Origin of the sequence: Bradyrhizobium sp. HKCCYLS3013, from assembly GCF_051167615.1 — a bacterium.
Lineage (GTDB): Bacteria > Pseudomonadota > Alphaproteobacteria > Rhizobiales > Xanthobacteraceae > Bradyrhizobium.
The window spans coordinates 225,243-337,403 of sequence record NZ_JBNPTK010000004.1; the positions used below are offsets into that span (position 1 = coordinate 225,243).

Below are 112,161 nucleotides of genomic sequence, written 5' to 3' on the forward strand. Positions count from 1 at the left end.
CGCCGGATTGATGTCGGTCTGGAACACGGCCGAGGAGCGGCTCTGCAGATAGAACGCGAAATCCTTGCGGCTGTTGCGAAACAGCCAATGCGCCAGCCGGTGCGTCTGCAGCGCGTGGAAGCCCTTGAAGTAGAGCAGCGGATCGATGAAGCGCGAGGTGGCGGGATCGCGATCGTAGACGGCGACGAGATCGGCGCGGAACGCATGGCCGAGGTCCGGCTCGGCGCGCAGCGCGTCGTTGAAGGTCTGGCGGATCAGGTCGCCCGACAGCGCGGAATGATCGAGACGGTCGGCGACGCGGTGCACGACCGAATCCTCGAGCCGGCCGTGGTGCAGGACGGTTGAATAGATGAAGGTCGCGAGCTCGGGCTCGCGGCGCACGATCTCTTCTGCCTCGTGGCGGATCCGATCCCAGATCGGATCAAGCGTCGCCAGCTTGCTGCCCTGCTGCGGATTGGTCTGATGCATAGCCATGGCTGCTTCTCGCAGTTTCAGTGGGCGGGGCTTATAGCACGGCGCATGGAACGATGTCCTCTGCAGGAGGCGCGAGGCCGGCGATCCATTCCAGCCAGCCTGCCTCCCAGAAAACACGGGATTGAGACATTTTACGTCCCGCCGATGACGTCCCGGTTGCGCCGCCATGCCATTCGGCACCGCGTCGGTTCAAAGTGGGCAGCAGGAACCCGAAATCAAGGTGGGCCTCGGGGGTAGCAATCGGTTCCGGCACCTGGGGTACTCTGCGGGAGGGCGGAAGGGACGGATACCGGCGGCTGCGGCAAAAAGGAACCACCCGGGGACAGAAGGCCGGCCATTCCCCCGTTCGATCACGGGAGCGGCTTTACCATCCATCGCTCTGCGTCTACTAGTGAATATCGCCCTGACCATATTTCGGCCACGGTGCTCCTGATCGGGGGACACGGGTATCAGTAACACTCAGATCCTGGACGAACGCGCAACCGAGGCCGGATTGGCCTGGCTCCCCGTCATCGTCATCCCGCTCTTCCTCGTCGCGCCGGCGCTGTGGAACGGCTACCCGCTGCTGCAGTGGGACACCGGCGGCTATCTCGCGCGCTGGTACGAAGGCTATCTGGTGCCGAGCCGCTCGACCGTGTTCGGGCTCTATCTGCATTTTGGCGAGGGCTCGAGCTTCTGGCTCAATCTCGGCCTGCAGGCGCTGGCGACGCTCTGGATCCTGCAGCTCACCTTGCGCGTGCTGGGGCTGGCCCAGCCGCTGCGCCTGCTCTGGATCGGCCTGCTGCTGATCCTGACCACCGCCCTGCCCTGGCTCGCCAGCATGCTGCTGACCGACATCTTCGCCGGCCTGTCGGTGCTGGCGCTCTACATCATGGTCGCGCACGCACGCCGGATCTCCATGCTGGAAAGATGCGCGCTGTTCGGCTTCGTGGCCTTCGCCTCCGCCACCCACAGCGCCACGCTCGGCGTGCTGTTCGGCCTGTGCTGCGCCGGCTGGATCGGCTATCCCTGGCTGCGCCGGCAGATCGCGCTCTCCGGCCTGGTCCAGGCCAGCATGACGATCGTCGCGGGTGCGGCGATGCTGCTCGCAGCCAACTTTGCCCTGTCCGGCCAGTTCGCGTGGACGCCGGGCGGCACCGGGGTCGCCTTCGGCCGCATGCTCCAGGACGGCATCGTGGCGCAATATCTGAAGGACCATTGCGCCCGCGAGAAGCTGAAGCTCTGCCCCTATCGCAACGAGCTGCCGCCCACCGCCGACGACTTCCTCTGGGGCAACAGCATGTTCAACAAGCTCGGCCGCTTCGAGGGCATGAACGACGAGATGGGCTTCATCGTGAAGCGGTCGCTCGCGGCCTACCCGCTGTGGCAGGCCAGGGCCGCCGCGGTCGCCACCGCCGAGCAGTTGATGCATGTGGCGACCGGCGAAGGCACCAATGGCTGGCTGCCGCATACCTATGGCATCATCGAGCGCTACGTCCCCTCGCAGCTCAAGAAGATGCGCGCCGCACACCAGCAGCATTGGGACATCAATTTCGCCGACGTCAACTGGCTGCACGTGCCGGTCGCGCTGGCCTCGATGCTGGCGGCGGCGGCGATCGCGGCGCACGCGATCTGGCGCCGGCGGCGCGACGATGTGGCTTTGCTCGCCAGCACCGTGACCCTGGCGCTGCTGGGCAATGCCCTGATCTGCGGTGTCATCTCCGGCCCGCACGACCGCTACGGCGCGCGGATGGTGTGGATCGCCACCTTCACCGCGCTGATCGCCGCGGCAAGGTGGTTCAGCGGCGAGCGCGTGGACGGCTCGGCGGAACGCCTCCCGTAGCCCGCTTGAGCGGCAGCCGAGCCCAGAGGGCGAAGGCGGGAGCGACATGCGGGTTCACACGCGCCGCTCGGAAAACCCGGGGTCGCTGCGCTCGCCCGGGCTACGGCTTCAGCGCCGTGACAGGAAGTCGACGACCCCGGCCTTGTAGACCTTGTCGCCGACAGCGCGCATGTGATCGCGACTGGGGATGTCGAGCACTTCGGCACCGGGGATGAGCGCGCCGAGCGCCGGACCCGAGCCCGACACCTCGTCGGTGGTGCCGACCGCCACCAGCACCGGCACCGCGATGCGGCCGGCGTCCTCGCGCGAGATCAGGCCGCGCGAGCCGCGCATGCAGGCGGCCAGCGCCAGGCGGTCGGAGCGGGTCTGGTCGGCGAAGGCGCGGAAGGTGCGGCCCACGGGATCGGTCACGTCGTCGATCGACGGCGCCTCGAGCGCGACGGCGACGTTCTCGCCGGGACCGCCGCCTTCGATCATCGCCATGCCGATGCCACCGAAGATCGCCGAACGCAGCCGCTCGGGCGCGGTCAGCGCGATATGTGCGGCGATGCGGCCGCCGAGCGAGTAGCCCATCACGTCGGCGCTGGCGAGGCCGAGATGATCCATCAGCGCCGTGACGTCGCTCGCCATCGCCGCGATCGAATACAGCGCGGGGTCGTACAGCTTGCCCGAATCGCCATGGCCGCGATTGTCGAGCGCGATCACTCGGCGGCCGTCCTTGCGCAGCTCGGAGGTCCAGGCCGGGTAGACCCAGTTGACGTTCTTGCTCGACGCAAAGCCATGGACGAGCACGATCGGATCGCCCTCCCCCTCATCGATGAAGGCAATTTCAACGGCGCCGTTGTGAAAGCTCGGCATCGGTCGCGAATCCCGGAACGCTGGAGTGAAGCTGGTCGGACGAAGTCTAGATCATGATGCGATTCCACGGAATCGCATCATGATCTTATCCCTTTGTTTGAGCATGATCTTTTCGGAAAACCGGCTTCCACTTTTCCGGATCATGCTCTAGCCGCAGGACGCGGTTGCGGCCAGTTCGGGAGCGGCGGACGCGGCCTGCATCCGGCGCAGGCGGCGCCGCCGGCTCCGGTCGAGCCAGGCCTGGGTGGCCCGCTCGGTCATCGCCTTCAGCGATGCGACGAAGCTGAGCAGCGTCATCAGCGCGCCGAACAGCCAGAGCGCGAGATTGAATGCCCCCGCGGTCAGCAGCAGCGCGCCGCGGCCGAGCAGCTTCAGGATCGCGCGCGTCTGGCCGCCCTTGGCCTCGGCGAGCCGCGCCGCGCGGGCGATGTCCTTCGGCCCTTCGGCGAGCTTGAGCGAATCCAGTGCGCCGCGCGTGCCGGCCTTCTCAGTGATGCGGCCGACATCCTTGGCGAGCCGCACCAGCGCGCCGGCCTTCTCGGCGCGGAACGCCGCGCGGATCGCGGTCGCGGTCTGGCCAGGACGAAGCACCGAGCCCGAGGCCACCGCCTGCTGCAACAGCGGCGCATCGACCACATCCCGCGCCGAGCGTCCGGCCCAGGCGGCGAGCCCCTCGCCGAGCCGGCCGACCTTTCGCGCATCCTTCACCAGCGTCAGCCCGGCCCGCACCGGCGCGGCAGTGCCTGCCGAGGCATAGGTCGCGGCAGTGACGGCAAGGCCGGCCGTGGCCAGGCCCAGCACCAGGCGGTCGGTCTCCTCGCCCATCACCAGATGCTTGCCTTCGCGCACCGCGTCGCGGATGTCGCCGAACACGAAGAGGTCGCCAGCCACGGTGCCGGACAAGCTCGCGACGTCGTCGGCCTGGCCGGTGACGAGCCCGGTCGCGAACCGCTTGGCGACGCTGGTCGGTGCCTTCTCGGCGGCCGCCGCATCGCTCACGCGCTGCACCAGCGCGTCATCGAGTGTCACCTGATGATCCCGCGCGAGCGCAACGAAGCTCTCGGCGAGATCGGGATCGCCGGCTTCGAGCGCATCCTTGATGCCGCTGGTGATGCGCGCCGGATCGGTCTGCAGTACGGAGGCGACCTGAAGCTCCGACAGCCTCGCCGGATCATCCTGCGCAGCGACGATGGCTCCGGCCCCATAGGCGTGCGGCCATATCGCAGCGCCGACCGCGGCGCTGACGGCAAGCCCGGCCAGCGCCAGACTGAGTCCCAGCTTGATTCGCTTCGAGATCACGCCGCCTTCACGTTTTCGCGGGGTCGATGCGAAGAGACATAGTAATTTCCATGCCTGACACAACGGCCTCGACGAAAGAAGGGCTTCTCGGCGGCCCTGAGTTTGTGTCGAATCCACAAGCCACAACATAACGGCGTGCGTTGCATCAAACGCGGGTTCCCAGCACTAGGAATTGGCATCAAGGCTCAGTATGGTCGCGCCGTTTTCGACGCGTGCGGCCGTGCGACCTCAGTCCCGTCCTGTTCCGTCGTGCTGACCGCATACGCTCCCGTTGCCACGCGAGGTAATACCGATGGCCGATAACATCGTCCCGCATTTCAACAACGATGCCGGTGTCCCCGTCATCGAGATCGGCTCGCATGAGTTCATGTGCGTGGGCGCCAATCCGCCGTTCGATCATCCGCACGTGTTCCTCGATCTCGGCAACGACAAGGAGATCATCTGCCCGTATTGCTCGACGCTGTACCGCTATGCGCCGGACCTCGCCGCCGGCGAGGCGCGGCCCCCGGAATGCGTGCTGAAGGACGTCGCCTGATCGGCGTGTCGTGGCATCGCGTACCGTCTATGTGGCGGGAGCCGGGATCGGCGGCCTGACGGCCGCGCTCGCGCTCGCCACCAAGGGCTTCCGCGTCGTCGTGCTGGAGAAGGCCGAACGGCTCGAGGAGGTCGGCGCCGGCCTGCAGCTGTCGCCCAATGCCAGCCGGATCCTGCTCGACCTCGGCCTCGGGCCGCGGCTGACCGCGCGCGCGGTGGTGCCGGACGCCGTCAGCATCATGAGCGCGCGGGCCGGCGGCGAGATCGCCCGCCTGCCGCTCGGCGAGGCCGCGAGCCAGGCAGCGGGCGCGCCCTATTGGGTGATCCACCGCGCCGACCTGCAGGCGGCGCTGGCCGCGGAGGTGATGGCGCATCCGGACGTCGAGCTGCGGCTCGGCTGCCAGTTCGAGGACGTCGTCGCCCACGCCAAGGGCCTCACCGTGGTGCATCGCCGCGGCAATGAGCGCCGCCAGGACGTGGCGCTGGCGCTGATCGGCGCCGACGGCGTGTGGTCGACGGTCCGGCACCATCTGTTTCCGCAGGTCCGCGCCGAGTTCTCCGGCCTGATCGCCTGGCGCGGCACGCTCGACGCCCGGCAATTGCCGCGCGAACTGACCGCCGCGCGGGTGCAGCTCTGGATGGGTCCCGCGGCCCATCTCGTCGCCTATCCGATCTCGGCTGGCCGGCAGGTCAATGTGGTTGCGGTGGTACCGGGCACCTGGAACCGGCCGGGCTGGAGCACGGAGGGCGATCCGGGCGAGCTGAAGGCGGCGTTCGCGCCGCCGCGCTGGCCGGCGACGTCGCGGCTGCTGCTCAATGCGGTCGACGGCTGGCGCAAATGGGCGCTGTTCGGCGTCCCCGAAGGCATCGAATGGACCGAGGGCAGCGTCGCGCTGCTCGGCGACGCCGCGCACGCCATGCTGCCGTTTGCGGCGCAAGGCGCGGGAATGGCGATCGAGGATGCGGTGGTGCTGGCCAAGAGCCTGAGCGAGGCGCGCCCGGACGGTCCCGGCGCGATCCCGGCTGCGCTGAAACGCTACGCCAAGCTGCGCCGCCCGCGCGTCGGCCAGGTGCAGCGCACCGCGCGCAACCAGGGCCGGCTCTATCACATGACCGGACCGCTGGCGCTGGCCCGCGATCTCAGCATCAAGGCGCTCGGCCCGCAGCGCCTGTCGGCGCGGCAGAGCTGGATCTACGACTGGCGGCCGTAGGCGGAGAGCGCCGTCTCAGTAGACCGAGCCATCCCGCGGCAGGGTCGACGGCGTGCCCGCACCGGAGGCCATCGGCCGCGCGGGGCGCGCCGCCGGCTTGACCGGCCTCCCAGGCTTGGCGGCCGCCGGCTGCGGCGCCGGAGTTTCCTGGCACTTGTTGCGGCGCCAGGCCTCTTCGGCGAACTGGGTCTGGCCTCGGATCGCGATATAGTCGTTGCGATAGGCGACCTCGGCCACCACCGCGCCGCCGGCTCCGGTCTCCGCCTTGGCCATCAGGCCCTGCAGCTCGGCCGCGCGCCCGGCGAGCGCCTTGCGCTCGGCCTCGAGCTGCTTGCAGTCATAGAGCTCGTACTTGGCCGGATCCGCGAAGGCGGTCGACACACTGTCGCTCATGCCGGCGCAGCCCGACAGCAGCGATCCCACCCCGAGCAGTCCCGCGGCCAGCGCGACGCGAAGCCGATCGCTGGTCATGCAGCCCCGATCGTGCAGCGGCCGCGAGCCATGGGGTCGATCTTGGGCTCGATCTTGGGCCGATCGGTCGCGGACATCGGCCCGAACGGCGGCAGCATTCGCCTCTGCGATGGTCTTCGGATTCGTCACGCTCACCTCGCTCAACGACTGGTCCGCAAGGCACGCGGATCCGAATCGTTTTCTCGTGATGGGTCCGTGCCTTACAACGGCCGCTTCGTCCATGTCTTGCACCAGATGATCCCAGACCTGACAAAGCGCTTCAGCGCGAAGGCAATCTCAAAGCAGCTGGTGACGGCCGGATTGAGGCTTTACCAAGGCGCTCGCGCTGGCTTAAGCAGAGGATGAGCTTTGGAGTCAAAGTGCAACTCGTCCGGCGTCGCCGGATGATGCGTCAGGTCTCCAAGATCAAAGCGCGGACGTGGCGGAATCGGTAGACGCAAGGGACTTAAAATCCCTCGATGGCAACGTCGTGTGGGTTCGAGTCCCACCGTCCGCACCAGCCCTGTGCACGCCTCGCTCGACTGCCCTGCCCGGCTCAGTTCAGCGCCGCCAGCCGCTCCAGCTCGGCGAGATCGGTGACCTCCAGCCTGCCCTCCGCGATCGTCAGGATCTTGCGATCGCGAAACAGCGCGAGCACGCGGCTGACATGGACCGAGGTCACGCCGACGGCGTCGGCGATGTGCTGCTGCTTCAAGGGAAACGGATAGCGGTGGTGCTGGACCACGCCGTCCACCGCGACCCGCCGCATCAGGCTGAGCAGCAGATGCGCGATCCGGCGCTCGGCCGGACGCTGGCCGAGCACGGTGATGAGCTCGTAGGAGGCTCGACCGTTGTCGCCGAGCGAGCGGAACACCTCCATCATGACCAGCTCGTCGGCACGGCACTGCTTGCGGACCTCCTCGCCATCGAGCCGGCTGACCTGGACCTGGGTCAAGGCCTTGGCCGAAAAGCTCATGCCTTTGGCGAAGATCGCCGCCGGCGAGAAGATGTCGCCCGGCAGCAGGAAGCGCAGGATCTGGCGGCCGCCATCCGACAACTGGATGTAACGGAATGCCCAGCCGCTGCAGAGCACGAGCACGTCGTCGCGCGCCTCGCTCTGGCATTTGATCTGCTGGCCGGCCCGGACGCTGAAGAACTGCTGATTGAGCCGCGGCAGCGCCGACTGCGCCCGGCAGGCCCTGAACAGCGCGGCACAGAATCCGGAATCGACGTGGGTGCAGGAGACGCAGCAGCCGGCGAGATCGGGTTCTGATCGCAGCATCAAGGGGTGCGCGCGCTTCCGTCCCGCCGACCCGGATTCGTCATCCGGTCATCGGGACGCTGTGGCGGTCGATCGGGGGCGGCGGATGCCGAAGCCTTCGACCTGCGTCGCAGCTAAAATGGAACCGGTCCGCAGCGATATAACCTGGATTAATCATGCGGCTGAAAGTCGCCCATCCGTCCCGACGGCCGTCGCAGCGCGACACCCGAAGCATGATCGACGCCGCTTGGCCTACGCCGCCTGCGCTCGCGCCGTCAGCTCCGCCATGGTGGTGGACTTGAAGCTCGGCCGCGCCTCCAGCCGCTCGATCCACGCGACGAGATTGGGATGGCCGGCGGTCAGCTCCGCCCATTCCGGCGTCAGCGACAGGAAGCTCGCCTGCGGCGCGGCCTGCAGATCGGCCAGCGACAGATGATCGCCGACCATGAATGGCTGCTCGCCGAGCAGCCGCGACAACTCCGCGATGACGGCTCTCGCCTGCGGCATCGCGCGCGCGATCGCAGCCTCGTCGGTGGTCGTGCCGAAGAATTGCGGGCCGATGATGCGCTGGAAGAGGATGACGTTGCACACGCCCTGGAACAGGTACCAGTCGCTGATGTTCATCACTTGGTCCATGCGCGCGGCCTGCCGGACATCCGCGGGCGTCAGGGCCGGCTCGGGCAGCACGCGGTCGAGATAGCGCAGGATCGCCTGGGTCTCGTACAACGCGAAGCCGTCATGCGCGAGCGCCGGCACGCGCCCGAAGGGATGACGCGCCAGATGCGCCGCCCCCTTGGAGTCACCCGGCGCCATCGCCGCGAGCCGATACGGAACGCCTTTCTCCTCCAGCGCAATCAACACGCTGCGCCCGAACGGGCTTCCCGGCACGGAATGGACGACGAACTCGGACATCACGATCTCCCCACGCTTATGATGAACTTCTCATGATGACGCCGGCGGCCGCTCGGCCTCGGCCAGGAAACGCTGCAGCAGCCCCGGCCAGCCGCCGTCGACATCCCGCCGCATCGACGCGCCGGCCTCGCTGCCCATGGTTTCGAACTTGTGGTGCAGCAGTTCGACCCGGGTCGCGTCCGGGCCCTCGGCCACGAACTGCACGTCGACCTCCGAGCGCATCGCGGCATCCGGCTTCCACTGCGCATCGACCTGCCACAGCATGATGAAGCGATGCGGCGGCTCCCACAGCGTGATCGTCGCGACCGTGGTCGCCGTGCCGTCCTCGGCGATCTCGAGCCAGTGGCCGCCGAGCTTCGGCTCCAGCAGCACCTTCTCGATCGGCTTGCGGCCGACCCCATGCGTATGCGGCCACCAGCGCGTCAGGCCGCGCGTGAACACGTCGAAGGCATGATCGATCGGCGCCCGGACATGGACAAGCTTCCGGACCGGCGCAATCACGGCACCCTCACTCATCGATCCTCCCTTTCGTCTGCCGATGCGTGCGCTCCGCCTCGATCTTGAAGGCGAGCAGCGCGTCGTCCCAGAAGCTGTCGAGCCAGTCGCGCAGCTCGGCCAACCCCTCACGGCGCAAAGCGTAGATGCGCCGCACCCCCTCGCTGCGTTCCTCGACCAGGCCGGCATCCTTCAGCACCTTCAGATGCTGCGAGACGGCCGGCCGCGACACCGGCATTCCCGCCGCAATCGCGTGGACCGGGCGCGGCCCGCCGCGCAGCCGCTCGAACACCTCCCGCCGCGTCGGGTCCGCCAAAACGTTCAGCGCCACTTCGTAAGTCATGACTTACTGTAAGCCAATACTTACCAAACTGTCAAGGATGCCGGCTCGACGCGGAACACGAGAGTCTGATCCAGCAGATCTCGCCACCGCCGGTTGCAGGGAGAAACCCGCCGTTAACCACAACCGAACCACGGTGGAACCAACGGCTGCCGGCGTTCCGAGTCGATCACCTGCGTGCGACGTTCCGAGGCCAGCCGGGGCTCGCCATCAATGAGAGGCACGATGCTGGGATTCCGCAGCCGAAAGAACGAACCGTCGGATGCCCCGCCCGCCCCCGACACGGACGCACACGACGCCTTCCAGAACACGCTGGCGCGGTGCCTGGGCGACTGGGCGGACGGCAGGCTCAACCGCGATGTCGCTGATGTCGACGCTGCCGCGCTACGTGCCAGGCTCAAGCCGCAACTGATCGAGGCCATCCATCGCCTGGGCATCGCGCTGGCCACCCGCGCCTCCCAGGACCTGGATTCCATCGTCGACCTCTGCATCAACAGCAACGAAGCCTCGATCAGCGCGGCGCGCCTGATCGGCGCCTCCAACAATCAATCCGAGCGCTGCCAGAGCCTCGCTTCGGCCTCGGTGGAGATGCAGGCCTCCGTGCACACCATCCGGGCGACGTCGACCCAGGCTGCAGCCGAGGCCGCCGCGACCCGCCAGGCCGTCGAGGACAGCGTGACCGCGGTGCGGCGGACGTTGCAGACGATGAACGGCATCGCCAGCTCCGTGCGCGACACCTCGGCAAAGATCGCCGATCTCAGCGCCGCCTCCGCCGAGATCGGATCCATCGTCGGCACCATCGACGCGATCGCCAACCAGACCAACCTGCTGGCGCTCAATGCCACCATCGAGGCGGCGCGCGCCGGCGAGTTCGGACGCGGCTTCGCCGTCGTTGCGGCCGAGGTCAAGAACCTGTCGCAGCAGACGACCAAGGCGACGGAGGACATCAAGGGCCGCATCGAGCGGCTGCAGGGCGAGATGAGCGGCATCGTCGAGGCCATGGCCGGCGGCGCCAAGGCGGTCGAGGTCGGCATGTCCGAGATGGACGATCTGGCGCAGGCGATCGATCAGGCCGGCACCCGGACCGCGGTGGTCAGCACCAAGATGGACGAAATCTCCGGCATTCTCGCCGAGCAGTCCGCCGCGACCGACGAGGTCGCACAGGGCATCACCGTCATCGCCGATCTCGCGACCGCCAATGCCAACGAGGTGATGTCGCTCGCGGACACCATGGGCAATACGGACGCGAAGGTCGGCAAGATGCTGGGCGAGATCGCCAAGCTTTCGCTGGACCACCAGGTGGTGAGACTGGCCAAGGCCGACCACGTGATCTGGAAAAAGCGGCTGGTCGACATGTCGGTCGGCCGGCTGCAACTGCGCGCCGACGAGCTCTCCGATCATCACACGTGCCGGCTCGGCAAATGGTACTATGGCGAAGGCGGTCGGCGTTTGGCCGGGGATCCGGCATTCCGCAACCTCGAGCGCCCGCACGAGGCGGTGCACCGCCACGGCAAGGAAGCGGCGCGGCTGTTCAGCTCAGGGCACATCGAGGAAGCGCTCAATGAGATCGGCCGGGTCGAGGTCGCATCCAGCGAGGTGCTGGCGGCGCTGGACCAGATCAAGGCGTGATTGAAGATCGTCGTTCCGCGTGAGATGCGTAGCCCGGATGAGCGCAGCGACATCCGGGCTACGCATCTCACGCACGGCGGTGGCGAACCCGCATGTCGCTGCGCTCATGCGGGCTACACGACCTCCGCTACTCGCTCTTCTCGACGTTCCAGAACACCGGCACGGCCTGCCCTTCCAGCACGCCGGTGATCGACTTGCGCCAGGCGCTCGGCATGAACCATTGGCCGAGCGGCACGTAGATCACCTGATCGTAGACCTCCTGCTGAATCTGGGCGGCGATCCGCTTCTGGTCCTCCGGCTTGGTGGCCTTGGCGAAGGCGTCGCGCAGCTCCTCCATCTTGGGATCGTCGGGCCAGCCGAACGGGCTCTTCTGGCCGCGCGCGCCGACGAAGGTGCTGCCGATCGGATTGCCGGAGTCGGCGATCACCGAGTTGGTGAAGAACATGTTCCAGCCGCCCTCCTTCGGCGACTTCTGGCTGGCACGCCGCGTCACCACGGTCTGCCAGTCCGTCGTCTGCAGATCGACCTTGAACCCGGCGGCGCGCAGGAGCTGCGCAGCGACCACCGGCTGCGCCTTCAGGGTGATCGCATCGCCCGGCGCGAGGATCACGATGGGCGTGCCGTCATAGCCGGCCTCGGCCAGCAGCTTCTTGGCCTGCTCCATGCCGTTGCCCTTCACCAGCGTCTCCGAGCCGACGTCGGATTCGAGCGGCGTGCCGCAGCCGAACACGGCGCCGCAGATCGTGTAGTACTTGGCGTTGCCGACCAGCGCGTCGAGCACGTCCTTCTGGTTCAGCGCCAGGAAGGCCGCACGGCGGATCTTCACGTTGTCGAACGGCGGAAACAGGAAGTTCATGCGTCCCAGGGTCTGGTAGCCGAACTTGTTCAGCACGTTCATCGACAGATCGGGATTGCCGGCGAGCACCGGCTCGAGGTCGAGCGGCGGGAATTCCATGAAGTCGATGTCACCGGCCTGCAGCGCGTTGACGGCCGTCTGCGCATCGGGCATCGAGACCCACTCGACGCGATCGACCTTCACCACCTTGCCGCCGGCCGTCCAGCTCGGCGGCTCCTTGCGCGGCACGTAGTCGGTGTTCTTCTCATAGACCGCCTTCACGCCCGGCTGGAATTCCGCCTTGACGAACTTGAACGGTCCGGAGCCGATCTGCTCCGAGATCTGCTGGTTCGCGGGCGTCTCGGCGAGACGCTTCGGCATCATGAACGGTACGTAGGACGACGGCTTGCCGATGGACTCCAGCACCAGGCCGTACGGCTGCTTCAGCTTCAAGGTGATGGTCTTGGCGTCGGTGGCCTCGAGCGAGGCGGTCGCCTCCATCAGCTTCTGGCCCATGCTGTCGTTGCGGCTCCAGCGCCTCAGCGAGGCGACGCAGTCCTCGGCGGTGACATCAGTGCCGTCGTGCCACTTCAGGCCGTCGCGCAGGGTGAAGGTGTAGGTCAGCTTGTCGTCGGAGACCTTCCAGTCCGCCATCTGCGGCTGGACCTGAAACTTGGCGTCCGTCCCGAGCAGGGTGTCGTACACCATGTAGCCGTGGTCGCGTGTGATGTAGGCCGGCGTGAACACGGGATCGATCACGCGCAGGTCCGAATGCATCACCGCCGTGATCGTCTTCTTGCCGGCGAAGGCCTCGGTCGTGACGCCCGCCATCGACACGGCCATGACCGAAGCGACGAACCATGAAACGAGCGCGGATGCGGTCCGGCGCGGAGTATGTGACATGCGATCTCTCTTGGCGTGAGCTTCCATCCGGGGGCCCTGACACCGATCAAGGCCTGACGAGGCGTCCTGCGTCGCGTCTGCAAACGCTTCAGCAAACAGTCTCGGCGAGGAGACTTGCAGCAGTTCCCTCGCAGGTCAATCGCCATGGGCGCATGGGTCGCCGCATCACGCGGATGCACATATCGCAATTGCGTCGATCACGTCCCGCCATCTGGAACTCGGCGGCTCCCGGTCTGTTATGCGCAGCAGCAAGGAGCCTGATGATGCCGAATGAAGTCACCAAACCGCGGGACAGCCGACGTCCGGCCATGCCGATCCGCACCGAGAAGAACCCGTCCCAGGATCAGATCAGCCCGCCCTTGATGGTCGAGGGTCTCGAAGCGGTGCGCGATCCGCACTGCTGAAGGGCGCTCACGCACAGGCGAATGCGGGAACAAAAAAGAGACGCGGCGAAGTTTCCACTTCGCCGCGTCTTTGTTTGCATCACGAGTGCGTTCGCCGCCTACTCGCTCTTGTCGACGTTCCAGAACAGCGGCGTCGCCGGGCCGTCGAGCACGCCGCTCAGCGACTTGCGCCAGCCGCTCGGTACCAGATACTGGCCGAGCGGGATGTAGATCACCTTCTCGTAGTTCAGCTTCTGGATCTCGGTGGCGATCTTCTTCTGCTCGTCGAGCGAGGACGATCGCGCATAGGCGTCGCGCAGCTTCTCGATCTCGGCATCCTCGGCCCAGCCGAACCAGCCGCCCTTTGTGCCACGGCCGCCGACCGAGACGTTCACCACGGGATTGGCGACGTCGGCGCCGACCCAGTTGGTGAAGAACATGTTCCAGCCGCCCTCCTTCACAGGTTTCTGGCTGGCGCGCCGCGTCACCACGGTCTGCCAGTCTGTGGCCTGCAGGTCGACCTTGAAACCGGCCTCGCGCAACAGTTGCGCCGCCACCACGGGCTGCGCCTTCAGGGTGGTGACGTCGCCCGGCGCCATGATCGCGATCGGCGTGCCGTCATAGCCGGACTCGGCAAGCGCCTTCTTGGCTTCCGCCATGCCGTTGCCCTTGATCAGCGTCTCGGCGCCGACGTCGGTCTCGAGCGGCGTGCCGCACACGAACACGGCGCCGCAGATCTTCTGATACTTCTCATTGCCGACCAGCGCGTCGAGCACGTCCTTCTGGTTCAGCGCGAGGAAGGCCGCGCGGCGCACCTTCACGTTGTCGAACGGCGGGTTGAGGAAGTTCATGCGGCCGAGCGTCTGGAAGCCGAACTTGTTCAGCACGTCGATCTTGAGCTCGGAGTTCGCCTCCAGCACCGGCAGCATGTCGTAGGGAAGGTTCTCCATGAAGTCGATGTCGCCTGACTGCAGCGCGTTCACCGCGGTCTGCGCATCGGGCATCGTGATCCACTCGACGCGGTCGACCTTCACCACCTTGCCGCCGGACGTCCAGCTCGCCGGCTCCTTGCGCGGCACGTAGTCGGTGTTCTTCTCGTACACCGCCTTCACGCCCGGCTGGAATTCCGCCTTGACGAATTTGAACGGGCCCGAGCCGATCTGCTCGGGAATCTGCTGGCCCGCCGGCGTCTCGGCGAGACGCTTCGGCATCATGAACGGCACCAGCGAGGACGGCTTGGCGATCGACTCCAGGACGAGTCCATAGGGCTCCTTCAACTTGAGCACGATGGTCTTGGCATCCGCAGCCTCAAGGCTCGCCGTGAAGTCCATCAGCTTCTGGCCCATGCCGTCGTTGCGGCCCCAGCGCTTCAGCGAGGCGACGCAGTCCTCGGCGGTCACCGGCGTGCCGTCATGCCATTTCAGGCCGTCGCGCAGGGTGAAGGTGTAGGTCAGCTTGTCGTCGGAGATCTTCCAATCCGCCATCTGCGGCTGGACCTTGAAATTCGAATCGGTCGCCAGCAGCGTGTCGTAGACCATGTAGCCATGGTCACGGGTGATGTAGGCCGTCGTGAATCCGGGATCGATGACGCGCAGATCCGAATGCATCACCGCCGTGATCGTCTTCTTGCCGGCTGCGATGGCCTGGGTGCTCAGCGCCGTCGAGAGCGAAAGCATGGAAACGGCGAGGCTCGTCGCGAGCGTCAGACGTTTCCAGCGCGGGCTGTGGAACATTACGAGGTCTCCTGAGTGGATGGTTTGACCTGAAACTGATCAGATCCAGACCATTCGTTGGGCGTGCAGATCAATCCTTGTGCGAACTAACATGCTGTAAGTCGCGAGCTTTCGACAGTTGCAGAGGTCGCCTTTCGCGTCAATCCGCATTCAGCGCATGCGGCCCTGGGCTGAGAATGCCGTTAACGTCTGCATAGCTTTCGCTTTACAAGGCGTGCGCAACTCCGTCTCGTGTCATGAGATCGCGACAAAGCCTTGAGAGAGCACAAATGAATCCAGCCCATCTTCCCTTCGATACCGACATCATGCTGCAGGGCTTGCGCGGCTGGGTCGAATGCGAAAGTCCGACCTGGGACGCCGCCGCGGTGGAGCGCATGCTGGATCTTGCCGCGCGCGACATGGCGATCATGGGTGCGACGATCGAGCGCATCGCCGGACGCCAGGGCTTCGCCGGCTGCGTGCGCGCCCGCTTCCCGCACCCGCGGCAGGGTGAGCCGGGCATCCTGATCGCCGGCCACATGGATACCGTTCACCCCGTCGGCACGCTGGCCAAGCTGCTGTGGCGCCGCGAGGGCAACAGATGCTACGGGCCCGGCATCTGCGACATGAAAGGCGGCAACTATCTCTCGCTGGAAGCGATCCGCCAGTTGAGCAAGGCGTCCATCGCGACGCCGCTGCCGATCACCGTCCTGTTCACGCCTGACGAGGAGGTCGGCACGCCCTCGACCCGCGACATCATCGAAGCCGAGGCGCAGCGCAACAAATACGTGCTGGTGCCCGAGCCGGGCCGTCAGGACAATGGCGTGGTGACCGGCCGCTATGCCATCGCCCGCTTCAATCTCGAGGCGATCGGACGTCCGAGCCATGCCGGCGCACGGCTCGGCGCGGGCCGTTCCGCGATCCGGGAAATGGCGCGACAGATCCTCGCCATCGACGGCATGACGACCGAGGACTGCACCTTCTCGGTGGGCATCGTGCATGGCGGCCAGTGGGTCAATTGCGTCGCCACCACCGCCACCGGCGAAGCGCTCAGCATGGCGAAACGGCAGGCCGATCTCGATCGCGGCGTGGAGCGCATGCTCGCCCTGTCCGGCACCACCGACGACGTGACCTTCAAGGTGACGCGCGGCGTGACGCGGCCGGTGTGGGAGCCGGATTCCGGAACCATGGCGCTGTACGACAAGGCGCGCGGAATCGCCGAGCAGCTCGGCCTGTCGCTGCCGCACGGCTCGGCAGGCGGCGGCTCGGATGGCAATTTCACCGGCGCGCTCGGCATTCCAACCCTCGACGGCCTAGGGGTGCGCGGCACCGACATGCACACTCTGAACGAGCACATCGAGATCGACAGCCTCGCCGAGCGCGGCCGCCTGATGGCGGGACTGCTCGCGACGCTCGACTAGATCGCGGCACGCGACGGCGCGCAGCCCGCATGAGCGTCAGCGACATGCGGGTCCCGCTCGTCGGCGCGGTCGCTGCGCTCGCCCGGGCTACGCTGCGCAGCAGCACGGTTTCATTTTCCGGGACCTGCACGGGGCGAGTGGACAATCACTCCGCAGCGCGCGCATGATGGCATGCGGCTTGCAAAGTTTCCGAGAAGGTTCGCCGCAAAAGTGCTGCGACATTGTTCGCAAATGCGATGGTTCGCGCGGATCACGAACACCGTGTCATCCTGCGCGCAGGAGCGGGCGAGCGCACATCGGAGACCTTGAAAGCGATGGATATCGGTGACATGCACACTCTCTCACGACGTTGCGCGCGTCGCCCCAGCACCATGAAGGCGGTTCTCTCAAGATGATCGGTTATCTGCTTCGCCGCATCCTCGCGTCCATCCCCGTGATGGGCGTGGTGGCGCTGTTCGTCTTTCTCCTGCTGCGGCTGACGCCGGGCGATCCCGCCGCGATTCTCGCCGGCGACAACGCGACTCCGGAGCAGCTCGAGCGCATCCGCATCACGCTCGGCTTGCACGAGCCGCTCTACATCCAGTTCTTCACCTGGATCAATCAGCTGCTGCATGGCGATCTCGGCGTGTCGCTGATCTCGAAGGTGCCGGTGCTGCAGATGATCGGACAGCGCATCGAGCCGTCGATCTCGGTCGCGATCTCGACCATCATCCTGTCGATCCTCGTCGCCGTCCCGCTCGGCGTCATCGCGGCCTGGAAGCACGGCACCTGGATCGATCGTTTCGTGATGGCGCTCTCGGTGATCGGCTTCTCGGTGCCGGTGTTCGTCATCGGCTACATCCTGATCCAGGTGTTCGCGATCAACCTGCGCTGGGTCCCCGTCCAGGGCTTCAAGAGTCTCAGCGCTGGCTTCGGCCCGTTCTTCGAGCGCATCATCCTGCCGACCTGCGCCTTGTCCTTCATCTACGTCGCACTGATCGCGCGCATGACGCGCGCCGCGATGCTCGATGTGCTCGGCGAGGACTTCGTGCGCACCGCCCGCGCCAAGGGCGTCAGCGAGATCGCGGTGCTGCTGCGGCACGCGCTGCGCAATGCGGCGGTGCCCGTCATCACCGTGATCGGCTCCGGCTTCGCGCTGCTGATCTCCGGCGTCGTGGTCACCGAGAGCGTGTTCAACCTGCCGGGCATCGGCCGCCTCACCGTCGACGCCGTGCTGGCGCGCGACTATCCGGTCATCCAGGGCATGATCCTTCTGACCTCCTTCATCTATCTCGCGGTCAATCTGCTGATCGACCTCGCCTACACCCTGCTCGATCCCCGCATCCGCTACTGAGGCCCTGTTCCGATGGCAATCGTCACCACTCCTGAGCCGTCGATCCCGGTCACCACGCGACTCGGGCCCCGGTTCGGCTTTCTGACCTCGACCCCGATCATCGCCGTGGCCACCGTGTGCCTGTCGCTGATCGTGATCATCTCGATCCTGGCGCCGCTGCTGGCGCCGCACGACCCGGTGCTGCTCGCGCCGGCGCAGCGGCTCAAGCCGTCGAGCGCGCAATATCTGCTCGGCACCGACGCCTACGGCCGCGACCTGTTGTCGCGCACGATCTATGGCGGCCGCATCTCGCTTCTGGTCGGCGTCGGCGCGGCGATCATCTCGATCGCGATCGGCCTGGTGATCGGCCTCGTCTCCGGCTTCTTCCGCTGGGTCGACGCCATCATGATGCGGGTGATGGACGGCCTGATGGCGATCCCGAGCATCCTGCTCGCCATCGCCGTGGTGTCGCTGTCCGGCGCCAGCGTCGGCACCGTGATGATCGCGATCACCATCGTCGAGATCCCGCGCGTCGCTCGCCTCGTCCGCTCCGTCGTGCTGACCGCGCGCGAGGAGCCCTATGTCGAGGCCGCGATTTCATTGGGCACGTCGATGCCCAAGATCATGTGGCGGCACCTGATGCCGAACACGATCGCGCCGCTGATCGTCCAGGGCACCTACATCTGCGCCGCCGCGATTCTCACCGAGGCGATCCTGTCGTTCCTCGGCGCCGGCATCAGCCCGGAGACGCCGACCTGGGGCAACATCATGGCCGAGGGCCGCTCCTACTTCCAGATCAAGCCGTCGCTGATCTTCTGGCCCGGCCTGCTGCTGTCGATCGCGATCCTGTCGATCAACCTGATCGGCGACGCCGCCCGCGACGCCCTCGACCCGCGCATGAAGCAGCGCGAGGCCGGCAAGTGACGGCACCGCTTAGCCCAGATGATCATCTCACTTTTCGTCATTGCGAGCGAAGCGAAGCAATCCAGGGCCACGCCCGCGACTCTGGATTGCTTCGTCGCTTCGCTCCTCGCAATGACGGCGGAGACCTGACCTAATGACCGACACCATCCTCGACATCGACAATCTCGTCGTCACCGTCGGCAAGACGAAGAACCCGAACGGCCCGCGTATCATCGACGGCGTCTCGATCAAGGTCGAGAAAGGCGAGACGCTCTGCGTCGTCGGCGAGAGCGGCTCCGGCAAATCGGTGACGTCGCTGACCACGATGGGCCTGCTGCCGAAGAACGCGCTGCATGCGGTGGGCGGCAGCGTCAAGCTGGTCGGCGAAGAGCTGCTCACCGCGACCGATCGCCGGCTGCGTGAGCTGCGTGCCACCCGGATGGCGATGATCTTCCAGGAGCCGATGACCGCGCTCAATCCGGTCGTGCCGGTCGGCCGCCAGATCGACGAGGTGCTGCGCGCGCATACGTCGCTCGATGCACGGGCGCGGCGCAAGCGCATCCTCGACATGATGGAGCAGGTCCACCTGCCCGACGTCGAGCGAATCTTCGGCTCCTATCCCCATCGCCTGTCCGGCGGCCAGCGCCAGCGCATCATGATCGCGATGGCGCTGGTGCTCGAGCCGAAGCTGCTGATCGCCGACGAGCCGACCACCGCGCTCGACGTCACCACGCAGAAGCAGATCCTGTCGCTGATCCGCGAGCTGCAGCGCGATCACGGCACGGCGGTGCTGTTCATCACCCACGACATGGGCGTGGTCGCCGAGATCGCCGACCGCGTCGCGGTGATGCGCCAGGGGCGCCTGGTCGAGACCGGCGCGCTCGACAAGATCCTGCGCGCGCCCGAGATGGACTACACGCGCAACCTGCTGGCCTCCGTGCCCAGCCTGATCCCGCGCCCGCCCCGCCCTGAGAGCACCGAGCCGGTGGTGCTGGAGACCAACGAGCTCGGCAAGGTCTATCGCGAGCGCTCGTTCCTCGGCAAAGCGCGCGAGGTCGTCGCCGCGCAGAACGTCACCCTCACCCTGCGCAAGGGCCGCACGCTCGGCATCGTCGGCGAAAGCGGCTCCGGCAAGTCGACGGTGGCCCGCTGCATCGTCCGGCTGATCGATCCGACCTCCGGCGGCGTCCGCCTTGCCGGCCACGAGATCTCGATCCTGACCCGGCGGCTGCTGCAGCCGCACCGCAAGCGCATCCAGATCGTGTTCCAGGATCCCTACCGCTCACTCAACCCGCGCCTCACCGTCGGCGAGAGCATCGCCGAGGGGCCCGTCAACTACGGCACGTCGCACGACAAGGCGATGGCGCGGGCGCGCGAGCTGCTCGAGCTGGTCGGCCTGCCCGCGGACGCGATCTCGCGCTATCCGCACCAGTTCTCCGGCGGCCAGCGCCAGCGCATCGCGATCGCCCGTGCGCTCGCGCTCGATCCGGACGTGCTGGTGGCCGACGAAGCGGTCTCTGCACTGGACGTCTCGGTGCAGGCGCAGGTGCTGGAGCTGCTCGACGAGATCCAGCGCCGCCTCGGCATCGCCATCCTGTTCATCACGCATGACCTGCGCGTTGCCGCGCAGATCTGCGACGACGTCGTCGTGATGCAGAAGGGCCGCATCGTCGAACAGGGCCCGGCCGGCGAGATCCTGACGCATCCGAAGGAGGCCTATACCAGGTCGCTGCTCGAAGCCGCGCCGGGTCGGAACTGGGACTTTGCGAATTTCCGACCCGTGTCTGAGGCGGTGGCGTAGCAGCGGCCGCTCCCGTAGCCCGTATGAGCGACAGCCGGCGCGCGGAACGCGCGGCGGCGACAGCGACATGCAGGGTCTCACGACCTGCGGCGATGAACCCGGATGTCGCTCCCGCCTTCGCCCTTCGGGCGCGGGCGCCCGCTCATCCGGGCTACGCGTTAGCGGCATGCAAAACGGCATCGCTCCATCGCTTGCGTGGGCCGCGAACCCGGGTCTAACGTCATCATACGTTCAACGGCCTGAGGCGAAGTAATGACGCGCGTCGCGATCGGCGGCTTCCTGCACGAGACCAATACATTCGCACCGACGAAAGCGGACTACGACGCGTTCATGCATGGCGGCGGCCGCGGCTCGATCGTTGATGCGACCTCCGTGCTCACGACGATGCGCGGCATCAATGCCGGCCAGGCCGGCTTCATCGCGGTCGCGGAAGCGAACGGCTGGGAGATCGTTCCAACCATCGCCTGTGCGGCGAGCCCCTCCGCGCATGTCACCCGGGATGCGTTCGAGCGCATCACGACAACGATGGTCGATCGCATCAGGGCTGCCGGACCGCTCGACGGCGTCTATCTCGACCTGCACGGCGCGATGGTGACCGAGCATTTCGACGACGGCGAAGGCGAGATCCTCGCCCGCGTCCGCAAGGTGATCGGCCCGCACGTGCCGCTGGTCGCGAGCCTCGACCTGCACGCCAACGTCACGCCCGAGATGATGGCGCATGCGGATGCGCTGATCGCCTATCGCAAATATCCGCACACCGACATGGCCGACACCGGACGCGCGTCGGCGGAGCATCTCGCGCTGCTGCTGCGGACGAAAGAGCCGCTTGCCAAGGCGTTCCGGCAGTTGCCGTTCCTGATCCCGATCAGCTGGCAGTGCACCAACGACCAGCCGACCAAGGGCATCTACGAGAAGCTCGCGGCGCTGCAGAGCGAGGCGGTGCCGACACTGTCGTTCGCGCCCGGCTTTCCCGCCGCCGATTTCGCCCATTGCGGCCCGAGCGTGTTCGCCTATGGCCGGACGCAGGCCGACGCGGACGCCGCGGCGGATGCGATCGCGGCGATCGTCACCGGCCACGAGGATGATTTCGACGGCCGCATCTACGCGCCCGATGACGGCGTACGCCATGCCATGACGCTGGCGAAGACGGCGACGCGCCCGATCGTGATCGCCGACACCCAGGACAATCCCGGCGCCGGCGGCGACTCCGACACCACCGGCATGCTGCGCGCGCTGGTGCGCAACCGCGCCAGCCGTGCCGCGATCGGCATGATCTACGATCCGCAGGCGGCGCTCGCCGCCCATGCAGCCGGCGAAGGGGCCACCGTGACGCTGTCGCTCGGCGGCAAGAGCGGCATTCCCGGCGATGCGCCGTTCGAGGAAAGCTTCATCGTCGAGAAGATTTCCGACGGCCGTTTCGTCGCGCCCGGCCCATTCTACGGCGGTCGCAAGATGGAGATGGGACCGTCCGCGGCACTGCGCATCGGCGACGTCAGGGTCGTGGTGGCCTCGCACAAGTCCCAGCTCGCCGACCAGGAAATGTATCGCTTCGTCGGCATCGAGCCGACCGAACAGGCCATTCTCGTCAACAAGAGCTCGGTGCATTTCCGCGCCGATTTCGAACCGATCGCCGAACATCTCCTGATCTGCGCCGCGCCCGGCGCGATGCCCGCCGATCCCTCCACCCTGCCCTGGACCAGCCTGCGTCCGGGCATCCGCCTCAAGCCGAACGGCCCGGCGTTCAAAGCATAAACCTCTCAACGGAAACGCACCCATGCCGACCATCGATCGCATCCAAGGTTACGCCGACGAGCTCACCGCCATCCGCCGCGACCTGCACGCGCATCCCGAGATCGGCTTCGAGGAGACGCGCACCTCCGGCATCGTCGCCGAGAAGCTCGCGCAATGGGGCATCGAGGTGCATCGCGGCCTCGGCGGCACCGGGGTGATCGGCGTGCTCAAGGGCAAGAACGACAGCGGAAGGAAGATCGGCCTGCGCGCCGACATGGATGCGCTGCCGATGGAGGAGAACACCAACCTGCCGTGGCGCTCGACCATCCCCGGCCGTTTCCACGGCTGCGGCCATGACGGCCACACCACGATGCTGCTCGGCACGGCGCGCTATCTCGCCGAGACCCGCAACTTCGACGGCACCGTGCACTTCATCTTCCAGCCGGCGGAGGAAGGACTCGGCGGCGCACGCGCGATGATCAAGGACGGCCTGTTCCAGAAGTTTCCCTGCGACGAACTCTACGGCCTGCACAACGCGCCGGACCTGGAGCACGGCGAGATCGCGATCCTGCCCGGTCCGGCCATGGCCGGCGCCGACTTCTTCGACATCCGCATTTCCGGCTACGGCGCTCATGGCGCCATGCCCGAGCGTTCCAAGGACGCTGTGGTGATCGCGACCAGCGTGGCCCAGGCGATCCAGACCATCGTCAGCCGCAATGTCGAGCCGCTGCAGGCGGCGGTGGTCTCGATCACCCAGATCCATGCCGGCTCGGCCTACAACGTCATTCCCGGCGATGCCTGGCTGTGCGGCACCGTGCGTGCGTTCTCCGACCCCGTGCGCGCGCTGGTGCGCGAGCGCATGCGCGCGATCTGCGCCGGCATGGCGGCGGCGTTCAATTGCGAGATCGATGTCGACATCCGTGACACGTTCAGCGTCCTGGTGAACCAGGAGGAGCAGTCCAAGGTGGTCGAGGAAGTCGCGCGCACCGTGGTCGAGCCGTCCAAGGTGCTGACCCGCTCGACGCCGAAGATGGGCAGCGAGGATTTCGCCGACATGCTGCAGACCATCCCGGGCGCCTATTTCTGGGTCGGCCATGACGGCTCGGTGCCGGTGCACAATCCCGGCTACGTGCTCGACGACAAGATCCTGCCGATCGGCGCCAGCATGTTCGCCCGCATCATCGAGACGCGCCTTAAGGCAGCCTAGCGCGACTGACATACGTCAATGAGCGGGCGGCAGATCGAGATGAACTTCGGCGTGGGAGCACCAGCATGCACAAGCCCGTCTCGGACGACATCACCTCGCTTCACGATCTCTCCGCCGTCGACCTGATCGCCGGCTACCGCGCGCGCCAGTTCTCGCCGTCCGAGGTGATGGACGAGGTGCTGGCGCACGTGGCGGCGTGGGAGCCTGATATCAAGGCGTTGTACCTGCTCGACACCGACGCCGCGCGAGCGGCGGCGAAAGCGTCGGCCGAGCGCTGGGCCAATGACGAGCCGGCCGGCGTGCTCGACGGCGTACCGGCGACGGTGAAGGACAATCTCGCCACCAAGGGCCAGCCGATGCCGCTCGGCGCAGCCAGCGTCACGCGCACGCCGCTCGCCGCCGACGCGCCGCCGGTGGCGCGGCTGCGCGAGGCTGGCGCGATCATCTTCGCCAAGACCACGATGCCCGACTACGGCATGCTGTCGTCGGGCCTGTCGAGCTTCCATCCGCTGACGCGCAATCCATGGGATCTCCGCATGAACCCCGGCGGTTCGAGCGCCGGTGCGGGTGCCGCAGCCGCCGCGGGCTACGGTCCGCTGCATGTCGGCACCGACATCGGCGGTTCGATCCGGCTGCCCGCGTCGTGGTGCGGCCTCGTCGGCCTCAAGCCGAGCTTCGGCCGCGTGCCGATCGATCCGCCCTATGTCGGCCGCGTTGCCGGCCCGATGACACGCATCGTCGACGATGCCGCGCTGATGATGAGCGTGCTGTCCAAGCCGGACAGGCGCGACGGCACCAGCCTGCCGCCCTCGGACCTGCACTGGAAGGTCGCGGAGAAGCCGGTGCGCAAGCTGCGCATCGGCCTGATGCTCGATCTCGGCGGCGTCGGCCAGCCGCTCGAGGAGCCGGTGCGCGCGACGACGCTGGCGGCCGCCAGAGCGTTCGAGGACGCCGGCGCCGTAATCAGCGAGGTCAAGGGCTTCCTGACGCGCGAGATGCTCGACGGTCTCGACAATTTCTGGCGTGCGCGGCTGTGGGACGATCTGGCGCGGCTGGCGCCCGAGGCGCGCGCCAAGACCCTGCCCTACATCCTGCAATGGGCCGAGCGCGGCGCCGCGCTCTCCGGCGTCGAAGTCGTCAGAGGCTTCAACGTCACGATGGCGCTACGCGCCGCCGCAGCAAGACTGTTCTGCGACTACGACTACATCATCTCGCCGGTCTCGCCCGGCGTGAAATTCCCCGCCGAGTTCGCCTCGCCGGTCAACGACCCGCAGGCGCCGTTCGAGCACATCACCTACACCGTACCGTGGAACATGTCGGAGAACCCGGCGATCTCCGTCAATGCCGGCTACGACTCCGACGGCTTCCCGATCGGCCTGCAGATCGTCGGCCGCCGCTTCGACGATGTCGGCGTGCTCGGGATGGCCAAGACGTTCGAGGGATTACGCGGCGAGCAGCGGCCATGGCCAAAGGCTCCGGCTTCACAACCATCCGCCCATTAGACGACGAGCTATCCCCACGCGTGAGCGCGGATTATCACTGCGACGTCGCCCATTGAAACAAGATGACGCTGCGTTATCAGCGAGTCTTGGGTGCAGGAATGGGCGAGTTGCCTTACGCCTTTCCATGCTGCGGAATGATTTATCGGGTCTTTGCCGCCACGCAACGCTGAACTATTGTGGTCACGTCGCGGGTCTTAGTTTGTGTCGTCATTCCGGGGCGTGCGAAGCACGAACTCGGAATCCATACTCACGATCGTGGTTATGGATTCCGGGCTCACGCCCTTCGGGCGTGCCCCGGAATGACGGCGGGATTTTTGGCTCGCCTAACTAATAACAACAGCGGACCAGGAAACCCCATGGCCTACCAGACCATTCTCTATGACGTCGTCGACAAGATCCTCACCATCACGCTCAACCGCCCGGAGAAGCTCAACGCCTTCACCGGCACCATGATGGAGGAACTGATCGACGCCTTCGACCGCGCCGACAAGGACGACGGCGTCAGGGCGATCATCGTCACCGGGTCGGGCCGCGCGTTCTGCGCCGGTGCAGACCTTTCGTCTGGTGCCGACACCTTCGACCGCGATGCCAAGCGCGGTCCGGTGAAGCGCCATGCCGACGGTCGCGTCGACTATTCCGATCCGCAGGTGCGCGACGGCGGCGGCCAGGTGACGTTGCGGATCTTCAAGTCGCTGAAGCCGGTGATTGCCGCGGTGAACGGTCCCGCCGTCGGCATCGGCGTCACCATGCAGCTTGCGATGGACATCCGCATTGCCTCGGACGCTGCACGGTTCGGCTTCGTGTTCTCCCAGCGCGGCATCGTGCCGGAGGCGGCGTCGAGCTGGTTCCTGCCGCGCATCGTCGGCATCTCGCAGGCGCTGGAATGGTGCTACACCGGCCGCGTGTTTCCGGCGCAGGAGGCGCTCGCCGGCCGCCTCGTCAGCAAGGTCGTGCCGCCGGATGATCTGCTGCCGACCGCCCGAGCGCTTGCGCGCGAGATCGCGGAGAAGACCGCGCCGGTGTCGATCGCGCTGATCCGCCAGATGATGTGGCGCATGATGGGCGCCGACGATCCGATGGAGGCGCACAAGGTCGACAGCCGCGGCATCTACGCGCGCGGCCGCTCCGACGACGTCAAGGAAGGCGTGGTGTCCTTCCTGGAGAAGCGCCCGGCGCAGTTCAAGAACACGGTGACGGCTGATATGCCGGATTATTTTCCGTGGTGGGACGAGCGGGAGTACAAGTAGTCGTCCGTCATTGCGAGGAGCAAACGGGTCCGCGCAAAGCGCGGCCCGATGACAGGCTCCACGACGAAACAATCCAGAGTCCCGTCTTAGCCCTGGATTGCTTCGCTTCGCTCGCAATGACGGCGAGCGGTGCCAAACCCCACCCTCGGTGTCGTCCCGGACAAGCGCGCGGCACGCGCGCGCCGATCCGGGACCCATAACCACAGGGCGCTGTTTGGCGAAGAACGACGTTCAGGGTGCCACAAGAGAGATCACGCGGTATGGGTCCCGGCTCAAGGCCGGGACGACACCGGTGGTTTGGCGCCGCTGTGTGCCTCAGTCCATCACCAGCGCGACCCGACCGATCGCCTTGCGATCGATCAACAGCCGCATCGCCGCGGCGTAGTCCGCGAACGGCACGCGATGGGAGACGTTCGGCCGCAGCTTGCCCTGCTCAGCGAACTCCAGCAGCGCCGCCATGCGGCGCTGGCCCAGCTCGGGATCCTTCCGCACCGCCTCGCCGGCACGGACGCCGAGCACGCTGGCGCCCTTCATCAGGATCAGATTGGTGCGTGCGAGCCCGATGCCGCCGGTGAAGCCGATCACCAGCAGCCGCGCGCCCCAGGCGATGCAGCGCACGCTGTTCTCGAACACCTCGCCGCCGACGGGATCGAACACGACGTCGACGCCGCGGCCATCGGTGATGCGCTTGACGGCATCACGGAACGGCTCGCGCGCATAGAGCACCAGATGATCGGCGCCACGCGCGCGTGCCACCGCGAGTTTCTCCTCCGACGACGCCGCCGCGATCACGGTCGCGCCCAGGAGCTTGCCGATCTCGACGGCGGCAAGGCCGACGCCACCGCCGGCGCCATGCACCAGCAGCGTCTCGCCGGGCCTGAGCTGGCCGCGATCGACCAGCGCGTGATGAGCGGTGCCGTGGCCGGCCAGATAGGTCGCGCCTTCAGCATAGTCGAAGGTCGACGGCAGCGGCGTGAGCTGGCTCCCGGCCACCACCGCCTCCTCGGCGTAAGCGCCGAAGCGCATCCGGACGATGACCTTGTCGCCGACGGCATGGCCGGTCGCGGCCGCGCCGACCGCGATGACGTCGCCGGCCGCCTCCACGCCGGGCGTGAACGGCAGCTCCGGCTTGAGCTGATACTCGCCCGCCGCCATCAGGATGTCCGGGAAATTGATGCCGGCCGCGCGGATCTTAACCCGCACCTCGCCCTCGGCCAGCGGGCGTGGCGGAAGGTCTTCGAGCTTCAGCTTCTCCGGCGGCCCGAGTTCGCGACAGACGATCGCACGCGGCATCAGGCGGTGCGTCCCTTCGCCCTCGCCAGCGCCTCGCGGATCAGCGGCATCCGGTCGTTGCCGAAATACATGTCGGTGGCATTGACGAAGATGGTCGGCGAGCCGAAGCCGCCGCGCTTGACGACCTCCTCGGTGTTGATGCGCAGCTGGTCCTTGATGCCCTGCTGCGCGATCCCATCGAAGAACGCCTTCGGATCGATGCCGACGCGCCGGCACACTTCGGTCAGCACCGCATCCCGCGAAATGTCCTGGTCCTCGCCCCAATAGATCTCGAACACGGCGCGCGCGAACGGCACCATGTCCTGGCCGAGCCAGATGCAGCCGCGCATCGCCTTGACGCTGTTCACAGGGAACACCGATGGCGGCATCTTGATCTTGAGCCCGGCCGAGCGGGACCAATCGCCGAGGTCCTTCAGCATGTAGGCCGCCTTGGCCGGCACCGGCTTCTCGCGCTGCGCATAGACGCTGGGATTGACGGTGTTGAAGATGCCGCCGACCAGGATCGGCCGCCAGACGATGTCGACGCCGAATTCCTGCGCGAGCGGCTGGATGTTGTGGAAGGCGAGATAGGTCCAGGGACTGGAGCAGTCGAAGAAGAATTCGATCATCGTATTTCCTCACGGTCTCGATAAGTTCGCCATTGCGCGCGCAAAAATCCGGAGTGTGGTCGTGGCCCCTGGATTGGTTCGCTTCGCTCGCAATGACGGAGAGAGTTGGCGCAAACCTCTCTCTCCGTCATTGCGAGGAGCGAAGCGACGAAGCAATCGAGGGGCTGCACACCCGGTCTTGCTGGTCTGACGTCATGCTCCTTGCGCTGTCGTGAATCCGCTCACGACCGCCCCGTCATCTCTTTCGCCCGCGCGCCGAACATCACATGGCGTGTCTGGTCGTTGAACGGCTCCTTGACGAACTTGCCGATCGCCAGCCCCGCCTGCAGCTTCGGCCGCGCGCGCAAGTCCGCGTACCAGCGCTTGATGTTTGGATAGTCGTCGAGGGTAAGGCCTTGCGCCTTGTGCGTCATCATCCAGGGAAAGCAGGCGATGTCGGCGATCGAGTAGTCGTCGCCGGCGACATAGGCGCCGGTCTTGCCGAGCTGCACGTCGAGCACATGGAACAGCCTGATGACCTCGTCGCGGTAGCGCTGGATCGCATAAGGGATCTTCTCGGCCGCATAGAGCGCGAAATGGCCGTGCTGCCCCATCATCGGCCCCAGTCCGGCCATCTGCCACATCACCCATTGGATGACACGCGAGCGCGCCCGCATCTCCTGCGGCAGGAAACGGCCGGTCTTGTCGGCGAGGTAGATCAGGATCGCGCCGGTCTCGAACACCGGGAACGGCGCGCCGCCATCGGCCGGCGCGTGATCGACGATCGCGGGAATCCGGTTGTTCGGGCTGATCGCCAGGAACTCCGGCTTGAACTGCTCGCCGGCGCGGATGTCGACGGGAATGACGGTATAAGGCAGCCCGAGTTCCTCGAGCATGATCGAGATCTTCCAGCCGTTCGGCGTCGGCGCGTAATGGAGATCGATCATCCTTCCCCGATTCCTTCCCCGGACCATTATGCCGCGCTGCGGAACACGCGAGGCGGCTTCGTTCTTCTGTACCTGAAGGGTAAGCCATGGCAGACAGGCGCTCAAGCCTGACCGCCCATATGCCGGAGAGTCCGACCATGCTGTTTCCATCGACCATCGCAGGATCGCTGCCCAAGCCGGAATGGCTGGCCGAGCCGAACGTGCTGTGGGCGCCGTGGAAGTCCAAGGGCGACGAGCTGGCGCGCGCCAAGCGCGACGCGACCATCCTAGCGCTGAAGCTGCAGGAGGATTCCGGCATCGACATCCTCACCGAGGGTGAACAGTCGCGGCAGCATTTCGTGCACGGCTTCCTGGAGCGTGTCGAAGGCATCGACTTCGCGCACAAGGTCGAGATGGGCATCCGCAAGGACCGCTACAAGGCGATGGTGCCGCAGGTGGTGGCGCCGCTCTCGCTGAAGGGCCGCGTCCATGGCGACGAGGCGCGGATCGCGCGCACCCACACGACGCACGCCGTGAAGTTCACTTTGCCCGGGCCGATGACCATCATCGACACCATCGCCGACAACTACTATGGCGATCGCGTCAAGATGGCGTTCGCCTTCGCCGAGCTGTTGAACCAGGAGGCCAAGGCGCTGCACGTCGACGGCATCGACATGATCCAGTTCGACGAGCCCGCCTTCAACGTCTACATGGACGAGGTACGCGACTGGGGCATCAAGGCGCTGGAGCGCGCCGCCGAGGGACTGACCTGCCCGACCGCGGTGCATATCTGCTACGGCTACGGCATCAAGGCCAACACCGACTGGAAGGAGACGCTGGGCGGCGAGTGGCGGCAATACGAGGAGACCTTCCCCGTGATCGACGCCAGCACGATCCAGCAGGTCGCGGTCGAATGCCGCAATTCGAAGGTGCCGATCGAGCTGCTCGGCCTGCTCAAGAACAAGATCGTGCAGGCCGGCGTCATCGATGTCGCCAGCGACGCGATCGAGACCGCCGAGGACGTCTGCAAGACGATCGAGGACGTCATGAAGGTGGTGCCGAAGGAGAACATCATCGCCACCACCAATTGCGGCATGGCCCCGATGCGGCGCGAGGTCGCCGAGGCCAAGCTGATGGCGCTCGGCACCGGCGCCAAGCTGGCGCGGCAGCGGTTCGCTTGAGCGGCCACGATTGACGGCGTACGCCGACCGATGCTGGCGCCCATCGCGACTCACGCGGTGCCCGCGGAGCATCACAGGTCACCACCTGTCTCCCGGTCGGCTCCTCTCGCACGCTGACGAGCGCTCGCGCGAGCACACCGGCCGGTAAGACTCCGGATGAATCAGCAGCAGCGTTGGGCCCGCTGCGCGCAGCGCTCATGTGCATCTTACTGTTAGTTTGGAGCTGCTCACTGCCGACGGGACGACATCTCGTCGTGATCAACTTCGGCAACCGTGGTAGCGAAATACCCAGCAACATCGTTGGCAGAGCAGTGTGTCTTTCGCGTTCTTGACAATGTGTGTACGAGCATTTCATTTCGTTACTACCTATTAACGCGGTGAGATTCCGCCGCCTGCATCAGTTTCAAATCTGACGTTTGCCTTCATTGCTGGGGATGGGGATGACTTGCATTGCGAGAACGATTACTGCTGCTCCGAAATCAAAGTCTCGGCGATGGCTGGCCCTATCGATCCTGTGCGCAAGCACCTTCCTGAGCACCCAGGCCCTGGCGATCGACGTCGCCAACCAGACCGACTGGAATACGGCGGTGGCAGCGGTCGCGGCCGCCGGCGCCAACTCGACCGTCACCATCAACATCACTAGCGGCTTCACGCTGTCGAGCTCGCTTGCGCAACTGCAGGCCGCCAACAGCAACGTCACGGTGAACATCACCGGCAATGGCCAGACGATCAACGGCGCCTCCTCGTTTCAGGGCATCGTCGTCAACGGTGCCAACGCGCCGACCGTGAACATCTCCAGCCTGGCGATCACCAACACGGCCGCGATCGGCGGCAACGGCCAGAACGGCCAGAACGGCTATTATAGCGGCGGCCTGGCCTATGGCTCCGGCGGCGGCGGCGGCGGCGGTCTCGGTGCCGGCGGCGGCCTGCTGGTCGGCAGCGGCGCTAACGTCACGATCGCCGCGGTAACCTTCACCAGCAACAGCGCCACCGGCGGCAGTGGCGGCAACGGCGGCAGCGCACAGAACGCGGCAGCCGACCCGGTGAACGGCGGCAATGGCGGCGCGGGCGGCGCCGCGAACAACGGCGGCGCCAGCGGCGGCGGCGGTGCGGGCGGCACCGGCGGACATACCGGCACGCAAGGCACGGCCGGCACCGCGGGCGCCGCGCTCGGCGACGGCGGCGGTGGCGGCGGCGGCTCAGGCACCACCAACAGCAACACCTACACCAACAACAATCCGGGCGGCACCGGCAACGCCAATGGCGGCAACGGCGGCACCGGCGGCGACGGCGCGACGAATGCCAGCGGCTCGGGCGGGCCCGGGCCCGGCTCCGACGGCGGCGCCGGCGGCAATGGCGGCGCAGCCAATGGCGGCGCCATCTACGTCGCCACCGGCGGCACGCTGACGATTCTCGACTCGCCGATTTCGGGCAACACCGTCACCGGTGGCGCCGCCGGCACCCCCGGCATCGGCATCGGGCCAAGCGCCATCAACGGGTTTTCGGCGGCGGCCGGCGCAGCGCAGGGCGCCGGCATCTTCCTGAGCGGCGTGACGGCCAATATCAGCGTGTCCGGTGGCGCCGTGACCTACGGCGACTCCATCGGCGGCACCGGACTGACGACCGGCGGCGTCAACACGGCGATCAACAAGACCGGCATCGGCACGTTGGTGCTGTCGGCGACCAATACGTTCACCGGCAGCGTCAACATCAACGCCGGCACGCTCTCGGTCGGCGCCACCGCCAATCTCGGCAACGTCGCCAACGACGTGATCATTTCCAACGGCGGCACATTGGCGGTCACCGGCACGACGACGTTCGCCAACGGCCGCGACTTCAAGATTGCCGGGCTGTCGACGATCGACATAGCCAGCGCGACCACGACCACGTTGCAAGGCATCGTCGGCGACGGCGCCTCCGCCGGCACCCTGGTGAAGGCGGGCGGCGGCATCCTGCTGCTCTCGGGCACCAACACCTACACCGGCGCGACCAATGTCGACGCCGGTACGCTGCGCGCGGGTTCGGCCGGCGCGTTCGGTGCCAGCACGGTCTTCAGCGTGCTGTCCGGCGCCACGCTGGATCTCAACGGCTTCAACAAGACGTTCGGCACGCTGAGCGGAGATGGCACCGTCACCGGCGCCAACGCGACGATCTCAGGTTCGTTCGCGCCAGGCAACGGCGCGCCGGCGTCCTCCATGGCTGTCGTCGGCAACCTCGCCTTCCAGTCGGGCGCGCAATACCTGGTGCAGGTGAATCCGACCACGGCGTCGTTCGCCACCGTCACCGGCACTGCGACGCTCGGGGGCGCCGCCGTCACCGCAACCTTCGCAAACGGCAGCTACATCTCCAAGCAATACACCATTCTCACCGCCACCGGCGGCGTCAGCGGCACGTTCAGCGGCATCACCAACACCAACCTCCCAGCCGGGTTCACCTCGACGTTGAGCTATGACAGCAACGATGTCTTCCTCAACCTCTCGATGGGCACGTCGTCGGCGAGCGTCAACCAGCAGAACGTCAGCAACGCGCTCAGCAACTACTTCAACACGAACGGCAGCATTCCCGTCGTCTTCACCGGCTTGACGCCAGCGGGGCTGACGCAGATCTCGGGCGAGACCGCGACCGGCTCGCAGCAGACGACGTTCAATGCGATGACGCAGTTCATGGGCGTCATGACCGATCCGTTCGTCGGCGGCCGCGGCGACCAGGGCTCTGCGCCCAGCGGCGCGATCGGCTACGCGGAAGAGACGCTCGCTTTTGCGTCCAAGCGCAATCCGAACGACGCGTTGGCCGCGATCTACACCAAGGCGCCGGCCGCGCCCGTGGCCAGGCCGGGCTGGAGCGTGTGGGCAGCCGGGTTCGGCGGCTCGCAGACCACCGACGGCAACACCGCGCTCGGCTCGAACAACACGACCAGCAACCTCTACGGCACGGCCGTCGGCGCCGACTATCGCTTCTCGCCGTTCACCATCGCCGGGTTCTCGATGGCCGGCGGCGGCACCACGTTCAGCGTCGCCAATGGCGGCAGCGGCCGGTCCGACCTGTTCCAGGCCGGCGCCTTCGTCAGGCACAATATCGGCGCAGGCTATATCTCGGGAGCACTGGCTTATGGCTGGCAGAACATCACCACCAACCGCACCGTGACCGTGGCCGGCGTCGACCAGCTGCGCGCCAATTTCGACGCCAACACCTTTGCCGGCCGGGTCGAGGGCGGCTATCGCTTCGTGGCGCCCTGGATGGGGTTCGGGATCACGCCTTACGCCGCGGCGCAATTCACGACGTTCAGCCTGCCGGGCTATGCGGAGAATGCTGTCTCCGGCGCCAACACGTTCGCGCTGCGCTTTGGATCGCAGAACGTCACCGATACGCGGTCGGAGCTGGGCCTGCGCACCGACAAGGCCTATGCGTTGGCCGATGGCGTGTTCACGCTGCGAAGCCGCTTCGCCTGGGCCTATGACTTCAACCCCAGCCGGTCGGCCGGGGCCACGTTCCAGACCCTTCCGGGCGCATCCTTCGTCGTCAACGGCGCGCGGCAGGCGCAGAATTCAGCGCTGACCACGGTCTCCGCTGAAATGAAGTGGCGGAATGGCTGGTCGGCCGCCGCGAGCTTCGAGGGCGAGTTCTCGGATGTGACCCGCAGCTACGGCGGCAAGGGCATCGTGCGCTACACGTGGTGACGCGCGGAGCTGCGCGCGGCGCATCCGTACGGCGCTCCGATCACCCGACGGTCAGGTCATCGCGCTCGGATGCAGCACCGGCGCGTAGCCCGCCTTGATCGCGCGCAGCGTCGAGGGCGGGGTCAGCAGCAACGCATCGGTGATCCCTGCGCGTGGCGCGTCATAGCCCGCCGCCGACCAGGGCAGCGCCCTGCCTTTTCGGATCAGAAAGCTCTCCTCGCCTGCCTGCACCATGGCCCCGTCAGGCAAGGCGGCGAGCGGCGTCGGCAGCGGATGCAAGTGCTTGCGACCGCGATCGAGGCGCTCGCGATGGAGCACGCGATCAATCTCGGAGATGCGCAGAGCCCCGACGCCGTTGCCCTCCTCCCACGCCGCACGAAACCTCTTGGCGTCGTCGCGGCGGCAGTAGAAGCAGGGGCGATGGCCGGCGGCGAAGGCGGTCGCCTCGTCGAGAAAGAACAGCTCAGTCCAGCTCCGCGTCGCCATCACCTCGCGGCGCTTGCCGCGGAAGTCGCACAGGCAGACCAGCCAGGCAGGACTCGACCAGCGCTTGTTCAGCAGCGTCTTCGTCGCGGGATCATGGATGATGCCGCGATTGCCGGTGAACAGGCCGCGATGCGGCGTGGCGACGATGTCGCCGGTCGGGGTGACACGGTTCTGCAGCGGCATGGCGGCGCTCCCCACCAGCCGTCATTGCGAGGAGCGAAGCGACGAGGCAATCCAGAGTCCCGTCCACAGCTCTGGATTGCTTCGCGTCGCTCGCAATGACGACGTTGAGCTCACGCCGCCCCGTCACGCAGCGGCGGTGCGAACGACAGCGCGGTGTCCCAGGGGAAGAATATCCAGGTGTCCTGCGACACCTCGGTGATAAAGGTGTCGACCAGCGGTCGGCCCTTCGGCTTGGCATAGACGGTGGCGAAATGGGCGTCGGGGAGGATCTCGCGGACCATGCGCCCGGTCTTGCCGGTGTCGACGAGATCGTCGACGATCAGGAGCCCCTTGCCGGTGCCGCCGCCGAGTTGCGCCGTGTCAGCCGAGATGCCCTTCAGGACCTGAAGCTCGCCCTGCTTGGTGTGGTCATAGCTCGCGATGCAGATCGTATCGATGACGCGCACGCCAAGCTCGCGGGCCACGATCGCTGCCGGCACCAGTCCGCCGCGGGTGATGGCCACCACGGCGTGAAACGGCCCGATCTCGTTCAGCCGCCAGGTCAGCGCCCGGCAATCGCGATGAAACTGGTCCCAGGACACCGGGAAGGCCCGGCCCGCGCGCTCCTCTGCACTCAAAGTCTTGTCTGGCATCTCGTCTCGTCCGTGAGTTCTCGAAAGCTGCACCTGCTTTAGCGCGTCACGTTGAGCCCGGCGAGCATCTCCTTCACCGCCGCCATCGCCGCCGACAGCTTGTCCTGGTCGCGCGAGCGCACCACGAGATGCGTGTTCGGCTTCTGGTCCTCGTCGATGAAGGGATAGCTGCCGATGATGGTGTCCGGGTGCGCCTTGGCGATCTCGCGCAGGGGACCGCCGATGTCGCCCTCGCGGGCATTGGCGCGGACGGTCTCCGACAGCATGCGCACGCCGGACTTCAGCTTCGGCGCGACGATGTCCATCATCGCCTGCATGATCGACGGCACGCCGGCCATGACGATGACGTTGCCGAGCTTGAAGCCGGGCGCCAGGATGGTGGCGCTCTGGATCAGCTCGGCGCCGTCGGGGATGCGCGCCATGCGCAGCCGGGCCTCGTTGAGCTCCTGCTCGCTCCAGCGCTCGCGGAAGCGCGCCACGACCTCGGGATGATGGTCGATGCCGACGCCGAACGCCTTCGCGATCGCATCCGCGGTGATGTCGTCATGGGTCGGTCCGATGCCCCCGGTGGTGAACACATAGGTGTAGCGATGCCGCAGCGCATCGAGCGCGGCGATGATGTCGGGCTCGTCGTCGGAGACCACCCGAACCTCCTTGAGGTCGATGCCCAGATTGGTGAGGTATTCGGCGATGAAGCCGATGTTCTTGTCCTTGGTCCGGCCGGACAGGATCTCGTCGCCGATGACCAGCAACCCCGCGGTGACGATCTCGCTCATGGTTTCTCCTCGCATCTGCCGTCTCTTTTGGCCCGCCACGGCGCCAATGTCATCCGGAACGTCGCAGTCTATGCCGCGGATTTGAGCACCACGCAGCCGGTTTTTCGGGCACAGCTTTCGCAACCCCCACGAAATGCCGCAGGAGAATGCATATCGCGCTGGCCCGCCCCTTGCTACCATCCCAAGGAGTCATGCAGTGTATGGCGAGGCTGGGACACACGGGCATCTATGGCAGTTGCGTTCGACGAAATGAACGAGCCGGGCGGCGACGTCCGTCAGGCTTATCAGGAGCTGTCGCGGTGGCTGAAGGAAACGCCGCCGGAGGCGCTGGAGTATCGCCGCCACGAGGCGGAGCTGCTGTTCCGGCGAATCGGCATCACCTTCGCGGTCTATGGCGAGGCGGAGGCGCAGGAGCGGCTGATCCCGTTCGACGTGATCCCGCGCATCCTCTCCGGCAAGGAATGGATCCTGCTGGAGAAGGGGCTGAAGCAGCGCGTCAAGGCGCTGAACATGTTCCTGCGCGACATCTATCACGGCCGCGACATTCTCCGCGCCAACGTGGTGCCGGATGACCTGATCTTCCAGAACCCGGTCTTCCGCCCGGAGATGAACGGCCAGGACGTGCCGCACGACGTCTACGTCCACATCGCCGGCATCGACATCGTCCGCGTCGACGCCAACGACTTCATCGTGCTCGAGGACAATGCGCGCACGCCGTCGGGCGTGTCCTACATGCTGGAAAACCGCGAGATCATGATGCGGCTGTTTCCGGACCTGTTCGCGCGCCACCGCGTCGCGCCGGTCGAGCGCTACCCGGACGAATTGCTGTCGTGCTTGCGCTCGGTGGCGCCGCTCAGCGCCTCGGCCGAGCCGACCGTCGCACTGATGACGCCCGGCATCTACAACTCCGCCTATTACGAGCACTCGTTCCTGGCCGACAAGCTCGGGATCGAGCTGGTCGAGGGCCGCGACCTCATCGTCAAGAACGACGAGGTGTTCATGCGCACCACCGAGGGGCTGAAGCGGGTCGATGTGATCTACCGCCGCGTCGACGACGACTTCCTCGATCCCCTCACCTTCCGACCGGATTCGGCGCTCGGCGTGCCCGGGCTGATGTCGGCCTATGTTGCCGGCAATGTCACGCTCGCCAACGCGGTCGGCACCGGCATCGCCGACGACAAGGCGATCTACTCCTACATGCCCGACGTCGTGAAGTTCTATCTCGGCGAGGAGCCGATCCTGAAGAACGTGCAGACCTGGCGCTGCCGCGAGCCAGCCGATCTGTCCTACGTGCTCGACCATCTCGGCGAGCTCGTCGTCAAGGAGGTGCACGGCTCCGGCGGCTACGGCATGCTGATCGGCCCGGCCGCCACCAAGGCGACCATCGAGGCGTTCCGCGACAAGCTGAAGCGCGAGCCGGAGGGTTTTATCGCCCAGCCGACACTCGCGCTGTCGACCTGCCCGACCTGCGTCGCGTCCGGCCTGGCGCCACGCCATGTCGATCTCAGGCCGTTCGTGCTGACGGGACGCGACCGCACCACCATCGTGCCCGGCGGCCTCACCCGCGTGGCGCTGAAGGAGGGATCGCTGGTGGTGAATTCCAGCCAGGGCGGCGGCACCAAGGACACATGGGTGCTGGATGAGTAAGAGTTGGTTTGCACAGGGTTCTGAGCTTGCTCGCTGCAACCTCTCCCCGCCTGCGGGGGCGCGACGAACTTCGCTCGCGCTGAGAGGTCGGATTGCATCGAAAGATGCAATCCGGGTGAGGGGGTACAGGTCCATCAACTCGCACCACCCGTGCGGCTGCCCCTCACCCCAGCCCTCTCCCCGTGAAGAACGGGGAGAGGGAGCGCACCGTCTCCTCCGCACCTCATAGATTGCCCATGCTGTCGCGCACCGCCGAAAACCTGTACTGGCTGGCCCGCTACGTCGAGCGCGCCGAGTACCTTGCCCGCACCATCGACGCCACCCTGCGCGTCACGGCGCTTCCCGCGGCCTATATCGGCAAGACCAATGAATGGGAATCGGCGCTGATGACCGCCGGCGTCAATGTCAGCTTCTACGAGCACTACTCCGAGGCCAACGAGCAGAACGTCGTCGAATATCTCTCGTTCAACCAGTCGAACCCGTCCTCGATCAAGAACTGCATCGAGGCCGCCCGTCTCAACGCCCGCTCGGTGCGAACCGCGTTGACGTCGGAGATGTGGGACACCCTCAACGGATCCTGGATCGAGCTGCAGGAAGTCTGGAGCAAGGGCGCCAAGACGCGCGAGGAGCTGGCGCGCTTCCTGCGCTTCGTGCAGGAGACCTCGCTGCGCTTCGACGGCTCGGCCTACCGGACCATGCTGCGCAACGACGCCTACTGGTTCTCGCGGCTCGGCCTGCATCTCGAGCGCGCCGACAACACCGCCCGCATCCTCGACGTCAAATATCACGTGCTGCTGCCCGAGGAGGAGCATGTCGGCGGCCCGCTGGACTACTATCAGTGGACCTCGATCCTGCGCTCGGTGTCGGCGCTCACGGCCTATCACTGGGTCTATCGCGAGACGCTGAAGCCCTGGCTGATCGCGGACCTCCTGATCCTCAACGACACGCTGCCGCGCTCGCTGGCGAGCTGCTACGGCAACCTCGTCCGCAATCTCGACCAGATCGGCGTCGCCTATGGCCGCCAGGGGGCGGCGCAGCGCCATGCCCGCGGCGTCCGCAACCGGCTCGACCACTCCAACATGGACGACATCTTCCAGCATGGCGTGCACGAGTTCATCCAGGAGTTCATCGCCGACAATTCGCGGCTCGGAGAGATCATCACCAAGCAGTACCTGATCTGAGCGCAGTGGAGACAGCGATCGCGGCCCGCTGGACTGTGTCTGCGAGACCACGTCCGGCACCCGGCGCCCTGCCCTCCGCCCGAGGGATCCTCCTCCCCCCTTTCAGGGAGAGGTGAAACGAGCTACCGCGGACAGCACATCTGACGAAGACTGGTCGACCGCCATGCGCCTGCGTATCTCCCATTCCACCACCTACCGCTACGAGCCGGCGGCGACCGGCGTCATCCAGATCATCCGCATGACGCCCGGCAGCAATGACGGCCAATATGTGGCGGAGTGGCAGATCGACGTGTCGACCGATTCCCGCCTCGACATGCATGAGGACGCATTCGGCAACGTCACCCATGTGATCACGCACGGCGCGCTCGAGGATCTCACGATCACGGCCGAGGGTCTGGTCGAGACCCACGACACCGGCGGCGTGCTGAAGGGCGCGGACGAGCGCTTCCCGCCCAGCTTCTTCCTCCGGCAGACGCCGCTTACGGCCGCCAATGCCGCCATGGCCGCAGTCGTGCGCGATCTGCGCGCGGAGTCCGAGAGCGACGTGCTCGGTCTTCTGCACACGCTGATGACGCTGGTCTACGAGCACATGACCTTCGACGAGGATCCGACCCACAGCGGCACCTCGGCGGCGGAAGCCTTCGGACTGAAGCGCGGTGTCTGCCAGGACTATGCGCACATCTTCATTGCCTGCGCGCGCGCCGCCGGCATCCCCGCGCGTTTCGTGTCCGGCCACTTCCTGCGCTCCGATGGTGCGGTGCACCAGGAGGCCGGCCATGCCTGGGCGGAAGCCTATGTGCCGGATCTGGGCTGGGTCGGCTTCGACGCCGCCAACTGCATCTGCACCACCGACGCCCATGTCCGGGTCGCGATCGGGCTCGATTATCTCGGCGCGGCGCCAGTGCGCGGCACCCGCTATGGCGGCGGCACCGAGACGCTCACCGTCAAGGTGAAGGTCGAGCAGGTCGGCCGCGGCGGCCAGTCCCAATCACAGTCGCAGCGCCAGTCCTGAATTCCGGAACGCGCGCCCGTAGCCCCGTAGCCCGCATGAGCGAAGCGACATGCGGGTTCTCCGAGAAAGCGCGTGAGATCCCGGATATCGCTCCCACCAGCGCCCTACGGGCGCCGGCTGCCGCTCATCCGGGCTACAGCACTGCGGGGTTGGAGGGACCGTCGATTTTCGCTAGTAATTCGCGCAATGGCTCGAGGGGACTGAGATGACCTATTGCTGCGGAATTCTGGTGCGTGACGGCCTCGTCATGATCGCGGACACCCGAACCAATGCCGGTCTCGACAACGTCTCGACCTTCCGCAAGCTGCACATCTTCTCCAATCCGGGCGAGCGCATCGTGGCGGTCGCCAGCGCCGGCAATCTCGCCATCAGCCAGTCCGTGCTGTCGACCTTGACCGAAGGAATGGAAGACCCCGACACCGGCGAGGTGGAGACGCTGATGAACGCGCCGACCATGTTCCAGGCGGCGCAGCGGATCGGCAAGGCGATCCGCATGGTGCACGCCACCGAAGGGCCGGCGCTGAAGGCTGAGGACATCTCGTTCGACGTCTCGTTCCTGTTCGGCGGCCAGATCAAGGGCTCGCGGATGCGGCTGTTCATGGTCTACACCGCCGGCAACTTCATCGAATGCACCACCGACACGCCCTATCTGCAGATCGGCGAGCACAAATACGGCAAGCCGGTGCTCGACCGCGCCATGCACTACGACGTCGAGCTCTACGAGGCGCTGAAGACGGGCCTGATCTCGATGGACTCGACGATGCGCTCGAATCTCGGCGTCGGCCTGCCGATCGACGTCCTGGTGGTGCGCGCGGAGGCCTGCGAGGCCGACCTCAATCATCGCATCGAGGCCGGCGAGCCCTATTTCCACGATCTCCGCTCGCGCTGGTCGGCGGCCCTGCGCGCGGCGCATAACAACATCCCGCGGCCGCCCTATAAGACTCAGAGCGAGTCAAAACACTGAAACTGCAAAACGCTTGAATTGAAGGTGAGGAAACATGGCTGAAGCGGCAAAGAAGATCGCGCTGGTGACGGGTGCAGGCACAGGGGTCGGCCGCGCCGCATCGCTGGCGTTGATGAACTCCGGCTTCACCGTGGTGCTGGCAGGGCGCCGCAAGGAGATGCTGGAGGAAACCGCCAAGCTCGGTCCGTCCGGCATGAGCCTCCCCGTACCGGCTGACATGACGGACCCCGCCTCGATCGCGGCGCTGTTCGACACCGTGAAGTCGACCTACGGCCGGCTCGACGTGCTGTTCAACAATGCCGGCATGGGCGCGCCGCCGGTGCCGCTCGAAGACCTGACGCTGCAGCAATGGCAGCAGGTGGTGGCCACCAATCTCACCGCGCCGTTCCTGTGCACGCAGCACGCGTTCCGCATCATGAAGGACCAGTCGCCGCGCGGCGGCCGCATCATCAACAACGGCTCGATCTCGGCGCATGCGCCACGTCCGTTCTCGTCGCCCTACACCTCGACCAAGCACGCGATCACGGGCCTGACCAAGGCCTCGAATCTCGACGGCCGCGCCTATGACATCGCGGTCGGCCAGGTCGACATCGGCAATGCCGAGACGCCGATGACCGAGCGCATGGTCGGCGGCGTGCTGCAGCCCGACGGCCGCATGATGCCGGAGCCGCGGATGGACGTGAAGGCCGTCGGCGACGCCGTCGCCTACATGGCCGGCCTGCCGCTCGACGCCAACGTCCTGTTCATCACGGTGATGGCGACGAAGATGCCGTTCGTCGGACGCGGCTGATCGCCGTTTCCGATCACGGCCCCCGCTCTCTCCTCACGTCATTCCGGGGCGCGCGAAGCGCGAGCCCGGAATCCATGGCCACGAGCGGTTATTTGGTACGAGATGGATGTGGCGCTCTTCTCCGCCACACGACGTGTCGCGATTATGGATTCCGGGCTCATCGCTGCGCGATGCCCCGGAATGACGGAGAAACCGTCGTCACAACCCGTTCTCTCCTCCGACGCGAGCCGATGCTGGCCCGCTACTCCAACCGCTCGACCTTCCTCAGCTCGGGAAACAGCTTCATCCACGCCAGCGCGATCGCGATCGTGCCGAGGCCGCCGAGGATGGCGGCCGGCATGGCGCCGAACAGCGCGGCGGTGACGCCGCTCTCGAACTGGCCGAGCTGGTTGGAGGCGTTGATGAACAGGAAGTTCACCGCGCCGACGCGGCCGCGCATCTCGTTGGGCGTGGCGAGCTGGACGAGGGAGAAACGGATCACGACGCTGATCGTATCGGCGGCGCCGAGAATGGCGAGCGCTGCGACCGAAATCCACATCACCTGCGAGACGGCGAACACGACCGTCGCCGCACCGAACACGATGACCGCCTGGAACATGCGCAGGCCAACGCGCCGCCGAATGGTGTAGCGCGCCAGCACCGCCGTCATCGCCAGCGCGCCGACCGCGGGCGCGGCGCGCAGCACGCCGAGCCCGAACGGCCCGGTGTCGAGGATATCGCGCGCATAGATCGGCAGCAGCGCAGTGACGCCGCCGAGCAGCACGGCGAACAGATCGAGCGAGATGGTGCCGAGGATCGCCGGATTGGCGCGGATGAAGCGGACGCCGGCGAACAGATCGTCCTTGCTGCCCTCGAGCCGCTCGGCCGGCACGTCATCAGGCACCTGCATCAGGCCGGTCAGGGCCATGCCTCCGATCCAGAACAGCATCATGATGCCGTAGGGCACACCGGGCGCGACGGCATAGGCGAAGCCGCCGATCGCAGGCCCCGCGATGGTCGCGAGCTGCGCGGCGCCGCTCGACAGCGCGCTCGCACGCTGTAACGTGCCGGCCGGCGCGATCAGCGGCAGCAGCGCCGCGGTCGCGGGGCTCTCGAACGCGCCGGCAATGCCGAGCACGAAGACCGCCGCGAACAGCTGGAATTCGCCGAGCTGGCCGGTAGTGGCGCCCCAGCACAGATAGAGCGCGGTCAGCGCCTCGACGAGCTGACAGAGCTGCACGACGCGCTTGCGCTGGAATCGGTCGGCGGCGCTGCCGGCGACGAACACCAGCAGGGCCGTTGGCAGGAACTGGATCAGCCCGACCATGCCGAGATCGAAGGCGCGCCCGGTCAGATCGTAGATCTGCCAGCCGATCGCCACCGCCGCGATCTGGCTCGCAAAGCGCGACAGGCTGCGGGACGACAGGAAGAACAGGAACGCGCTCTGCTTCAGGAGATCGCGCGCGCCGATCGGGACGGTGGACGACATAATGCGCCTGCGTGACGCAGCCCTCATGGCTTGTCAATCGCGGGCCCCGCATGGCCGCGCGGCATTGCACGCGGCAGTTCCCTGCGCTCATAATGAAACGGGGTTCGGGGGATCTGATGCTTCAGCTGCAATCGGGGTTCGGGATCGTCGCGCTGCTGGCGATCGCATGGGCGCTCGGCGAAAACCGGCGCGCGGTGTCGTTGAAACAGGCCGGGCTCGGGCTGGTGGTGACGCTCGTGACGGCTATCGTCCTGCTCAAGGTCCCCGCCGTCGCCCGCGCGTTCGGCGCCATCAACGATGTCGTGGGCGCCATCTCGTCGGCCTCCCGGGCCGGCACCTCGTTCGTCTTCGGCTATGTCGGCGGCGGCGCCCTGCCCTTCGAGCTGAAGGCGCCCGGTGCCGATTTCGTGCTCGCCTTCCAGGCGCTGCCGATCGTGCTGGTGATGAGCGTGCTCACGACGCTCTTGTTCTACTGGCGAGTTCTGCCGCCCTTGGTGCGCGGCATGGCCTGGCTGCTGGAGCGCACCCTCGGCGTCGGCGGCGCGGTCGGCCTGTCGACGGCCGCGAATGTCTTCCTCGGCATGGTGGAAGCGCCGCTGTTCATCCGACCATATCTGGCGCAGATGACGCGCAGCGAATTGTTTCTCGTCATGACCGGCGGCATGGCCGGCATCGCCGGCACCGTGCTGGTGCTCTACGCCACGCTGCTGGCGCCGCTGATCCCCGACGCTGCCGCGCATTTCGTCATCGCCTCGGTGCTCGGCGCGCCGGCGTCGATCCTGATCAGCCTGATCATGGTGCCAGAGACCTCGAAGCAGCTCACCGGCGGCGCGCTCGCAGATCCCGGGACCGAGGCCACCTCGACCATGGACGCGATCGTCAAGGGCACCCGCGCCGGGCTCGAGCTCTTGATGAACATCGTGGCGCTGCTGCTGGTGCTCGTCGCGCTGGTGCATCTCGCCAACGCGATCCTGTCGCTGCTGCCCGCCATCGGCGGCGCCGACGTCTCGCTGCAGCGGCTGCTCGGCCTCGTGATGGCGCCGGTGTGCTGGCTGATGGGCCTGCCATGGCCGCAGGCCGTCACCGCCGGCAGCCTGATGGGCACCAAGACGGTGCTGAACGAGCTGATCGCCTATGTCGAGCTGGCGAAGCTCGATGCAGGCGCGCTCGATCCGCGCGCGCGGCTGATCATGCTCTATGCGATGTGCGGCTTCGCCAACTTCGCCAGCCTCGGCATCATGATCGGCGGCCTCGGCACCATGGCGCCGACGCGGCGCGACGAGATCAACGCACTCGGCCTCAAGTCAATCGTCTCGGGCACCCTCACCACCTGTCTGATGGGTGCGATCGTCGGCCTGCTGACGTAAGCTGAGCTCCGTCGCCTGCGGGAGAAGCAGCGGCGCGATCCGGGCCATCACATGGCGCGAGCCCGCCGCGGTGAGATGCGCGTGGTCGAAGGACAGCGGGACGTCGCCGGCGGTGAGCGGGCAGCGGCCGTCCTCGCAGACCGCCGACAGGATCGAGACGTAGGAAAAGCCCTCGCCACTCGGCAGCGCAGCCTGCATCGCGGCATCCAGCGCAAAGATGTCCGAGCGGACGAATGCCGCGGGATCGGGCGTCACGCCGCGCAGGGTGGCGCGTGCCAGCATCGACGGCAGCCGCGCGCGGAACTGCACGGAGGGACCGAGCAGGACCACCGGAATGCCGGCCTCCTGCAGCCGTTGCAGCGTCTGCTTGAGGTCGCGCACCATGCCGGCGAACCGCGGCGGGCGCGCGTTCTCCAGCCAGTCCGCCGACATCACCACGAGGTCGGGCCGCGCTTGCGCGAAATAGTCGCGCATCTGGCTCGCCAGGGCGCGGCAGGCCGCGACGCCCTGCGTCTCCGCGCTGAAGGTCGGCATGCAGGTGGGCTGGCTCGCCTGCATGATGTTGACGGTGTCCGGATCGAGCTGGGCCCTGAGGCCGTGATAGTAGTGGGCCGCAAAACTGTCGCCCCACAGCAGCACATTGGTCTTGCCGGCCACCGCCTGCAGACAATCCTCGGCGACCCGGCCGTCCGGTGTCGTGAAGCAGGTGCCGTAGCGATAGACCGGCTTCATGTCGTAGGCATTGTAGGCGTCCAGCCGCTGCGCCGCGCGGTCGTTGTCAGACACCGCGCCGGCGCGCAGCAGGCCGACGCCGCTGCCGGCCAGCAGCAGCAGGCTCGCCAGCGCCGCAAGACCGAACGCGGCGCGCGGAGTCGCCGCGAGCCGGCGGTTGCGGAACGGCTGCTCGATGAAGCGCCAGGACAGCGTGGCGACCGCGACCGTGAGGACGAACAGGGCCGCCCGCTCCCAGCCGTCGAGCGCGAGACCGGGCTTGGCGAAGCGCGCGAAGGCGAACAGCGGCCAGTGCCAGAGATACAGCGAATAGGAGATGCGGCCGAAGAACGCCGCCACGCCGAGCGGCGACAGCGGGCTGCGCGGCACATTGGCCACGCCGGCGCCGCTCCACAGGAACAGCGCCGCGCCGAGGCATGGCGCCAGCGCGTCGACGCCGGGGAAGCCCGGTCCGGGGCGCAGCGCCAGGATCGGCACCGCCATCAGCAGCAGCGACAGCGCGCGGGCGCCGCGCTGAACGAGACCCGGCCGCGGCGCGGGAAGGCCGGATATCGCGACCAGGCTGCCGAGCAGGAATTCCCAGGCGCGCGGCGGGCTGAGGAAGAACGCGCTCGCGGACGCGCCGCCGCGCATCAGCATCAGGCCGAGCGCGAACGAGCCTGTGGCAAGCAGCGCGAGAGTGACCGGCAGCGCGAGCCTGTGGCCGCGCGCCAGCCGCAGCACGGCCCAGACCACCACGGGCAGCACCAGATAGAACTGCTCTTCGACCGCCAGCGACCAGGTATGCAGCAGCGGCTTCTCGACCGCCGCGTGGTCAAAATAGCCGGACTGCAGCCAGAAGAAGATGTTCGAGGTGAAGGTGACGACGGCGGCCGCGGAACGGAGGAACTCGGCGCGCTCGGAGCCCAGCATGTCCTGCGACGCCGGGAGCGCCGCGAACGCCACCATGGCGTAGAGCGCCGGCAGCAGCCGCCGCACCCTCCGCTCGTAGAATTGTGCGAACGAGAAGCGGCCCTGCGCCATCTCTGCCGCGATGATGCCGGTGATCAGGTATCCTGAGATGACGAAGAAGATGTCGACGCCGACGAAGCCACCGAAGATCGCCGGCGCCTCGAAATGGAATGCGACGACGGAGAGCACCGCAATGGCGCGCAGCCAGTCGATGTCCTCGCGATGGCCTGCACCTGAAGCCGAGCCGGCGCCCGCGTTGGCGATGCGAGGCTGCATCGATGCACGCGTGCGAGGCGCGCACGCAATGGTCGGAGCGAACTGGACGACGAAGCGCGGCAACGGGACGGGTACGCCTTTACGCAAGCCCGCGACGAACACGTCTGACGGATTCGTCGCCGGCCCATCCGTCCCAATGACGCGAGACCGGATGTCAACACACACGCGCGATGGGACCGCCGTCCACCGCGTCGCGGATGTTTCCATCCATTTCTGTCGGCTTTACGTCGACAGTTCGACGGTTTTGAAGTCGGCCGGCAGGATCACCTCGAGCAGCTCGACGTCGTCGGAATAGTCGAGGATCATGTGGCGGATCTTCGGCGGCTGGGTCCAGCAGCTGCCCTCCTTCATCAGCGTCTCGCCGACGCCTTCGAGGTAGCTCTTCACCCAGCCCTTGAGCACATAGACCATCTGGAAGTCGATCGCATGGGTGTGCAGCTTGGAGACTTCCTGCGGATTGCACGGTGGCAGCATGCGGATGACATGCGCGCGCGCCAGGCCGTGCGTCGCGTCGGCGATGCCGAGGTCGCGATAATGCGCATAGGCGCGCAGGCCGTCGGCCCTGAAATCCTCCTCGCGGTGATGGCTGATCGCGACCTTCTGCTTGCGCCGGCGCGGCGCCGGCGCTGGCCGCCCCTTGCTCACGAGCGCCTTGCGCGCGGACGGTGCAGCCGCCCTGCCTGGCTTGGCGGCTGTCTTGGCGGCAGTCTTCGCCGTCGGCCTTGTCTTTGCGACCTTACGCGGCGCAGCCTTCGCGGCGGCGCGTGATGATGATGTGGTGCTGCGGCTCTTCTTGGCCATGGCGCTCTCCCTGCGAGTCCTCGGGTCAGAGGCTATCACAATTGGGGGGACTCGGCAGAGCTCCAACAAAGGTCGTCATTCCGGGGCGTGCGCAGCACGAGCCCGGAATGACACCGATGGCGGGGTTGTCAGCTCAATGCAGCACGAACACGCCGTCGACGGCGCGCAGCTCGGCGGGCTTGATCAGCTTGGAATGCGCCACGGTGACCGAGTACAGCGGGCCCTCGATCTTCTCCTCCCAGAACGCCAGGAAGTCCTGCAGCGCAGGGAATTTCGGAAACAGGTCGTAGTTCTGCCAGACATAGGTCTGCAGCAGCGAGCGATGGTCCGGCATCCGATACAGGATCTGCGCGGTCGTCAGCCCGTAACCCAGCACCTGTTTCCGAAAGTCCTCGGAAACCTCAACCCTCGACACCATGCCAACCTCCGTTTCTGGAGCGCATGTCCGTGTGGCCGACCGGGGATGGAGCCACCCGGCAACGATGCGCTCACTGCCTAGAAATGTGACGCATGTCCTCAACCCATCTCAAGCTTAAATGTTTAACGACATGTTGAAAAATGCTGCATTAGCAGCCACTTAGCCCAGGTGCTAATACGGGGTTTCGCGGTTCGTTCCGCCTCCGTTAACGCTGTCGGAACGCTTTGGCAGAGCCCGCGATCGACTGCTAATTTTTCTGCTACAAGGCCTTGCCCGGCATAAAACTCTCCCCTAAATCCAGCCCGCGTGCTGGCACTCGCCGGCGCCGACTGCCAAATCTCCAGAAACTGACAATCGCTTCAATACCTTAGGAGGACTGTATGGCTTTCCGTCCGCTTCACGACCGCGTCGTGGTCAAGCGCATCGACGCCGAAGAGAAGACCGCTGGCGGCATCATCATCCCCGACTCGGCCAAGGAAAAGCCCTCGCAGGGCGAAGTGATCGCGGTGGGCCCCGGCGCCCGCGACGAGAGCGGCAAGCTCGTCCCGCTCGACGTTCAGGTCGGTGACCGCGTGCTGTTCGGCAAGTGGTCGGGCACCGAGGTCAAGATCGACGGCCAGGAGCTGCTCATCATGAAGGAGAGCGACATCATGGGCGTGCTCACCGACACCGCGGCCAAGAAGAAGGCCGCCTAAGCGCCGTTGCCCCTCATCCTGAGGAGCCGGCTTGAGCCGGCGTCTCGAAGGATGAGGCCCCAACCACCTCCTCATCTCGTCCTTCGAGACGCCCGCTGCGCGGGCTCCTCAGGACGAGGATCTCGATCAAAACCAGGGAAACCCAATATGTCAGCGAAAGACGTAAAGTTCGGCGTCGAAGCCCGCGACCGCATGCTGCGCGGCGTGGACATTCTCGCCAATGCCGTGAAGGTCACGCTCGGTCCGAAGGGCCGCAACGTCGTCCTCGACAAGTCGTTCGGCGCGCCGCGCATCACCAAGGACGGCGTCACCGTCGCCAAGGAGATCGAGCTCGACGACAAGTTCGAGAACATGGGCGCGCAGATGGTGCGCGAAGTCGCCTCGAAGTCCGCTGACGCGGCCGGCGACGGCACCACCACCGCGACCGTGCTGGCCCAGGCCATCGTCCGCGAAGGCGCCAAGGCGGTTGCCGCCGGCATGAACCCGATGGATCTGAAGCGCGGCATCGACCTCGCGGTCGAGGCGGTCGTCGCCGATCTCGTCAAGAACTCCAAGAAGGTCACGTCGAACGACGAGATCGCCCAGGTCGGCACCATCTCCGCCAACGGCGACTCCGAGATCGGCAAGTTCCTCGCCGACGCCATGAAGAAGGTCGGCAACGAGGGTGTCATCACCGTCGAGGAAGCCAAGTCGCTCGAGACCGAGCTCGACGTCGTCGAGGGCATGCAGTTCGATCGCGGCTACATCTCGCCCTACTTCGTCACCAACGCCGACAAGATGCGCGTCGAGATGGACGACGCCTACATTCTCATCAACGAGAAGAAGCTGTCGTCGCTGAACGAGCTGCTGCCGCTGCTCGAGGCCGTGGTGCAGACCGGCAAGCCGCTGGTCATCGTCGCCGAGGACGTCGAGGGCGAGGCTCTGGCCACGCTCGTCGTCAACCGTCTGCGTGGCGGCCTGAAGGTCGCTGCCGTCAAGGCGCCGGGCTTCGGCGATCGCCGCAAGGCCATGCTGCAGGACATCGCGATCCTGACCGGCGGCCAGGCGATCTCGGAAGACCTCGGCATCAAGCTCGAGAACGTCAACCTCTCCATGCTCGGCCGCGCCAAGAAGGTGATGATCGACAAGGAGAACACCACGATCGTCAACGGCGCCGGCAAGAAGGCCGACATCGAGGCGCGCGTTCAGCAGATCAAGGCGCAGATCGAGGAGACCACCTCGGACTACGACCGTGAGAAGCTGCAGGAGCGTCTGGCCAAGCTCGCGGGCGGCGTCGCGGTGATCCGCGTCGGCGGCGCGACCGAGGTCGAGGTGAAGGAGCGCAAGGATCGCGTGGATGACGCGATGCATGCGACCCGCGCGGCTGTCGAGGAAGGCATCCTGCCGGGCGGCGGCGTCGCCCTGCTCCGTGCCTCCGAGCAGCTCAAGGGCGTCCGCGCCAAGAACGAGGACCAGAAGACCGGCATCGAGATCGTCCGCAAGGCGCTCTCCGCCCCGGCCCGCCAGATCGCCATCAACGCGGGCGAGGACGGCTCGGTCATCGTCGGCAAGATCCTCGAGAAGGAGCAGTATGCGTACGGCTTCGACTCGCAGTCGGGCGACTACGTGAACATGGTCTCCAAGGGCATCATCGATCCGACCAAGGTCGTGCGCGCCGCGATCCAGAACGCAGCGTCCGTGGCCGGCCTGCTGATCACCACCGAGGCGATGGTCGCCGAGCTGCCGAAGAAGAACGCCGGCGGCCCCGCGATGCCTCCGGGCGGCGGCATGGGCGGCATGGACTTCTAAGTCCGGCCTCCTCGCGAAGATACCAAGGGCGCGGCGAAAGCCGCGCCCTTTTCTTTGCTCAGAGCGTAGCCCGCATGAGCGAAGCGATATCCGGGGTCTCGAGAACCAGAGTCGGCAGTGCCGCTCGTCGCTTCGCTCGTGCGGGCTACGACATCCGCGACCGGCCTACCTCACCATCGTCCCGATCCGCTCGAAGCGGATGCGGCCGGGCCTGCCTTTGCCGGCACCGGCGGCCGAAAAGAAGATCATGGCGGCGCGGCCGATGACGTTCTCGATCGGCACATAGCCGATCTGGGACAGCACGCGGCTGTCGGTCGAGTTGTCACGGTTGTCGCCGAGCATGAACAGCCGGCCGGGCGGCACGACGAAGACATTGGTGTTGTCGAAGAAGCCGTTGCTGACGCAATCCAGCGTCTCGTAGCTCACGCCATTCGGCAAGGTCTCGCGCCAGCGCTTGACGCGCTCGGTCGCATCGCCCCCGCAGGCCGCCTCTCCGGTCAGATCCTCGACCCGCTCGCGCGCGACGGCCGTATCGTTGATGTAGAGCACTCCGTCCTTCATCTGGACGCGATCGCCGGGCAGTCCGACGACGCGCTTGATATAGACGGTCGCATTGTCTTTCGGCAGGAAGAACGCGACGACATCGCCGCGCGCAGGCGTCGCACCCCAGATCCGCGCCGACGGCGGCAGCGACGAAGGCCATGACAACGGCCAAGTGAAGCGGCTGTAGCCATAGGGATATTTCGACACGAAGAAGATATCGCCGACGAGAAGCGTTGGAATGTTCGAGGATGAAGGAATGTTGAACGGCTGAAACAGAAAGGTGCGGATCAGCACCGGCGAAGCCAGCAGCAGGCAAAGAGCCACGAAGCCCGCGATGAAGATCGCTACGATCGCCCACCACGGCTCGCGCCTCGGCCCGGTCGCGCCCACCTCCAGGCTCGTCATCGCGTCTTCCCCCTCTTCACACCCTGAGGATGAGGGAAGGCCCGAGCCTGCGCAATCACCAAATGAACCGGAAGCCACGCGGCTGCCGATGATCTCCAGCCCCTGCCCATTCGTCAACGAGAGGCCGCCCGTGGGCGACCTCTCCCTGATCGTAGCTCTCACCGTCCCTTTCGCCACGGCGCGTCGGCTTCCCAGTCGCCGGCCATGATCGAGCCGTAAGGGATCACCTCGTCGATCACCTCGCCGAGCCCGTAGCGTGCGATCTGCGCCCGCACCGACGCGGCGTTCTTGTAGGCCTGCGGCAGCTCCGACAGATCGGGCTTGCCGCAATAGAAGCGCGCGTCGATGCCATCAGGCAGCTCGGGACGATTCTCGCGCAGAAAAGCCTTCCGCCCGAGATTGCGCCCGGCGCCATGTGGCGCGAAGCCGAGCGCGTCCTTGTTGTCCCGGTGCTTCAGGATCAGCACCGGCTCGGCCATGTTGAGCGGCACGATGGTGCGTCCGTCATCATCGGCCGAGAAGCCGGACCAGTTCGGCGTCGCCCCCTTGCCGTGATAGAACAGGCCGTCGCCCTTCTGGAAAACGAAGTTGTGCTCGTTCCAGAACCGGTCCGTGACGGCGTTGCCGAGCTTCGCCGCCGCGAGGTCATGGATCGCGTGGTGGTTGGCCCTGGTCCACAGCCGCGCCACCTGCAACGCCTCCCAATACGCCCGGCCGTCGTCGCTCGACGCCTTGATCCAGGCGCTGTGCTCCGGGACCTTCGGCGCGTGGATCGCGGTGTGCCGCTTCGCCACCGCCATGCCGCGCTTGTAGAGCTGCGCACCGAAGCCGCGCGAGCCGTGATGCGTCACCAGCGCCGCCTGACCGGTCGATTTGAGATGACCGACATAAGCGAAGTGGTTGCCGTCGCCCTGCGTGGCGAAGTGACCGATCGCGAAGCGCTCCAGCCCCTTCAAGAAGGGGTTGGCCTCGAACCCCGCCATCACCTCGTCGGGCGGCTGATGCAGCCGGTCGCGGCCGCCGGGACCGAAATGGGTCACCGCATTGACGGCATCGAGGATGCGCTTGGGATCGTCCTTGCGCGCGAACACGGTCACCGCCACCGAGCAGCAGATGTCGGAGGAGTGAAAGCCCGGATGGATCGCGTCCTCGCAGGCCACCACGCCGCCGACCGGAATGGTGCCGAGCGCCGTCCCCGACGGGCAGGCGTCCGGCATCACGGCGCCGGCCACGATGGTCGGCACCCGCATCAGGGCATCCATGTGCTGTGCGACCGCCGCGACGTTGGCGCGCTCGAGCTCGTTGTCGGCATCGATCAGCATCGCGAACGGCACGCCGTTGGTGCGCATCAAGGTCTCCACCGGCTGCAGCGCCTGCAGTGCCGCGAAGATCGCATCGTCGTTGGCGCCATCAGCGCGCATCGCATTCGCCGTCTCCAAGCCCTGCTTGAACCAGCGGCCGGGCTTGAAGCCCCAGGCGATCAGGGTGTTTCCGTCGATCATGGCACGTCTCGCATTTCATACAGGTCAGTTTGTAGCATCGGGCGGCGGCTGCGTTCATTGCCGGAACGATGCGCAGCCTGTAGCCCGGATGAGCGTAGCAACATCCGGGGTCTCAAGATCAGCAGTGATCAACCCGCACGTCGCTTGCGCTCATGCGGGCTACGCTGTCCGCCGATACATCACGTCGGTTCGCAACACGTATTTGCGGCGCTGCGTGACAGGATCGCCGCGATGCATGATGGGATGATGGAACAGCAGCGCCATCCCTTTTTCCGGTGCGATGCGCAACGGACCATCCGGCATCAGACCGGTGTCGTCGCAGAACGACGTCGTGCCGCCTCCAAAATCATCGTTCAAATAGACCATGAAGGTGAATTGGCTGCGCTCACCATCGTCACGCTCGAAATGCCCGTCACGATGCCATTCAAACTTCTGTCCGACGTCGTAGCGATAGATCCGCAGCCGCTCGTTCAGCCCGACCGGCTGCCAGCGATGCTGGAACGACGGTGCCAGATGGCCGGCGAGGCGCTCGTAGAGATCCCGCGCGCGCCCGGCGTCATCGATGATGACACGATCGTTGTTGCGATGATCCTTCACGCCGCGAGGCGCAAACAACGTCGCCTCCTCGAACCCCATCAATTCACCCAAGCGGATATACTCCTCGCACTCAGCGGTGGAGAAGAAATTCGCGATCGTCTCGATGTTGTCAGCTCTCCAGGTCATCTCGGTCATGATCTCTCCTCCGTTGGCAGCGAGAAGCCGCCCGTGGGCGGCCTCTCTTGTCCATCACGCCGCATCGGGCGCCTTCAGCCGCACCAGCCGCGTCAGCAGCGCGTCGAGGCCGGCCCCCTCACCGGCGTGCAGGTCGATGCGGCCGACCTTTTCGACCAGGCGCTCCAGCGACTCCAGCTCCTTGAGCCGCAGCAGCAGCGGGTTCTCCTCCATCAGCCTGGCGGTGTTCAGGAGCGAGCGCGTCGCCGCGGTCTCCTCCTGGCGGCGGATCAGGTTGGCCTTCGCCAGCCGCTCCGCCTCGACCACCTTGTTGACGAGGTCGCGGATCTCGCCGGGCAGGATCACGTCCTTCACGCCGAGCTCCGCGATCTCCACGCCCGAGCCGTCGAGCCGCGCGCGCACGTAGTCGCGCAGCTCCGCGTCGAGCGAGGCCTTCGCCGCCAGCACCTCGTCGAGCGTGCGCGACGCCACCGCCTCCCGGATCGCGAACTGCACCAGCCGGTACAGCCACGCGTCCACGTCGGGCGACGTCGCCACCGCCGCCTCCGGATCAACGATCCGGCGAAACGCCGTCAGCGTCACCCGCAGCGCGATGCGATCCTTGGTCAGCATCTCCTGCGCGGTGATTTCGAGCACCGTGGGCCTGAGATCGAGGCGCTTGACCTCGATCTTGCGGCCGACCGCCCAGAAGGCATGCCGGCCCGGCGCCAGCCGCTCGGTCAGCCTGCCGTCGACATGGAGCAGACCGGCCTCGTGGTTCTCGACCACGGCCTCGGTCACGATGCCCGGCCGGTTGCGCTCGATCATCGCCAGGTGCCGCGCGCTCACGCGCACGTCGCTGGTGATGTCGATGCGTTCGACCTCGACATCAGTCGCGACCGTCCAGTAGACGCGGGTCTGCCAGGGCGTGAGCAGATGCGTCGGCCGGCCGTCGAGGCTGACGATCGCGATCTCGTTCGCGCCGGTCTCCACCGCCTCGAACAGCTCCGCGGCGAGATCGGGCCGTGCGGCCTTCAGCACCGCGTAGCGCTCGGTGGTGTATTCGGTGCGGACGACGTCGAACACCTGCACCTTCAGCCGGTGCAGCGGATCGAGCAGCACATGGCGGCCCGGCGCGAGCACCCGCATGAGCTGGCCGTCGCGCCAGACCAGCGCCCGCTCGCCATCCTCCACCGTCACGGTCTTCGTCACCAGATGCCAAGTCACAACACACTCCCACGGTTTGCTTTCCGGCCCATCGGCCAGAATGCTGATGTCATCGATCAAAGGACGTGAGGACCGGACGACGCTTCCTGCGTGAACTGAGCGGGCCGAGGCTTGAGCGTCTGACGATGCCGGGCGCACGCGCGCGGTCGCGCGAACCATAAGTCCGAGCGTCCTTGCGCAGCCTTCCCGACATCTTCGGACGCGGTATCCACCGCGGCGCAGAGCCGGCTCTGCAGTGTCTTTGATCTGGTCGAAATGCCCTCGAAATTTTCTTGGGCAAAACGGCCGGACCGCGACTGAAGCGCGCGTCCGGTCCTCGTCAGAGGCGATTAGCTTTTCAGGCTAAACCGAAGCGCTGGAGCGGGAGTCGAACCCGCGACCCGATGAATCATAATCATCTGCTCTATCCAACTGAGCTATCCTTTGGTGGTGTCGACCGGAATCGAACCGATGCCTTCGGGCCTTCAACCCGACGCTCTCCATGAGCTACAGACTCCTTGCTCTTTGCGACGACGGAACACGGGACCGGACACCGGCCGCGCCAGTCGGGATCTCAGCGAGCCCGAACCAAAGTCATCACGAAGGATCGTTCTGCTACATGCAATTCCCATTTTACGCAAGACAAACATCTCGCTCATTTTCACTGCCGATCTCGTCGTTACTAATTAGATACACTTCGATCTCTCGATCATCAAAGAATGTCGCCCGCATGAGCGAAGCGGCATGCGGGTTCATACACGCAGCTCGTGATACCCCGGATATCGCTGCGCTCATCCGGGCTACAAACGCGCCACTACAAGCACGTGACCACCACGTAGCCCGGATGAGCGTAGCGACATCCGGGTTCACACGCGCAGCTCGTTGAACACCGCATGTCGCTCACGCCGCCGCCCGACGGGCGACGACGTGAGCTCATCTGGGCACCACGGCCATCGTCAGCGCTCCAGCTCCACGTCCCAGTAGAGATAGTCCTGCCACGTCTCGTGTAGGAATCTCGGCGGGAACAGGCGCTGTGCGGCCATCAGCTCGTGCCGCGTCGGCTCGAACGGCGGCCGCCGCGGCTTGAGGTGACGCCGGTCCTTGCGCGCGTTGCAGGGACTGCAGGCAGCGACGATGTTGCTCCACGACGTCTCGCCGCCATCGGCGCGCGGCACCACGTGGTCGAACGTCAGCTCGCCGTGGAGATAACGGCCGCCGCAGTACTGACACGTGAAGCGATCGCGCAGGAAGACGTTGAAGCGCGTGAACGGCACCCGCGTCGCCGGTCTGACGTAGTCGCGCAGCGCGATCACCGACGGCAACCGCATCGTGACGCTCGGGCTGCGAACGACCCGATCGTACTCGGCAACGACGACGTGCGATCCGCCGACCACGGCCCTGACCGCATCCTCCCAGCTGAACACGGACAACGGAAAGTAGCTCAGCGGCTGGAAGTCGGCGTTGAGAACCAGTGCCGGATTTGTTCCTGACATCGTCGACCTCCTCTCTCGGCTCGTGATCTCATCGGGTCATGTTGGCGCCGATGACGGGAATCGAACCCGCCTTACCGGATCGACAGTCCGGTCCCTTCGCCAGATGGGAACATGGGCCTGTTCGTCGCGCCCGGCCTGCGCCGGCACGATCATGGTCAATCAGTCGAATCCAGCCGGAGCATGCTCCGGCCGAACGCCATTGATGTAGTCGAGATAGATCTGGCGAGCGCGCGCCTCGGTGACGCCGCGGCAGGCCATGACGATGCGCACGAAGGCAAGCGCCACCGGCGAGCACAGTGCTCGCGTGTGGTCGGTTGTCTCGGAATCTGGGCTCATCATGCGGGTCATCAGACCCTCCGCTCTTGGTGCGGAGGGTCGAGATCCCGCCGCGAGTTACACTTGTGCTGGAATTCGCAGTCCCGATTTGTCCAGGGACAGCACGAGATTGGCAGGACCCTGACATGCGACGCCCATGCCGGACCCATCGCGCGACCAGGTAAACGGTCGTTCGTTGGCGGGGGCGTTCGCGAGATGTGAGCGTAGGCTCAACACGGTCGTGGTCCTCAAGAGCGCGCCGGCAAACGGCGCATCGATTTCGATGGGGCAGAGCTATGCGCAGAATTTCCCGAAGCCGTCAAGGCCGCAGCGCGAAGCGATGGCGTTGCAGTCCCCTGCACCGCGACAGATTTGCAACAACCAGACTGCTCGTCGGGCAAATCAGTTGCGCATTCTCGCGAGCTACAAGGTCGCAAATGGTCATTCGAGCGATCGAAAATGCGTGCGCGCGGAAGCTCATTTGTCGAGCACAGCCAATGGGATCACCACGCTCACCGCCGAGCCCGAACATTTTCCTATTTCCAAAAATCAGAAATCATGCATTCTATGCCGGTCCCGCCCTCATGAGAGGGGCGCTTCGCGATCGTCATGAACGTGGAGGGCGGGATGCGGTGGGCGCATCGCCTCGCAGCGTGACTTCGGTCATGCCGACGAACGCGGAGATGCGCACGGCGAAGTCGTGATGTCCTGACACCCCGACGCTGGTGTCAAGGTCGAGAGAGACGAATGCTCCGACCGATGGTGGCCAGACAGCCGGCGCACCAGGGAGACCACGTATAAGCCGTCAATCCATCGCGCGGGGAATGCCGGATGATGCGGCTGAACCTGTGGTGACTGCCGCCTGCTTTCTTTGTTGCAGGCGGGCCATGGGTGAGGCCCTCACCCGGCATTCCCCGCGCCCTCTCACGATTTTCGAGGGCGATGTCGCTGGCATCACTCGGGCGTCATTCGCCGCGAGAATGCGACGTCGTGGCCGAGGTGTTCGAGCTGTGTATCCGTCTGCCCTTCTTCCCCTGCGATCGCATGAAGCGGTCGCCCGGAGCGACGCCGATCCCGAAGCCGCATCACTGCGCTCGTTGCCGCACGGCATCCAATGGATTCTCGAGCTTGTGGCTCTAAGAGTGCATGCTCTTGGAGATTGGGAGATCGGACGAGCGCTGCGAGTGAATGCGCCCTCTCCCCTTGTGGGTCCCCTTGTGGGAGAGGGCATGTAGGAGAGCACGGCGTGCTCGGTTGGGTGAGGGGTCTGCCTCCGCGAGTTCGCTTGCGGAGAGATGCCCCTCACCCAACCGAATACTCGGAAGGGCCGTACATGCCCTCTCCCACAAGGCGAGAGGACGCTGTATCGCGCAGCGTAGTAGTTGGCGATATAGCACTCGTGCGGCGGGGGTCACGGCGCACCTTTGCACGCCCTCCAGTTCGGAACTACTGCTGAGTGCGAGGGCGACCATGCAGATCACACCTCAACGCCCCCTGCCCGCCTCACTCGATGCGGGCGAGGACGGCGAGCTTGCGGATGCCCTTGTTCTTGTAGGCATCGAGGAACGCGTAGTAGTCGCGGAACGACACGCAGCCGTTGGAGTCGCCGTTCGGGCCGAGCATGAAGGTGTGCGCCAGCAGGCCGTTGCGGCCGTGGATGGCGTCCTCGCCGCCGATCGGGTTCAGCCGCAGCGCCGGCACGCCATGGAACAGCGCCTCGCGCGGCTTCAGCTCATAGATATGCGGCGGCGTCACGCCGCGCATCTTGATCTTCTCCGAGCTTGGCTTGTCGAGGTTCTCGCCGAGGCCGGAATGCGCCTCGAGCTTGGTGCCGTCGGGCAGATACACCGCCTTGGCCGAGATGTCGTAGACCGCGGTGCTCAAATCATACGGCGGCCGGCCGCCGCGGGTCGGATCCTTGGCGATGCTGGCGGTGATGTTGGAATCAGCCGAGGCGTAGGCCAGGAGCCCGCCATCCTGGTTCTCCGGCTTGCCCCAGAGCTTTTCCTGGATCGAGTGGCGATCACCCGCGATCGACAGCACCGCCGCCTTGGCGCGCTCGGTCATCGCGCGCAGCGAGAAGCCGCTGCTCTTCGGCGCATTGGCCTCGGCAGCCTGCGCCGGCGTCACGGGCTGCTGCGGCTGCGCGGCCGGCTTGGTATTGGCGAGCGCCAGCTGCATCGGCGGCCGGGCATCCTTCTTCGGCGCCTCGGCAACCTTCGCAGGCTCAGCCGACTTGGCTTCGGACGGCTTCGTCTCGATCTGCCTGGCCTCGACGGGCCTGGGCGGCGCGGCTTCGGCGAGCTTGGACAGCGGCGGCGCGCCGTTCGCGGCGTTGGAGGCCACGCCCTGCGGCACGGCCGCGCCGAAGCGGTCGTTGAACATCTGCGGCGTGATGGCGGCGACCGTGGTGACGGGGGGAGATTCCGGGAATGCCGAGAAGGCGTCGCCCACCGCTTCGGCGGCGCTGCGCGTCGCGAGCCGCGGCGCAGGGCGCACGACGGGCTCGTCCTGCTCGATGCTGCCCAGGGTCGGATAGGCGTCGGCCGCGATGATCTTGGTATAGACCGTCACGGCGCAGCCCCCGATCAGGCATGCGATTGCCGCGCCACCGATCAATTTGTGAGAGAACGCGATCAGGGAGGACTTCCTGCGATTTCGTGCGGCCAACGCAGCTCGACTGTTACTCATTCACTCACGCCCGAACGAATACTCGACAACTCTCGCTCGATGCGCCACGGACACCCGCTTTGCATCTCGCAGAAGCACAGAGCTTCATTAAGGCGACTTTTAGTTAAATGCTGATTAAGTTTTGGCGGATTAGGGGCGGGTTAACCTTCAGGGCCTGTTTTGCCGTCAAAGAGGGCGGAAACAGGGCAAAACTGCAGCCACATGCAATATTACCGTACCGGGAAAATCCGGAGAGGCAGCATCCGTCGGCTGCGCCGATCCGTAAAACAGCGCACGCCGCGTTAACGATTGGGCCGGGGCGGCGGCGCGCGATCGATGATCTCTCGTTTGCGCGCGCTGACGAGGTAAAGGCCGCAGATCTCGCCGGTCGAAAGCCCCCGCTCCGGCAGGCCGGGCGCGACAAGCGCATCCGTAGCAACCCGGAGCTACAGGCGCTGTGGCCGCTGGCGGCAGTATGGTACGGGACGATTCTCTGCGACACTCCGTCGGCGAATCGTACCGCGTCCGCTCCCTGCCGAGACGACACGAGAGGACCTCTCCATGCAGATCCCCGACCGGAAGCTGGCCTTCGTGCTGGCCTCGACCAATCAAGGTACGATGATCGTCAACCGGCTCGACTATCGCATGATCGACGCCAACCGCGGCTACGGTGTCGGCTTCCAGATCCTCAACACCGGCGCGTTCGATCCGGGAGAGGTGCAGCTCGCCGTCCGCCTGCTCGGCGTGCGCCGCAGGCACTATGGCGACGGCGCGGTCGCAATCGACTGTGGTGCCAATATCGGCGTCCACACCGTCGAATGGGCGAAGGCGATGACCGGCTGGGGATCCGTGCTCTCGATCGAGGCGCAGGAGCGGATCTACTACGCGCTCGCCGGCAATATCGCGATCAACAACTGCTTCAACGCGATCGCGATCCATGCCGCGGTCTCCTCGGAGCGCGGCGTGCTCAACATCCCAAGCCCGAACTATCTGACCCCGTCGAGCTTCGGCAGCCTCGAGCTGCGCCAGCGTCCCAACACCGAGTTCATCGGCCAGGCCATCGACTACGCGAACGATACCGTCGAGGTGCGCAAGCTTCCGCTGGACGATTTCAACCTGCCGCGCTGCGACCTGATCAAGCTCGATGTCGAGGGCATGGAGCTCGAGGCGCTCGAAGGGGCGGCGGCGACGATCGAGCGCTGCACGCCGATCATGCTGGTCGAGAAGATCAAGACCGATGCCGACCAGTTGCGGCAATGGTTCGATCGCCGCGGCTACAAGACCGTCGACGCCGATATCAACATGGTTGCGATCCACGGCCGGGACAAGGCGCTGGCCGATATCATCCCGCAGGCCTGAGGCGCGCGTCAGCGCTGCAGCTCCGGCGGCGACGTGCGGTCGAGGAGCTCGGCCTTCGGCTCGCCGAGCGAGTAGAACGCGTAGGTCTCGATGGTCAAGGGCCCGCGCTTGCGCGCGGCCTCGCCGACCTTCTCGATGCGGCCGAACGTTTTGCTCACGTAGACCCGCGTCGCGATCTGTGCCTCGTCGACGAACAGTTGCGTCCCCGCGAGCTTGGCCGGATCAGGCTCGGGAAAATTGACCCAGCGGATGCGCTGGATCGGCTGCAGCACGCAGGTCCCCGGCGGGAGATAGAACGACAGCCAGGCGGTGGTGCCATAATCCATCGCCAGCACGCAGGAGGCGCCGACGCGCACGCGTGCCGCCTCGATCTCGTCGGCCAGTGGGCGCCAGCCGACGCCGACACTGCGCACCGTGGCGTCGCGCCGGTAGCCGGACAGCAGGCCCGTGTTCGCCTGCACGATCAGCGCAACGAACATCACGACGCCGGCGGGCAGCGCCCAGCGCAGGCAGAATGCCGCGGTGCGCTGCTCGCGCGCCGACCAGGCGACGAGATGGGCCGCCGCCGCAGCAGCCACTACGAAGGCCGGATAGATTGGCGCGAACCAGTTGGCCTCGACGCGGGCGTGCAGCGAATGCCAGACGAAATAGGCGACGATGACCCAGACCATCGCCTCGATCAGGACGCGTGCCGCCGCGTCCCCTGCCCGGCGGCGGGCCAGGCCATAGAGGCCCATCACGCCGAGGATGAAGACCAGCGGCGTGGCGAAGGCGAACTGCGTCGGGATGATCTCGGCGATGTAGACGGGCCTGACCGCCTCGACCCTGGCGCGGCCGAGCTGCTTGATGAACGACACCCATTGGTGATCGGCATTCCACAGGATCACCGGCGAAAACAGCGCGAATGCGACGAGGCCGCCGAGATAGGGCCAGGGCGAGGCCAGCCAATGCCGCAGCCTCGGCACGGCGACGAGCCAGATCAGGATCGCCGCGCCGAAGAACAGCGATGTGTATTTCGACAGCAGCGCCGCACCGACCGCCGCGCCGCCGGCGAGCCACCACGCGCCCCGGCCCGTCTCCAGCAGCTTGGCGCAGAAGAACAGCACGAAGCTGGAGGCGACCAGCAGCGGCGCGTCGGGGGTCACGATCAAGGTGCCGACCGCCGCCATCAGCGTGACGTTGAGCAGCAGCGCCGCGGTCGCCGCCACGCGCACGCCGCCGAACAGGATCTCGGCGGTGCGATAGACCGCATAGCTCATGGGCAGGCCGAGCAGGATCGAGACCAGCCGCACGCCGAGCTCGCTGTCGCCGGCGATCAAGGTGCCCAGCCGGATCACGACCGCCACCATCGGCGGATGGTCGTAATAGCCGCCGGCGAGATGCTTCGACCACATCCAGTAATAGGCTTCGTCGAAAGTGATCGGCGTGACCGCGGCCGCGATCAGCCTGACAATGACGAGGCCTGCGATGGTCAGCCAGACATTGCGGACCAGCCGGGCGTCGTCGGCGCCTGCCGCAGAGGTCATCGCTTGCGCCAGACGAACAATCCGGAGATCGCGTAATTCCACACCACGCCCATCAGCGCGCCGGCCGCGCCCGCCAGCCACCAGATCGGCTCCTGGTCGTAGACCGAGAAGGCGACGCCGACATTGGCCAGCAGCCCGACCGAGCAGACCAGATAGAACACGAGCAGGCCGCGCAGGATGGCAAAGCCCTTCAGCCGCTGGTCGCGATAGGTGAGGAAGTTGTTGAGGATGAAGTTCGAGGTCATCGCCACGAAGGCGCCGAGCGCCTGTGCCTCGGCGAACGGCATGTCGAACAAATTGAGACCGAGAAACAGCGTGGCGAGATGGACCACCAGGCCGGTGCCGCCGACCATGGCGAACAGCAGGAAGCGCAGCGACACGACGTCGTTGGTCATCTTGGCCAGCACGAGGCCGAGGAAGTCGAGCGCGACCATCGAGTCGAGCTTGCTCTCGCCATGCAGGCGCGAGCCGAACGTATAGGGCACCTCGACCGTATTCAGACCGCCCTCGGCGCTGGCGATGATGTCGAGCAGGATCTTGAAGCCCTGCGTCGACAGTTTTGGCGCGATCTCCTCGAACCGGTCGCGGCGGATCATGAAGAAGCCGCTCATGGGGTCGTTGACCTCGACCTTGAGCGCGCGGCGCGCAATCTCGGTGGCGAAGGCGCTGGCCCCGGCCCGCTTGCTGTCGAAGCTCGCCGCGCTGCCGCCCTCGATGTAGCGGCTGCCCACCACGAGCTCGGCCGCGCCGCTCTGCAGCAGCGACAGCATCTTCGGCAACTGGGTCTCGTCGTGCTGCAGATCGGCGTCGATCACGGCGGCAAAGGGCGCGCTGGCGGCCAGGATGCCCTCGATGCAGGCGCCGGACAGGCCGCGCCGGCCGATGCGGCGGATGCAGCGGACGCGTTGGTCGTTGCGCGACAGCTCGCGCACCACCTGCCAGGTTCCGTCCGGCGAGTTGTCGTCGACGAACACGACCTCCCACGGCACGTCCTTGAACGCCGCCTCCAGCCGCCGGTACAGCGTGGTGACATTGTCGTGCTCGTTGAAGGTCGGAACGACCACCGAAACGATCGGAATTTCAACGGTTTGCTGGGCCACTTGCGGGGCCGGTCGGAGGGCGTCGGTCATGGTGCGGATGCGTATATCCGCCGCGTTCCGCACTGCCAAGCGCGACGGCCGCCGGAAACTGCAAAAAGGGCGAACTGTGGTGCCGCCGTGCACCGCCGCAAATCCGGCCCAAAAACGCCAACGACCACAAACAAAGGGCGCGCGTACATCCGGCGCAGCCGCTCTGCCGTGGTCGTCTCGGTGCCGGAGCCGTTGAGCTCGACGTCACCGTCGTTCCCCAAAATGGGGTGCGCCGGCCGAAATGCAAGGGCCGTCCGCCGTAGCCCGGCTGAGCGCAGCGACATCCGGGTTCACGCGAACTCTTCGGGAGACCCCGGATATCGCTGCGCTCAGCCGGGCTACGAAAGCCAGCCTAGTTCGGAACCTCGCGGACGACCGGTCCCCGCACCGCCGGGGCCACTGGGACGGTCTGCACCGGCGTGGGCGGCAGCTCGACCTTGGCCGGCTGCATCTGACGGGCCATCGGCCCGACGGGAACATAATAGAAGGCTGCCGCCAGCACGGCGGCCCCGACGATCGCGCCCAGCAGGCCACCGACCGATTCCGCTCTCATTGCCATATCTCCCCTTCCCGGCCCACGTCCTGGATACACGAGCCTCCGGAGCACGGGAAGAGCGACGCCCCAACAGCGCCGAACTGGCCAGAACCGGTCCGGTTGACTATCGTCTCCGTACCGCAACACCCTCGGCAATCAGCATCGGAATCGGTCCGTGAGCAAAGCCCCCGCACGCGCCTCGCAATCCAAGAGCCACATCTACATCGGCATTGGCGGCTGGACCTTCGCGCCGTGGCGCGGCGTGTTCTATCCGGACAAGCTGCCGCAATCGAAAGAGCTCGAATACGCCGCCTCGAAGCTGACCTCGATCGAGATCAACGGTACCTATTATGGCTCGCAGAAGCCGGAGAGCTTCCGCAAATGGGCGCGCGAGGTGCCGGACGGCTTCATCTTCTCGCTGAAGGGACCGCGCTTCGCGACCAACCGCCGCGTGCTTGCCGAAGCCGGCGATTCCGTGAAGCGCTTCTACGACACCGGCGTGCTCGAGCTCGGCGATCGGCTCGGACCGGTGCTGTGGCAGTTCGCGCCGACCAAGAAGTTCGACGAGGCTGATTTCGGCAAGTTCCTCGAGCTGTTGCCGCGTGAGCTCGACGGCCGCAAGCTGCGTCACGTCGTCGAGGTCCGCCATGACAGTTTCTGCGTCCCCGGCTTCGTCGCGCTGCTGCGCGAGTTCGCGACGCCGGTGGTCTTCGCCGAGCACGGCAAATATCCGGCGATCGCCGATGTCGTGGGTGATTTCGTCTATGCCCGGCTGCAGAAGGGCAATGACGAGCTTACGACGTGCTATCCGCCGAAGCAGCTCGATGCCTGGGCGAAGCGATTGCAGCTCTGGGCCAACGGCGGCGAACCGGACGACCTGCCCCGGGTTGACGACAAGCCGGCGAAGAAGATGCCGCGCGACGTGTTTGCCTATGTCATTCACGAGGGCAAGGTGCGCGCGCCAGCCGGGGCGATGGAGCTCATCGAGCGCGTGAGCTGACGCGAGGGGACGCACGATGGCCAAGAGCAAGACCCTGTTCACCATCGGCTACGAGCACACGCCGGCCAAAGCCGTGCTCGACGAGCTGCAATCGGCCGGCGTCAAGCTGCTGGTTGACGTGCGCGCGGTGGCGGCCTCGCGCCGGCCGGGCTTCTCCAAGAGCCAGCTCGCCGCCGGGCTCGACGAGCGCGGCATCGGCTACGTCCATCTGCGCGGGCTCGGCACGCCGAAAGAGGGCCGCGAAGCCGCGCGCAGCGGCCATTACGACACGCTGCACAAGATCTACAGCGCGCACCTGAAGACGCCGCAGGCGAAGGAGCAGATGGACGAGCTGGCCGCGCTGGTGAAGAGCGCCGGTCCCGTCTGCCTGCTCTGCTACGAGCGCGACCACGCTCATTGCCACCGGCAATGGATTGCCGAGATCATCGAGGACCGCGACCATGTCAAGGTGAAGAACCTGGTCGCGCCGCAGGTCTGACGCCTCACTCCGCCGCGCAGGTGAAGGATGACGCCTGCTCGACGTCGCCGCTGACATATTTGGCGAATGTCGGCCACGGGCACAGCGGCCGCGTTCGCTGCGGGCTCCATGTCGATGGCAGCTCCTTGTTGGCCGCATTGACCGAGGCCGTGATCGCCTCCGGCGCCTTGCCCTTCTCGACCCAGTCCATCAGCGCGCCCAGCGCATCGAATTTCTCCAGCGTGACGCCGCCGCCGCAATGGGTCTCGCCGGGCAATGCAAACAGGCGCACAAACGTGTCGGCCTTGCCCTGCACGTTGGCGTTGAGCTTCTCGTACCAGCGGATCGTGTCGTTGAACGAAAACACCGGATCGGCCTGACCGTGGTAGATCAGCATCTTGCGGGCCCCATTTTGGAACGCCGGCAAGGTCGGGTTATCGACCGCGGGCGGCGCCATGAAGTCCATCGCCGACTCCGTGAACGGGCCTTCCTTGGCGTAGATCTTCGGCGCGTCCTTGTCGAAGTCGAAGGTCTGAAGCTTCTCGACGAGCTTGTCGGGCGAGCCCTCGATCTCGACCGGCGGCGTGGAGAAGATGTAGTTGAGCGAGGCGCCGCCCATGGTGGCGATGATCGGAAGGTTGTTCCAGGGCGCCACCGGGCTCTCGACCTTCCAGGCGCGCCAATTGCCGGTGCCGACGCCACCATCCACCGGCCAGTCGGAATACAGCGGCTCGCCCTTGGAATTGTGTGGGCCAGCGAACACTTTCTTCAAAGCATCGACCTTGGCGGCCGGCAGGCAGGCGTCGGTCGCGCCGGCGGCGCAGCGGAGGCTGTCGAAATTGAACGCCTTCTGGCAGGCTTTCAGGTTGGCCGTGAGGCCGTCCTTGGCGCCGTCGAGCCCGTCGCAGACCTCCGTGATCCTGGAGGCAATCAGCTTGGCATCGTCCCGCGTGATCGACTTGCGAATATCGGCATCGGCCTTGGTCAGCGCCTGCACGTCCCAGGCGTGCTGCACGGCCGCGCGCGGCAGGTTGAAGCCGGGGTTGCCGACCAGGAAGCCGTCATACTGCTCGGGCATGCGCTCGGCAGCGACCATGGTGTGGCGACCGCCATTGGAGCAGCCGGCGATGTAGGAATAATCCGGCTTCCTGCCGTAATGCGCCGAGATGATCGCCTTCGCGATCGGCGCCAGCGTGATGTCGGCCGAATAGCCGTAGTCGCGGCGTGCCTGCGGATCGAGGCCGAAGGCGGAGCCGGACGCAAGCCCGCGCGGCTTGTTGGCGGGATCGTTGCCGGAGTGGCCGCTGTCGGACGACAGCACCGCGAAGCCGCGGGCCAGCGGCGTGATGCCACCGCTGACGAGACCATCGGCCTTGTCGCCGAGCGCCGGCACCACGACGCCGTCATTGCCGCCATTGACCTGATGCAGGAAGCGGCCGTTCCAATTCTCCGGCAGCCGGATCTCGAACTGGATCGCATAGGCATGGCCGTCGACGCCGGTGCGCTCATTGACCTTGCCGGAGAGGATGCAATGCCGCGGCAACCCGTCGGCGGCCTCCTGCAGCTTCGATCCCGTCAGGGTCAGCCCTGGGACCTTCAGCGCCTCTGCCGTCACCTTGCTGCAGGCAACATCCTCGGCTCCCGCTGGCCCCCCGCCGGCTGCGCACGCGAGGCTTACCCCAGCCAAAAACAGCGCCCCGGTTCGGATCATGCATTCCCCCCTGATGATGCTTCTCATTGGGGTCAGTTAAACGCGGAGACCGTGCAATGTAAATCTCCGACAGCGAGCGACGGGTTGCCAGTCAGTGCAATTGCCAGACCTCGAACGGCCGATCGTAGCCGCGCACCGACACCGCGCCGTGGAAGACGGCGTCGCGCGCCCCGTCGCCGGCGGCCTGCCGCACCGCGCTCGAGATCAGGAGGCGCGAATCGAGCTCCTTGTTCAGCGCCTCGAGGCGGGAGGCGAAGTTCACGGTATCGCCGATGACGGTGTATTCCTTCCGCCGCGGCGACCCGATGCTGCCGGCAACGACCTCGCCGAGATGAACACCGATCCCGATCCGCAGCGGCCAGGACGACATCGCATTGACGCGGTCCATGGCGGCGACCATCTCGCGGGCCGCCGCGACTGCCTGCGGGGCCGCATCGCGCGACTCGAACGGCGCGCCGAACAGCGCCAGGAAGCCATCGCCGAGGAACTTGTTCACGATGCCGCCATGGCGCTCGAGAATCTCGACGAGAACAGCAAATGCGCCGTCGAGCCGGTCAACGACCTCCTGCGGCGTCTTCGACCGCGCCGCCGCGGTGAAGCCGCGGAAGTCGACGAACATCACCGCGACCTCGTGGATGTCGCGTGCCTCCGCCGTCCCCTCCTTCATCAGGCGCTCGACGACCTGGGGCGAGACGTGCTGGCCAAACAGATCCGTGACGCGGTCGCGCGCCGACGCGGCCTCGATGCTCGCCGCGAACTGGCGTCGCAGCTGCACGCTGACAGCACCAGCGAGCATCCCGCACAGCAGGATGATGAAGCTGCGCTCACCGTGATAGTAGATCTCCGGATTCTGGCTGAGATCGATCGAAGGCCGGTCGAACAGCGCCACCACCAGCAGCTCTACCGCGGCAACCAGACCGGTGAAGCTCGACAGCCAGAAATCGAGACGAAGCGTCGAGAGAACGATGAAGATGAAATAGACAAGTGGCGCGCCGAAGCCCAGTGCCTTGTCGTGACCGATGCCCTCGATCTGCAGAACGAGGACGAACGTTGGCAGCGAGGTCTCGACCAGCGCGCTGACATAGCGCCAGATCACCGGCACGTCACGGCCGTGGCGGATGTCCGACTTGATCCTGAACAGGATGAGAGTCTCGAAGCCGATGAAGACCACGATGATCGCGTAGACGTAGAGGACCCCGATCCGGCTCGGCCAGATCCACTCCGAGATCTTGGGTTCGAAGGTTTCGACCAGCACCGATATCACGAGAAACAGCGCCGCAGTGCTGATCAGCACCCTCACGCGCAACAGCTCGGTGTTCAACGTCTGGCGCATCAGCGCCTGGTTGAACGTAGCCGACGCCGCCGGCTCCGCGCCGGCCTGCCCTTCCCACGAGATCGTCATCCTGCCCCAGCCGTCTTCTGAGCCCGGCCGCCATTGTGCCTCAATCGAGGGTGCGGCGGAAGCGCAAGACGGCGACCGTCATGGCGAACAGCATGAGGCCGAACAGGGCGATCGTATCATGCTGCAGGTTCGCAAGCGTCGAGCCCTTGAGCATGATGGCGCGGACGATGCGCAGATAGTGCGTCAGCGGCAGGCATTCACCGAGCACCTGCGCCCATTGCGGCATGCCGAGGAAGGGAAACATGAATCCCGACAACAGGATGCTAGGCAGGAAGAACATCATCGACAGCTGCATCGCCTGCAATTGGTTCTGCGCCAGCGTCGAGAAGGTGTAGCCGATCGAGAGGTTGGTCGCGATGAACAGCGTCGACAGCAGCGCCAGCAGCAATAAGCTGCCCATGATGGGAACGCCGAACAGCAGCACGCCGATGCCGATGATGATCGTCGCCTGCAGGAAGCCGACCATCACATAGGGGATGATCTTGCCGAGCATGACCTCGACCGGCTTGATCGGCATCGACAGCAGGCTTTCCATCGTGCCGCGCTCGATCTCGCGCGTCACCGAGAGCGCGGTGAAGATCAGCATGGTCATGGTCAGGATGGTGCCGACCAGGCCCGGCACGATGTTGAGCCGCGACGAGGCCGCCGGATTGTAACGGGCATGGGCCCTGATTTCGAACGGCGTGGTGACGGGATTGCCGGTGTAGAGATCATGCGCCAGCGCGGTCTGCACGATCATGCCGAGCGAGGACAGTGCCGAGGACGCCGCGACCGGATCGGTCGCGTCGGCCGCGACGAGCAAGGCCGGCCGGTCGCCGCGGCGGACCGCGCGCTCGAAGCCGCGGGGGATCTCGACGCCGAACAGGACCTTGCCGGACAGCAGGAGATCGTCGAACTCAGCGACGCTGCTGACTTCCCGGGTGAAGCGGAAATAGGCGGTGTTCTCCATCGCCTTCAGGATCGAGCGGCCGAGGTCGCTGTCCTCCTGCAGCAGCACCGCCGCCGGCAGATGATGCGGCGTGGTGTTGATGGCGTAGCCGAACAGCATCAACTGCATCACCGGGATCATCACGATCATCGCAAACGAGACCCGATCGCGCTTGAGCTGGATGAACTCCTTGACGAGCATCGCATAGGTGCGCCGCCAGAAGCCGAAGCGCGGCTCGGAAGACGTGGGATGGACGGCCGCATCGCTCATTGGAAGTTGTCCCGCGAACGGTTCATCAGGTCGATGAAGACGTCCTCGAGCGAGGGCGCGGCGGGCTGCCAGTGCAGGTCAGCCTTGTCGCGCCAGGACGCGATCGCCGCGTCCAGCGCGTTGCGGTCGCGGCCGGACACGTGCAGGCTGGTGCCGAACGGCGCCACCATGTCGACACCCGGCTTGCCGGTGAGGTCAGCCGTGAGCTCGCGCAGATCGTCGCCGCTGACCGTGTAGGTCGTGAGCGCCGATTGCGCGATCACCTCGGCGACGGTGCCGTGCGCCAGCAGATGACCATAGGCGATGTAGGCAATCTCGTGACAGCGCTCGGCCTCATCCATGTAGTGGGTCGAGACGAGCACGGTCAGCCCTTCGCTGGCGAGCGCATGAATCTCGTTCCAGAAATCGCGCCGCGCCTTGGGATCGACGCCGGCAGTGGGCTCGTCGAGCAGCAGCAGTTGCGGGCTCGGCAGGGTGCAAGCCCCGAGCGCCAGCCGCTGCTTCCAGCCGCCCGACAACTCGCCGGCGAGCTGCCGCTCGCGGCCGGCAAGCCCGAGCCGCTGCACCATGTCGCGCGCGGCCCGGCGCGGATCGGACATGCCATAGAGGCGCGCCACGAATTCGAGGTTCTCCCGCACCGAGAGGTCCTGATAGAGGCTGAAGCGCTGCGTCATGTAGCCCACCCGGCGCTTGATCTTGTCAGCGTCGCGCCGGATGTCGAAGCCGAGGCAGGTGCCCTCGCCGCCGTCGGGTGTCAGCAGGCCGCACAGCATCCGGATGGTCGTGGTCTTGCCCGAGCCGTTCGGGCCGAGAAAGCCGTAGATCGAGCCGCGCTTCACCTGCATCGACAGATCATGCACGACCTCGCGGCCGTCGAAGGACTTGGTCAGTCCCTGGACGTCGATCGCGATCTCGGCCGGTCCCGCCCCGTTCATTGCTTGTCCGCCACCGGAGTCTTCCGATCGGGAGTCTTGAGGTTTGGATAGATGCTGACCGGCTGGCCGACGCGCAGCGCGTCCGGCCGCGAGGGCCGCGCCTGGATCAGATAGACGAGCTTGTTGCGCTCATCGAGGCTGTAGATCACCGGCGGCGTGTATTCCGCCGAGGTCGCGAGGAAATAGATTCTGGCGGTCAGATCATCAGCGCAATTGTCACAGGTGACGCGGACCTCGTCGCCGATGGCGAGTTTCGGCAGATCAGGCTCGGGCACGTAGAAACGCAGCTTCATGTTGCCCGGCGGCATGATCGACAGCACCGGCCGCTGCGCCGCGACCATCTCGCCCTCGCGGAAGTAGATCTGCTGGACGGTCCCCGCGACGGGCGCCACACCTTTGCGCCTTGCCAGCCGCGTCTGTGAGGTCACGAGATGGGCCTCGGCGACGCGCAGCGCCGAAACGGCGGAGTCGAGCGTCGCCTGCGTCCCAGCGCCCGTCTTGCTCAAGGCGGCGGCGCGGTCATAGGTCTGCTGCGCATTGGCCAGCGTCGCCTTGGTCTGGTTGAGATCGGCCTGCTGCAGATCGTCGTCGACCGAATAGAGCGGATCGCCGATCTTGACCACGTCCCCCTCATGCACGTTGAGCTTCGTGATCCGGCCCGCTTCGTCCGGGCTGACGAAGATCATGTCGGCCTCGACCCAGCCCTGATAGCCGGGATCGCGCGTCTCCTTGCAACCGTTGAACGTGAAGGCCGTGACCAGCACGGCGAGGCAGTGCAGCAGACTCATGTCGGCCTCCTCGCGCCAAAGATCAGATCGAGATGCGTCTGCAGCATCGCTTCCGCATCGAGCGGCGCATGACGCTCGAACAGGCTCTTCCAGATCACCGCGACCATCATCGGCGCGATCATCAGTTGCGGATGTTGCGCCAGCTTGGGCTCGCGGATCTCGCCGCGCGTGATCGCCAACTGGATCAGCGCACGCATGGCCGCGAGACCGCGGGAGACGACCTCGCGATAGTAGAAATCGGCAATGGACGGAAAGCGCGGCCCTTCCGCGATGATGAGCCGGACGAGATCGGCCCGCCGGGTGCCGGCGATTTCCTGCAGGAACATGCGCGCCAACGCCTCGACCATGTCGCGCACCGAGCCGCCGGCCGGCGGCGGCGCCGCAAGACGGCCGACGAAGGGCACGATCGCGGTCCGGATCAATTCCTCGAACATCGATTCCTTGTCCTTGAAGTGCAGATAGATCGTCCCCTTGGCGACCCCTGCCCGCTTGGCGACGTCGTCCAGCCGGGTCGCCGCGAAGCCTCGGGCGATGAACTCGTCCATCGCCGCCTGCACGATCGCCGCGCGGCGCTCGGCGGAGCGATCCGCCCGGCGCGAGGCGCCGGCTGCCGCCGGCTTGACGGGCTCAACTCTGCGCTCGGACAATTTCGACGGCTTCGACATTGAACAATTATGACTGACTAGTCAGTCATTGTAAAGAGGCCCCGAGAAGGCTGAGCCGTCGGCGCGGGTCAGGAGCCCGACCCGACCGCGCGCGGCCCCTCATCAGACGAAGTCAGCGCGATCACGCGCAGGACCTGATGTAAGGCCGATTGATCTCCCAAAGCTCGTCCACGATCTGGCGCGCGGCGGCGGCCGAGTTGACGACGGGATCGATGAGGAGCGCCTGCAAGGCGAGATCCTTGGACGCCGTCATGGCCGCCTGCACCGCCAGTTGCTGAACCTGAACCTGGACCGACATCAGCTTGGCGACGGCATCTGGAAGCGGGCCCAGCGAAACCGGATGGATGCCGACGCGATCCGCGACAACGGGCACTTCGACAGCGGCCTCGGCAGCCAGGTTGGGAATGACGTGACGGTTCAGAACGACGCCGGACTCGATGACCTGCTTGCGATCGTGCAGCACCGAACCGATCACGGTGACCGCGCGCTCTCCGGATGGCATTCGCCACCAGTCCGGCATGCCGGCTTTGCCCGCCAGGACCTCGTCGATCTGCCGAATCAGCTTGGCCCGCTCCGCCTCGTCCCACGCAAAGTCGTACCCGCTCTCGCCCGCTTCCCAGCCATACGCGAGATACTCGCCGACATGGCTGTCGCCGCAGCCCAGCCAGAAGCCGAAGTCGCGCAACAGCGCCCGCGTCAGCGGCGCGACCTTGGGGTCGTGGCTCCCGGCCTTTTCGCGAAGCAGTGGATAGAGATCGGCCCCGGTGTCGCGATCCCGGATCTGCACGAGGCATTGGAAATGATTGAGCCCGGCGCCCCACACGTCCACGCGCTCCTCGGCGAGTCCCAGAATGGAGGCCACCTGGCTGCGCGCGATGAAGATGCCATGGCACAGGCCGATATGCGCGACGCGGCTGTGAAGCCCGAGCGCGAGGATGATGCGGCTCTCGGGATTGGAGAAGTTGATGAACAGCGCGTCCGGACAGCGCCACTCCATCTCGCGCACGAAGTCGAAGACGACCGGCAGGGTACGGAGCGTGAAGAACAATCCACCAGGCCCGCCATTCTCACCCAGCGTGTGTCGGATGCCGTATTTGCGCGGCACCTCGAAATCGAGCTTCCACAGGCGGTTGCGGTCGATCGCGGTGGCATGGATCACGAAGCCGGCGCCGTCGAGCGCCGCGCGCCAATCCGTGGTCGCCTCGATCTTGAGGCCGGCGCCGGAGAGGTCGTTGAGCAGCCGGGCGAGTGCTTCCGACCGGGCAAGCCGGACCGGATCGCGGCCGATCAGCACGAGCGTCGAACCGGCGAGATCATGCGTCGAGAACAGGTCTCGGAAAACGCTGAGTCCGAAGGACGCGCTGCTCGCGCCGAGGAAGACGATCTTGGTGACGGCTGCCATGAACAATTTGTGCCAGCGCCGCGCGTCCCCCTTCCTGATCCAGATCAAACCGCCGCGAAGTGTTCGGCGCGGCGGCGCGCCAATCGGTCATGCTGATCAGCCGAAGTCGAGCACCACGCGACCATCGATCTTGCCGGCCTTCATGCGGTCGAAGACGGTGTTGATCTCCGACAACGGCGCCGTGGTCACCTCGGCCGTCACCTTGCCGTCCGCGGCAAACGCAATGGCTTCGTCGAGGTCACGCCTGGTGCCGACGATCGAGCCGCGCACGGTGATGCGCTTCAGCACGACATCGAAGATCGGCGTCGGGAATTCGCCCGGCGGCAAGCCGACAAGGCTGACCGTCCCCTTGCGGCGGACCATGTGCAGCGCCTGGGCGAAAGCCGGCGTCGACACCGCGGTGACCAGTACGCCATGCGCGCCGCCGCCGGTGATTGCGATCACCCGCTCCACGGCATCCTTGTCGAGCGCATTGACGGCATGTTCAGCACCCGCCTCCAGCGCCAGTTTCAGCTTGTCCTCGGCGATATCGAGACCGATCGGCTTCAGCCCCATCGCCTTCGCGTACTGGATGGCGACATGACCGAGGCCGCCGACGCCGGAGACCACCACCCACTCGCCGGCGCGCGTGTCGGTCTCCTTCAAGCCCTTGTAGGTGGTGACGCCGGCGCACAGGATCGGGGCGATCCTGGCGAAGTCCACATTGGCCGGCAGGCGCGCGGCGAACGCCGCGGACGCGATGACGTATTCGGCAAAGCCGCCATTCACGCTGTAGCCGGTGTTGTGCTGGTGCTCGCACAAGGTCTCCCAGCCGGTCTCGCAATATTCGCAGCGCAGGCAGGCATCGTGCAGCCACGCCACGCCCACGGCGTCGCCGACCTTGAAATCGGTGACCCCTGGCCCGAGCGCCGCGACGATCCCGGCCGCCTCGTGACCCGGGATGAACGGCGGCACCGGCTTCACCGGCCAATCGCCGGAGGCGGCGTGAAGATCGGTGTGGCAGACGCCGCACGCCTTCACCTTGACCAGAATCTCGCCGGGTCCCGGCGCAGGAATCGGAACGTCTTCGATGACGAGCGGCTTGCCAAAGGCTTTGACGACGGCGGCTTTCATGGTCTGCATCTGTCTGCTCCTCATGTCGCGGCGCAAACTAACGACGTCGGAGTCGTCCGGTCTTGATCGGCGTCAAGCCGCGCCGCCGCATGAGGTAACAGTTTGATGACAGCGCAATGCGCCCGTTTCTGTCAGGCGTGAAATTTGAGTCCGTCGACGACCTTGTCGACCACCTTGCGCTCGGCACGAAACGCCAGTCCCACCAGATTGAGATCGGTGCGCGCCACCGCCTTCACGGCATCGCGGTTGGCCTCGTCATGCGTGGTCTTGAACATGTCCTCGGTGTAGAGCGCAGGCTTCACGCTGCGCGACAGCGCCCGATCCAGAGCACGCGCCAGCGCGGCACGATCCGGCGCGCCGTAGATCAGGATCGGCTGCCCGATCAACGCGTGATACAGGGTTGCCGAGCCGTCCTCATAAGGTGCGCCAATGCATTCGGGAAATGCGGCGGCGATGCCGCTGGAAAGAAACGCCGCGACGTTGAGCTTCTGCCAGGCTTCGAGATCGTTGCGGATGATCAGCGCGATCTTGGTGTCGAATTGCATGTCACTTCCGGGGTTCGATGTCATCGAACGCCGAGAATAGCCGAGCCGTTCTCGGGGTGAAGCATCGAAATGAAAGCGGACGTGGAACCCCGGCAGCCGAGCCGTTGAGATCATCAGACTTGAATCAACCCTTGGCGTCGCAGACCCAGGCGCGGATGACGCATTCCTTGCCGCCATATTTGTAGCATTCCCGGGTCGCCTCGTTGAGCGAGGTCGAGATCGTCGGCCGAACAGCATAGCCGTGGGCGCCGCAGGGATTGGTGAGATCGACCGCGAACGCGGCGCAGGCCTTCTTCATCGTCACCGCGGTGCAGTCGCCCTTGCACTGCTTCAGCGCGGCGGCCTTGGCGAGATGCTCGGCGGGATAGTCGAACGCCTGGCCGTAGGCGGCGCACTGGCCCATGGCGAACGCGCCGGCGGCGTGGGCCGGGCTGATGGCGCTGGTGCTCGCGATGCGCGCGGCAGCAACGATCACGGTCAGTCCAAATGCAAACAGCGCGAAACGTGGCGCAGCGGTCGAAATGATCACTCTCTCCTCCCCCGAGGCCCAATGTCGGCAAATCTAGCCGGGGGTCGTTGAGACTTGGTGAATGGGAGGTTGAGGGCGGGCTACGTGGGCTCAGCCACGCCGCGCGGCTTCCAGCGCCTGCGGCGTGTCGATGTCGAGAAACGCACTGTCACCATCGACCGGCACCTCGGCGACGGCCTCGGTGTGCTTGGCGATCAGGTGCCGCGCGCCGACGTCGCCGTCCAGCGTCATCAGCTCGGCGAAGAAGCGGCGCGACCACAGCACGGGGTTGCCGCGGCGTCCTTCGGACACGGGCACCACGATCAAATTGCCGCGATCGGGCGCGAACGCGGCGATCAGACGGTCGAGCAGATCCGAGGAAACCATCGGCATGTCGCCGAGGCACACGACCGCGCCATCGACGCCCTCAGGCACCGCGGCAATGCCTGATTTCACCGAGCTGGCGAGGCCGCCGGCGAAATCGGGATTGCGGACGAAGCGGACCTTCAGGTCGGACAGCGCCTGTTCGACCAGCTCGGCCTGATGACCGGTGACGACGATGACCTCGCAGGCCCTGGAGGCCAGCGCCTGCTCGGTGACCGTCCGCACCAGCTTCTTGCCGTCGAGCTCGGCCAGCAGCTTGTTCGGTCCGCCCATCCGGGTCGAGCGTCCGGCGGCAAGCACGACCGCGGCGACCTTGCGCTCACCCTCGGCTTCCGGCTTGGCACGCGGCTGCGGCCGCGTCACGATTTCCATCAGCAGGCCGCCGACGCCCATCGCGGTCAGCTCGGCGCGGGTGACCTTGATGCCGGCGAGCAGCCGCATCAGCACCCAGTCGAAACCGTTCTCGGCCGGCGAGCGGGCGCAACCGGGCGCGCCGAGCACCGGCACACCGCCGGCATTGCCGATCAAGAGCAGATTGCCGGGATCGACCGGCATGCCGAAATGCTCGATGGCCCCGCCGATGCCGGTGATCGCGGCGGGAATGACGTCGCGGCGGTCGGCGATCGCGGACGCGCCGAACACGATGACGAGCTCGGCGCCCAGCGCCAGCAGCTCCCTGATCGCAGCCGCCAGCGCGGCCTGCTCATGCGGCACGCGGCGCTCGGCGATGATGGTGGCGCCGGCCGGTGCGAGCCGCTCTGCGGTGACGCGCAGCGTCTTGTCGATGACCTTGGGCGCGAGCCCAGGAAGAAGCGTCGAGACCACGCCGACGCGCTTGATCACATAGGAGGCGATGCTGAGCGCGCCCCTGCCCGCCGCAGCGACGGCGGCATCTCGCAGGCGGCCTTCGACGCCGAACGGGATCAGCTTGACGGTGCCGACCATCTCGCCTTCGACCACCGGCTTGAACGCCGGCAGGGTCGCAAAGGTGATGGCCTCGTCGACGCCGTTGATGCGCTCGACCGCGGTGCGGTCGATCATCAGCACGCCGGGCTGCGCCGCGAACAGATTGGCGCGCCCGGTGAATGCGCGATCGACGTGAATGCCCGTGCCGGCGACGACCTTGGCGACATCGGCGGCCGCCTCGTCCTCAGAGACGTCGCCGGCCTCGAGCCGGACGACGACGATCTCCTTGACCTCTTCCCGGGCCAGCGCCTCGACCTCCGCGGGACCGATCAGCGTGCCCTTCTTCAGCACCAATGATCCCTTGCGCAGGGTGTGCACCGTCACCCCGCCGATCGCATCGGCCGGACTGGCAGGACCGAACTTCATGCCGCCTGCTCTTTCTCCTTGGCCGGCAACCGCAACGTGGCGGTGATCTGGGCCATGATCGAGACCGCGATCTCCGACGGCGACACCGCGCCGATGGCGAGCCCGATCGGCGCATGGATGCGGGCGATGTCGGCGTCGCTGGCGCCCTGCGCCCGTAGCCGATCATGACGCTTGGCGTGCGTCTTCCGCGAGCCGAGCGCGCCGATGTAGAAGCAGTCGCGCGAGAACGCGTGCAGCAGCGCCGGATCGTCGATCTTGGGATCATGCGTCAGCGCGACGAAGGCCGTGTAGTGATCGACGTTGAGCGGCGGCAGGGCCACGTCGGGCCATTCCGCGATCAGCGGCACGTCGGGGAAGCGTTCGGGGCTGGCGAAGGCCGTGCGCGGATCGACGACGGTGACGTCATAGCCCAGCGACTTGGCGATCGGCGCCAACGCTTGGCTGATATGGACGGCGCCGATGATCACGAGCTTGGCCGTCGGGGCGTAGACGTTGAGGAACAGCCGCTTCCCGTCCACCTCGACCATGCCGCTCTTGCCCATGCGCAGATAGGTCGACAGCTCGTTGCGCAGCGGGTCAGTCGCGATGGCGGCGGCCTTGACTAGGCGCTGCGCGCCGGACGCGACGTCGGTGACGAGAATGGCCGGGCGACGCGCGGCACGCTCGGCGTTCAGTTCTGCCAGCGTTGCAAGTTGCATCGGTCAGCCCACTTTCTCGACGAACACGCGGATGGTGCCGCCGCAGGACAGCCCGACGTTCCAGGCGGTCTCGTCGGCGACGCCGAACTCCAGCATCTTGGGCTGGCCGCTGGAGATCACGTCGAGCGCCTCGGTGACGACCGCGCCCTCGACACAGCCGCCTGACACTGAACCGAGGAACGTGCCCTCGTCGTTGATCACGAGGTTGGAGCCGACCGGGCGCGGGGCCGAGCCCCAGGTCTCGACCACGGTGGCGAGCGCCACGCCGTGACCGGATTTGTGCCAGTCCTCGGCGGCCCTGAGGATGTCTTCGTCGCGATTGAGCATGGTCATCTCCCTCTCAGGCGGCGGGCTGGATCGCGCTGCGCTGATGCGGTGGCAGCGGCGACGACAGCGCCGAGATCAGCGTCTCGATCGAGGTCAAGTTATGCACCGGGCGGAATTCGTCAACGTGGGGCAGCATGGTTTTGATGCCCTGCGCCTTCGCCTCGAAGCCGGAATAGCGCAGCAGCGGGTTGAGCCAGATCAGCCGCCGGCAGGAGCGGTGCAGCCGGTCCATCTCGAAGGCGAGCTTGCTGTCGGCCTCGCGCTCCAGCCCGTCGGAGATCAAGAGCACGATGGCGCCCTGCCCGAGCACGCGCCGCGCCCACTGCTTGTTGAAGGTCTGCAGCGAGGTGGCGATCCTTGTGCCGCCGGCCCAGTCCTCGACATTCGCCGAGCAGCTCGCCAGCGCCTCGTCGGGATCGCGCTGGCGCAGCGCCCGCGTCACGTTGGTCAGCCTCGTGCCGAACAGGAACACCGAGACCCGCTTGCGCGCATCGGTGATGGCGTGGAGGAAGTGCAGGAACAGGCGGGTGTACTCGCTCATCGACCCGGAGATGTCGAGCAGCGCCACGATCGGCGCCGGCTTCTCGATCCGCCCCAGGCGATGGAAATTGATGATCTCGCCCTCGGTGCGCAGCGCCTGGCGCAGGGTCTTGCGCATGTCGATGCGGTGGCCGCGCGGATCGGTGGTGTGGCGGCGCGTCTTCAGCTCGGCCTGCGGCAGCCGCATCTTGGCGATCGCCCTGGTGACGTCGGCGATCTCCGCCGCGCTCATCTGCGCAAAGTCCTTCTTCTGCAGCACCTCGCGGTCGGACACCGAGAGCCGCAGGTCCTGCTCCTGCGCCTGCGGCTCCTCATGCATCTGCGGCTGCGACATCGCCTCCTGGACGCGGCGCGAGGCCGGCGGCGGCTTCTTCTTGGCGTGGTCCGGCAGCGGCACCGAATCGAGCATCGACTTCCATTCCTCGGCGGGACGGAAGAACAGGTCGAAGGCCTGGGCGAAGATCAGCGCGTGCTCGTGGCGCTTGACGAAGATCGATTCGAGCGTGGCGAAGACATCCGGCCGCTTGCCGATGTCGATGACCTCGAGCGCGGTCATGGCATCGATGACGGCGCCGGGCCCGACGGGCAGGCCCGCGGCGCGCAGCGCCCGCGCAAAGCCAGCGATGTTGTCGGCGATGCCGCCGGTCGGCGGCGCGAGGTGATTGATGCTGGTGGACATGGCTCCATCCCCTCGTCATTCCGGGACATGCGAAGCACGGGCCCGGAATCCATAACCACGATCGTGAGTATGGATTCCGGGCTCGCCCTCCGGGCGCCCCGGAATGACGACCGTTGTTGTTGCGCGACCCCGCCTCAAGTCTCGCTGGTCGCGTCCTTGATCACCTTCTGCAACGCATCGCCCTGCATGCGGGCGATGTCGTCCTGATACTTCAACAGCGCGCCCAGCGTGTCGCCGACGACCTCGGCGTTCAGCGAGCGCGCATCGAGCTCGGTCAATGCGGTCGCCCAGTCGAGCGTCTCGGCGACCCCCGGCGACTTGTAGAAGTCCTGGTCGCGCAGCGCCTGGACGAAGCGCACGATCTGCTGCGACAGCCGCTGCGAGATGCCGGGCAGCCGGGTCTTGACGATGGCGAGCTCGCGCTCGGCGGAGGGATAATCGACCCAGTGATACAGGCAGCGCCGCTTCAGCGCGTCATGGATCTCGCGGGTCCGGTTCGAGGTGATGATGACGATCGGCGGATGCGGCGCCTTGACGGTGCCGAACTCCGGGATCGTGACCTGGAAGTCGGAGAGGATCTCGAGCAGATAGGCCTCGAACGCCTCGTCGGCGCGGTCGAGCTCGTCAATGAGCAGAACCGGCGCGCCGGCGACATCCGGCTCCAGCGCCTGCAGCAGCGGGCGCTTGATCAGGTAGCGGTCGGCGAAGATGTCCGACGTCAATTGATCGCGGTCGACCTCGCCGCCCGCTTCCGCCAGCCGGATCGCGATCATCTGCGCCGCCGAGTTCCATTCGTAGACGGCGGAGGCGACGTCGAGACCCTCGTAGCACTGCAGCCGGATCAGCTTGCGACCGAGCGCCGCCGACAGGACCTTGGCGATCTCGGTCTTGCCGACGCCGGCCTCGCCTTCGAGGAACAGCGGCCGGCCCATGCGCAGCGACAGATAGGTCACCGTCGCCAGCGATCGCTCGGCCAGATAGCCGCGCGAGGACAACAATTCGAGCATCGCGTCGACCGATGCTGGCAGGGCCGGAGCACTCATGGGCGAGACCGCTTCCTTCTTCACGCGTCCGTCACGAAGCCGGAGCCTCGGGTTCGGCGGCTCCCTCCGACGCGGTTGAGGCCTTGGCGCCGGTATTGGCCGCATCGACCGCACGGCGCGCCAGCACGCCGATCAGATGGGCACGATATTCGGCGCTGCCGTGAATGTCGCTGTTGAGGCCTTCGGCGGAGACCGGAATGCCTTCCAGCACCTTCGGCGAGAACCGCTTCTGCAGCGCCTCCTCGAAGGCGGTGACGCGGAACACGCCGTTGCCGCCGGCGCCTGTCACGGCGACCCGCACGTCGGACGGACGGCGCGCGACGAACACGCCGACCAGCGCGTAGCGCGAGGCCTGGTTGCGGAACTTGACGTAGGCCGCCTTCTTCGCCAGCGGGAAGCTCACCTTGGTGATGATCTCGTCCGGCTCCAGCGCGGTCGTGAACAGCCCGAGGAAGAACTCCTCGGCCTTGAGCTTGCGCTTGTTGGTGACGATGGTAGCGCCGAGCGCGAGGCATGCCGCCGGATAGTCCGCGGTCGGATCGTTGTTGGCGATCGAGCCGCCGATGGTGCCGCGATGGCGCACCGCGGGATCGCCGATCAGGCTCGCCAGATGTGCGAGCGCCGGAATGGCCTCGCCGACCGTTGCCGAGTTGGCGACGTCGGCATGACGCGCCATCGCGCCGATCACCAGGTTGCGGCCCTTCACCTCGATCGTATCGAGCCCCTCGACATGGGAGAGATCGACCAGATGCGGGGGGCTTGCGAGCCGCTGCTTCATGACCGGCACCAGCGTGTGGCCGCCGGCGACCAGCTTGGCGTCTTCGTTCTTGGTGAGGAGATTGGCGGCCTGGCGCACGGTCGCCGGCCGATGATATTTGAATTCGTACATGGGGAAATGTCCTGTGCGCAGCGGGCGGACTAAGGCGAGGTCAGACGTTTAGGCGAGGTCCGATTTGGCCATCGCCTTGGCGCCGGCGGCGATCGATTGCACGATGTTCTGATAGCCGGTGCAGCGGCAGAGATTGCCCTCCAGCTCCTCGCGGATGGTCTCTTCGCTGAGCTCATGTCCCTTGCGATGGACGAGATCGACCGCGGTCATGATCATGCCGGGCGTGCAGAAGCCGCATTGCAGGCCATGGTGCTCGCGAAACGCTTCCTGCATCGGATGCAGCGGCGCGCCGTCGGCAGCGAGCCCCTCGATCGTCCTGACCTCATGACCATCGGCCATGACGGCCAAGGTCGTGCAGGACTTGACCGCCTTGCCATCCAGATGGACGACGCAGGCGCCGCATTGCGACGTGTCGCAGCCGACATGGGTGCCGGTGAGGCGCAGATTCTCGCGCAGGAACTGCACCAGCAGCGTCCGCGGATCGACGTTCGCCGTGACGGGATTACCGTTCACAATCATGGAAATCTTGGCCATTCAGGACTCTCTATTATCCGCGCCACAGCGTTGCACTGCAGCGCAGCCCAGCAAAATCAGTCGAAAACCATCATATGGGCGCTCCCGGCGGCGGGCAACCTCGCCCCCGGCCGCGCATGGGTCGGTTGCGATCAGCCTTGAACGGCCTTGGCGAAGTTGGCGAAGAACTCGTCAGCGAGTTTCTTGGCGGTGCCGTTGATCAGCCGCTGGCCGAGCTGCGCCAGCTTGCCGCCGATCTGCGCTTCGACATTGTAGGTCAGCAGCGTGCCGCCGTCCTTGTCCGCCAGCGCGACGACCGCGCCGCCCTTGGCGAATCCGGCGACACCGCCCTCGCCTTCGCCGGAGATCTTGTAGCCGTTCGGCGGATCGAGATCGCTCAAGGTCACCTTGCCCTTGAAGCGTGCGGAGACCGGTCCGACCTTCATCTTGGCGACGGCGCGGAGGCCGCCATCCTCGGTCCTCTCCAGCTCCTCGCAGCCGGGAATGCAGGTCTTGAGCACCTCCGGATCATTCAGCTTGTCCCAGACCTGCTCTCGCGAAGCGGCCAGCTGGACCTCGCCCGTCATCGTCATTGCCATGTGCATCTCCCCCCGATTGGCGCGGTTAGAGGCATTCAAGTAAAGCACCGAACGCCCAAAAGGAAGGGCGGGCAGCGCCCGGAAGCGTTGCAGAAAAGCCGGAGCACCGCAGCATTCCGGACCTCGCCGCCGTCGGGTTTTGATTGGCAGACGGCGGCGGCGGTGCTTAGTTCGCCATCAAATCTGCACGATTCCTCCGGCGGCGCGACCGCCTGCGACAAGGATTCCGCCCATGCCGATGATCGATGCCGACGGCTGTCTGTTGAATGTCACCGTCGAGGGCCGCGACGGCGGGCCGACCCTGATGCTGTCGAACTCGCTCGGCTCGACCCTGCAGATGTGGGAGCCGCAGATGCGCGCCTTCACGCAGGTGTTCCGCGTGATCCGCTATGACCGGCGCGGTCATGGCAAATCGCAAGTGCCGCCCGGGCCCTACTCGATCGAGCGATTCGGCCGCGATGCGCTGGCGATTCTCGATGACCTCAACATCGAGAAGGTGCACTGGTGCGGCGTGTCGATGGGCGGCATGGTCGGGCAGTGGCTCGCCGCCCATGCCCCTGAACGCGTCGGCAAGCTCGTGCTCGCCAACACCACCTGCTACTACCCCGATCCGGCAATCTGGGACGCCCGCATCAAGGCGGTCGAGGACAGCGGACTCGCTGGAATCGCCGACACCGTCATCGCCGGCTGGCTGACACAGGAGTTTCGCGATCACAATCCTGATGTCGCCGATCGGATGAAGGCGATGCTCGTGGCCACGCCCGTCGAGGGCTATCTTGCCTGCTGCGCGGCACTGCGCGCCTTGGATCTGCGCGAGGATCTGCCGGCCATCAAGAGCCCTACCCTCGTCGTGGCCGGCCGCTACGACAAGTCGACGCCGATCGCGATGGCGGAAGCGATCCGCAGCCGGATCGCCGGCGCCAGCATGACCATCGTCGATGCCGCGCACATCTCGAATGTCGAAGCGGCAGGCCAGTTCAACGATGCCGTGCTGGGCTTTCTGACCCAGCGCTGATGCACCGCGACGGATCGGGGCGTCATGCCTGCTGCGGCGACGGCGTCGCCGTGGACTCCATCATCTTCGGCGGAGCGGATGCGGAGGACGGCGAGGCCTGCGTCGACGGCTTCTCCACGAGCATGACGATGGCCGTGCCGAGCAGCATCAGGAGTTCCGTGGCATGCAGACGCAACGCCTGGGGCTCCCCGACTTTGGCGGCCATGATCATGCTGAAGAAGGCGAGCATGCTGCCGAAGCCGAGCCCGATCGACAGCGCCTCGACATAGCCGGCCACCTTTCGCACCCGCGGAACCAGGATCAGCACCAGGAACATCGCGAAGAAGCCTGCGACCGTCAGTCGCGCCAGCGCAAGCAGCCAGGCGGCACGGACCGTCTCGATGCCCGACAGCTGCAGATGGTCGCTGATGAACAGCGCCACCGCGATATTCGGCCGCGCGAACAACCCCTGGATCGGCGAAACCATGATCTGAAACGCGATGATGGTCCAGGCGGGCACGAAATAGAGCGCCAGCAGCACACCGTTGACGCAGCTGAGCCGCCAATTCCTGATCACGCAATCCTTGATCATGTCACGCCCACCTTTGCATCCCACAAACCGCCCGTCCGGCCGATTTCCAGACGAGCTAACGCCCGGCAAACCCGCACGGCAATTTAAACCATTTGTTTACCTTAACAGGGGGCGACGGGCGCGAGAGTCCACCGTCCAATCGCCGTGGAGACGGTGCTGATGACCTCGCCGGTCAGGCCTCGAATATCCGCGTGACAGCGGCCTTTCCGGCCATCGACGCGTCCTCGAACATCTGCATCGCATCGAACATTGCGCCCGCTCGGTCTTCACCCCCGCGATGCGGCTCCTCCGGCGAAAGACCGCCGTCGCCGACGCCTGCATCGGGGCACGATCGATGCGCCGGCAGCCCGATCGCGGCGGCAGCCGCTGATATCGTCCAGGCGCCTCGCAATTCTGTGCCGCCCCATCGGTGTTCTTGACTAGCGTCAAAGTAGCCGGACAATTAAATACTATCTTAACACGAGCACCACTGCGTTTCGCACAGCGGGATGATGATGCGGCAGGCAGCTGCCGAGCGGGAGTACCGCATGAAAGTAGCTCGGATCTTCATCGGCATCCTCCTGCTCGCCGGCGGCCTTTACATCCTGATCGGCGAGCATTTCGCGGGAACTTCAGGCGACGCGACCGTCAATGCCCGGCTGTACGTCGTGCGCGCGCCGATCGAAGGCCGCGTGACGCTGGGGGTGAGCAATATCGGCGCCAGGGTCAATGCCGGGGAACTCATGGCCGAGATCGTCGATGACCGATTCGACACCACGCGCCTGCTCAATCTCGAGCGCGAACGTGACGAGCAGAAGATCGCGCTCAAGCGGGTTCCAGCGCAGCGTTCGGCGCTCGAGCAGGCCCGGGCCGCCTTCGCGACCCAGTCGGCCAACTACAAGACCGGCCGCGTCCGGCAGATCGCGGCACGCATCGCCGAGGCAAAGGCGGCGGAAGATGCCGCGGCCGCCCGGCTGAAGCTCGCGGATCTCACCTTCACGCGGGCCAACGAGCTGAAGGAACGCGGGGTCCAGACGATCGCCAGCCTCGACCAGGCCAGCGTGTCGCTCGACATCGCCAAGCAGGATGTCGAAAGCGCGAAGCAGCGCACCAACTATTTCGAGACCGAGCTGGGCTCCGCGCAATCGGGGGTCTTCATCGGCGACTCCTACAATGACGTGCCGTTCTCGATGCAGCGCATCCACGAGCTCGACCTGCGTCTCGCCGAACTTGCCGTGGACGAGCAGCAGATCCAATCCCGCCAGCTCCAGTACGAGCAGCAGATCAACGCCGAGCGCGTCCGGATCAATCGACTGACCTCGGCGACGCTGAGGGCCCGCGTGCCGGGCATGGCTTGGGACTTCCTCGTCGACGATGGCGAGTATGCCCGTCGCGGTCAGGATCTCGTCAAGCTGGTGGACTGCAACAGTCTCGTGGTGACCGCGAGCGTTCCCGAAAGGCTCTACGACAGCCTGTCGATCGGTGTCCCGGTGCAGTTCCGTCTGTTCGGCGACGACCGGATATTCGATGGGACGGTGACACGTCTCGGCGGCTCGGGCGCCTCGCAGCTCTACGCCAATCTCGCCGTCGGCCCGACGCCGCAGCACTTGCAGCGCTTCGACGTCACCGTGGCGGTGCCAGATCTCGCCAAGCAGCCGGACCTGTCCTGCGCGATCGGGCGCACCGGCCGGGTGATCTTCACCAGCGGACCGGTCGCGGCATTCCGCCGCTTCGTCGCCCGGTACGGCTACTGATGCCGACGCTGTCACCATTTCTGTCCGCGTTCGCAGTCATTGCAGTCGTCATCGGACTGCGCCTCCTGGTGTTGCCCCTCCTGGACCCGAGGAAATGGTACTGGCGGGCCCTGCTCCTGAGCGGCTCGATCCTGCTGGCCTGGCGCTATGTCGCCTGGCGCTTCACGGAGACTCTTGCCCCGCTTGGCCTTACGCCGGATGGGATCCTCAGCTGGGGCTTCGCCATTCTCGAAGCGCTCACCGTCGTGTCGTCGTCCTTCGCCTTCCTGATCCTGACCCGGACCAAGGAGCGGACGACGGAAGCTGATCGCCATGCCGGCTGGTGGCTTCCGAGGCCGCCGCCTCGGGTCGACATCTTCATCACAACCTATAACGAGCAGCTCGAAGTCCTGGAGCGAACCATCGTCGGCGCCAAGGCCATCACTTATGCGGCATTACGCGTTTTCGTCCTCGACGACGGCAGCCGGGCCTGGCTCCAGAATTACTGCGCCGAGCACGGCATCGGCTATGTCGCCCGTACCGACAAGTCGCACGCCAAGGCCGGCAACATCAACAATGCCTTGCGGCTGCGCGCGGCGGATGCGGACCGGCCGGACTTCGTCGCCGTTCTCGACGCCGACTTCGTGCCTCATGTCGACTTCATCGAGCGGACGATGGCGCTGTTTCACGACCCGGCTGTCGGCCTCGTACAGACGCCGCAACACTTCTTCAACCCGGACCCGATCCAGCACAATCTCGGCATCGGCGCAGCCTACCCCGACGAGCAGCGCCACTTCTTCGACAACGTCGAGCCGGCGCGCGACGCCTGGGGCATCGCCATGTGCTGCGGGACCTCCTCGATATTCCGCGTCTCCGCCGTGGAGGAGATTGGCGGCGTCCCGACCGAGAGCGTCACCGAGGATTTCCTGCTCACGCTGCGCCTGTCTGCACACGGCTATCAGACCGTGTACCTGAACGAGGCGTTGTCGGAGGGATTGGCGCCGGAAGGCCTTGCGGAATACGTCGTGCAGCGCGGCCGCTGGTGCCTCGGCCTCATGCAGATCGCGCGCAACGTCTACAATCCGTTCGGCTCCCATGGTCTCGATGTCTTCCACCGGCTCAGCGTGCTCGACTCGCTGCTCTACTGGACGTCGACCTATCCGTTCCGCCTCGCCGCGCTGATCTGTCCGCTGCTTTACTGGTGGGGCGGCGTGACCGTGGTGAATGCCTCGATCGCCGACATCATCCGGTACTACGGCCCATATTATCTCTCGATCATGTACACGCTGAACTGGCTGTCCAAGGGACTGTTCATTCCGATCGTCAACGATGTCTCGCAGATCGTCGCAGCCTGGCCCGTGCTCCGTGCCGCCGCTCTCGGCCTTCTCTCCCCCGGCCCACACAAATTCTCGGTCACCGCCAAGGGCGGCGACCGCGCCAAGATCATCGTCCAATGGCCGCTGATGCGGCCCTTCCTGATCCTGATGACGCTGACGGTCGGTGGCCTGATCGTGTCGCTGACGTCCGATTTCGTGTTCAATACCACGGCGACCGCGGGAGACGGCGTCGTCATCGTGATGTTCTGGACGGTCTACAACATTCTGGTGCTGTCGGTGGCGATCGCCGTTTGCATCGATCGTCCACGCTACAACCGGCCGCAACGTCAGATCGTCGAGCCGATAACCCTGACGGTCGACGGCAAGGCGCAACGCGGCTGGATCGTCAATCTCGGTCCCGGCGGCGCGCGCGTCAGCGGTCCCGTCGGCCTTGCGACCGGCACCACCGGCACGCTCACCCTGCCCCTGATCGGCGAAATCCAGACCAAGGTCGCGGCTCCGACAAACGACGGCTACCGGCTCATATTCGGCGTAACGCCGCAGCAGCGCGCCCAGATCATCGAGCGACTACACACGGCAAGTGGAGTGCCGGGCGCCGACAGCGGCGATCTCGGCCGCATGCTGAAAGAACTCGCGCGAGCCGTGGCCGATTGAGGAGAACACGATGACCAGGCGACGGTGGAGCTTACAGACTACGGTGTTCCTCGGCGGCGCGACGCTGATCCTCGTGACGGCGCTGGCCGTGGCCATTCTCTATTCGGCGTCTCTGCAGCGGCGCGGCGAGGAACTCGCGATCGAGCAGTTGAGGACCCGCGGTGAGCTCAGCACAAACCTGCTGGCGCGACAGATGTACGGCACGTGGAGCGACGTGTCGCGGCTCGCCGCGATCATCGACCCAGCCGACGTCGCCGAGGCGCGCCGACAGATCCAGTTCGTGAGCGAGCTCGAGCCGCGCTATGCCTGGCTAGGCATCGCCGACCCCGGCGGCAAGGTGATCGCGAGCAAGGACCGGATGCTGGAAGGACGAAGCGTGGCCGACATGCGCTGGTTCCGGCAGGGTCTCGGGACGCCGACGGCTGTTGATGCCCACGAGTCGGAGGCGCTAGACCGGTTGTCGCAGACCGCTTCGGGATCGTACCGCTTCATTGCCATGTCGGCTCCGCTGATGCGCGACGGCACTCCCGGCGGCGTCATCGGGGCTCAAGTCGATTGGAAATGGGTGATCGAATCCGTCGCGGCGCTGGCGTCGCGCAACATAGACCTGGTGTTGCTGTCGCGCGAAAGTATCGTGCTGTTCGGGCCGCCGGATCTCGTCGGCAAGCAACTGACGATCGGCTCGGCGCAGGCCGCAAGCCGCGGGGCCTCGGTCGCGCTCATCGAGCGATGGCCCGACGACAAGGACTATTTCACCGTCACCATCCCCACCGTGGGCTACGCCGATCTGCCGAGCTTCGGCTGGTCCGTCCTGGTCCGGCAGGACGCCGTTGCCGCGATGGCCCCGACCCGCCAGTTGGTGCGCTCGTTCTGGTTCAATGTTGCCGGCGGCGTGTTCTCGATTCTGGTCCTGCTCAATTTCGCCGCGCAATGGGTGGCGACGCCGATGCGCCGTCTCGCCCAGGGCGCCGAGACCATGGTGAAAGATCCGTTCTCCGGCCTGCTGGCTCGGGAAACCCGGTACGACGAGGCGACGCGGCTGCGCGACGCCCTGGTCCGGCTTCAGTCGAAGCTGATGGGGAAAGTGCCTGGGCCGCCGGAAGACAGCGGTAGCGGCATATAGCGGCGCCGCAACCAGTGCGAGACCCCCCCTTTTCGGCGCTCGGTGCTGGGTTCCCTGGCGTTCGTTTGATGGCGACGGCCGGCCCCCGAGGAAGGCAGGGGAACCGCGCCATCAAAGGAGGCGGGATAAGCCCGCAATTGTGGCACTGCACGCTGTTGCGGCACCCGGTTCCTAGCTGTTAGTACTGCCGCACGCGTCGCCTTGGGCGCGGGTGCATCTCCAGGCATACCAGCACCCGCTCTGCAAGGCCCCCGCCGCGTTGCGAACCGGTATCGGCAGTCTCACCCACGGCAGTTCATGGATTATTTCGCGCAACAGCTCATCAACGGCCTCGTCCTCGGCTCGATCTACGGCCTGATCGCCATCGGCTACACCATGGTTTACGGCATCGTCGGCATGATCAATTTCGCCCATGGCGACATCTTCATGATCGGTGGCTTCATCGCGCTGATCTCCTTCCTGGTGCTGGTATCGCTGGGCCTGACTGCGGTTCCGGTGATCCTGCTGATCGTGCTGCTGGTGTCGATGGCCATCACGGCGCTCTATGGCTGGACCATCGAACGCGTCGCCTATCGCCCGCTGCGGCACTCGTTCCGCCTGGCGCCCATGCTGTCCGCCATCGGCATGTCGTTCGTGCTCACCAACTATTCGCAGGTGTCGCAGGGCGCGCGCGTCAAGCCGGTGCCGCCGATCATCACCGGCGGCTACACGCTGCACGAGGGCGCGAGCGGCTTCGTCGTCCAGCTCTCCAACATCCAGATCGTGGTGGTCATCACCACCATCGTTCTACTGGCGCTGTTCACCTGGCTGGTATCCCGCACGCGGCTCGGCCGCGACATGCGCGCCTGCGAGCAGGATCAGACCATGGCGGCACTGCTCGGCGTCGACGTCGACCGCACGATCTCGATGACCTTCGTGATCGGCGCGGCGCTCGCTGCCGTCGCCGGCATGATGTACCTGCTGTATTACGGCCTGGTCGATTTCTTCATGGGCTTCGTCGCCGGCATCAAGGCGTTCACGGCGGCGGTGCTCGGCGGCATCGGCTCGCTGCCGGGTGCGATGCTCGGCGGCCTCGCGATCGGACTGATCGAGACGTTCTGGTCGGCCTATTTTTCCGTGGAGTACAAGGACGTCGCGGCGTTCTCGATCCTGATCGTGGTGCTGATCTTCCTGCCGACCGGCCTGCTCGGCCGGCCCGAAGTCGAAAAAGTCTGAAGATGGAGTCCGCGTGAGCGCGTCCCTTCCCGCCTCGTCGAAAGGCTCCGAACCGGTTGGAGCCGCCTTCATCCTCAGGAAGGCCTTTCTCAGCGCACTGGTCGCTCTCGGCCTGTTCTCCCTGATGGTCGGCGTCCGCACCGAAGCGGGCCAGAGCGGCCAGCTCGTATACTGGACCCGCTTCGGCGACCTCGCCAGCCTGGTTGCGGCGGTGTTCGTCGGCTCGATCGTGGTCGAGCTGCTGCGGCTATGGCTCGGACCGCGCGGCGGCCTCGGCAGCTTCGTTCCGCCGGCCGTGCAGAGCGGCATGTCGGTCGCCGGCCGCTATCTCGCGCCGGCGCTGCTGATCTTCACCCTCCTGGTGCCGGTGATCTTCTACAATCAGCGTTACATCCTCGACCTCGGCATTTTGGTCCTCACCTACGTCATGCTGGGTTGGGGCCTCAACGTCGTGGTCGGTCTCGCCGGCCTGCTCGACCTCGGCTACGTCGCGTTCTACGCCGTCGGCGCCTATTCCTACGGCCTGCTCTCGACCACCTTCGGCCTGTCGTTCTGGATCTGCCTGCCGCTCGCCGGCATCCTCGCCGCATTCTGGGGCGTGCTGCTCGGCTTTCCGGTGCTGCGGCTGCGCGGTGACTACCTCGCCATCGTCACCCTGGCCTTTGGCGAGATCATCCGCCTTGTCCTCATCAACTGGCAGGACGTGACCGGCGGTCCCAACGGCGTCTCCGGGATTCCGCGACCGACGTTGTTCGGCATTCCGCTCACACCGGGCGAAGGCGGCCTTGCGTCGATGCTCGGCATCCCGTTCTCGCCGACGCATCGCATCGTCTTCCTGTTCTATCTGATCCTGGCGCTCGCGCTCTTGACCAACTGGGTCACCATCCGGCTGCGCCGGCTGCCGATCGGCCGCGCCTGGGAAGCGCTGCGCGAGGACGAGGTCGCCTGCCGCGCGCTCGGCATCAACATCACCACCACCAAGCTGACCGCATTTGCGACCGGCGCGATGTTCGGCGGCTTCGCCGGCGCCTTCTTCGCGACGCGCCAGGGCTTCATCAGCCCGGAATCCTTCACCTTCCAGGAATCGGCGCTGGTGCTCGCCATCGTCGTGCTCGGCGGCATGGGATCGCAGCTCGGCGTGGCGCTGGCGGCGCTCGCCATGATCGGCGGCTTCGAGCTGTTCAGAAGCCTCGAGGACTACCGCATGCTGGTGTTCGGTCTCGCCATGGTGCTGGTGATGATCTGGCGTCCCCGCGGCATTGTCGGCCATCGCGCGCCGACCGTATTCCTGGAAAAATCCAAGAGCATCTCTTCGGACCTCGTCAAGGAAGGCCACGGATGAGCTCCGCTCCCATTCTCGCACTCGAAAACCTCACCATGCGCTTCGGCGGCATCGTCGCCGTCAATGCGCTGTCGTTCACCGCACAACGCACGCAGATCACGGCCCTGATCGGCCCCAACGGCGCCGGCAAGACCACCGTGTTCAACTGCATCACCGGCTTCTACAAGCCGACGTCTGGCGTCATCCGCCTGACCCATGATGACGGCGCGCAGTTCGAGATGCAGAAGCTGAAGGACTTCAACATCTCCAAACAGGCCAAGGTGGCGCGGACGTTCCAGAACATCCGGCTGTTTCCGGGCATGACGGCGCTCGAGAACCTGATGGTCGCGCAGCACAACGCGCTGATGCGCGCGTCCGGCATGACGCTGCTCGGGCTGCTCGGCGTGCCCTCGTGGCGCGCGGCCGAGCAGAGCGCGATCGACAATGCGGTGTTCTGGCTGAAGCGCGTCGGTCTGATCGACCGCGCCGACGACGCGGCCGGCAATCTGGCCTATGGCGACCAGCGCCGGCTGGAGATCGCGCGTGCGATGTGCACCTCGCCGGCCCTGCTCTGCCTCGACGAACCGGCCGCCGGCCTCAACGCGCGGGAGAGTGCGGCGCTGAGCGAGTTGCTGCTGTCGATCCGGGCCGATCACGCCACGTCGATCCTGCTGATCGAGCACGACATGAGCGTCGTCATGGAAATCTCCGACCGCGTCGTCGTGATGGACTACGGCGTCAAGATCGCCGAGGGCACGCCGCGCGATATCCGCGACGACCCGAAGGTCATCGCCGCCTATCTCGGCACCGATGAGGAAGAGGCCGCAGCCGTGATGGAGGCCGAGGCGTGAGTGCGTCCCTGCTCGCGATCCGCAATCTTCGCGCGTCCTACGGCAAGATCGAAGCGCTGAAGGGCGTCGATCTCGACATCAAGCCCGGCGAGATCGTCGCGCTGATCGGCGCCAACGGCGCCGGCAAGTCGACGCTGATGATGTCGATCTTCGGCCGCCCGCGCGCGAGCTCCGGGCACATCGTCTATGACGGCAACGACATCACGCAGGTGCCGACGCATCAGATCGCGCGGCTGCGCATCGCACAGTCGCCCGAGGGACGCCGCATCTTTCCGCGCATGAGCGTGGCGGAAAACCTGCAGATGGGCGCCGATGCCGGCGAGACGACCGACGCCGAGCGGGCCGCCACGCTGGAGCGCGTCTTCGCGCTGTTTCCCCGGCTGAAGGAGCGCATGGACCAGCGCGGCGGCACGCTGTCCGGCGGCGAGCAGCAGATGCTTGCGATCGGGCGCGCGCTGATGAGCCGGCCCCGCCTGCTGCTTCTGGATGAGCCCTCGCTCGGCTTGGCGCCGCTGATCGCCCGCCAGATTTTCGACGCCATTCGGACACTCAACCGCCAGGACGGCCTCACCGTGCTGATCGTCGAGCAGAACGCCAATCATGCGCTGAAGCTCGCCCATCGCGGCTACGTACTGGTCAACGGCATGATTACGCTGTCGGGCACCGGCACCGAGCTGCTGCAGCGGCCGGAGATCCGCGCCGCCTATCTTGAGGGCGGCCGCCACTGAGGCGGGCCCTCAAAACCCGGCCAGAATGGCCTTAGTCCTTCGTAGGTGTGGTCAAAAATTGCCGGTGACTTCGCCGGAAAATCAGCCACAATGCGCGCGGTCTGCGGCCCGCCGTTCGGGCCGTTCCGTGTCGACCTACCCCCCGCGAGGATTTCTCATGAAACCACTCAAACTCATCGGCTTGGCCCTGGGCGCATCGCTGGCGCTCTCGACCGCAGCTTTCGCCGAAGACATCAACATCGCCGTGGCCGGCCCCATGACCGGCAGTGAATCGGCCTTCGGCCGCCAGATGCAGAACGGCGCCGAGATGGCGGTGGCCGACCTCAACGCCGCCGGCGGCGTGCTCGGCAAGAAGCTCGCACTGCAGGTGGGTGACGATGCCTGCGATCCGAAGCAGGCGCGCTCGGTTGCCGAAAAGCTCGCCGGCTCCGGCATTCCGTTCGTCGCCGGCCATTTCTGCTCGTCGTCGTCGATCCCGGCCTCCGAGGCCTATGCCGACAGCAACGTCCTGCAGATCACGCCCGCCTCGACCAACCCGCTGTTCACCGAGCGCAAGCTGTGGAACGTGGCGCGCGTCTGCGGCCGCGACGACCAGCAGGGTCTCGTCGCCGCCAACTACATCGCGAAGAACTTCAAGGGCAAGAACATCGCGATCCTCAACGACAAGACCACCTACGGCAAGGGTCTCGCTGACGAGACCAAGAAGGCGCTGAACAAGGCCGGCGTCACCGAGAAGATGTTCGAGTCCTACAACAAGGGCGACAAGGACTTCAACGCGATCGTCTCCCGCTTGAAGCGTGACAACATCGATCTCGTGTATGTCGGCGGCTATCATCAGGAAGCCGGCCTCATCCTGCGCCAGATGCGCGACCAGGGTCTCAAGACCATCCTGATGGCGGGCGACGCGATGAACGACAAGGAGTTCGCCTCGATCACCGGTCCTGCCGCGGAAGGCACACTGTTCACCTTCGGCCCCGAGCCGCGCAACAAGCCGAGCGCGAAGGCGATCGTCGACAAGTTCAAGGCCAAGAACATCGATCCCGAGGGCTACACGCTCTACACCTACGCCGCGATCCAGGTCTGGTCGCAGGCGGTGAAGAAGGCCAATACCACCGACGCCAAGAAGGTGATGGACACCATCAAAGCCGGCGAGTGGGACACGGTGCTGGGCAAGCTCGGCTTCGACGCCAAGGGCGACATCAAGCAGATCGACTACGTCGTCTACAAATGGGACGCCAAGGGCGGCTACGCCGAGCTCGGCGGCAAGGGATCCTGATAGGAACTCCCGCTTCGATCATCAGCTGGATGCAAACGCCCCGGTCATCGACCGGGGCGTTTTGTCGAAGCGCCTGAAGGAAATTGCGAAACTCCGTCATACGGAGAGAAAGTAGCAGGCCGGCTCAGCCGGCACAGGCCGAAAGCGATGCGGCCCCCTTCGCCGCGACTGCCGACCGGGCCGTTTCGACGGCGCGCATCAGCTCCGCCGGGCGGAACGGTTTCTGCAAGTACACGACACGGGTCAGCTCGTCCGACATCGACGCGCCATCGAAGGCGTTCATGCCGGAGACGGCGACCACCGGCACGTCGGGAACCAGCGCACGCATGCTACCGATGAGATCGAGCCCATTGGAATCATCGAGATAGATGTCGACGATGGCCGCATCGAATGCCTGGTCGCGGAACAGCTGCAGTCCGGACGCGGCGGTTCCCGCTTCGACCACGTCGAACTGATTGACGCGCAGCACCATGGAGATCATGGCGCGCACATCCTTCTGATCGTCGACCACCAGAATCCGTGGCATCAACTTCTCCAGAATTTTTCCGTTGGACAGCCTACAACATCGAAGGAAATCGAGCACAACTACCGGTATATTTATCTCATTAGCGGTAAAGGTGCAGTTACTTCTACTATCGACTCATTCTACAGAACGTCTCGATCTGGTACCATACAACCTTCATTAGAACATTGATTTTTATCGCGCACAAGTGGTGGACGCCGCGTTTTGCACGTTGGCTCTGTTGCGCAGGATTCCTGGAGATGCAGAGCATCGAGGATCATCGCGAAGTCCTTCTGTCGACGTCCACCGCGACGCGCCGAGACCAGATCGCAGCATTGGCTGCGATTGCGATCTCGACCCTGCTGTTTGCCGCTGCCGCTCCCTTTGCAAAGGTGCAGTTGCCGGCAGTGCCTGCGTTCGTCGCGAGCTACCAATCGGCGTTGGCGCTGAACGATCTCATCACTGCGTTCCTGCTGTTCTCCCAGTTCGTGCTGCTGCGCTCCCGACCACTGCTGTGGCTGGCCTCCGGTTACCTGTTCACCGCGCCGGCGTCGCTGCTGCATACGCTGGTGTTTCCGGGGCTGTATTCTCACAGCGGCCTGCTCGACGCAGGGCCGCAGACCGCGGTTTGGATCTACATGATCTGGCACGGCGCGTTCCCGCTGTTCGTTCTCGCCTATGCGCTGCACGACCGTGTCCATCCGACACCCGTCAAATCCGTCGCGCTGTCGCTGTCGGTCGCCATTCTCGGCGTGGCGATCGCGCTTGCGGCACTGACCTGGGCGGTGATCGCCCATGATGCAGCGCTGCCCGCGCTCGTCCGCGCCGACGCTGCCACGCCGGCATTGAAGATCGTGGTCGGCGCCATCTGGTGCGTGACGTCGGCTGCCCTGCTCGTGCTGGCGCTGCGCCGGCCGCACAGCATTCTCGACCTCTGGGTCATGGTGGTGCTGTGCGCCTGGCTGTTCGATCTCTCGCTCTCCTCGCTGCTCAACGCCGCCCGATTCGACCTCGGCTACTACGCAGGGCGCATCTACGGCCTGCTGGCAGCGAGCTTCGTGCTTGGCGTCCTGCTCGCGGACAATGTCAGTCTGCAGGCAAGACTCACGCGGCTGTTGCAACGGCAGCGCCGCGAGAGCGAGAGCGAGCGGGCACGCTTCATCGCGCGCGAGCGGCTGTTCAGCGCCGTGGTGGAATCCTCCAGCGACGCCATCATCACGCTGACGCTGCAGGGCAAGATCACGTCATGGAACCGCGCTGCCGAACACCTGTTCGGATATCGCGCAGACGAGGCGCTCGGCCACGACATCGGCCTGATCGTGCCCGCGGAACGGCGCAGCGAGGTCGATCGCATCCTGAGCCGGATCGGGGACGGCGAGAACATCGAGCATCACGAGACGATCCGCCGCCACAAGGACGGCCACGAGATCGAAGTGTCGCTCGGCGTGTCCCCGATTCTCGACGCGCGTGGCGCGGTCGTCGGCGCCTCCAAGGTCGCGCGCGACATCACCGAGAGCAAGCGCACCCGAACCGCCCTGACCCGTGAGACCGAGGAGCGCCGCCGCATCTTCGAGACCTCGCAGGACCTGATCCTGGTGGCCAACTCCTACGGACAATTGATGCAGGTCAGCCCGAGCGCGGTGGACGTGCTCGGCTACCGGCCGGAGGAGATGGTCGGCCGCAATGCCAGCGACTTCGTCTTTCCGCCCGAGCTCGAGGCGGTCCGTAGCCAGATGCGCGCCTGCCGCCGCGGCCGCGACGTCCACAATTTCGAGGCGCAGCTCCTGCACAAGGAAGGCCGCGGCGTCGTCCTGAACTGGATGGCTAGCTGGTCGGACCCGGTGCAGCGCCACTTCTTCGTCGGCCGCGACCTCACCGAGAAGCGCGCCGCCGAGGCGCAATTCCGCCAGGCGCAGAAGATGGAGGCGGTCGGGCAGCTCACCGGCGGCGTCGCCCACGACTTCAACAACATCCTCACCGTCATCACCGGCAGCATCGGCATTCTTGCCGACGCCGTGTCCGACCGGCCGGAGCTCGCCTCCGTCGCCAAGCTGATCGACGACTCCGCCGACCGCGGCGCGCAGCTCACGCGGCAGTTGCTGGCCTTCGCCCGCAAGCAGCCGCTGCAGCCGACGGATATCGACGTCAACGCGCTGTTGAACGAGACCGCAGCCTTGCTGCAGCCGACGCTCGGCGCGCAGATCGAAATCGAGCGCACGCTCAGCTCCGATCCATGTACCGCACTGGCCGATCCGAACCAGCTCGCCACCGCGATCGTCAACCTCGCGCTCAATGCACGCGATGCGATGCCGCAGGGCGGAAAGCTGACGCTGGAAACGGCCAACGTCGCGCTCGACCAGGACTATGCCGACGCCCATAGCGAGGTTGCCGTCGGCGATTACGTGATGATCGCCGTCAGCGATACCGGCTGCGGCATCCCGCCCGCCTATCTCGAGAAGGTGTTCGATCCGTTCTTCTCGACCAAGGGCACCGGCAAGGGCACGGGCCTCGGCCTCAGCATGGTGTTTGGCTTCGTCAAGCAGTCGGGCGGCCATATCAAGATCTATAGCGAGGTCGGCCACGGCACCTCGATCAAGCTGTATTTGCCGCACTCGGCGTCCGCTCCGGCCGCCAGCGCGGGCCTGCAGGCGCCGGACGCGCGCGGCGGCAACGAGACGATCCTGATCGTGGAGGACGATCCGCTGGTACGCCAGCACGTGATCGCCCAGGTCGGCAGCCTCGGCTACACCACCCTGGCTGCAGCCAACGCCGCCGAGGCGCTCGACGTGCTGGAGCGTCATCCGGAGATCGACCTGTTGTTCACCGACGTCATCATGCCCGGCGCCATGAACGGCCGCCAGCTCGCCGATGCCGCCCGCGCGCGGCGGCCATCGCTGCGGACGCTGTTCACCTCGGGCTATACCGAGAATGCGATCGTGCATCACGGCCGCCTCGACGCCGGCGTGCTGCTGCTGCCCAAGCCCTACCGCAAGCCCGAGCTCGCCCGCATGATCCGCATCGCGCTGGAGCGATGAAGCAGCGCGCTGTTGCATTGAGCCGCCGCGCCGGCCGCGCTATCCATCCGGCATCATCACCTGCAGCGAGGGCGATCGTGCAGAACCTCCTCACCGACATCCCTGGCGTGCGCGTGGGCCACGCCGATGACGCGGCGCTCGCGTCCGGTGTCACCGCGATCCTGTTCGATCAGCCGGCGGTCGCCGCGATCGACATCCGCGGCGGCGGGCCCGGGGTGCGCGAGGACGCTCTGCTCGATCCTGCGAATACCGTGGAACGGATCGACGCCATTGCCCTGTCGGGCGGCTCGGCGTTCGGGCTGGAGGCCGCGAGCGGCATCCAGGCCTGGCTGGCGGAACAGGGGCGCGGCTTTGCCGTGCGCGACGCGCTGATCCCGATCGTCCCCGGCGCGATCATGTTCGACCTCTTGAACGGCGGCAACAAGGCCTGGGGTCGCTACACGCCCTATCGCGAGCTCGGCTATGCGGCAGCGGCGGCGGCCGGCACGAGCTTCGCGCTCGGCAGCGTCGGTGCCGGGCTCGGCGCCACCACCGCCAACCTGCAGGGCGGGCTCGGCTCGGCGTCGGCGACGACGACAGGCGGCATCAAGGTCGCGGCCGTCGCGGTGGTGAATGCGGTCGGCAGCGTCACCGTCGGCGACGGTCCCTGGTTCTGGGCAGCACCGTACGAGGTCGACGGCGAGTTCGGCGGCCGCGGCCTGCCGGCCGCGTTCATGCCGGACATGCTGGCGATGCGCATCAAGGGCGGCCCGGCGGCGTCGGCCGCCGAGAACACGACGATCAGCCTCGTCGTGACCGACGCCGTCCTGACGAAGGCGCAGGCCAAGCGGCTCGCGATGATGGCGCAGACCGGCATGGCGCGTGCGATCTATCCGGTGCATCTGCCGCTCGACGGGGACATCGTGTTCGCGGCGGCGACCTGCGCCAGGCCGATCGAGCCGCTGGTCGAGCTGAGCGAGCTCGGCATGGTCGCGGCCAACGTCCTGGCGCGCGCGATCGCCCGCGGCGTCTATCACGCGAGGCCGCTACCCTTCGCCGGCGCGCTGCCGTCCTGGCAAGGCCGCTTCGGCAGTTGAGCCTACGCGCTGACCGCGGTCGTTGAAGTCGTGGAGGCCGACAGCATGTTGGACTGCCGCTGGATCAGCTTCTCGATCATGTTGTAGGACGAGGTCGCAGCGCTGGACGCGGTGGTGGCCGCCGGCGTCGTCAGCGTCACCTTCGAGCCATCCGCGTAGGTGATCGTGGTGGTGGTCGACCCGTCGCTGTTGGTGGACGAGGAGCTCGAGGCGCCCGACAGCGCCTGCATCAGCGCATCCGCTCCTGCTCCCGACGAATTGCCGCTGCTGCCCGACCCGCCAGAGCCGGCCTGATGACGATGATGGCCACGACCGCTGCCCGCGCCCTTCAGCGCCGATGTCAGCTCGTCCATGCTGACACTGCCGTCGCCGTTGCTGTCGAGCTTGCCGAACACCTTGTCGGCATTCGCAAGGTTGGTGCCGCCGGCGCCGAGCGCAGTCTCGAATTCCGACTTCGTGATCTGCCCGTCGCCGTCGCCGTCGATCTGCGAGAACAGGTCCTGCAGCGGATTGGCGCTCGAGCTCGCGCTCGACGTCGTGCCCGACTGGCTCTGCGCCGCCAGCAGCGCGTTCATCGTCTCCGGCGCGATCTGCCCCGAGCTGCTGCTGCCGGAGCTCGACCACGGGGCGAAATTGCCGGAACTGCCCGCGTTGCCGCCGCTGAGGCTGAACAGCCCGCCGCCAGCATTGCCCGATTTGCCGGAACCAGACTTGGTGGATCCCAGCGACTGCAGTCCATCCAGGACCGACGCCGCGGCCCCCAGTGCAAACCACATGGTGAAACTCCGAGAAGGCCGCAGCGAACGGCGGCGACATGCGAACGTCCGCTCTCCTCGCAATCGCCATGCCATCGCCAAACTGCTGATATGTCCGGACATTTCGCGATGTTGCGGATGCCCCAACCCGGCACTTCATGCCGCGCCCGGCAGATTTTTCCTGCTCGCGTTGCCGGACTGGCCCCTGCATGATACGGCGACAATCCCGATCGCACTGGAACAGCCGTCCATGACCCAGCCCTTCACGCCGCGTCCGCTCGTCATCGCGCCTTCGATCCTGGCGTCGGATTTCTCCAAGCTCGGCGAGGAGGTTCGCGCCGTCGATGCCGCCGGGGCCGACTGGATCCATCTCGACGTCATGGACGGCCATTTCGTGCCGAACATTTCCTACGGCCCTGACGTGATCAAGGCGCTGCGCCCGCACACCACCAAGATCTTCGACGCGCATCTGATGATCACGCCGTGCGATCCCTATCTCGAAGCCTTTGCCAAGGCCGGCTGCGACCACATCACGGTCCATGCCGAGGCCGGCCCGCATCTGCATCGCTCGCTGCAGGCGATCCGCGCGCTCGGCAAGAAGGCCGGCGTCTCGCTCAACCCCTCGACGCCGCTCAACGTCATCGAATACGTGCTCGACCTCGTCGACCTCGTGCTGATCATGTCGGTCAATCCCGGCTTCGGCGGCCAGGCCTTCATTCCCTCGGCGATCGGCAAGATCCAGGATCTGCGGGCGATGACCGCCGGCCGGCCGATCGATATCGAGGTCGATGGCGGCGTCGGCCGCGACAATGCCGGCGCGCTCGCCGCGGCCGGCGCCAACGCCTTTGTCGCAGGCTCCGCCGTGTTCAAGGGCGGCACGGAGGAGGCCTATCGCAGCAACATCGCCGCGATCCGCAGCGCCGCCACGTTGGCGCGCGGCGAAGCGATCTGAGGCACGCGAGGCGGGATGCACACGCTCACGCCGCAGCCGCTGGCGAAAGCCGCGTTCGCCGCCTTCGGCGACGTCGTCGAGACCGATGGCGCCCAGCCCATCGACATCAACCAGGGCTTTGCCCGCCGCTGCAACGGCCTCGCCGCCATCGACGTCACCTCGGGCGGCGTCGACGTCAATATCAGCCTGTTCGAGGCCAAGCCGCGGCCGCTCCCGATCGAGATCAGGCTGATGGAGCGGCATCCGCTCGGCACCCAGTTGTTCATGCCACTGCAGGACCGGCCTTGGCTGGTGCTGGTCTGCGCCGATCCGCGGGATCCCGCGAGCTACCGCGCCTTCGCCGCCAGCGGACGCCAGGGCGTGAACTACGCGCGCAACGTCTGGCATCATCCGCTGCTGGTGTTCGACGAGGCCTCGCGCTTCATGGTGGTCGACCGCATGAGTCCCGACAATCTCGAGGAGCTGTGGCTCGACCAGCCGCTGTTCCTGAGCATCCCCTGAATCATGGCGCGCGGGCGTGCCGATCCGCGCGCAGGAGAGACGACGATGGACAAGCCGAACTACTTCGTGCCGCAGGGCGGCCACCCGCCGCAAACCGATCTTCTCACCGGACGCGCCGTGTTCACCGAGGCCTACGCCGTGATCCCCAAGGGCGTGATGCGCGACATCGTCACCTCGGCGCTGCCGTTCTGGGACAAGACGCGGACCTGGGTGATCGCGCGTCCCCTCTCCGGCTTCTCGGAGACGTTCTCGCAATACATCGTCGAGGTGTCGCCCGGCGGCGGCAGCACCCAGCCGGAGCCTGATCCCGAGGCCGAAGGCGTGCTGTTCGTCGTCGGGGGCGAAATCGCGCTGACCATCGCCGGCACCGATCATCGCTTGGGCAAGGGCGGCTACGCCTTCCTGCCACCCTCCTGCAAGTGGACGCTGAAGAACGCCAGCGCGGTGCCCGCGACCTTCCACTGGATCCGCAAGGCCTATGAGGCCGTCCCCGGCATCGCCGCGCCGGACGCCTTCGTCACCAACGAGGCGACGACCGCGCCCGTCGGGATGCCCGGCACGGACGGCCGCTGGGCCACCACGCGCTTCGTCGATCCGCTCGACGTCCGCCACGACATGCACGTCAACATCGTCACCTTCGAGCCCGGCGCCGTGATCCCGTTCCTGGAGACGCATGTGATGGAGCACGGACTCTACGTGCTCGAGGGCAAGGCCGTCTACAAGCTCAACCGCGACTGGGTCGAGGTCGAGGCCGGCGACTTCATGTGGCTGCGCGCGTTCTGCCCTCAGGCCTGCTACGCCGGCGGCCCCGGCCGCTTCCGCTATCTGCTCTACAAGGACGCCAACCGCCACATGAAGCTGCGCCCGTTCCGGTGAGGTGAGCCGAACGCCGCAGTGGTGGCGTACTTGCTGCGGGACTGACAGCTTGGAGTTGATCACCCTGCATAGAGCGTTACGAAATGATGACCGCATTGGAGCAAAGTCTCGTCAAGCTACGAGGCACCCAGGTCGATGTCTCCGCCGAGGATGCTCCTGACGAAATCGGAGCAGCAGCCGTCGGCTTGAAATTTTCAGACGGCACCATCTTGAAGGCCTTCTACTGGCGCCTCATACAAGACGACCGCGCTGTGCTGTCGAGCTTCGATCACCGACAGCAATATGGTCTTCCGACCCCCAACGACGCGACGCAGGAAATGTCTAGGCTCCTGCATGGTACATCGTGCAGCGATGCCCGGTTCGACAGAGAAACGGCTGACCTGATCCTGCTCTTTGGCAACTCGATCAAGCTCCAGATCTTGAACTTCACCGCTTACGAAATCTGGCAGATCCACTTTCCAGACGGCTCCGTAGAATACTCGAACTATGCTCTCAGTTGATACGCCCACGGTTCATGCGCACATCGCCCTCGCCGGCGGAAACGGCGCTGAACGGTCGGGCTGAGGTGCCGCCGGCGTAGCGCTCGAACCGCATGGTGAAGGTCTCCTGCCCCGCACTCAAATGCTGTAAGAGAGCAGCCCCCACGACATCCTTCTTCACGCACCGCTGCCACGCCTCACCCTGAGGAGCCCGCCAGAGGCGGGCGTCTCGAAGGGCGAGGCCCCGGACCGGGCCTCATGGTTCGAGACGCGCCTGCGGCGCTCCTCACCATGAGGAGTTGCCTCCTCATCCGCCCGACCCGACCTTCGCCGGCACATCGTCGTCGTCCATCTCCCGCGCGGCAGCGCGCGTGCGGACCACCGTGACGGTGCAGCCCGCCTCCGCGGCGACCTTCGCCGAGACGCTGCCGAGCAGCGAACGCAGCACCGAATCGCGCCTCGCGCCGATGATGATGTGGTCGACCTGGTTGGCCTCGGCGAACTCGATGATGGTGGCGGCCGGATCGACGGCCTCCAGCACATGCACCGTCAGCCGGCTGGCGTCGAGCTTGAGCGGCGTCGCCCAGTGCTTCAGCGCGACCATGCGGTCGATGTGCTTGTTGTTGCCCTCCTCGTCCAGGGTGCGGTCGATGGTGAGGCGCCCGAGCTTCAGCACGTTGACGCAGGCGAGCCGCGCCGCAGGCAAGGTCGCGAGGATGCGCTGCGCGGTGAGCCGCAGCGCGCCGTTGAGCTCCTCGCCGCCTTCCGCGGTGTCGATCGCGACCGCCACGATCGGACTGGAGGCGATCTGCACCGCGACATCGGATGCTTTCTGTTCCGGCTGCACCAGGCCGCGGTTGAAGCGGCGGCGCCACACCGTGGTGATCGGGTCGCGCTTGACCTTCTCCGCGCGCGCCGTGAGCTTGACCTGGTCGGGATGGCCGAGATCGAAGGCAAGCTGCGCCGCGGTCGGGTAGCGCCAGACCGGCTCGATCTCCAGGCAGCGCAGCACGATCTCCTGCAGCCACGGTGGATAGTCCGGCTTCAATTGCCGCGGCGGATAGGGATCGCGCCAGAGCCGCCGGCGCATGCCCCGCAACGTCTCGGTCTCGCCGAACGGCCGTACGCCGGTGGTGAAGAAGTAGAGCAGCACGCCGAGCGAAAAGATGTCGCTGCGCGGATCGCTGCGCGTGCCCATCATGCGCTCGGGCGCCATGTAGGGCGCGGTGCCGTAAGGCAGGCGGAACTCCTCCTGCAAGAGATCCGGCAAGTGCTTGTGGCAGGACAGGCCGTAGTCGATCAGCACCGCCTCCCCCGTCGGCCTGAACATGATGCTGGAGGGCTTGATGTCGTGATGGATGACGTGCTGCCGGTGAATATCGGCGAGCGCGGTCGCGATCTTCGCGACCAGCACCCGCGCCTCCTCGTAGGCCAGCGGTAGCTCGGGCAGCCGCTTGTACAGTGTCTCGCCCGGGATCTGCTCGATCACCACATAGGCCTGGGTGGCGAAATCGCCGGTGCCGAAACAGGCCGGCACGTGCGGTCCCGATAGTTTTGGCAGGATCATCTGCTCCATCTCGAAGCTGACGATCGCCGCGGGATCCTCGCCCTCGGAGACGCGCGGCACCTTCATCAGGATGGGCCGGTCAATGTCCGGATGGGTGACGCTCCACAACGTCGCCATGCCGCCGGAATGCACGCACTCGCCGACCGTGAAGCCGTCGATCACGACGCCCGGCTTGAGCTTTGATTTCGTCATGCTCTAGCGCCCCATCGAGAGCCGCTGCGCCAGCCAGGGCGGCAGGCCGTTGTCGCGAATGCGCTGCGCCGCCGCCTCGACGTCATAGGGCACGCGGCAATAGGTCAGCTCGCGGGTCTTGGTGTCGAAGGTCACGAACGACGCGGCCGGATCACCGTCGCGCGGCTGGCCGACCGAGCCGACCACGGCCAGCCATTGCCGGCCGCGCAACAGCTGAATGGGCATGTTGGCGGTCGGGGTAAAGCTCGTCATCTTGGCGGTGGCGGACATCGAGTACAGCGCCGGACGGTGGATGTGGCCGCAGAACGTCACCTGCGCCTCGGTCGCGATCATGCTGCGCGCGGCATCGGCCGACGACTGGACATAGCGCCAGCGCGGCGGGCTGGACGCCTCCGCATGCACGAACAACCGGTCGTCGTCACCGATGCTCATCGGCAGTTCGGCGAGAAAGCGGCGCTGCTCGGCGCTGAGCCGGCCGCGCGTCCACTCCATCGCCGCCTGCGCCTCGGCATTCATGGTCTCGCTCGCGACCGAGACGGCATTGTCGTGGTTGCCGCGCACCGCCAGCCCGCCCTCGGCGACGATCGCCATGACCGTGTCGACCGACCATTCCGGATCGGCGCCATAGCCGACGATGTCGCCGAGGCAGATGAGACGATCCGCGCCACGCGCACGCGCCACCTCCAGGCACGCCGCAAAGGCCTGCCGATTGGCATGGATATCGGTGAAAATCGCCAGCAGCACCCGTGTCCTCCCGGTTCCACCGTACAAGTGGGCTTCGCACGGAATTTGAGCAACATCAAACCAGGCGGATCGGAGCTAGGAGTTTTTCGGCGCGGCCGATCCATCGGCGTCACGACGTCGCGTTCTCGCGGCGGACCTCGCCCGAGCTGTGCGATCGCTGTGCCCCATCGAACGAGCGAGAGGGCGCGGGGAATGCCGGGTGAAGGCCTCACCCATGGCCCGCCTGCAGAAAAAAAGCAGGCGGCAGTCACCACAGGTTCAGCCGAACATCCGGCATTCCCCGCGCGACGGTTTTAACGCTTATATCGTGATCTCCCCGGGGACCGGCTTGTTGACCCCGTCATTGACGCAGCGCGCGAGCGCTGGCGTCAGCTTGACCTCGGCACCGGGAGGCCAGGACGACACGACTTCACGTCCGCAGGCCAAGCGCTCGTCTCACGCTAGCCCAGCGTCCATCGCTTCCCCGCCCCACGTGTCGTGACGATCGCGCGCTACGCCCCTCTGCTCGGGACGGGATGATAGCGTATAGCATGACTTCTGAAAAAGCGAAATAGATTTCTTGGATGGCGCTTGCTACACGGCGAAATCCGTTCCCGCGTCTCACGCTCCGGAATAACCGATGATTATCGCTGTTTGGAACGAAGTACTTGGTGGTGTCGATCTGATGGTCGATACCGAGGGCGTCGATGTGTTGATAGATCAATTGACTAGACTTAAGACGCAAAACAGAAATCACCTGCATATTTATGATGTCGGGCTGACATCTCCTTGGGGACACAAGCAGGTTGCCAAGCAGATCGTCATCAATTGGATTGGCGAACCCGACCTCTTTGAGGAGGAGGAGTCGTAGTCCGTGCGCCCACGCCGGAAGCGGCAGTCGAGTGTCTCACGCGCTCTGTCGGTGAACCCGGATATCGCTTTCGCTCTTCCGGGCTACACGATGATGAAGACCTCGCTGCTGTCATAGTCCCCGCCTCGCATGGTCGATGAGCGCGCGGAGCTTGGGCGCCAGGTTCCGGCGCCTTGGAAAGTACAGGTAGAATCCGGCAAACGGCGCGGAAAAGCTTTCGAGCAGCGGCACCAGTTCGCCACGCGCGACGTAGGGCTGGAACGTCTCCTCCATGCCGAAGGTGATGCCGCCGCCCGCGCATGCGGTGCGGATCATCAACGACATGTCGTTGGTCGTCAGGCTGGGCTTCACCTCGACATTGAAGTCCCTGCCCGCTTCGGTGAACTCCCAGCGATAGGGCGCGACCAGCGGCGCGGGCCGCCAGCCGATGCAGGCATGATGAATCAGATCGCTCGGGTGCGCCGGCGCGCCGTGCGCTTCCAGATAGCTCGGTGCGGCGAAGGCCAGCTGCCTCTGATCTCCGGACACCGGGACAGCGATCATGTCCTGCGCGATGACTTCTCCGAGGCGTACCCCCGCGTCGTAGTGCTCGGCGACGATGTCGAAGGTGTCGTCGGTGATGGTGATGTCCAGTTCGATCGCGGGACAGGTTTGCATGAACGAGGCCAGCAAGGGCCCGGAGAGGAAGCGTTCGGCGATGGAGGACACGGCCAGCCGCAGCAGGCCGGACGGCGGCCCGGCCTTGTCGCCGATCTGCTCGGCAGCGGCATTCAGCGCGCCGATCGCCGGCGCGACGTCCGCATAGAAACGGCGTCCCGCCTCGGTCAGGCTGAAGCTGCGGGTCGTCCGGCTGACCAGGGAAATCCCGAGATGGTCCTCCAGCCTGCCCATGGCTTGGCTGACGGCAGACCGCGTCACGCCCAGCCGGTCCGCGGCAAGGCGGAAGCTCCCGGCCTCGGCCACCGCCACGAACAGCTCGATCATGTTCTTGTCGATCCGCATTGGTTAGATGCGCTTACCACCGAGGCAAGCATTGGGCAAATTGTCGTGACAATGCCGGCAACCTAGCTTCCGCCCGTCACCAACCGACGGGAGTTGAACATGGACAAAGTCATCCTGATTACTGGGGCGTCGAGCGGCATTGGCGCGGGGATAGCACGAGAGCTGGCCGCCACGGGCGCGCGGCTGCTGCTGGGCGCGCGCCGCCTGGATCGGCTCGAGGCGCTCGCCGCCGAGCTGCACGCGGCCGGCCAAACCGCCGAGGTTCGGGCGCTGGATGTGACCAACCGCGCCGATGTCGCGGCCTTTGCCGAGGCTGCGCGCGCGATGTGGGGGCACGTGGACGTCATGATCAACAATGCCGGCATCATGCCGCTCTCGCCGATGGCCTCGATGAAGGTCGACGAGTGGGATCGCATGGTCGACGTCAACATCAAGGGCGTGCTGAACGGCATCGCGGCGGTGTTGCCCGGCATGCTGGCCCGCGGCTCCGGACACATCATCAACATCGCCTCGATCGGCGCTCTGCAGGTCGTGCCGACCGCCGCAATCTACTGCGCGACCAAGCACGCCGTGCGGGCGATCTCGGACGGGCTCCGGCAGGAGAATGAGAAGCTGCGCGTCACCTGCATCCATCCGGGCGTGGTCGAGAGCGAACTCGCCAGCACCATCACGGACGAGACCGCAGCCGAGATGATGCGCAGCTACCGCGCGATTGCCCTGCAGCCGGACGCGATCGGCCGCGCCGTGCGCTATGCCATCCAGCAACCCGACGATGTCGACGTCAACGAGATCGTCGTTCGTCCGACGCGGGCGCCGTGAGGCGCAGGCGGCTCTACCGCAACACCACCTCGAGAAGGTTGGCGAGCCGCGCAGCGGCGAGCGCGGCCTGCTTGCGGGCAAGGTCGCGGGCGTTGGTCTCGTACTCGCGGGTCAATTCGACCGGCTGCTTGTCCGTGCGAACGGGAGAGGCATAGGCCACCGTCTTGGCGAGATCGAAGCTCTCTTGCGCCCACACCGCGGGGTCGATGATCTGCGCCTTGCCGGCGTCGGGCGTGACGGTCGACAGGCCTCCGCGCTGGTCGGCGTCGAAGATCGCGCCGAACACGGTCGAATAGCCGCCGAAGATGCCGTCCCAATAGGCGTGCAGATTCTGCGTCTCGCCGTTGGCGGCGATCACCTGCTCCTCATTGCCGCCGCGGTCGCCGCCTTTGTCGGGAAGCGCGGACGAATAGCGGGCGATGGCGTGCAGCGGCTGGTGCAGATCGCCGACGAGGTGGATGCTCCAGCTGAGGCTGTACGAACGCAGCGGCTCCGAGGCGTCGGTGTTCGCCGGCAGCTTGGCGATCATCAGCTTGAGCTGCGACACCGCATCCACAGCATCAGGGCGCGGCAGCGGCGTGTCGTCGGCCGAGAACAGCGCGTCCTTGTAGTGCCAGTACTGATGCTTGAGGTGGCCGTACGGCACCAGCTGCTTCGCCGTCGAATCCGTCACCTGATCGTCGTAATAGTCCGGCTTCATCTTGATGTCGTCCGGCCAGGTCGCCGCATGCACGAAAGCGTATAGCTTCTCCTGTCCCGCAGGCGCGCCGGCAACCCAGCTGGCGTAGTCGGGATTGAGCTTGAGCAGCGCATCGGCCCGGTCCCGCGTCGCCGGGGACAGCTTCTTGTAGGCCAGATAGGCGATCTGCATGTGGCCCTCGTCCCACCAGGCCAGAGCCGGTCCGGCCGGCCACAACATCAGGGCCAAAAACGCAATCATCAGCTTACGCATCGCGAAGCCCCCCTCGAGATTCAATCAACAAATGAAACGCGCGTTCGGCTGGATTACTAGACGATCCTGAGCCTAGCCTGAATGGAGAAAGTTGGCAATTTCACCGCTTGCGCCGCGGTCATTTTCCGCCGTCATTGCGAGCGCAGCGAAGCATCCAGGGCTGCGAACTGGACCCTGGATTGCTTCGTCGCTTCGCTCCTCGCAATGACGGTGGCGAGTTATCGACTCTCCGCTGGGAGGCTCTTCCGCGTCGCCCCGTTCACTGCTCGTCCTTCGGCGGCATGCGCGGCGGCAGAAGTGGCGTGAACGAGACGCCGTCGCCGGCGTTCTTGGCGGCCTTGAACTCGCCGGTGGAGGGATCGCCGCCGGCGGTCTCGATGATGGTCTTCGGCAGAATGTATTCGCGCGCGGCGTCGATGACGCCGCCGTCGCCGGTGCCGAAATCAGCGGCGCGACCGCCCTGCGGATGACCGGCCGCGATCTGGTCGGCGGCGTGCTGGGCCTTGTCGGCAAGTGTGTCGCTGTAGGGAATGCGATAGGCGCGCGGCACGCCGCTCGGACGGTTGTCGTCGTCCAGCGCCTCGACCCACAGATAGACCGCGCCGGGATCGCCCTCGACGGAGTGCGGATCGACGATCCGCACCTGCAGCACCTTGAAGCTCCGCGGCAGCCGGTCGACGCTGGCCCAGCCGAGCAGGCCGCGGGCGCCGACGAAGCTGCCGACATAGAACGCGCTGGTGACGATCACTGCGACCGCCTTCACCTGCCACGGCAGCCTTGCATAGACCAGCACCAGCAAGAGCAGCGCGCCGATCAGCGCATAGCACACGGACAGCGTGACGATGACGGTCTGCAGATTGCTCATCATCGCCTGATCATCCTGACGCCGGTCTTGGGATCGAGGTCGGCGCCGTTGGCGCGGACATTCCGGAACGTCTCCAGCAGCGATTTCGGCCGCCGCTGGACGTCGATCACCTTGCCTTCCGCATTGAGCTTGAATCGCAGCGCGGTCTTCTCGTCGCCGGAATGGTCGAGCACGACCTTGTCGTCGAAGATCACCTGCGCGGTCGGGTTGAGCTTCTGCACCTTCACGGTGGCCTCGACCGGCGCGCCGCTGACGTTCTGGAAATGCGAGATGTTGACGGTGTATTCGCCGGCGACGATGCCTCTGATCGTGACGATCTCCTCGCGGATCGGCGACGGGATCTTCAGGCCGTTGACCAGGATGAAATCGTTGGCGCCGCCGCGGTCGTCGCGATCGAGGGTGAGGAAGCCGGCCTCGCGATGCCGGTACCAGGCGATGTTGCCGACGGGGTCCTGCACGAACAAATCGAGATCGTCGGGATGGTTGTCCGGCCAGTCCATCGTGATCAGGAACTCGGCCTTGCTGTCCACCTTGCCGTCCTTGGCGTCCGGCGAGATCGCGAGCACCGCGATGAAGAAGAAGAATGCGACGATCTGCAACGCCTTGAACAGCATCACGCTGAACGGGTCGAACTGCTCCTCGCGCGGATAGAGTCCGAAATCGTCCATCATGCGTCCTGCTCCGGCGCGCGATCCATCGCGCGCTCGAGCCGCGGTGTCACCCGCGTCTCGGTGAGCATGACCGCGTCCGAGAACACGCGCCCGGTTGCCGCATCCAGCATGTAGTACTGGATGCGCACCAGGATCGAGCCGACGAGGCCGGCGAGCGTCGTGTACATCGCCACGGCCATGCCGTCGCTCATCAATCCCATCGAGGACTTCATCGCCAGCTTGTCGTTGATGTCGAGACCGGCAATCGGCGCCAGCATGATGATGAAGCCGATGATGGTGCCGAGCAGGCCGAGCTTCATCAGCGTGTCCGAGGCGAAGCCGCCGAAGCCGTTGGAGCCGCGCAGGCGGTCGGCGAGCGTCCGCAGCAGCAAGGTCTGGTCAAGACGCCCTGCCCCTTGCGTTTGCGCCTTGGTGACGAGGCTGCGGATGTGGTTGGTGACGAGCCCTTTGGGAAGCAACTGAGCATCAGGTTCGAGCGCGCGCGCCGCATCGGGCCCGATCAGCACGGCGCGGCAGCGCCGCGCTGCATCCGCTTCGCGCGCGATCGCTCTGGTGCGCCAGAAGCAATGGCAGCAGGTCACGACGTAGAGCACGGCGATGACGCTGGAGATGTAGGTGCGGTCTGAGGCGACCATCAGGTGGAAATAGCCGTAGCGGGCGAGCACCACGGCGGCGAATATCGTGAGGCCGGTGAAGATCATCCAGAGCAGCAGCGGCCCGCGCTCGGCGCTATCGCGCGCAGGTTCCACCCGATCGGCACTGCTGATCACGCTCATGCAAGACCTCCCGATGCGCGCCGTTTCGTTCGGCGCTTCGCAGAGGGAGTTAAGCAGAGCGGCGGAACAGCGTCCAAAGACATCTGCCTCGAGGCGCTCGGGAAAATTTCCCAACCTGCGGCTTGCTGCAGTGCATTTACTTGGCGGAGCAGCAGCCCATTGTTACGCTGCGGCAAAAGCCGTGGAGAGGATCGCATGCGTCTCGTGCTCCAGCTCATTGCGCGCCTCGCGCTGATCGTGCTGCTGTGTCTGGCCGCCGCGGCCGTATGGGTCACCGTCGACGCCTATCGCAGCGTCGACCGCGCCACCGCGGCATCGGCCGACCGGGTCTCGCAGGCGCTGGAGGCGCTGTATTGGCGCGAGCTGCTGCTGCGCGGCAACCGGTCGCGCGAGCGGCTGCTGCCGCTGCCCGACTGGCGCACGACCGAGACCATGAAGCTGATCGCGCCCGGCATCTGCGTGCAGCTCAAGCCCGAGGCCGCCTTCGAAAAGCCGCTGTGCGGCCAGAGCAAGGGCCTCGGCGCCGCGCCGCCGCGCTGGTTCTCGGGCGCGGTGGAAGCCGTCCTCGGCGATCACGCGGCAGTCGCGCAGCCGATCAGCGCGCGCTCCACCACCGCGGGAACCGTTTCGGCGATCGCCGATCCCGATGCGGCGATCCAGCTCGCCTGGCTGCGCATCCGGGACAGCTTTGGCGTGGCGCTGGCGATGGCGGCCGCGATCGGCGTGCTGGCCTCGCTGGCGATCGCCCATGCGCTGGCGCCGGCGCGCAGCATCGTCCAGGCGCTGCAGCGGATGGCAGAGGGCGATCACCGCCCCGCACTGCCGCGCTTCCGCTCGATGGAGCTCGCGATGATCGGCCGCGCCGTCGGCGAGCTCGGCGACCGGCTGTCCCAGGCCAACGAGCAGCGCGCGGCGCTGACCGAGCGCCTGCTCGACATCCGCGACGAGGAGCGGCGTGCCCTGGCGCGCGAGCTGCACGACGAGTTCGGGCAGAACCTCACGGCGATCCTTGCCTTTGCCTCGACGATCGAGAGCGCCGGCAACGGCCGCAACGATCAGGTGGCGCAGGATGCGCGCATGATCACGCAGTCCGTATCCCACTTGATGGCCTGCCTGCGCGGCACCTTGAGCCGGCTGCGCCGTCCGCTCACCGAAGAGCTCGGCCTCGCCGCAGGCCTGATCGCGCTGACCGAGAACTATCAGCATGCCGCGCGACCCGCGATCCGGCTCGACCTGCACGGCGATCTCGCCGACATCCAGGGCCCGGTCGCGGTCACCGCCTATCGCATGGCGCAGGAATGCCTGACCAATGCGCTCCGCCACACCAGCGCGAGCGAGGTGTCGTTGCGGGTCGAGCGCCGTCAGGGTCCGGAGAGCGCGCTCGTGATCTCGGTCGAGGACGACGGCGGCGGCGATGCGACGTTGCTGGCGCAATCGCGCGGCTTCGGCCTGACCGGAATCCGCGAGCGCATCGCCGCCGTCGGCGGTTCGCTGTCGATCGGCCCGGCCGCGCGCGGGCTCAGCGTCTCCGCGACAATTCCACTGGCC

104 protein-coding genes and 4 tRNA genes (2 of these 108 running past the window's edge) are annotated in these 112,161 nt (G+C 66.2%); 45 read left to right on the forward strand and 63 right to left on the reverse strand.

Going from position 1 to position 112,161, the window contains the following annotated elements; translation table 11 throughout:
- A protein-coding gene (gene cysE, locus ACQR1F_RS10015) for a serine O-acetyltransferase (protein WP_434895352.1) crosses the window boundary here: on the reverse strand, window positions 1-474 show its 5' portion. Its footprint begins 357 nt before the window's first position; only the first 474 of its 831 coding nucleotides appear in the window; it begins with the start codon at window positions 472-474; its stop codon lies beyond the left edge, outside the window.
- Between the two features lie 493 nt (window positions 475-967).
- On the opposite strand from cysE, the gene ACQR1F_RS10020 reads away from it, so the two are divergent.
- A complete protein-coding gene (locus ACQR1F_RS10020; RefSeq protein WP_410053150.1) occupies window positions 968-2,296 on the forward strand; it encodes a hypothetical protein in 1,329 nt (442 codons plus the stop codon).
- A gap of 108 nt (window positions 2,297-2,404) precedes the next feature.
- Here the strand turns inward: ACQR1F_RS10020 and ACQR1F_RS10025 are convergent, their stop codons facing one another.
- Both ACQR1F_RS10025 and ACQR1F_RS10030 read right to left on the reverse strand, forming a co-directional pair.
- Window positions 2,405-3,154 carry an alpha/beta fold hydrolase gene (locus tag ACQR1F_RS10025; RefSeq protein ID WP_434886606.1) on the reverse strand — a complete coding sequence of 250 codons (750 nt, stop codon included), beginning with the start codon at window positions 3,152-3,154 and terminating at the stop codon, window positions 2,405-2,407.
- A 147-nt stretch (window positions 3,155-3,301) separates the two neighbouring features.
- Window positions 3,302-4,453 carry a hypothetical protein gene (locus ACQR1F_RS10030; RefSeq protein ID WP_434912944.1) on the reverse strand — a complete coding sequence of 384 codons (1,152 nt, stop codon included), beginning with the start codon at window positions 4,451-4,453 and terminating at the stop codon, window positions 3,302-3,304.
- Between the two features lie 292 nt (window positions 4,454-4,745).
- Between ACQR1F_RS10030 and ACQR1F_RS10035 the strand changes: the two genes are divergently transcribed.
- Together ACQR1F_RS10035 and ACQR1F_RS10040 are read left to right on the forward strand one after the other, a co-directional pair.
- Window positions 4,746-4,988, forward strand: coding sequence for a zinc-finger domain-containing protein (locus ACQR1F_RS10035; RefSeq protein ID WP_315714692.1), 243 nt, complete (start codon window positions 4,746-4,748; stop codon window positions 4,986-4,988).
- Window positions 4,989-4,998: 10 nt separating this feature from the next.
- Window positions 4,999-6,198, forward strand: coding sequence for an FAD-dependent monooxygenase (locus ACQR1F_RS10040; RefSeq protein WP_434912945.1), 1,200 nt, complete (start codon window positions 4,999-5,001; stop codon window positions 6,196-6,198).
- A 15-nt stretch (window positions 6,199-6,213) separates the two neighbouring features.
- On the opposite strand, the gene ACQR1F_RS10045 is transcribed toward ACQR1F_RS10040, so the two are convergent.
- Complete coding sequence (locus tag ACQR1F_RS10045; RefSeq protein WP_315801077.1) at window positions 6,214-6,669, reverse strand: hypothetical protein; 456 nt, start codon at window positions 6,667-6,669, stop codon at window positions 6,214-6,216.
- 412 nt (window positions 6,670-7,081) lie between these two features.
- Between ACQR1F_RS10045 and ACQR1F_RS10050 the strand changes: the two genes are divergently transcribed.
- Window positions 7,082-7,168, forward strand: a tRNA-Leu gene (locus ACQR1F_RS10050).
- A 36-nt stretch (window positions 7,169-7,204) separates the two neighbouring features.
- Here ACQR1F_RS10050 and ACQR1F_RS10055 read toward each other — a convergent pair.
- The 4 genes from ACQR1F_RS10055 to ACQR1F_RS10070 form a co-directional block, all read right to left on the reverse strand.
- Window positions 7,205-7,930, reverse strand: a complete 726-nt coding sequence (locus ACQR1F_RS10055) for a Crp/Fnr family transcriptional regulator (RefSeq protein WP_315801078.1) — start codon at window positions 7,928-7,930, stop codon at window positions 7,205-7,207.
- Between the two features lie 231 nt (window positions 7,931-8,161).
- On the reverse strand, window positions 8,162-8,821 hold the full coding sequence (locus ACQR1F_RS10060) for a glutathione S-transferase family protein (RefSeq protein ID WP_315801079.1): 660 nt from the start codon (window positions 8,819-8,821) through the stop codon (window positions 8,162-8,164).
- A 30-nt stretch (window positions 8,822-8,851) separates the two neighbouring features.
- The gene (locus tag ACQR1F_RS10065; RefSeq protein ID WP_315801080.1) at window positions 8,852-9,337 is read right to left on the reverse strand and encodes an SRPBCC family protein; all 486 of its coding nucleotides are present in this window, start codon (window positions 9,335-9,337) and stop codon (window positions 8,852-8,854) included.
- Window positions 9,330-9,659, reverse strand: coding sequence for an ArsR/SmtB family transcription factor (locus ACQR1F_RS10070; protein WP_315801081.1), 330 nt, complete (start codon window positions 9,657-9,659; stop codon window positions 9,330-9,332). The genes ACQR1F_RS10065 and ACQR1F_RS10070 overlap by 8 nt, the downstream gene beginning before the upstream one ends.
- A gap of 222 nt (window positions 9,660-9,881) precedes the next feature.
- Here ACQR1F_RS10070 and ACQR1F_RS10075 point away from each other — a divergent pair, with 222 nt between their 5' ends.
- Window positions 9,882-11,285, forward strand: a complete 1,404-nt coding sequence (locus ACQR1F_RS10075) for a methyl-accepting chemotaxis protein (protein WP_434912946.1) — start codon at window positions 9,882-9,884, stop codon at window positions 11,283-11,285.
- A 127-nt stretch (window positions 11,286-11,412) separates the two neighbouring features.
- On the opposite strand, the gene ACQR1F_RS10080 is transcribed toward ACQR1F_RS10075, so the two are convergent.
- Entirely contained in the window at window positions 11,413-13,023 is a 1,611-nt protein-coding gene (locus ACQR1F_RS10080) for an ABC transporter substrate-binding protein (RefSeq protein ID WP_434912947.1), read from the reverse strand.
- A 263-nt stretch (window positions 13,024-13,286) separates the two neighbouring features.
- Here ACQR1F_RS10080 and ACQR1F_RS10085 point away from each other — a divergent pair, with 263 nt between their 5' ends.
- On the forward strand, window positions 13,287-13,427 hold the full coding sequence (locus tag ACQR1F_RS10085; RefSeq protein WP_315801084.1) for a hypothetical protein: 141 nt from the start codon (window positions 13,287-13,289) through the stop codon (window positions 13,425-13,427).
- 98 nt (window positions 13,428-13,525) lie between these two features.
- Here the strand turns inward: ACQR1F_RS10085 and ACQR1F_RS10090 are convergent, their stop codons facing one another.
- A complete protein-coding gene (locus ACQR1F_RS10090) occupies window positions 13,526-15,139 on the reverse strand; it encodes an ABC transporter substrate-binding protein (RefSeq protein WP_315801085.1) in 1,614 nt (537 codons plus the stop codon).
- Between the two features lie 269 nt (window positions 15,140-15,408).
- On the opposite strand from ACQR1F_RS10090, the gene ACQR1F_RS10095 reads away from it, so the two are divergent.
- The 8 genes from ACQR1F_RS10095 to ACQR1F_RS10130 all read left to right on the forward strand — a co-directional run bounded on the left by ACQR1F_RS10095 (window position 15,409) and on the right by ACQR1F_RS10130 (window position 26,242).
- Window positions 15,409-16,539, forward strand: coding sequence for a M20/M25/M40 family metallo-hydrolase (locus ACQR1F_RS10095; RefSeq protein WP_434912948.1), 1,131 nt, complete (start codon window positions 15,409-15,411; stop codon window positions 16,537-16,539).
- 391 nt (window positions 16,540-16,930) lie between these two features.
- Complete coding sequence (locus ACQR1F_RS10100) at window positions 16,931-17,872, forward strand: ABC transporter permease (RefSeq protein ID WP_315801087.1); 942 nt, start codon at window positions 16,931-16,933, stop codon at window positions 17,870-17,872.
- Between the two features lie 12 nt (window positions 17,873-17,884).
- Window positions 17,885-18,775: an ABC transporter permease gene (locus tag ACQR1F_RS10105; RefSeq protein ID WP_315801088.1), complete on the forward strand. Its 891-nt coding sequence runs from the start codon at window positions 17,885-17,887 to the stop codon at window positions 18,773-18,775.
- Between the two features lie 133 nt (window positions 18,776-18,908).
- On the forward strand, window positions 18,909-20,555 hold the full coding sequence (locus ACQR1F_RS10110; protein WP_434912949.1) for an ABC transporter ATP-binding protein: 1,647 nt from the start codon (window positions 18,909-18,911) through the stop codon (window positions 20,553-20,555).
- A gap of 252 nt (window positions 20,556-20,807) precedes the next feature.
- Entirely contained in the window at window positions 20,808-22,307 is a 1,500-nt protein-coding gene (locus ACQR1F_RS10115) for a M81 family metallopeptidase (RefSeq protein WP_434838397.1), read from the forward strand.
- A gap of 22 nt (window positions 22,308-22,329) precedes the next feature.
- A complete protein-coding gene (locus tag ACQR1F_RS10120) occupies window positions 22,330-23,493 on the forward strand; it encodes a M20 aminoacylase family protein (protein WP_434874259.1) in 1,164 nt (387 codons plus the stop codon).
- A gap of 65 nt (window positions 23,494-23,558) precedes the next feature.
- Window positions 23,559-24,995, forward strand: coding sequence for an amidase (locus ACQR1F_RS10125; RefSeq protein ID WP_434838399.1), 1,437 nt, complete (start codon window positions 23,559-23,561; stop codon window positions 24,993-24,995).
- A 356-nt stretch (window positions 24,996-25,351) separates the two neighbouring features.
- Window positions 25,352-26,242, forward strand: coding sequence for a crotonase/enoyl-CoA hydratase family protein (locus ACQR1F_RS10130; protein ID WP_315801093.1), 891 nt, complete (start codon window positions 25,352-25,354; stop codon window positions 26,240-26,242).
- Between the two features lie 315 nt (window positions 26,243-26,557).
- On the opposite strand, the gene ACQR1F_RS10135 is transcribed toward ACQR1F_RS10130, so the two are convergent.
- The 3 genes from ACQR1F_RS10135 to ACQR1F_RS10145 form a co-directional block, all read right to left on the reverse strand.
- Window positions 26,558-27,535 carry an NADPH:quinone oxidoreductase family protein gene (locus tag ACQR1F_RS10135; protein WP_434912950.1) on the reverse strand — a complete coding sequence of 326 codons (978 nt, stop codon included), beginning with the start codon at window positions 27,533-27,535 and terminating at the stop codon, window positions 26,558-26,560.
- On the reverse strand, window positions 27,535-28,143 hold the full coding sequence (locus ACQR1F_RS10140; RefSeq protein WP_434912951.1) for a 2-hydroxychromene-2-carboxylate isomerase: 609 nt from the start codon (window positions 28,141-28,143) through the stop codon (window positions 27,535-27,537). Before ACQR1F_RS10140 ends, ACQR1F_RS10135 begins: the two co-directional genes overlap by 1 nt.
- A 221-nt stretch (window positions 28,144-28,364) precedes the next feature.
- The gene (locus ACQR1F_RS10145) at window positions 28,365-29,069 is read right to left on the reverse strand and encodes a glutathione binding-like protein (RefSeq protein ID WP_434912952.1); all 705 of its coding nucleotides are present in this window, start codon (window positions 29,067-29,069) and stop codon (window positions 28,365-28,367) included.
- 137 nt (window positions 29,070-29,206) lie between these two features.
- On the opposite strand from ACQR1F_RS10145, the gene ACQR1F_RS10150 reads away from it, so the two are divergent.
- Complete coding sequence (locus ACQR1F_RS10150) at window positions 29,207-30,229, forward strand: methionine synthase (protein WP_434913007.1); 1,023 nt, start codon at window positions 29,207-29,209, stop codon at window positions 30,227-30,229.
- A 440-nt stretch (window positions 30,230-30,669) separates the two neighbouring features.
- Window positions 30,670-33,906, forward strand: coding sequence for an autotransporter outer membrane beta-barrel domain-containing protein (locus tag ACQR1F_RS10155; RefSeq protein ID WP_434912953.1), 3,237 nt, complete (start codon window positions 30,670-30,672; stop codon window positions 33,904-33,906).
- 51 nt (window positions 33,907-33,957) lie between these two features.
- On the opposite strand, the gene ACQR1F_RS10160 is transcribed toward ACQR1F_RS10155, so the two are convergent.
- From ACQR1F_RS10160 to ACQR1F_RS10170, 3 genes are all read right to left on the reverse strand, one after another.
- A complete protein-coding gene (locus tag ACQR1F_RS10160) occupies window positions 33,958-34,575 on the reverse strand; it encodes a hypothetical protein (RefSeq protein WP_434912954.1) in 618 nt (205 codons plus the stop codon).
- Between the two features lie 110 nt (window positions 34,576-34,685).
- The gene (gpt, locus tag ACQR1F_RS10165) at window positions 34,686-35,207 is read right to left on the reverse strand and encodes a xanthine phosphoribosyltransferase (RefSeq protein ID WP_315714724.1); all 522 of its coding nucleotides are present in this window, start codon (window positions 35,205-35,207) and stop codon (window positions 34,686-34,688) included.
- 38 nt (window positions 35,208-35,245) lie between these two features.
- Window positions 35,246-35,983, reverse strand: a complete 738-nt coding sequence (locus ACQR1F_RS10170) for a competence/damage-inducible protein A (RefSeq protein WP_315759531.1) — start codon at window positions 35,981-35,983, stop codon at window positions 35,246-35,248.
- 228 nt (window positions 35,984-36,211) lie between these two features.
- Between ACQR1F_RS10170 and ACQR1F_RS10175 the strand changes: the two genes are divergently transcribed.
- The 5 genes from ACQR1F_RS10175 (at window position 36,212) to ACQR1F_RS10195 (ending at window position 41,577) form a co-directional block, all read left to right on the forward strand.
- Window positions 36,212-37,630, forward strand: a complete 1,419-nt coding sequence (locus tag ACQR1F_RS10175) for a circularly permuted type 2 ATP-grasp protein (RefSeq protein ID WP_315801099.1) — start codon at window positions 36,212-36,214, stop codon at window positions 37,628-37,630.
- A 236-nt stretch (window positions 37,631-37,866) separates the two neighbouring features.
- Window positions 37,867-38,811 carry an alpha-E domain-containing protein gene (locus tag ACQR1F_RS10180; protein ID WP_315801100.1) on the forward strand — a complete coding sequence of 315 codons (945 nt, stop codon included), beginning with the start codon at window positions 37,867-37,869 and terminating at the stop codon, window positions 38,809-38,811.
- A 163-nt stretch (window positions 38,812-38,974) separates the two neighbouring features.
- Window positions 38,975-39,823, forward strand: a complete 849-nt coding sequence (locus tag ACQR1F_RS10185; RefSeq protein WP_434884295.1) for a transglutaminase family protein — start codon at window positions 38,975-38,977, stop codon at window positions 39,821-39,823.
- A 205-nt stretch (window positions 39,824-40,028) separates the two neighbouring features.
- Window positions 40,029-40,787: a peptidase gene (locus ACQR1F_RS10190; protein WP_315714729.1), complete on the forward strand. Its 759-nt coding sequence runs from the start codon at window positions 40,029-40,031 to the stop codon at window positions 40,785-40,787.
- A 34-nt stretch (window positions 40,788-40,821) separates the two neighbouring features.
- Window positions 40,822-41,577: an SDR family oxidoreductase gene (locus tag ACQR1F_RS10195; RefSeq protein WP_434846338.1), complete on the forward strand. Its 756-nt coding sequence runs from the start codon at window positions 40,822-40,824 to the stop codon at window positions 41,575-41,577.
- Window positions 41,578-41,818: 241 nt separating this feature from the next.
- Here ACQR1F_RS10195 and ACQR1F_RS10200 read toward each other — a convergent pair whose 3' ends face one another.
- A complete protein-coding gene (locus tag ACQR1F_RS10200; protein ID WP_315801103.1) occupies window positions 41,819-43,045 on the reverse strand; it encodes an MFS transporter in 1,227 nt (408 codons plus the stop codon).
- A gap of 116 nt (window positions 43,046-43,161) precedes the next feature.
- Between ACQR1F_RS10200 and ACQR1F_RS10205 the strand changes: the two genes are divergently transcribed.
- The gene (locus ACQR1F_RS10205; protein WP_434912955.1) at window positions 43,162-44,412 is read left to right on the forward strand and encodes a NupC/NupG family nucleoside CNT transporter; all 1,251 of its coding nucleotides are present in this window, start codon (window positions 43,162-43,164) and stop codon (window positions 44,410-44,412) included.
- Here the strand turns inward: ACQR1F_RS10205 and ACQR1F_RS10210 are convergent.
- The 3 genes from ACQR1F_RS10210 to ACQR1F_RS10220 form a co-directional block, all read right to left on the reverse strand.
- Window positions 44,350-46,371 carry an acyltransferase family protein gene (locus tag ACQR1F_RS10210; protein WP_434912956.1) on the reverse strand — a complete coding sequence of 674 codons (2,022 nt, stop codon included), beginning with the start codon at window positions 46,369-46,371 and terminating at the stop codon, window positions 44,350-44,352. The genes ACQR1F_RS10205 and ACQR1F_RS10210 overlap by 63 nt on opposite strands.
- Window positions 46,372-46,593: 222 nt before the next feature.
- Window positions 46,594-47,172 carry a cupin domain-containing protein gene (locus ACQR1F_RS10215; RefSeq protein ID WP_316176931.1) on the reverse strand — a complete coding sequence of 193 codons (579 nt, stop codon included), beginning with the start codon at window positions 47,170-47,172 and terminating at the stop codon, window positions 46,594-46,596.
- Between the two features lie 133 nt (window positions 47,173-47,305).
- Entirely contained in the window at window positions 47,306-47,590 is a 285-nt protein-coding gene (locus tag ACQR1F_RS10220) for an usg protein (RefSeq protein WP_315801107.1), read from the reverse strand.
- A 380-nt stretch (window positions 47,591-47,970) separates the two neighbouring features.
- Here ACQR1F_RS10220 and groES point away from each other — a divergent pair, with 380 nt between their 5' ends.
- Window positions 47,971-48,285, forward strand: coding sequence for a co-chaperone GroES (gene groES / locus ACQR1F_RS10225; RefSeq protein WP_315801108.1), 315 nt, complete (start codon window positions 47,971-47,973; stop codon window positions 48,283-48,285).
- Between the two features lie 147 nt (window positions 48,286-48,432).
- The gene (groL, locus tag ACQR1F_RS10230; RefSeq protein ID WP_315719441.1) at window positions 48,433-50,073 is read left to right on the forward strand and encodes a chaperonin GroEL; all 1,641 of its coding nucleotides are present in this window, start codon (window positions 48,433-48,435) and stop codon (window positions 50,071-50,073) included.
- 165 nt (window positions 50,074-50,238) lie between these two features.
- On the opposite strand, the gene lepB is transcribed toward groL, so the two are convergent.
- The 10 genes from lepB to ACQR1F_RS10280 all read right to left on the reverse strand — a co-directional run bounded on the left by lepB (window position 50,239) and on the right by ACQR1F_RS10280 (window position 58,939).
- A complete protein-coding gene (gene lepB, locus ACQR1F_RS10235) occupies window positions 50,239-51,021 on the reverse strand; it encodes a signal peptidase I (RefSeq protein WP_315801109.1) in 783 nt (260 codons plus the stop codon).
- 158 nt (window positions 51,022-51,179) lie between these two features.
- Entirely contained in the window at window positions 51,180-52,523 is a 1,344-nt protein-coding gene (locus tag ACQR1F_RS10240) for an RtcB family protein (RefSeq protein ID WP_434912957.1), read from the reverse strand.
- A gap of 159 nt (window positions 52,524-52,682) precedes the next feature.
- The gene (locus ACQR1F_RS10245) at window positions 52,683-53,255 is read right to left on the reverse strand and encodes a 2OG-Fe(II) oxygenase (protein ID WP_316215966.1); all 573 of its coding nucleotides are present in this window, start codon (window positions 53,253-53,255) and stop codon (window positions 52,683-52,685) included.
- Between the two features lie 54 nt (window positions 53,256-53,309).
- The gene (locus ACQR1F_RS10250) at window positions 53,310-54,461 is read right to left on the reverse strand and encodes a slipin family protein (protein WP_315801112.1); all 1,152 of its coding nucleotides are present in this window, start codon (window positions 54,459-54,461) and stop codon (window positions 53,310-53,312) included.
- A 356-nt stretch (window positions 54,462-54,817) separates the two neighbouring features.
- Window positions 54,818-54,883: transfer RNA gene (locus ACQR1F_RS10255), tRNA-His, on the reverse strand.
- A gap of 2 nt (window positions 54,884-54,885) precedes the next feature.
- Window positions 54,886-54,958 (reverse strand) — tRNA-Phe (locus ACQR1F_RS10260).
- 438 nt (window positions 54,959-55,396) lie between these two features.
- Window positions 55,397-55,933, reverse strand: coding sequence for an HNH endonuclease (locus ACQR1F_RS10265; RefSeq protein WP_434846345.1), 537 nt, complete (start codon window positions 55,931-55,933; stop codon window positions 55,397-55,399).
- A gap of 42 nt (window positions 55,934-55,975) precedes the next feature.
- Window positions 55,976-56,050, reverse strand: a tRNA-Asp gene (locus tag ACQR1F_RS10270).
- Window positions 56,051-56,092: 42 nt separating this feature from the next.
- Window positions 56,093-56,281 (reverse strand): hypothetical protein, encoded by a 189-nt coding sequence (locus ACQR1F_RS10275; RefSeq protein WP_315801114.1) that lies wholly within the window; start codon window positions 56,279-56,281, stop codon window positions 56,093-56,095.
- 1,470 nt (window positions 56,282-57,751) lie between these two features.
- Window positions 57,752-58,939, reverse strand: a complete 1,188-nt coding sequence (locus tag ACQR1F_RS10280; protein WP_316176924.1) for a tlde1 domain-containing protein — start codon at window positions 58,937-58,939, stop codon at window positions 57,752-57,754.
- 540 nt (window positions 58,940-59,479) lie between these two features.
- On the opposite strand from ACQR1F_RS10280, the gene ACQR1F_RS10285 reads away from it, so the two are divergent.
- Window positions 59,480-60,277, forward strand: a complete 798-nt coding sequence (locus ACQR1F_RS10285; RefSeq protein ID WP_315801116.1) for an FkbM family methyltransferase — start codon at window positions 59,480-59,482, stop codon at window positions 60,275-60,277.
- 8 nt (window positions 60,278-60,285) lie between these two features.
- On the opposite strand, the gene ACQR1F_RS10290 is transcribed toward ACQR1F_RS10285, so the two are convergent.
- The 3 genes from ACQR1F_RS10290 to ACQR1F_RS10300 form a co-directional block, all read right to left on the reverse strand.
- Window positions 60,286-61,803 carry a glycosyltransferase family 39 protein gene (locus tag ACQR1F_RS10290; RefSeq protein WP_434912958.1) on the reverse strand — a complete coding sequence of 506 codons (1,518 nt, stop codon included), beginning with the start codon at window positions 61,801-61,803 and terminating at the stop codon, window positions 60,286-60,288.
- Window positions 61,800-62,933 carry a glycosyltransferase family 2 protein gene (locus ACQR1F_RS10295; protein WP_434912959.1) on the reverse strand — a complete coding sequence of 378 codons (1,134 nt, stop codon included), beginning with the start codon at window positions 62,931-62,933 and terminating at the stop codon, window positions 61,800-61,802. Before ACQR1F_RS10295 ends, ACQR1F_RS10290 begins: the two co-directional genes overlap by 4 nt.
- Window positions 62,934-63,285: 352 nt before the next feature.
- Window positions 63,286-63,486: a hypothetical protein gene (locus ACQR1F_RS10300; protein ID WP_315801119.1), complete on the reverse strand. Its 201-nt coding sequence runs from the start codon at window positions 63,484-63,486 to the stop codon at window positions 63,286-63,288.
- Window positions 63,487-63,643: 157 nt separating this feature from the next.
- Here ACQR1F_RS10300 and ACQR1F_RS10305 point away from each other — a divergent pair, with 157 nt between their 5' ends.
- A complete protein-coding gene (locus tag ACQR1F_RS10305) occupies window positions 63,644-64,468 on the forward strand; it encodes a DUF72 domain-containing protein (RefSeq protein WP_434838415.1) in 825 nt (274 codons plus the stop codon).
- 16 nt (window positions 64,469-64,484) lie between these two features.
- A complete protein-coding gene (locus tag ACQR1F_RS10310; protein ID WP_434912960.1) occupies window positions 64,485-64,946 on the forward strand; it encodes a DUF488 domain-containing protein in 462 nt (153 codons plus the stop codon).
- Between the two features lie 4 nt (window positions 64,947-64,950).
- Here the strand turns inward: ACQR1F_RS10310 and ACQR1F_RS10315 are convergent, their stop codons facing one another.
- The 18 genes from ACQR1F_RS10315 to ACQR1F_RS10400 form a co-directional block, all read right to left on the reverse strand.
- The gene (locus tag ACQR1F_RS10315) at window positions 64,951-66,636 is read right to left on the reverse strand and encodes a tannase/feruloyl esterase family alpha/beta hydrolase (RefSeq protein WP_434912961.1); all 1,686 of its coding nucleotides are present in this window, start codon (window positions 66,634-66,636) and stop codon (window positions 64,951-64,953) included.
- A 91-nt stretch (window positions 66,637-66,727) separates the two neighbouring features.
- On the reverse strand, window positions 66,728-68,038 hold the full coding sequence (locus ACQR1F_RS10320; RefSeq protein WP_316176915.1) for an adenylate/guanylate cyclase domain-containing protein: 1,311 nt from the start codon (window positions 68,036-68,038) through the stop codon (window positions 66,728-66,730).
- Between the two features lie 40 nt (window positions 68,039-68,078).
- On the reverse strand, window positions 68,079-69,236 hold the full coding sequence (locus ACQR1F_RS10325) for an ABC transporter permease (RefSeq protein ID WP_434892373.1): 1,158 nt from the start codon (window positions 69,234-69,236) through the stop codon (window positions 68,079-68,081).
- Entirely contained in the window at window positions 69,233-70,171 is a 939-nt protein-coding gene (locus ACQR1F_RS10330) for an ABC transporter ATP-binding protein (RefSeq protein WP_316176913.1), read from the reverse strand. Before ACQR1F_RS10330 ends, ACQR1F_RS10325 begins: the two co-directional genes overlap by 4 nt.
- Window positions 70,168-70,959, reverse strand: a complete 792-nt coding sequence (locus tag ACQR1F_RS10335; RefSeq protein ID WP_315801126.1) for an HlyD family secretion protein — start codon at window positions 70,957-70,959, stop codon at window positions 70,168-70,170. The genes ACQR1F_RS10330 and ACQR1F_RS10335 overlap by 4 nt, the downstream gene beginning before the upstream one ends.
- The gene (locus ACQR1F_RS10340) at window positions 70,956-71,624 is read right to left on the reverse strand and encodes a TetR/AcrR family transcriptional regulator (protein WP_315801127.1); all 669 of its coding nucleotides are present in this window, start codon (window positions 71,622-71,624) and stop codon (window positions 70,956-70,958) included. The genes ACQR1F_RS10335 and ACQR1F_RS10340 overlap by 4 nt, the downstream gene beginning before the upstream one ends.
- Window positions 71,625-71,745: 121 nt before the next feature.
- Window positions 71,746-73,026 (reverse strand): alpha-glucosidase/alpha-galactosidase, encoded by a 1,281-nt coding sequence (locus ACQR1F_RS10345; RefSeq protein ID WP_434912962.1) that lies wholly within the window; start codon window positions 73,024-73,026, stop codon window positions 71,746-71,748.
- 96 nt (window positions 73,027-73,122) lie between these two features.
- The gene (gene adhP, locus ACQR1F_RS10350) at window positions 73,123-74,148 is read right to left on the reverse strand and encodes an alcohol dehydrogenase AdhP (RefSeq protein ID WP_434912963.1); all 1,026 of its coding nucleotides are present in this window, start codon (window positions 74,146-74,148) and stop codon (window positions 73,123-73,125) included.
- A 122-nt stretch (window positions 74,149-74,270) separates the two neighbouring features.
- A complete protein-coding gene (locus ACQR1F_RS10355) occupies window positions 74,271-74,684 on the reverse strand; it encodes a DUF2000 family protein (protein ID WP_315759242.1) in 414 nt (137 codons plus the stop codon).
- A gap of 124 nt (window positions 74,685-74,808) precedes the next feature.
- Window positions 74,809-75,213, reverse strand: coding sequence for a DUF4189 domain-containing protein (locus ACQR1F_RS10360; RefSeq protein ID WP_434912964.1), 405 nt, complete (start codon window positions 75,211-75,213; stop codon window positions 74,809-74,811).
- A gap of 90 nt (window positions 75,214-75,303) precedes the next feature.
- A complete protein-coding gene (locus tag ACQR1F_RS10365) occupies window positions 75,304-76,908 on the reverse strand; it encodes an NTP transferase domain-containing protein (protein WP_434912965.1) in 1,605 nt (534 codons plus the stop codon).
- Entirely contained in the window at window positions 76,905-77,606 is a 702-nt protein-coding gene (locus ACQR1F_RS10370; RefSeq protein ID WP_434912966.1) for an XdhC family protein, read from the reverse strand. Before ACQR1F_RS10370 ends, ACQR1F_RS10365 begins: the two co-directional genes overlap by 4 nt.
- Window positions 77,607-77,609: 3 nt before the next feature.
- Entirely contained in the window at window positions 77,610-77,933 is a 324-nt protein-coding gene (locus ACQR1F_RS10375) for an XdhC family protein (protein WP_315750017.1), read from the reverse strand.
- Window positions 77,934-77,946: 13 nt separating this feature from the next.
- Window positions 77,947-79,152: a vWA domain-containing protein gene (locus ACQR1F_RS10380; RefSeq protein WP_434912967.1), complete on the reverse strand. Its 1,206-nt coding sequence runs from the start codon at window positions 79,150-79,152 to the stop codon at window positions 77,947-77,949.
- Between the two features lie 134 nt (window positions 79,153-79,286).
- Window positions 79,287-80,195, reverse strand: coding sequence for an AAA family ATPase (locus ACQR1F_RS10385; RefSeq protein ID WP_316238840.1), 909 nt, complete (start codon window positions 80,193-80,195; stop codon window positions 79,287-79,289).
- Between the two features lie 31 nt (window positions 80,196-80,226).
- Window positions 80,227-81,084, reverse strand: a complete 858-nt coding sequence (locus ACQR1F_RS10390; protein WP_315801135.1) for an FAD binding domain-containing protein — start codon at window positions 81,082-81,084, stop codon at window positions 80,227-80,229.
- 48 nt (window positions 81,085-81,132) lie between these two features.
- Entirely contained in the window at window positions 81,133-81,618 is a 486-nt protein-coding gene (locus ACQR1F_RS10395; protein WP_006612357.1) for a (2Fe-2S)-binding protein, read from the reverse strand.
- 131 nt (window positions 81,619-81,749) lie between these two features.
- The gene (locus ACQR1F_RS10400; RefSeq protein WP_315801136.1) at window positions 81,750-82,196 is read right to left on the reverse strand and encodes an SRPBCC family protein; all 447 of its coding nucleotides are present in this window, start codon (window positions 82,194-82,196) and stop codon (window positions 81,750-81,752) included.
- Between the two features lie 232 nt (window positions 82,197-82,428).
- Here ACQR1F_RS10400 and pcaD point away from each other — a divergent pair, with 232 nt between their 5' ends.
- Window positions 82,429-83,211 carry a 3-oxoadipate enol-lactonase gene (gene pcaD / locus ACQR1F_RS10405; protein WP_315801137.1) on the forward strand — a complete coding sequence of 261 codons (783 nt, stop codon included), beginning with the start codon at window positions 82,429-82,431 and terminating at the stop codon, window positions 83,209-83,211.
- Window positions 83,212-83,233: 22 nt separating this feature from the next.
- Here pcaD and ACQR1F_RS10410 read toward each other — a convergent pair whose 3' ends face one another.
- Together ACQR1F_RS10410 and ACQR1F_RS10415 are read right to left on the reverse strand one after the other, a co-directional pair.
- On the reverse strand, window positions 83,234-83,782 hold the full coding sequence (locus tag ACQR1F_RS10410) for a hypothetical protein (RefSeq protein ID WP_315801138.1): 549 nt from the start codon (window positions 83,780-83,782) through the stop codon (window positions 83,234-83,236).
- A gap of 172 nt (window positions 83,783-83,954) precedes the next feature.
- Complete coding sequence (locus ACQR1F_RS10415) at window positions 83,955-84,224, reverse strand: hypothetical protein (RefSeq protein ID WP_434838423.1); 270 nt, start codon at window positions 84,222-84,224, stop codon at window positions 83,955-83,957.
- Window positions 84,225-84,309: 85 nt separating this feature from the next.
- Here ACQR1F_RS10415 and ACQR1F_RS10420 point away from each other — a divergent pair, with 85 nt between their 5' ends.
- The 8 genes from ACQR1F_RS10420 to ACQR1F_RS10455 all read left to right on the forward strand — a co-directional run bounded on the left by ACQR1F_RS10420 (window position 84,310) and on the right by ACQR1F_RS10455 (window position 93,999).
- Complete coding sequence (locus ACQR1F_RS10420; RefSeq protein WP_434838424.1) at window positions 84,310-85,515, forward strand: HlyD family secretion protein; 1,206 nt, start codon at window positions 84,310-84,312, stop codon at window positions 85,513-85,515.
- Entirely contained in the window at window positions 85,515-87,485 is a 1,971-nt protein-coding gene (locus ACQR1F_RS10425; protein ID WP_316176895.1) for a glycosyltransferase, read from the forward strand. Before ACQR1F_RS10420 ends, ACQR1F_RS10425 begins: the two co-directional genes overlap by 1 nt.
- A gap of 43 nt (window positions 87,486-87,528) precedes the next feature.
- The gene (locus ACQR1F_RS10430) at window positions 87,529-88,608 is read left to right on the forward strand and encodes a hypothetical protein (RefSeq protein WP_315801142.1); all 1,080 of its coding nucleotides are present in this window, start codon (window positions 87,529-87,531) and stop codon (window positions 88,606-88,608) included.
- 297 nt (window positions 88,609-88,905) lie between these two features.
- Window positions 88,906-89,823: an ABC transporter permease subunit gene (locus tag ACQR1F_RS10435; RefSeq protein WP_315801143.1), complete on the forward strand. Its 918-nt coding sequence runs from the start codon at window positions 88,906-88,908 to the stop codon at window positions 89,821-89,823.
- A gap of 13 nt (window positions 89,824-89,836) precedes the next feature.
- Entirely contained in the window at window positions 89,837-91,165 is a 1,329-nt protein-coding gene (gene livM / locus ACQR1F_RS10440; protein WP_316238837.1) for a high-affinity branched-chain amino acid ABC transporter permease LivM, read from the forward strand.
- On the forward strand, window positions 91,162-91,995 hold the full coding sequence (locus ACQR1F_RS10445) for an ABC transporter ATP-binding protein (protein ID WP_434912968.1): 834 nt from the start codon (window positions 91,162-91,164) through the stop codon (window positions 91,993-91,995). Before livM ends, ACQR1F_RS10445 begins: the two co-directional genes overlap by 4 nt.
- The gene (locus tag ACQR1F_RS10450) at window positions 91,992-92,723 is read left to right on the forward strand and encodes an ABC transporter ATP-binding protein (RefSeq protein WP_315801146.1); all 732 of its coding nucleotides are present in this window, start codon (window positions 91,992-91,994) and stop codon (window positions 92,721-92,723) included. The genes ACQR1F_RS10445 and ACQR1F_RS10450 overlap by 4 nt, the downstream gene beginning before the upstream one ends.
- Before the next feature lie 157 nt (window positions 92,724-92,880).
- Entirely contained in the window at window positions 92,881-93,999 is a 1,119-nt protein-coding gene (locus tag ACQR1F_RS10455) for a branched-chain amino acid ABC transporter substrate-binding protein (protein ID WP_315714776.1), read from the forward strand.
- Window positions 94,000-94,123: 124 nt separating this feature from the next.
- Here the strand turns inward: ACQR1F_RS10455 and ACQR1F_RS10460 are convergent, their stop codons facing one another.
- Window positions 94,124-94,525, reverse strand: coding sequence for a response regulator (locus ACQR1F_RS10460; protein WP_315801147.1), 402 nt, complete (start codon window positions 94,523-94,525; stop codon window positions 94,124-94,126).
- Between the two features lie 236 nt (window positions 94,526-94,761).
- Between ACQR1F_RS10460 and ACQR1F_RS10465 the strand changes: the two genes are divergently transcribed.
- Window positions 94,762-97,536 carry a PAS domain S-box protein gene (locus tag ACQR1F_RS10465; protein ID WP_434912969.1) on the forward strand — a complete coding sequence of 925 codons (2,775 nt, stop codon included), beginning with the start codon at window positions 94,762-94,764 and terminating at the stop codon, window positions 97,534-97,536.
- A 77-nt stretch (window positions 97,537-97,613) separates the two neighbouring features.
- Window positions 97,614-98,612, forward strand: coding sequence for a P1 family peptidase (locus ACQR1F_RS10470; RefSeq protein WP_434912970.1), 999 nt, complete (start codon window positions 97,614-97,616; stop codon window positions 98,610-98,612).
- A gap of 2 nt (window positions 98,613-98,614) precedes the next feature.
- Here the strand turns inward: ACQR1F_RS10470 and ACQR1F_RS10475 are convergent, their stop codons facing one another.
- Window positions 98,615-99,388, reverse strand: coding sequence for an EF-hand domain-containing protein (locus tag ACQR1F_RS10475; RefSeq protein ID WP_316176888.1), 774 nt, complete (start codon window positions 99,386-99,388; stop codon window positions 98,615-98,617).
- A gap of 229 nt (window positions 99,389-99,617) precedes the next feature.
- Here ACQR1F_RS10475 and rpe point away from each other — a divergent pair, with 229 nt between their 5' ends.
- The 4 genes from rpe (at window position 99,618) to ACQR1F_RS10495 (ending at window position 102,196) form a co-directional block, all read left to right on the forward strand.
- A complete protein-coding gene (rpe, locus tag ACQR1F_RS10480; RefSeq protein ID WP_315801151.1) occupies window positions 99,618-100,319 on the forward strand; it encodes a ribulose-phosphate 3-epimerase in 702 nt (233 codons plus the stop codon).
- A 15-nt stretch (window positions 100,320-100,334) separates the two neighbouring features.
- The gene (locus ACQR1F_RS10485) at window positions 100,335-100,820 is read left to right on the forward strand and encodes an ureidoglycolate lyase (protein ID WP_434912971.1); all 486 of its coding nucleotides are present in this window, start codon (window positions 100,335-100,337) and stop codon (window positions 100,818-100,820) included.
- Between the two features lie 45 nt (window positions 100,821-100,865).
- Entirely contained in the window at window positions 100,866-101,696 is an 831-nt protein-coding gene (locus ACQR1F_RS10490; RefSeq protein WP_434912972.1) for a bifunctional allantoicase/(S)-ureidoglycine aminohydrolase, read from the forward strand.
- An 83-nt stretch (window positions 101,697-101,779) separates the two neighbouring features.
- The gene (locus ACQR1F_RS10495; RefSeq protein ID WP_434912973.1) at window positions 101,780-102,196 is read left to right on the forward strand and encodes a hypothetical protein; all 417 of its coding nucleotides are present in this window, start codon (window positions 101,780-101,782) and stop codon (window positions 102,194-102,196) included.
- Here the strand turns inward: ACQR1F_RS10495 and ACQR1F_RS10500 are convergent.
- The 3 genes from ACQR1F_RS10500 to ACQR1F_RS10510 form a co-directional block, all read right to left on the reverse strand.
- Window positions 102,189-102,356: a hypothetical protein gene (locus ACQR1F_RS10500; RefSeq protein WP_434846364.1), complete on the reverse strand. Its 168-nt coding sequence runs from the start codon at window positions 102,354-102,356 to the stop codon at window positions 102,189-102,191. The two genes, ACQR1F_RS10495 and ACQR1F_RS10500, sit on opposite strands and share 8 nt — an antisense overlap.
- Before the next feature lie 126 nt (window positions 102,357-102,482).
- Entirely contained in the window at window positions 102,483-103,934 is a 1,452-nt protein-coding gene (locus tag ACQR1F_RS10505; RefSeq protein WP_434912974.1) for a serine/threonine protein kinase, read from the reverse strand.
- A 3-nt stretch (window positions 103,935-103,937) separates the two neighbouring features.
- Window positions 103,938-104,678, reverse strand: a complete 741-nt coding sequence (locus tag ACQR1F_RS10510) for a metallophosphoesterase family protein (RefSeq protein WP_434912975.1) — start codon at window positions 104,676-104,678, stop codon at window positions 103,938-103,940.
- 619 nt (window positions 104,679-105,297) lie between these two features.
- Here ACQR1F_RS10510 and ACQR1F_RS10515 point away from each other — a divergent pair.
- Window positions 105,298-105,528 carry a hypothetical protein gene (locus ACQR1F_RS10515; RefSeq protein ID WP_434912976.1) on the forward strand — a complete coding sequence of 77 codons (231 nt, stop codon included), beginning with the start codon at window positions 105,298-105,300 and terminating at the stop codon, window positions 105,526-105,528.
- 111 nt (window positions 105,529-105,639) lie between these two features.
- On the opposite strand, the gene ACQR1F_RS10520 is transcribed toward ACQR1F_RS10515, so the two are convergent.
- Window positions 105,640-106,530: a LysR family transcriptional regulator gene (locus ACQR1F_RS10520; protein ID WP_434912977.1), complete on the reverse strand. Its 891-nt coding sequence runs from the start codon at window positions 106,528-106,530 to the stop codon at window positions 105,640-105,642.
- 99 nt (window positions 106,531-106,629) lie between these two features.
- Here ACQR1F_RS10520 and ACQR1F_RS10525 point away from each other — a divergent pair, with 99 nt between their 5' ends.
- Window positions 106,630-107,349, forward strand: coding sequence for an SDR family oxidoreductase (locus ACQR1F_RS10525; protein WP_316238829.1), 720 nt, complete (start codon window positions 106,630-106,632; stop codon window positions 107,347-107,349).
- Between the two features lie 13 nt (window positions 107,350-107,362).
- Here ACQR1F_RS10525 and ACQR1F_RS10530 read toward each other — a convergent pair whose 3' ends face one another.
- From ACQR1F_RS10530 to ACQR1F_RS10545, 4 genes are all read right to left on the reverse strand, one after another.
- On the reverse strand, window positions 107,363-108,301 hold the full coding sequence (locus ACQR1F_RS10530) for a S1/P1 nuclease (protein WP_315801159.1): 939 nt from the start codon (window positions 108,299-108,301) through the stop codon (window positions 107,363-107,365).
- Between the two features lie 259 nt (window positions 108,302-108,560).
- Complete coding sequence (locus tag ACQR1F_RS10535) at window positions 108,561-109,169, reverse strand: hypothetical protein (protein WP_316183107.1); 609 nt, start codon at window positions 109,167-109,169, stop codon at window positions 108,561-108,563.
- Complete coding sequence (locus tag ACQR1F_RS10540; RefSeq protein ID WP_316183106.1) at window positions 109,166-109,837, reverse strand: hypothetical protein; 672 nt, start codon at window positions 109,835-109,837, stop codon at window positions 109,166-109,168. The genes ACQR1F_RS10535 and ACQR1F_RS10540 overlap by 4 nt, the downstream gene beginning before the upstream one ends.
- Window positions 109,834-110,613 (reverse strand): MotA/TolQ/ExbB proton channel family protein, encoded by a 780-nt coding sequence (locus ACQR1F_RS10545; protein WP_316183105.1) that lies wholly within the window; start codon window positions 110,611-110,613, stop codon window positions 109,834-109,836. The genes ACQR1F_RS10540 and ACQR1F_RS10545 overlap by 4 nt, the downstream gene beginning before the upstream one ends.
- A gap of 195 nt (window positions 110,614-110,808) precedes the next feature.
- On the opposite strand from ACQR1F_RS10545, the gene ACQR1F_RS10550 reads away from it, so the two are divergent.
- On the forward strand, window positions 110,809-112,161 hold the 5' portion of the coding sequence (locus tag ACQR1F_RS10550) for a histidine kinase (RefSeq protein ID WP_434912978.1). It continues 6 nt past the right edge of the window; the window shows 1,353 of its 1,359 coding nt (coding positions 1-1,353); it begins with the start codon at window positions 110,809-110,811; its stop codon lies off the right edge, out of view.

What these genes read in the sequence shown, in the direction of transcription:
- ACQR1F_RS10025 (WP_434886606.1), bottom strand. Translation starts at nt 3,154, where the DNA reads ATGCCGAGCTTTCACAACGGCGCCGTTGAAATTGCCTTCATCGATGAG.
- ACQR1F_RS10035 (WP_315714692.1), top strand. Translation starts at nt 4,746, where the DNA reads ATGGCCGATAACATCGTCCCGCATTTCAACAACGATGCCGGTGTCCCC.
- ACQR1F_RS10045 (WP_315801077.1), bottom strand. Translation starts at nt 6,669, where the DNA reads ATGACCAGCGATCGGCTTCGCGTCGCGCTGGCCGCGGGACTGCTCGGG.
- ACQR1F_RS10055 (WP_315801078.1), bottom strand. Translation starts at nt 7,930, where the DNA reads ATGCTGCGATCAGAACCCGATCTCGCCGGCTGCTGCGTCTCCTGCACC.
- ACQR1F_RS10060 (WP_315801079.1), bottom strand. Translation starts at nt 8,821, where the DNA reads ATGTCCGAGTTCGTCGTCCATTCCGTGCCGGGAAGCCCGTTCGGGCGC.
- ACQR1F_RS10065 (WP_315801080.1), bottom strand. Translation starts at nt 9,337, where the DNA reads ATGAGTGAGGGTGCCGTGATTGCGCCGGTCCGGAAGCTTGTCCATGTC.
- ACQR1F_RS10070 (WP_315801081.1), bottom strand. Translation starts at nt 9,659, where the DNA reads ATGACTTACGAAGTGGCGCTGAACGTTTTGGCGGACCCGACGCGGCGG.
- ACQR1F_RS10075 (WP_434912946.1), top strand. Translation starts at nt 9,882, where the DNA reads ATGCTGGGATTCCGCAGCCGAAAGAACGAACCGTCGGATGCCCCGCCC.
- ACQR1F_RS10080 (WP_434912947.1), bottom strand. Translation starts at nt 13,023, where the DNA reads ATGTCACATACTCCGCGCCGGACCGCATCCGCGCTCGTTTCATGGTTC.
- ACQR1F_RS10085 (WP_315801084.1), top strand. Translation starts at nt 13,287, where the DNA reads ATGCCGAATGAAGTCACCAAACCGCGGGACAGCCGACGTCCGGCCATG.
- ACQR1F_RS10090 (WP_315801085.1), bottom strand. Translation starts at nt 15,139, where the DNA reads ATGTTCCACAGCCCGCGCTGGAAACGTCTGACGCTCGCGACGAGCCTC.
- ACQR1F_RS10095 (WP_434912948.1), top strand. Translation starts at nt 15,409, where the DNA reads ATGAATCCAGCCCATCTTCCCTTCGATACCGACATCATGCTGCAGGGC.
- ACQR1F_RS10100 (WP_315801087.1), top strand. Translation starts at nt 16,931, where the DNA reads ATGATCGGTTATCTGCTTCGCCGCATCCTCGCGTCCATCCCCGTGATG.
- ACQR1F_RS10105 (WP_315801088.1), top strand. Translation starts at nt 17,885, where the DNA reads ATGGCAATCGTCACCACTCCTGAGCCGTCGATCCCGGTCACCACGCGA.
- ACQR1F_RS10110 (WP_434912949.1), top strand. Translation starts at nt 18,909, where the DNA reads ATGACCGACACCATCCTCGACATCGACAATCTCGTCGTCACCGTCGGC.
- ACQR1F_RS10115 (WP_434838397.1), top strand. Translation starts at nt 20,808, where the DNA reads ATGACGCGCGTCGCGATCGGCGGCTTCCTGCACGAGACCAATACATTC.
- ACQR1F_RS10120 (WP_434874259.1), top strand. Translation starts at nt 22,330, where the DNA reads ATGCCGACCATCGATCGCATCCAAGGTTACGCCGACGAGCTCACCGCC.
- ACQR1F_RS10125 (WP_434838399.1), top strand. Translation starts at nt 23,559, where the DNA reads ATGCACAAGCCCGTCTCGGACGACATCACCTCGCTTCACGATCTCTCC.
- ACQR1F_RS10130 (WP_315801093.1), top strand. Translation starts at nt 25,352, where the DNA reads ATGGCCTACCAGACCATTCTCTATGACGTCGTCGACAAGATCCTCACC.
- ACQR1F_RS10135 (WP_434912950.1), bottom strand. Translation starts at nt 27,535, where the DNA reads ATGCCGCGTGCGATCGTCTGTCGCGAACTCGGGCCGCCGGAGAAGCTG.
- ACQR1F_RS10140 (WP_434912951.1), bottom strand. Translation starts at nt 28,143, where the DNA reads ATGATCGAATTCTTCTTCGACTGCTCCAGTCCCTGGACCTATCTCGCC.
- ACQR1F_RS10145 (WP_434912952.1), bottom strand. Translation starts at nt 29,069, where the DNA reads ATGATCGATCTCCATTACGCGCCGACGCCGAACGGCTGGAAGATCTCG.
- ACQR1F_RS10150 (WP_434913007.1), top strand. Translation starts at nt 29,207, where the DNA reads ATGCTGTTTCCATCGACCATCGCAGGATCGCTGCCCAAGCCGGAATGG.
- ACQR1F_RS10155 (WP_434912953.1), top strand. Translation starts at nt 30,670, where the DNA reads ATGACTTGCATTGCGAGAACGATTACTGCTGCTCCGAAATCAAAGTCT.
- ACQR1F_RS10160 (WP_434912954.1), bottom strand. Translation starts at nt 34,575, where the DNA reads ATGCCGCTGCAGAACCGTGTCACCCCGACCGGCGACATCGTCGCCACG.
- gpt (WP_315714724.1), bottom strand. Translation starts at nt 35,207, where the DNA reads ATGCCAGACAAGACTTTGAGTGCAGAGGAGCGCGCGGGCCGGGCCTTC.
- ACQR1F_RS10170 (WP_315759531.1), bottom strand. Translation starts at nt 35,983, where the DNA reads ATGAGCGAGATCGTCACCGCGGGGTTGCTGGTCATCGGCGACGAGATC.
- ACQR1F_RS10175 (WP_315801099.1), top strand. Translation starts at nt 36,212, where the DNA reads ATGGCAGTTGCGTTCGACGAAATGAACGAGCCGGGCGGCGACGTCCGT.
- ACQR1F_RS10180 (WP_315801100.1), top strand. Translation starts at nt 37,867, where the DNA reads ATGCTGTCGCGCACCGCCGAAAACCTGTACTGGCTGGCCCGCTACGTC.
- ACQR1F_RS10185 (WP_434884295.1), top strand. Translation starts at nt 38,975, where the DNA reads ATGCGCCTGCGTATCTCCCATTCCACCACCTACCGCTACGAGCCGGCG.
- ACQR1F_RS10190 (WP_315714729.1), top strand. Translation starts at nt 40,029, where the DNA reads ATGACCTATTGCTGCGGAATTCTGGTGCGTGACGGCCTCGTCATGATC.
- ACQR1F_RS10195 (WP_434846338.1), top strand. Translation starts at nt 40,822, where the DNA reads ATGGCTGAAGCGGCAAAGAAGATCGCGCTGGTGACGGGTGCAGGCACA.
- ACQR1F_RS10200 (WP_315801103.1), bottom strand. Translation starts at nt 43,045, where the DNA reads ATGTCGTCCACCGTCCCGATCGGCGCGCGCGATCTCCTGAAGCAGAGC.
- ACQR1F_RS10205 (WP_434912955.1), top strand. Translation starts at nt 43,162, where the DNA reads ATGCTTCAGCTGCAATCGGGGTTCGGGATCGTCGCGCTGCTGGCGATC.
- ACQR1F_RS10210 (WP_434912956.1), bottom strand. Translation starts at nt 46,371, where the DNA reads ATGCAGCCTCGCATCGCCAACGCGGGCGCCGGCTCGGCTTCAGGTGCA.
- ACQR1F_RS10215 (WP_316176931.1), bottom strand. Translation starts at nt 47,172, where the DNA reads ATGGCCAAGAAGAGCCGCAGCACCACATCATCATCACGCGCCGCCGCG.
- ACQR1F_RS10220 (WP_315801107.1), bottom strand. Translation starts at nt 47,590, where the DNA reads ATGGTGTCGAGGGTTGAGGTTTCCGAGGACTTTCGGAAACAGGTGCTG.
- groES (WP_315801108.1), top strand. Translation starts at nt 47,971, where the DNA reads ATGGCTTTCCGTCCGCTTCACGACCGCGTCGTGGTCAAGCGCATCGAC.
- groL (WP_315719441.1), top strand. Translation starts at nt 48,433, where the DNA reads ATGTCAGCGAAAGACGTAAAGTTCGGCGTCGAAGCCCGCGACCGCATG.
- lepB (WP_315801109.1), bottom strand. Translation starts at nt 51,021, where the DNA reads ATGACGAGCCTGGAGGTGGGCGCGACCGGGCCGAGGCGCGAGCCGTGG.
- ACQR1F_RS10240 (WP_434912957.1), bottom strand. Translation starts at nt 52,523, where the DNA reads ATGATCGACGGAAACACCCTGATCGCCTGGGGCTTCAAGCCCGGCCGC.
- ACQR1F_RS10245 (WP_316215966.1), bottom strand. Translation starts at nt 53,255, where the DNA reads ATGACCGAGATGACCTGGAGAGCTGACAACATCGAGACGATCGCGAAT.
- ACQR1F_RS10265 (WP_434846345.1), bottom strand. Translation starts at nt 55,933, where the DNA reads ATGTCAGGAACAAATCCGGCACTGGTTCTCAACGCCGACTTCCAGCCG.
- ACQR1F_RS10275 (WP_315801114.1), bottom strand. Translation starts at nt 56,281, where the DNA reads ATGACCCGCATGATGAGCCCAGATTCCGAGACAACCGACCACACGCGA.
- ACQR1F_RS10280 (WP_316176924.1), bottom strand. Translation starts at nt 58,939, where the DNA reads ATGAGTAACAGTCGAGCTGCGTTGGCCGCACGAAATCGCAGGAAGTCC.
- ACQR1F_RS10285 (WP_315801116.1), top strand. Translation starts at nt 59,480, where the DNA reads ATGCAGATCCCCGACCGGAAGCTGGCCTTCGTGCTGGCCTCGACCAAT.
- ACQR1F_RS10290 (WP_434912958.1), bottom strand. Translation starts at nt 61,803, where the DNA reads ATGACCTCTGCGGCAGGCGCCGACGACGCCCGGCTGGTCCGCAATGTC.
- ACQR1F_RS10295 (WP_434912959.1), bottom strand. Translation starts at nt 62,933, where the DNA reads ATGACCGACGCCCTCCGACCGGCCCCGCAAGTGGCCCAGCAAACCGTT.
- ACQR1F_RS10300 (WP_315801119.1), bottom strand. Translation starts at nt 63,486, where the DNA reads ATGAGAGCGGAATCGGTCGGTGGCCTGCTGGGCGCGATCGTCGGGGCC.
- ACQR1F_RS10310 (WP_434912960.1), top strand. Translation starts at nt 64,485, where the DNA reads ATGGCCAAGAGCAAGACCCTGTTCACCATCGGCTACGAGCACACGCCG.
- ACQR1F_RS10315 (WP_434912961.1), bottom strand. Translation starts at nt 66,636, where the DNA reads ATGATCCGAACCGGGGCGCTGTTTTTGGCTGGGGTAAGCCTCGCGTGC.
- ACQR1F_RS10320 (WP_316176915.1), bottom strand. Translation starts at nt 68,038, where the DNA reads ATGACGATCTCGTGGGAAGGGCAGGCCGGCGCGGAGCCGGCGGCGTCG.
- ACQR1F_RS10325 (WP_434892373.1), bottom strand. Translation starts at nt 69,236, where the DNA reads ATGAGCGATGCGGCCGTCCATCCCACGTCTTCCGAGCCGCGCTTCGGC.
- ACQR1F_RS10330 (WP_316176913.1), bottom strand. Translation starts at nt 70,171, where the DNA reads ATGAACGGGGCGGGACCGGCCGAGATCGCGATCGACGTCCAGGGACTG.
- ACQR1F_RS10335 (WP_315801126.1), bottom strand. Translation starts at nt 70,959, where the DNA reads ATGAGTCTGCTGCACTGCCTCGCCGTGCTGGTCACGGCCTTCACGTTC.
- ACQR1F_RS10340 (WP_315801127.1), bottom strand. Translation starts at nt 71,624, where the DNA reads ATGTCGAAGCCGTCGAAATTGTCCGAGCGCAGAGTTGAGCCCGTCAAG.
- ACQR1F_RS10345 (WP_434912962.1), bottom strand. Translation starts at nt 73,026, where the DNA reads ATGGCAGCCGTCACCAAGATCGTCTTCCTCGGCGCGAGCAGCGCGTCC.
- adhP (WP_434912963.1), bottom strand. Translation starts at nt 74,148, where the DNA reads ATGCAGACCATGAAAGCCGCCGTCGTCAAAGCCTTTGGCAAGCCGCTC.
- ACQR1F_RS10355 (WP_315759242.1), bottom strand. Translation starts at nt 74,684, where the DNA reads ATGCAATTCGACACCAAGATCGCGCTGATCATCCGCAACGATCTCGAA.
- ACQR1F_RS10365 (WP_434912965.1), bottom strand. Translation starts at nt 76,908, where the DNA reads ATGAAGTTCGGTCCTGCCAGTCCGGCCGATGCGATCGGCGGGGTGACG.
- ACQR1F_RS10370 (WP_434912966.1), bottom strand. Translation starts at nt 77,606, where the DNA reads ATGCAACTTGCAACGCTGGCAGAACTGAACGCCGAGCGTGCCGCGCGT.
- ACQR1F_RS10375 (WP_315750017.1), bottom strand. Translation starts at nt 77,933, where the DNA reads ATGCTCAATCGCGACGAAGACATCCTCAGGGCCGCCGAGGACTGGCAC.
- ACQR1F_RS10380 (WP_434912967.1), bottom strand. Translation starts at nt 79,152, where the DNA reads ATGTCCACCAGCATCAATCACCTCGCGCCGCCGACCGGCGGCATCGCC.
- ACQR1F_RS10385 (WP_316238840.1), bottom strand. Translation starts at nt 80,195, where the DNA reads ATGAGTGCTCCGGCCCTGCCAGCATCGGTCGACGCGATGCTCGAATTG.
- ACQR1F_RS10390 (WP_315801135.1), bottom strand. Translation starts at nt 81,084, where the DNA reads ATGTACGAATTCAAATATCATCGGCCGGCGACCGTGCGCCAGGCCGCC.
- ACQR1F_RS10395 (WP_006612357.1), bottom strand. Translation starts at nt 81,618, where the DNA reads ATGGCCAAGATTTCCATGATTGTGAACGGTAATCCCGTCACGGCGAAC.
- ACQR1F_RS10400 (WP_315801136.1), bottom strand. Translation starts at nt 82,196, where the DNA reads ATGGCAATGACGATGACGGGCGAGGTCCAGCTGGCCGCTTCGCGAGAG.
- pcaD (WP_315801137.1), top strand. Translation starts at nt 82,429, where the DNA reads ATGCCGATGATCGATGCCGACGGCTGTCTGTTGAATGTCACCGTCGAG.
- ACQR1F_RS10410 (WP_315801138.1), bottom strand. Translation starts at nt 83,782, where the DNA reads ATGATCAAGGATTGCGTGATCAGGAATTGGCGGCTCAGCTGCGTCAAC.
- ACQR1F_RS10420 (WP_434838424.1), top strand. Translation starts at nt 84,310, where the DNA reads ATGAAAGTAGCTCGGATCTTCATCGGCATCCTCCTGCTCGCCGGCGGC.
- ACQR1F_RS10425 (WP_316176895.1), top strand. Translation starts at nt 85,515, where the DNA reads ATGCCGACGCTGTCACCATTTCTGTCCGCGTTCGCAGTCATTGCAGTC.
- ACQR1F_RS10435 (WP_315801143.1), top strand. Translation starts at nt 88,906, where the DNA reads ATGGATTATTTCGCGCAACAGCTCATCAACGGCCTCGTCCTCGGCTCG.
- ACQR1F_RS10445 (WP_434912968.1), top strand. Translation starts at nt 91,162, where the DNA reads ATGAGCTCCGCTCCCATTCTCGCACTCGAAAACCTCACCATGCGCTTC.
- ACQR1F_RS10455 (WP_315714776.1), top strand. Translation starts at nt 92,881, where the DNA reads ATGAAACCACTCAAACTCATCGGCTTGGCCCTGGGCGCATCGCTGGCG.
- ACQR1F_RS10460 (WP_315801147.1), bottom strand. Translation starts at nt 94,525, where the DNA reads ATGCCACGGATTCTGGTGGTCGACGATCAGAAGGATGTGCGCGCCATG.
- ACQR1F_RS10465 (WP_434912969.1), top strand. Translation starts at nt 94,762, where the DNA reads ATGCAGAGCATCGAGGATCATCGCGAAGTCCTTCTGTCGACGTCCACC.
- ACQR1F_RS10475 (WP_316176888.1), bottom strand. Translation starts at nt 99,388, where the DNA reads ATGTGGTTTGCACTGGGGGCCGCGGCGTCGGTCCTGGATGGACTGCAG.
- rpe (WP_315801151.1), top strand. Translation starts at nt 99,618, where the DNA reads ATGACCCAGCCCTTCACGCCGCGTCCGCTCGTCATCGCGCCTTCGATC.
- ACQR1F_RS10485 (WP_434912971.1), top strand. Translation starts at nt 100,335, where the DNA reads ATGCACACGCTCACGCCGCAGCCGCTGGCGAAAGCCGCGTTCGCCGCC.
- ACQR1F_RS10490 (WP_434912972.1), top strand. Translation starts at nt 100,866, where the DNA reads ATGGACAAGCCGAACTACTTCGTGCCGCAGGGCGGCCACCCGCCGCAA.
- ACQR1F_RS10495 (WP_434912973.1), top strand. Translation starts at nt 101,780, where the DNA reads ATGATGACCGCATTGGAGCAAAGTCTCGTCAAGCTACGAGGCACCCAG.
- ACQR1F_RS10505 (WP_434912974.1), bottom strand. Translation starts at nt 103,934, where the DNA reads ATGACGAAATCAAAGCTCAAGCCGGGCGTCGTGATCGACGGCTTCACG.
- ACQR1F_RS10515 (WP_434912976.1), top strand. Translation starts at nt 105,298, where the DNA reads ATGATTATCGCTGTTTGGAACGAAGTACTTGGTGGTGTCGATCTGATG.
- ACQR1F_RS10520 (WP_434912977.1), bottom strand. Translation starts at nt 106,530, where the DNA reads ATGCGGATCGACAAGAACATGATCGAGCTGTTCGTGGCGGTGGCCGAG.
- ACQR1F_RS10525 (WP_316238829.1), top strand. Translation starts at nt 106,630, where the DNA reads ATGGACAAAGTCATCCTGATTACTGGGGCGTCGAGCGGCATTGGCGCG.
- ACQR1F_RS10530 (WP_315801159.1), bottom strand. Translation starts at nt 108,301, where the DNA reads ATGCGTAAGCTGATGATTGCGTTTTTGGCCCTGATGTTGTGGCCGGCC.
- ACQR1F_RS10535 (WP_316183107.1), bottom strand. Translation starts at nt 109,169, where the DNA reads ATGATGAGCAATCTGCAGACCGTCATCGTCACGCTGTCCGTGTGCTAT.
- ACQR1F_RS10540 (WP_316183106.1), bottom strand. Translation starts at nt 109,837, where the DNA reads ATGATGGACGATTTCGGACTCTATCCGCGCGAGGAGCAGTTCGACCCG.
- ACQR1F_RS10545 (WP_316183105.1), bottom strand. Translation starts at nt 110,613, where the DNA reads ATGAGCGTGATCAGCAGTGCCGATCGGGTGGAACCTGCGCGCGATAGC.